Here is a 115,343-nt window from a genome sequence, read left to right as displayed (position 1 = left end):
TCATCAATGAACTGAAGCAATACAACGCCAAGCTGGCTGAAAAGCCGCGCTGGTTAGTGTTCAATAAAGTTGATCTGATCGAGAAAGAAGAAGCTGAAACGCGTGCTAAAGCGATTGCTGATGCATTAGGCTGGGAAGGTAACTATTACCTTATTTCCGCTGCAAACCGCGAAGGTGTGAATGCATTGTGTTGGGACGTGATGAAGTTCATCAACGAAAATCCTAAGCACATGGCGATTGAAGAAGCTGCACCCGAGAAAGTTGAGTTCATGTGGGATGATTATCACCGTGAACAACTGGCTGAAGTGGAATCTGAAGCCGACGACGACTGGGATGATGACTGGGATGAAGATGACGACGAAGGCGTAGAAATCATTTACGAACGTTAATCCCGTGTATTAGCGTTTCATCGCTGAAAGAAAGGCTGCCATTGGCAGCCTTTTTCTTTTTGATCGCGTGTTAATCGGAGCGCGTATTAACGGGTGTCTGGTGAAAGTGTCAGCGAGCTTTGTAATGCAACATCCGGTAGCCAGCATTGCGCGCTGAGGCCAGTGTTGCCGGGGCGATTTCGCAATGTCAGCGTACCGCCATGCAGGTGCGCAATCCGCACCACAATATTTAAGCCCAGGCCGCTGCCTCCATAACGTTGGTCGACGCGCTTAAAAGCCTGTGTCAGTTCACTGGCCTTCGTTTCATCAATACCCGGACCGGCATCGTCTATCTTTATCAGGAATCCGTTGTCTTGCGGTGCAATTGTGATGCCGATGTCGCTATTTTCAGGCCCGTAGCGGTAAGCATTTTCGACCAGATTGCGTACCATTAAACGTAGCAGCACAGCATCCCCCTGAATTTCAGCACGAGGCGGCAGGTGTATTTTCAAGTTTTGACCGTGTTCACTGAGCATTTCACACAGCTCTTCTCTGAGCGGCTCAACGACGTTACTGATCAGGTCAACCTGCTGATATTCGCCTTTGGCAAAATTCTGTCCGGCGCGGGCAAGCATAAGTAACTGCTCTATGGTATGCATTAACTGGTCGATGCGGCTTATCAGTGTATCGCTGCCTTCTACGCCTTTTTTGTGCATTATTTCCAGATGCAACCGGACGCCTGCCAGTGGAGTGCGCAACTCATGAGCCGCATCCGCAGTGAACAATCGTTCCTGCTGAATGGTGCTGGAGAGACGAGAGAAAAGCTGATTCAATGCATTCGTCACGGCCACAATCTCCCTGGTTTCGCTGTTGAGTGGCAGGGGAGAGAGGTTATCGGCTGAACGGGTCTCCAGTCGTTTTTGTAACTGGTTAAGAGGCCGGATAATCCAGCTGATGGCCCAAAAGGACAGTACCAGAGTAATACTCATCATGAGTAAGGAAGGGGCAATCAGTGAAGCAATGGCTTCTGCAATTTCTTTCTCAACGTGCGCGTTACGGACTTTGGCTGACAGGGTGTCATTGACCAGCAGGTTAATTTGTTCCTGGCTCTCGTGCCAGAGCCAGAAAATACTGATGAGCTGAGTCACGAACAAGATCAGAGCCAGCATAACCAGAAGGCGGCGGCGCATACTGGTCATACGATTATTTCCAGCCTGTAGCCGATACCACGTACAGTTCTGATGACTTCTTTACCCAATTTGCGGCGCAGATTATGAACATGTACCTCAAGCGTATTGGAGCCTAAATCATCCTGCCAGGTATAGAGATCTTGCTGGAGCAACTCGCGGTTTACAGTCTGTCCGGCACGCATCATCAGTCGTGACAAAATCGCGAACTCTTTGGGCGTGACCTCTACCGGCGCATCATTGAGATAAGCCTGCTGAGAGGAGAGATTGATTTTCAGGTTGCCGACGGAAATCTGGTTGTCACTCTGCCCCTGATAACGGCGGATCAGGGCGCGGACACGGGCCTGTAATTCGACTAAGGCAAAGGGTTTAATCAGATAGTCATCGGCACCGGCGTCAAGGCCATCGACGCGGTCTTCAAGTGCATCGCGGGCGGTAAGAATCAACACGGGCAGGGAAATACTTTGACGTCGCCACTGGCGCAGCAGCGTTGCGCCATCTTTGTCTGGCAATCCTAAGTCCAGGATCACCAGACTGTACTGACTGGTTTGGATCAGACTCTGCGCCTCGGCCGCGGTTGACGCGCAGTCGCAGGCATAATTTTCACTGGTAAGTGCCAGCGTTAATCCCTGCCGTAAAAGTTCATCATCTTCAACTATCAGCAGTTTCATCGTCTGGCACTTCTCCGTGGTTAATTATTTTGGTAGATATCCCTGTAGAGACGGCTTTCAAAGCGCACCAGCGGCGCACGCCGTGTACGTTGATCTTCAGGGGGAACAGCATAGCCTGAAAGGAACTGCACAAAGGCCATACGCTGTCCGCTGGCTGTGGTGATGAAACCTGCCAGATTATATACGCCAGACAGTGAACCGGTTTTTGCCGATACTTTGCCGTCGACACCCGCTTCATGCAGACCACCGCGGTACTGTAAGGTTCCGTCATGGCCAGCTAAAGGCAACATCGAAATAAAATCTAATTCTTTGTCGTGCTGGGCGATATATTGCAGCACCTGCATCATTGTGGCCGGTGACAATAAATCATGGCGTGAAAGGCCGGAGCCATCAACCTGAATCGAGTTACCCAAATCCACGCCTGCTTTCTGACGCAAAATTTGACGGACAGCATCTGAACCTGCCCGCCATGTTCCCGGTACGCCAAAACGCTGATGACCAATCGTACGGAAGACCGTATCAGCGATCATGTTGTCTGATTTCTTAAGCATCTGATGCAGCAAATCATGCAGGGGCGCTGATTGCGTTTGCGCCAGAACCGTACCTGCTGGTGTCGGCTGGGTTTGACGTTTCAGGGTGCCGTCAATCTGGATATCTGCCTGCAACAGCTCATCTTTAAGAATCGCACCGGCATAACTGGCACCATCCTGAATAGCAAAAGCCAGTGGCAGAGGCTCGCTGCGTTGAGTCAGACAACCAGTGAGTGTATATCGGTTGAATTCACCCGGGACGACATCCAGTTCGCAATACTGCGCATCCGGAGAGCCTTTTGCCAGTGTGCGGACTTCACTGAACATATGCACTGGATAATAAGAGGCTACGCGAATAAACGCGTTCTCGTCAGGTTTAGGCGCGCTATAGAGAGATACCGAGAAACAGTTTCTGTCGACAATTGCGGCTGCTGGGGGAGCGCTGAAGCACTGGGTGATATCGTTCCATGGCCATCCGGGAGCTTTGTCATGGCTTGCAAACACTGAGGTGTTAATGACCACATCGCCAGTGATTTCTTTGACGCCCTGTTTTTTCAAAACAGCGACCATATTCCGAATATTCTGGCGCTTCAGGGTCGGGTCACCAGAAAACCGAGCGACCAGATCTCCCTTGAGAACTCCGTCAGAAACAGAACCCGATGTTTCTAGTGTAGTGGTGAAACGGAAATCAGGCCCCAACTGCAACAGCGCAGCCAGCGCCGTCAGAATCTTCATAGTACTGGCAGGCAGTGCCATCTGGGTACCGTGATAATCGATCACAGGCGCAGGGGCGCCAATTTTCTGTACCAGCACCGCCAGATTCGTGCCATCAGGCAGATATTCTGTGTAATTTTCGATCTGAGCCGCATTTGTATTCAGAACAAACGCGCATGCTAATCCACTGACAATTCGTAAAAAACGCATTATTTTGAGTAAAGGCTCTGAGTAACGGCAGGATAATGTGGTGCCATACTACGATGCTACGAACCAAGGCGCAACGTGGCTGAAAGTAAACGATGATCCTCAAGGAACTCTACGTTAAAATACGAATCAAAATGCGAAATGATTCCTGGCCTGGTGGCAACGCCGGGTGAGGTTTTTTTTGTTTTTCGCCAGAGAGTCGGTCAGAAGAACTGGCTTAATTTCTTACCTGATTCAATCAGGACGGTGTTTACCGAAAGGACCAAGTTAGAGGTAATAAATATATGAAACCGATTCCGATGACGTTACGTGGCGCAGAAAGATTACGTGAAGAACTGGACCATCTGAAGAGCGTCCGTCGCCCGAAAATCATTTCTGATATCGCGACCGCACGTGAGCATGGTGATTTGAAAGAGAATGCTGAATACCATGCTGCGCGTGAACAGCAGGGTTTTTGTGAAGGCCGTATCCAGGAAATCGAAGCTAAGCTTTCGAATGCTCAGGTTATTGATGTGACCAAAATGCCCGCAACCGGCCGCGTCATTTTTGGTGCGACAGTGACTGTGATGAACCTGGACACTGAAGAAGAACAAAAATACCGCATCGTGGGTGATGACGAAGCAGATTTTAAGCAAAATCTGATTTCTGTGAATTCCCCGATTGCCCGCGGTTTGATTGGCAAAGAGCAGGATGATGTTGTTGTCATCAAAACGCCTGGCGGCGATGTTGAGTTTGAAGTATTGAAGGTCGAATACCTCTAAAATCTGCATTAAAAAGGGCGAAACGTGATGTTTCGCCCGATAATTCTCACATTCATGCAGTGAATTGCTTCACAGTAAATTGAAAACTAAAGTAAAAAGGCCTGCTCAGACCTTCCCCTGAACGTGATTTCGTGGCACCTTTCCGAAAATCTACAGCGCTTTTCGTTAAACCTTAATGGATTAACGCGGTAAGATAATTTTGCGGTCTTCGGTGGAAGGGCGATAAAGTACCAGCATATTGCCGATGACTTGCACATTACACGCCTTGGTTTCACGCACAATCGCGTCTACGATCAAAGACTTCGTTTCGCGTTCTTCTGCCGCGACTTTAACCTTGATCAGTTCGTGATGTTGCAGCGCCTGTTCGATTTCGGCGAGCACACCCTCAGTCAGCCCGTTGTTGCCCAGCATAACAACCGGTTTCAGGGGATGCGCGAGGCCTTTCAGGTACTGTTTTTGTTTATTGTTAAGATTCATCGTCTTTTTTGCTTAAGTTGGGATTGAAAACGGGTCATTCTACCGCCATCTCATGTATATCACCAACCCGGACTGCTTCGGGGAGGGAATAATACTGACTTAGCCATAGACGTCATGATGCTAACAGCTTGTTCCAAAAGCTCTAACTCAGGGTGGTTGGAAAACTATATGGTTACTAAATAATGTCTAATAAAAAGCGTTCTGCAAGTTCCAGTCGCTGGTTGCAGGAACACTTTAGCGATAAATATGTGCTACAGGCACAGAAAAAAGGGCTGCGTTCCCGTGCCTGGTTTAAACTTGATGAAATACAGCAAGGCGATAAGCTGTTTAAACCGGGTATGACGGTGGTTGATTTAGGAGCAGCTCCTGGTGGTTGGTCACAGTATGTGGCGACGCAGATCGGTAACAAAGGGCGAATTATTGCTCTTGACCTTTTACCTATGGATCCTATTGTTGGAGTCGACTTCCTTCAAGGGGATTTTCGTGATGAATTAGTTCTCAAAGCGCTGCTTGAACGCGTGGGAGAAAGTAAGGTTCAGGTGGTCATGTCCGATATGGCCCCTAATATGAGCGGTACTCCGGCAGTCGATATTCCAAAATCGATGTATCTGGTTGAATTAGCATTGGATATGTGTCGGGATGTATTAGCACCAGGCGGAAGTTTCCTGGTGAAGGTGTTTCAGGGAGATGGCTTTGATGAATACCTGCGGGAAATTCGCTCCCTGTTTACGAAGGTGAAGATTCGTAAGCCAGACGCTTCCCGAGCACGTTCGCGAGAAGTGTACATCGTAGCGACAGGGCGGAAACTGTAGTTCCCTAACGCTGTTTGTTAACACAGTTGTAATATGAGGTTAATCCCTTGAGTGACATGGCGAAGAACCTGATCCTCTGGTTAGTCATCGCAGTTGTATTGATGTCTGTATTTCAGAGTTTTGGTCCCAGCGAATCTAATGGTAACAAGGTAGATTACACTACCTTTACAACCGAAGTGGCCCAAGACCAGGTCCGTGAAGTACGTATCAATGGACGTGCGATTGACGTTATCAAAAAAGACAGCAGCAAATACACAACCTATATTCCGGTTAATGATCCTAAATTGCTGGATACGCTGCTGAGCAAAAACGTGAAAGTTGTTGGTGAACCGCCTGAACAGCAGAGTTTCCTGGCGACTATCTTCATTTCATGGTTCCCGATGCTGCTTCTGATTGGCGTCTGGATATTCTTTATGCGACAGATGCAGGGTGGCGGTGGCAAAGGCGCAATGTCCTTTGGTAAAAGCAAAGCCCGCATGCTGACGGAAGACCAAATCAAAACTACGTTTGCTGACGTTGCAGGTTGTGACGAAGCGAAGGAAGAGGTGAGCGAGCTGGTTGATTACCTGCGTGAACCAAGCCGTTTCCAGAAACTGGGCGGTAAAATTCCTAAAGGCGTTCTGATGGTGGGTCCTCCGGGTACGGGTAAGACCTTGCTGGCTAAAGCCATTGCCGGTGAAGCCAAAGTCCCGTTCTTTACGATTTCGGGTTCTGACTTCGTTGAAATGTTCGTCGGTGTGGGTGCATCACGTGTCCGTGATATGTTCGAACAGGCGAAGAAAGCGGCTCCATGTATCATCTTCATCGATGAAATTGATGCCGTTGGCCGTCAGCGTGGTGCAGGTTTAGGCGGTGGTCATGATGAACGTGAGCAAACCCTGAACCAGATGCTGGTTGAGATGGATGGTTTCGAAGGTAACGAAGGTATTATCGTTATTGCCGCGACCAACCGTCCGGATGTTCTGGACCCTGCGTTGCTGCGTCCGGGCCGTTTTGACCGTCAGGTTGTTGTCGGCTTGCCAGATGTCCGTGGCCGTGAACAGATCCTGAAAGTTCACATGCGTCGTGTTCCGCTGGCGACAGATGTTGATGCTTCTGTGATTGCCCGTGGTACACCAGGATTCTCTGGTGCTGACCTGGCTAACCTGGTCAACGAAGCTGCACTGTTCTCTGCTCGTGGTAACAAACGTGTGGTGTCGATGGTCGAGTTCGAAAAAGCCAAAGACAAAATCATGATGGGTGCTGAGCGCCGTTCCATGGTAATGACCGAATCGCAGAAAGAGTCCACTGCATATCACGAAGCGGGACACGCCATCATTGGCCGTCTGGTTCCTGAACATGACCCAGTGCACAAGGTGACCATTATCCCTCGTGGCCGTGCATTAGGTGTGACTTTCTTCCTGCCCGAAGGTGATGCGATCAGCGCCAGCCGTCAGAAACTCGAAAGTCAGATTTCTACCTTATATGGTGGCCGTCTTGCTGAAGAGATTATTTACGGTGTGGAAAAAGTGTCTACCGGTGCGTCTAACGATATCAAAGTAGCCACGTCGATTGCCCGTAACATGGTTACGCAGTGGGGCTTCTCAGATAAATTAGGTCCGTTGCTGTATGCGGAAGAAGAAGGTGAAGTCTTCCTCGGTCGTTCAGTCGCGAAAGCTAAGCATATGTCTGATGAAACCGCCCGTATCATCGATCAGGAAGTTAAGTCTCTGGTTGAACGTAACTACGTTCGTGCGCGTACTCTGCTGATGGAAAACATGGATATCCTTCATTCAATGAAAGATGCCCTGATGAAGTATGAAACCATCGATGCACCGCAAATTGATGACCTGATGAACCGTACTGAAGTTCGCCCGCCAGCTGGCTGGGACGATGCTAACGGCAAAAACGGTAACAGCAACTCCAATGACGGCGGTACGCCAAAAGCGCCAACGCCTGTCGACGAACCTCGTACGCCGAATCCTGGCAACACGATGTTTGAGCAATTCAGCGGCAAGTAAGAGGCTGATTGGAAAATAATGCTGATGACACTCAACCCCGGGCTTGCCCGGGGTTTTTTATGCGTGCATTCTTTGCCTCGGAATTTGAAAAGCCTTTATTGATTGATCAGAAGGGACGTGATTTATGCACCTCACAGCCAGAGAGTCCAGATTGGATCTCACTTTCCCCCAGGTTATGGGGATCCTGAACGTTACCCCCGACTCATTTTCCGATGGCGGGCGACATAACACGCTTGATCTTGCTCTCAGACATGCTCAGGCAATGGTTGATGCAGGCGCGACAATTCTCGACATCGGTGGTGAATCGACCCGCCCTGGTGCAGCAGAAGTCAGCGAAGATGAGGAACTGGCCCGTGTGGTGCCGGTAGTCGAAGCCATTGCGCAGCGTTTTGATGTCTGGGTCTCCGTCGATACCTCAAAAGCCGCCGTGATCCGTGAAGCGGCAAATGCGGGCATGCATCTGATCAACGATATCCGTTCACTTCAGGAGCCCGGTGCGCTACAGGCTGCGGCCGAAACGGGTTTACCTGTTTGTCTGATGCATATGCAGGGTGACCCCAAAACGATGCAGCATGCCCCGCATTACGACAATGTCGTTGCGCAGGTGGATCAGTATTTTTTTGAGCAAATTGCCCGTTGTGTTAACGCCGGCATTGCGAAAGAAAAATTGTTGCTCGATCCGGGCTTCGGTTTCGGTAAAAATTTGGAGCATAACTATCAGTTGCTCGCACGGTTGGCTGATTTTCATCACTTTGGCATGCCATTGTTAGTGGGGATGTCGAGGAAATCCATGGTGGGGCAACTTCTGCATGTTTCTCCTGAGAAACGGGGTACCGGAAGTGTTGCTTGTGCTGTGATCGCTGCCATGCAAGGTGCTAAGATCGTGCGTGTACATGATGTAAAAGAAACCGTTGAAGCGATGCGTATCGTGGAAGCGACACTTTCTGCAAGGGATAAAAACTAATTATGAGCAACCGTAAATACTTTGGGACAGATGGCATCCGCGGAAAAGTGGGCGATACCCCGATTACCCCTGATTTTGTTCTGAAACTAGGCTGGGCGGCTGGCAAAGTATTAGCACGCCACGGTTCGCGTAAAGTGATCATCGGTAAAGACACCCGCATTTCGGGTTATATGCTGGAATCAGCGTTAGAGGCAGGGCTTGCTGCTGCAGGTTTATCGGCTTCTTTCACCGGCCCGATGCCAACGCCTGCCGTGGCTTACCTGACACGTACTTTCCGTGCAGAAGCGGGCATCGTTATTTCAGCCTCGCATAATCCTTACTACGATAACGGCATTAAGTTTTTCACAATCGACGGGACTAAATTACCTGACGAAGTGGAAGAGGCGATTGAAGCTGAGCTTGAAAAACCACTGACATGTGTTGAATCTGCCGAACTGGGTAAAGCCAGCCGCATCGTGGATGCCGCCGGTCGTTACATCGAATTCTGTAAAGGCACATTCCCGACAGAACTGAGTCTGAACAGTCTGAAAATTGTGGTCGACTGTGCCAACGGCGCTACTTATCACATTGCACCTAGCGTTTTGCGCGAATTGGGGGCAAAAGTCATCGCTATCGGCTGTGAGCCGGATGGGATGAACATCAACGAAGAATGCGGCGCAACGGATGTCCGTCAGTTGCAGCAGCGTGTTCTGGCTGAAAAAGCAGATGTCGGGCTGGCTTTTGACGGCGATGGTGACCGCCTGATCATGGTTGATCATGAAGGTAATAAAGTTGATGGCGACCAAATCCTCTACATCATTGCGCGTGAAGGGCTTCGTCAGGGCCAGTTGAAAGGCGGTGCCGTCGGCACGTTGATGAGCAATATGGGCCTCGAGCTGGCCTTAAAGCAACTGGGCATTCCCTTTACCCGTGCGAAAGTAGGTGATCGCTACGTACTGGAAAAAATGCAGGAAAAAGGTTGGCGGATCGGGGCTGAGAACTCAGGCCATATCATTTTGCTGGATAAAACCACTACCGGTGATGGCATTGTGGCAGGTTTGCAAGTGCTTACCGCGATGGTGCGCAATCATATGAGCTTGCATGACCTGTGCAGCGGCATGAAATTGCTTCCGCAGATCCTGATCAACGTCCGTTTTGCTGGTGAACATGATCCGCTGGAATCCGATGAGGTTAAGCAGGTCACGGCTGAAGTTGAAAAGCAGTTAGCGGGCCGCGGTCGGGTGCTGTTGCGTAAATCAGGTACCGAACCTCTGCTGCGCGTAATGGTCGAAGGGGAAGATGCCGAACTGGTGGAAAAACTGGCCAACCGTATTGCGGATGCCGTCAAAGCGGTCAAAGCGTAAGCCGATAAAAAACGGTAAATTTTCGGTGAGTTTCTCGCTGCCGGACCTCCTGGCAGCATGTTTTATCCCGATTTGCCGTTTTTTTCCGCAAACGAACAGTTTGATGAAAATTGCCCTTGCACGGTAATACGGCTTTGGTTAGTATTCACACCCGCTTCAGTGGGTCCTTTGATGACCTGCTAAATGGTGAGAAGCAATTGGCATGCGGTGAACCCGCGAGGATACAGGTACTACTATGTACGACGCTCTTCTGGTGATTTTCCTTATCGTAGCAATTGGGCTTATCGCTCTGGTTATGCTGCAACAAGGTAAAGGCGCTGATATGGGAGCCTCTTTCGGGGCAGGTGCTTCTGGCACATTGTTCGGTTCGAGTGGTTCCGGTAACTTCATGACCCGCATGACCGGCGTTTTGGCAGCATTGTTCTTTATCATTAGTTTGATTCTCGGGAACATGAGCACCAATAAAGGCCAAAAAGGCAGTGAGTGGGAAAACCTGAGTCAGCCAGTTAAAACTGAGCAGACGACTGCACCGGCAGCTCCAGCAGCGCCTAACAGTGACGTTCCTCACTAAGCAGTAAACTTCTTATCAAAGAAGCTAAGTTTTCAAACAATGGCTTATGCTTGGACAGTATAAGCGATTGTGAAAAAAAAGAGTGCCGAGGTGGTGGAATTGGTAGACACGCTACCTTGAGGTGGTAGTGCCCGAATGGGCTTACGGGTTCAAGTCCCGTCCTCGGTACCAATCTTTATGATAATTTGCTTTTTAGCGGTTATCGGCGTAGTATTTGCCACGTTTTCGGACGCGGGGTGGAGCAGCCTGGTAGCTCGTCGGGCTCATAACCCGAAGGTCGTCGGTTCAAATCCGGCCCCCGCAACCACTTTCCCTAAGTGTTTATTTCAAATAGACTTTCAGTATCTTCCTGTGATGTTCTGCAGCTTCAATTTGAAAACAACACTTCGCGAAAGTTGTACCGAAGCCGCTATGCGGCGAATAGGGTCCAGTTGCATAAAGCCCCGATTTATCGGGGTTTTTTGTTATTTGGCAACAGAATCACTGGGCTATTTAGCCCTTTTTTTATGTCTTGGGGGTGGGCTTGTCCACATTAGAACAAAAATTAACAGAGCTGATTACAGCACCAGTCGAGGCACTTGGCTTTGAGCTGGTGGGCATCGAGTTCGTTCGGGCTCGCCAATCGACGTTGCGCATCTATATTGATAGTGACGCCGGGATCAATGTTGATGATTGTGCTGATGTCAGCCACCAGGTGAGCGCTGTGCTGGACGTTGAAGATCCAGTCACTGTCGCCTACAACCTGGAAGTTTCCTCTCCAGGCCTTGATCGTCCTATGTTCACCGCTGAACATTATCAACGTTTTCTTGGCGATGAAGTCAGTGTTGTTTTGCGCATGGCAGTGCAAAACCGCCGCAAATGGCAAGGCATCATTAAAGCTGTCGAAGGCGAGATGATCACGGTGACAGTGGAAGGGAAAGATGAAGTGTTCGCACTGAGCAACATCCAGAAAGCGAACCTGGTACCCCACTTTTAAAGAGTTTGGAAGAGGCAACTAGGATGAACAAAGAGATTCTGGCTGTTGTAGAAGCAGTTTCTAATGAAAAATCCCTCCCGCGCGAGAAGATTTTTGAAGCGCTGGAAATTGCATTATCAACGGCGACCAAGAAAAAATACGAGCAGGAAATCGAAGTCCGCGTCAGCATTGACCGCAAAACAGGCGACTTCGATACTTTCCGTCGCTGGGTAGCAGTCAACGAAGTGACTCAGCCGACCCGTGAAATCACCCTCGAAGCTGCACAATACGAAGATCCGTCAATCGACCTCGGCGGATATATTGAAGATCAAATTGAGTCGGTCACTTTCGACCGCATCACTACGCAGACTGCTAAACAAGTTATCGTACAGAAGGTACGTGAAGCAGAACGCGCGATGGTGGTTGATCAGTTCCGTGAGCAGCAAGGTGAAATTGTTACTGGCGTCGTTAAGAAAGTTAACCGTGACAGTATTGCGCTGGATTTAGGCAGCAACGCTGAAGCTGTTATCCTGCGAGAAGACATGCTTCCTCGTGAAAACTTCCGCTCCGGCGACCGTATTCGTGGGGTGCTGTATGATGTTCGCCCTGAAGCACGTGGTGCTCAGCTGTTCGTCAGCCGTTCACGAAACGAGATGCTGATTGAACTGTTCCGCATCGAAGTGCCGGAAATTGGCGAAGAACTGATCGAAATTAAAGCGGCAGCTCGTGATCCGGGTTCCCGTGCAAAAATCGCTGTAAAAACTAACGACAAACGTATCGACCCGGTCGGTGCTTGTGTCGGCATGCGTGGTGCACGCGTTCAGGCCGTTTCCAGTGAACTGGGCGGTGAACGCATTGATATCATCCTTTGGGATGACAATCCTGCGCAATTTGTTATCAACGCAATGGCACCGGCAGACGTCGCTTCCATCGTAGTTGATGAAGATAAATGCACCATGGATATCGCCGTTGAAGCCAGCAATCTGGCACAGGCGATTGGCCGCAATGGCCAGAACGTGCGTTTGGCCTCCCAATTGTTGAAACAGCATCGTGGTGATGACAAGTGGGAACTGAACGTGATGACAGCAGACGACCTGCAAGCCAAACATCAGGCTGAGGCACACGCTGCGATTGATACCTTTACCAAATATCTGGCCATCGATGAAGATTTCGCCACGGTTCTGGTTGAAGAAGGTTTCTCTACGCTTGAAGAACTGGCTTACGTGCCAGTTAACGAACTACTTGAAATCGACGGCCTGGATGAAGACACCGTGGATGCGCTGCGCGAACGTGCGAAAGAAGCGCTGACCACACTGGCTTTAGCTCAGGAAGAAAGTCTCGGTGACAAAAAGCCTGCTGACGATCTGCTTAATCTGGCGGGTCTGGAACGTAGCATGGCATTTAAACTGGCTGCACAAGGGGTTTGTACGCTGGAAGATCTTGCCGAGCAGGGTGTCGACGATCTGGCTGATATTGAAGGTCTTACTGACGAGCAGGCTGGTGAACTTATCATGGCCGCGCGCAATATCTGCTGGTTTGGCGACAATGCGTAATAAACTGTAGCAGGAAGGAACAGCATGACAGATGTAACTGTAAAATCGCTGGCGGCAGAGATTCAGACTCCGGTAGATCGCCTGGTACAGCAATTTGCTGATGCAGGGATCTCGAAGTCCGAAGCTGACTCTGTGACCCAGCAAGAAAAAGAAACTTTATTGTCGCATCTGAATGGTGGAAATTCAGGTGCGTCAAACAAACTGACGTTACAACGCAAAACGCGTAGTACACTGAATATTCCGAGCACCGGCGGGAAGAGTAAATCGGTGCAAATCGAGGTCCGCAAGAAACGCACTTATGTTAAACGTGATATGACCGAGGCAGAACTTGCCCAGGCCGAAGCGGAAGAGCAGGCGAAGCGTGACGCGGAAGAACAGGCACAGCGTGCAGCAGCGGAGCAAGCCCAGCGCGAAGCTCAGGAAAAAGCCAAACGCGCCGCCGAAGAGCAAGCTAAACGTGAGGCCGCTGATAAAGCTAAGCGTGATGCAGCGGAAAAAGATAAAGTGACCAACCAAAATACCGATGAAGTAACTAAACCAGCTCAGGCAGAGAAAGCACGCCGTGAAGCTGAAGCCGCAGAGCTGAAACGCAAAACGGAAGAAGAAGCCCAGCGTAAGATTGAAGAAAACGCCAAGCGCATCGCAGAAGAGGCCCGTAAAATGGCTGACTCTGGTGTCTGGACTGAAGCTACTGCACCAAGCGAATCAGAATCTGCTGACTATCATGTCACCACTTCTACCCATGCTCGTGCTGCTGAAGACGAAAATGACGCCAAAGTTGAAGGCGAACGTCGCAGCCGTACTCGCGGTGGCAAAGCGACCAAACAGAAAAAAGGCAACAAGCTGTCCGAATCTAAAGCGGATCGCGAAGAAGCCCGTGCTGTTGGCCGTAACGGTAAAGGTAAGCGTAAGCCAAGTACCTTACAGCAGAGCTTTAACAAGCCTGTTGTTGCCGTGAACCGTGATGTTGTAGTGGGTGAAACCATTACTGTTGCTGAGCTGGCAAACAAAATGGCAGTTAAAGGTTCTCAGGTCATCAAAACCATGATGAAACTGGGCGCCATGGCCACCATCAACCAGGTCATTGATCAGGAAACTGCTCAACTGGTTGCAGAAGAAATGGGTCATAAAGTTATCCTGCGTCGTGAGAACGAGCTGGAAGAAGCGCTGATGAGCGATCGTGACACGGGTGCTTCTGCAGCCGCTGAGCCACGCGCTCCGGTTGTGACCATCATGGGCCACGTTGACCACGGTAAAACCTCATTGCTTGACTACATTCGTTCAACGAAAGTGGCAGCAGGCGAGGCCGGTGGTATTACCCAGCATATCGGTGCTTACCACGTAGAAACCGAAAACGGCATGATCACCTTCCTGGATACTCCGGGACACGCCGCGTTTACCTCAATGCGTGCTCGTGGTGCTCAGGCAACGGATATCGTTGTACTGGTTGTTTCTGCAGATGATGGCGTGATGCCACAAACCATCGAGGCCGTACAGCATGCGAAAGCTGCTGGCGTGCCAATCGTGGTTGCAGTGAACAAAATTGATAAGCCAGATGCTGATCCGGACCGTGTTCGTACCGAACTGTCTCAATACGGCGTTATGCCGGAAGAGTGGGGCGGCGAATCTCAGTTCATCCACGTTTCTGCAAAAGTCGGTACCGGTATTGACGATTTGCTGCAAGCTATCTTGCTGCAAGCCGAAGTTCTGGAACTGAAAGCAGTTCGCACCGGTATGGCAAGCGGCGTTGTGATCGAGTCCTTCCTGGACAAAGGTCGTGGCCCGGTTGCTACCGTACTGGTTCAGGAAGGTACGCTGAACAAAGGCGACATCATTCTGTGTGGCTTTGAATACGGCCGTGTCCGTGCGATGCGTGACGAAATGGGGCGTGATATTACGTCTGCGGGTCCTTCTATCCCTGTCGAAGTACTGGGTCTGTCCAGTGTACCGGCTGCGGGGGATGAAGTTACCGTTGTACGTGATGAGAAAAAAGCCCGTGAAGTTGCTCTGTATCGTCAGGGTAAATTCCGCGAAGTTAAACTGGCTCGCCAGCAGAAATCTAAACTGGAAAACATGTTTGCGAACATGACTGAAGGTGAAGTTTCTGAACTGAACATCGTTCTGAAGTCAGACGTTCAGGGTTCTTGTGAAGCGATTTCCGATGCATTGCAAAGCCTTTCTACTGACGAAGTTAAAGTTAAGATCGTCGGTATGGGTGTCGGTGGTATCACTGAAACTGATGCGACACTGGCCGCTGCTTCTAACGCGATCATTCTGGGCTTCAACGTCCGTGCAGATGCTTCTGCCCGCCGCGTCGTAGAAAGCGAAAGCCTGGATCTGCGTTACTACTCTGTCATCTATAACCTGATTGACGAAGTCAAACAGGCGATGAGCGGTATGTTGGCGCCAGAATACAAACAGCAAATCATCGGCCTGGCTGAAGTTCGTGACGTGTTCAAGTCACCTAAATTCGGTGCTATCGCAGGTTGTATGGTGACTGAAGGTATGATCAAGCGTAACAACCCAATCCGTGTACTGCGTGAAAACGTGGTGATCTACGAAGGCGAACTGGAATCCCTGCGTCGCTTCAAAGATGACGTTGCTGAAGTGCGTAACGGCATGGAATGTGGTATTGGCGTTAAGAACTACAACGATGTGCGTACTGGTGATGTGATCGAAGTCTTCGAAATCATCGAGATCAAACGTACTATCGCTTAACGTTTGCGAAGTAGCTGATATCCAGATGGGGGGCCTTGCGCCCCCTTATTTATCTGGAGCAAGTGAGGAGAAAAGCATCATGGCAAAAGAATTTAGCCGTACTCAACGTGTCTCCCAGGAGATGCAAAAAGAAATCGCCATCATCTTACAGCGTGAAGTCAAAGACCCGCGCGTAGGCATGGCGACAGTTTCAGGCGTAGAAGTATCACGCGACCTGGCGTATGCCAAAGTGTTCGTCACCTTCCTGGACGTGCTGACGACTGACAATCACGATCCTGATCGTGTCAAAAATGGCATCAAAGCTTTGCAGGACGCGTCAGGTTTCATCCGTACCCTGATCGGTAAAGCGATGCGTTTACGTGTCGTACCAGAACTGACTTTCGCTTACGACAACTCTTTGGTTGAAGGTATGCGTATGTCCAATCTGGTGACCAATGTCGTGAAGAACGATGCTGAACGCCGTTCAGCTGCAGGCGATGACGAGGAAGCATAATGAGTCGCCCACGTCGCCGCGGCCGTGACATACACGGCGTTCTGCTACTGGACAAATCTTTAGGCTTGTCTTCTAACGATGCACTGCAAAAGGTTAAACGCCTTTATAACGCTAACCGCGCAGGCCATACCGGTGCGCTCGATCCTTTAGCCACCGGTATGCTGCCGCTGTGCCTGGGTGAAGCGACCAAGTTTTCCCGGTTCCTGCTTGATTCTGACAAACGCTATCGCGTGATTGCCCGCATGGGACAACGTACGGATACGTCAGACGCCGAAGGTGCCATCATTTCCGAACGTGAAATGACTTTCACTCAGCAGCAACTGGACGACGCACTCGACAGTTTCCGCGGAGAAACTCAGCAAATTCCTTCCATGTATTCAGCATTGAAATATGAAGGGAAAAAACTGTACGAATATGCACGTCAGGGCATCGAAGTCCCGCGAGAATCACGCAGCATTACCGTGTATGAATTGCAGTTTATACGCTGGGAAGGCTTTGATGTTGAGCTGGAGATTCATTGCTCAAAAGGCACTTACATCCGCACGATTGTCGATGATCTTGGTGAGAAACTGGGCTGTGGTGCGCACGTGACTTATCTGCGTCGTTTGCAGGTGGCAACTTATCCTTCAGAGCGAATGGTCACTATGGAAAAACTCCATGAGCTGATCGCTCAGGCAGAAGAGCAGGGCATTGAGCCGCGCTTGCTGCTGGATCCTTTGTTGTTGCCGATGGATAGCGCATGTGAAGATTTCCCGGAAGTGAATCTGTTGCCTGTGTTGGCCGGATATGTCAAACAGGGTCAACCTGTTCAGGCATCTGGTGCGCCCGTCAGCGGTATGGTTCGCATCACTGAAGGCGAAGAACGTAAGTTTATCGGTGTAGGAGAAATTGATGATGATGGCCGCATTGCGCCACGTCGTCTGGTCGTTGAATACACCGACTAAGCGCTTTCTGCCCACCTTGCGATCATATATAGCAAAGGGTAGAATAGCGCAGCTTATGCATTGGGTTGCTGAATTAGAGATCGGCACCCGTTTAATTATCTATAATATTTTGGAGTAAGATTATGTCTCTAAGCGTTGAAGCTAAGGCTCAGATCGTTTCCGACTTCGGTCGCGGCACTAACGACAGTGGTTCTACCGAAGTTCAGGTTGCTCTGCTGACTGCTCAAATTAACCATCTGCAAGGTCACTTTGCAGAACACAAAAAAGATCACCACAGCCGTCGTGGTCTGCTGCGTATGGTTTCTCAGCGTCGTAAACTGCTGGACTACCTGAAGCGTAAAGATGTAGCGCGTTACACCGGCCTGATCGAACGTCTGGGTCTGCGTCGCTAATCAAGCGAGTTTCAGTGTAAAGGGGCCAATAGGCCCCTTTATTCTAGGAAGCTCAGCCAAATCAGGGTACTGTATGGCTGCGGTTTCTACTGTTATTCTAAGAACATGAACTTCCGTTACAGATGTTTTCGCGCGGCTAATGAGAGACTTTATTACCACATTGCCAGGTATATAAGGATTGTCATTAGTCGCGAGAATGTAGTGAGAAGCTCGGATATTTATCGGCGTGAACTGCTGTCATAACAGCTGCGCGTCATACAAAAGGACATTACATTGCTTAATCCGACTATTCGTAAATTCCAATACGGCCAGCACACCGTTACGCTGGAAACTGGCATGATGGCTCGTCAGGCAACTGCCGCTGTTATGGTTAGCATGGACGACACCGCGGTATTCGTTACCGTTGTTGGCCAGAAAAAAGCTAAACCAGGTCAGAGCTTCTTCCCGCTGACTGTTAACTATCAGGAGCGTACTTACGCTGCTGGTCGTATCCCGGGTAGCTTCTTCCGTCGCGAAGGCCGTCCAAGTGAAGGCGAAACACTGACTTCACGTCTGATTGACCGCCCGATTCGCCCGCTATTCCCGGACTCTTTCCTGAATGAAGTTCAGGTTATCGCGACGGTAGTTTCTCTGAACCCACAAGTTAACCCTGACATCGTTGCGATGATCGGTGCGTCTGCTGCCCTGAGCCTGTCTGGTATTCCATTCAATGGCCCGATCGGTGCTGCACGCGTTGGTTACATCAACGATCAGTATGTTCTGAACCCAACCGCAGATGAGCTGAAAACAAGCCGTCTGGACCTGGTTGTTGCCGGTACTCAGGGCGCGGTTCTGATGGTTGAGTCTGAAGCTGAAGTGCTGAGCGAAGATCAGATGCTGGGCGCAGTGGTATTCGGCCACGAACAACAACAAATCGTTATCGACAACATCAACTCACTGGTTGCTGAAGTTGGTAAGCCGAAATGGGACTGGCAGCCAGAAGCGGTTAACGCAGAGCTGCACGCTCGCGTCGCTGCCTTGTCTGAATCCCGTCTGGGTGATGCGTACCTGATCACCGAGAAACAAGAACGTTACAACCAGATTAATGTGATCAAAGCTGACGTTGTTCAGGCTCTGCAGGCTGAAGACGAATCCCTGGACGCTGGTGAAATCTCTGACATTCTGGGCAGCATCGAGAAGAATGTGGTTCGTAGCCGTGTGCTGCGTGGCGAGCCGCGTATTGATGGTCGCGAAAAAGACATGATCCGTGGTCTGGACGTGCGCACTGGCGTTCTGCCACGTACTCACGGTTCTGCTTTGTTCACCCGTGGCGAAACTCAGGCGCTGGTCACTGCCACTCTGGGTACTGCGCGTGATGCACAGAACCTGGATGAGCTGATGGGCGAAAAAACTGACAGCTTCCTGTTCCATTACAACTTCCCTCCGTACTCAGTAGGTGAAACTGGGATGGTGGGTTCGCCAAAACGTCGTGAGATTGGCCATGGCCGTCTTGCTAAGCGTGGCGTGCTGGCGATGATGCCAAAACCAGAAGACTTCCCGTACACCGTACGTGTGGTTTCTGAAATCACTGAATCCAACGGTTCATCTTCAATGGCTTCTGTTTGTGGCGCATCTCTGGCCCTGATGGACGCAGGTGTTCCGATTAAAGCCGCTGTTGCGGGTATCGCAATGGGTCTGGTTAAAGAAGGCGAAAGCTTTATCGTTCTGTCCGACATTCTGGGTGACGAAGATCATCTGGGCGACATGGACTTTAAAGTGGCCGGTAGCCGCGACGGTATCACCGCGCTGCAAATGGACATTAAAATCGAAGGTATCACCCGCGAAATCATGCAGGTGGCTCTGAATCAGGCTAAGGGTGCACGTCTGCACATTCTGGGCGTGATGGAACAAGCTATCAGCATTCCACGTGGCGATATCTCTCAGTTTGCTCCGCGTATCCACACCATCAAGATCAGCCCGGACAAAATCAAGGACGTGATCGGTAAAGGTGGTTCTGTGATTCGTGCGCTGACCGAAGAAACCGGCACCACGATCGAAATCGAAGATGACGGTACTGTGAAAATCGCAGCCACCGACGGCGAGAAAGCGAAATACGCTATTCGTCGTATCGAAGAGATCACTGCTGAAATCGAAGTTGGCCGTATCTATCAGGGTAAAGTGACCCGTATCGTAGACTTTGGCGCATTTGTTGCCATCGGCGGCGGTAAAGAAGGTCTGGTGCATATTTCTCAAATCGCTGACAAGCGTGTAGAGAAAGTGACTGATTACCTGCAGATGGGCCAGGAAGTTCCGGTTAAAGTTCTCGAAGTTGACCGTCAGGGGCGTGTGCGTCTGAGCATCAAAGAAGCTACCGCACCTTCTCAGGACGAAACAACTGAGCAACCTGCAGCAGAATAATCTGTAACAGAAGTTTTACAGCTCCTTTCCATTTGGGAAGGAGCTGTTCGTCTCACGGACGCAGGACGCGTTTGTGTTAAGCAAGCGGATGACAGGATGTTCATCCAATGTTTGTCTCCGGGAGTAGAAATGAAGCCTTTCTTGCGCTGGTGTTATGTTGCGACAGCACTTATGTTGGCAGGATGCAGCAACCATGATTGGCGTAAAAATGAAGTTCTGGCGATTCCGTTGCAGCCAACGTTGCAGCAGGAAGTCATCCTGGCACGCATGGAACAAATACTTGCCAGTCGGTCATTAACCGATGATGAGAGAGCACAGCTATTATATGAGCGCGGTGTGCTGTATGATAGTCTCGGGCTAAGAGCACTGGCGCGAAATGATTTTTCACAAGCGCTGTCTATTCGTCCTGATATGCCAGAAGTTTTTAACTACCTGGGGATTTACCTAACGCAGGCAGGCAATTTCGATGCTGCCTATGAAGCGTTTGATTCTGTACTAGAGCTTGATCCAACTTACAACTACGCGCGTTTGAACCGAGGTATCGCCCTGTATTACGGTGGCCGATTCTCGTTAGCGCAGGATGATCTGCAGGCGTTTTATCGAGACGATCCAAATGATCCCTTCCGTTCGTTATGGCTTTATCTTGCGGAGCGAGAAATCAATCCAAAGAATGCCGACGTAGCGCTTCAACAGCGTTATGACAAAGCGGACAGAGGGCAATGGGGATGGAATATCGTCGAATTCTACCTGGGCAAAATCAGCGAATCTACGCTGATGGAACGCCTCAAGGCAGAAGCAACGGATAACACTTCGCTCGCTGAGCATCTCAGTGAAACTGACTTCTATTTAGGTAAACATTACCTAAGTCTGGGGGACAAGAACAGCGCCGCGGCACTGTTCAAACTGACGGTAGCTAACAACGTCCATAACTTTGTTGAGCACCGCTATGCATTGTTGGAATTGGCGCTTTTGGGCCATGAGCAAGACGACCTATCAGAATCGGACCAGCAATAGCTGACGACACCAATCAGCCTTTTAATCATGGTATTTACCATTTTTAAGCGCCTTAACGGGCGAGGGTTGCTTTGTTCGTTTTATAATCTAATTTGAGCCGGTTCACACTTTTCAATGAAAATGACTGAAAATTTTCTCGACGAGTTATGTAGACTGGCTGCCATTATTAATGAGGCACGTGTACATGACTACTGAGCTTGAAACCTCTTTTGCTGACCTGGGGCTGTCTGCTCCGATCATTTCTGCCCTTACTGATTTGGGCTACGAAAAACCTTCACCAATCCAGGCTGAGTGTATTCCTCACCTGTTAAGTGGCCGCGACGTTCTGGGTATGGCTCAGACAGGTTCCGGTAAAACAGCCGCATTCTCATTACCGCTGCTGCACAATATTGATGCTTCACTGAAAGCACCACAAATTCTTGTTCTGGCACCTACCCGCGAACTGGCGGTTCAGGTTGCTGAAGCAATGACTGATTTCTCTAAACACATGCATGGCGTGAATGTGGTTGCCCTTTATGGCGGCCAGCGCTATGACGTCCAGTTGCGCGCACTGCGTCAGGGACCACAAGTTGTTGTGGGTACACCGGGCCGCCTGCTGGACCACCTGAAACGCGGCACCCTGAACCTCTCTAACCTGAGTGGCCTGGTGCTGGACGAAGCTGATGAAATGCTGCGTATGGGCTTCATCGAAGACGTCGAAACTATCATGGCGCAGATCCCGGCTGAACATCAGACCGCGTTGTTCTCTGCAACTATGCCAGAAGCTATCCGTCGCATTACCCGTCGCTTCATGAAAGATCCTCAGGAAGTGCGTATCCAGTCAAGCGTGACCACGCGTCCTGACATCAGCCAGAGCTACTGGTCTGTCTACGGTCTGCGCAAAAACGAAGCGCTGGTGCGTTTCCTGGAAGCAGAAGATTTTGATGCGGCGATCATCTTCGTTCGTACCAAAAACGCAACGCTGGAAGTGGCTGAAGCGCTGGAACGCAGCGGCTACAGCAGTGCTGCACTGAACGGTGACATGAACCAGGCACTGCGCGAGCAGACTCTGGAACGTCTGAAAGATGGTCGTCTGGACATTTTGATCGCAACCGACGTGGCAGCACGTGGTCTCGATGTAGAACGTATCAGCCTGGTTGTTAACTACGACATCCCGATGGACTCAGAATCTTACGTTCACCGTATCGGTCGTACCGGCCGTGCTGGCCGTGCGGGTCGCGCACTGCTGTTCGTTGAGAACCGTGAACGTCGTTTGCTGCGTAACATTGAACGCACCATGAAGCTGACCATTCCAGAAGTTGAAATCCCAACTGCAGAAGTTCTGGGCGAACGTCGTCTGGCTAAGTTTGCAGCGAAAGTTCAGCAACAACTGGAAAGCAGCGATCTGGATCAATACCGTGCGCTGCTGGCGAAACTGCAACCTGCAGAAGAGCTGGACGTTGAAACACTGGCGGCGGCACTGTTGAAAATGGCACAGGGCGAACGTCCTTTGATCGTTGCAGCGGATCCGGTCTTCAAAAGCCGTCCACCACGTCGTGAATTCGAGGAACGTGGTGACCGCGGTGATCGTGGCGATCGTCGTGACCGTCCGGTACGTAGCAATGATCGTCCTGCACGTGATGGCGACAGCCCACGTCGTGAGCGTCGTGACGCTGGCGAAATGGAACTGTATCGCATCGAAGTGGGTCGTGACGATGGCGTTGAAGTTCGTCACATCGTTGGCGCTATCGCTAACGAAGGCGACATCAGCAGCCGTTACATCGGTAACATCAAGCTGTTCGGTACGCACTCAACTATCGAATTGCCGAAAGGTATGCCGGGCGAGATCCTGTCTCACTTCACCCGTACACGTATCCTGAATAAACCGATGAACATGCAGTTGATCGGTGATGCGGTGCCACAGGCTCCACGTCGTGATCGTCCGGCCGGTGCTGGCGGTGAGCGTCGTGGTAACGGTGCTCCGCGTCCGTTCAACGGTGAACGTCGTGAAGGTGCCCGTGGTACTGGTGCTCCACGTACTTTCAGTGGTGACCGTCGTGAAGGCGCTTCAGCCGCAGGTGACCGTCGTCCGCCAAGCCGCGCACCACGTCGTACTTCTGACGCATAATCTGATTTCAGTTCGCTGATCCTCAGATAATAAAAAACCAGCCTTCATCAGGCTGGTTTTTTTTCGTCTGCAATTTACGTGGCCGGTTAGCCAATACGCTCCGCTTTAACCAGTTCACCTTGAAGCTGTGAAACAATCTCGAATGAATGCAGGCGTGCCTGATGATCAAAAATCTGGCCGTTGATCATCAGTTCATCGGCTTCGGTTTCACGCAGAATATTTTGCAGACCCTGACGCACCGTTTCTTTATTGCCGACCACCGACATACGTAGCGCATTATCCACGCCAAAACGTTCCTGAGCGGACCATAAGCTTTCGATGTTATCGACCGGCGCAGGCAGTTTGCCCGGCATGCCGCGACGCAAATTGATGAACTGCTGCTGATTAGAGGTGAACATCCGGCGCGCTTCTTCATCCGTATCGGCAGCAATGGCATTGATACAGACCATTGCGTGCGGTTTCTCAAGCTGCGCGGAAGGCTGGAACTTGCTGCGGTAAATCGCTAACGCCTGATACAGCATGTCTGGTGCGAAATGTGAGGCGAAGGCAAATGGCAGGCCGAGGGCCGCCGCCAGTTGAGCACTGTACAGGCTGGAGCCGAGTAACCAGATCGGCACATGCAAACCCTGGCCGGGCACGGCCTGAACCGGCTGCTGAGGCTGAACATCACCGAAGTACATCTGCAATTCCTGCACATCCTGCGGGAAGTTATCGATTTCACCGGAAAGATGGCGGCGCAGGGCAATCATGGTGCGCTGATCGGTACCCGGCGCACGGCCCAGCCCCAGATCCACACGGTTCGGATAGAGCGTGGCGAGCGTACCGAACTGTTCTGCAATCACCAGCGGTGAGTGGTTTGGCAGCATCACGCCGCCGGAACCCACACGAATCGTTTTCGTCCCACCCGCGATATACCCCAGCAGCACAGAGGTTGCCGCACTGGCGATGCCGGTCATATTGTGGTGCTCTGCCATCCAGTAACGCTGGTAGCCCCATTTCTCGGCATGCTGTGCCAGTTCCAGTGAACACTGGAATGCGCGGGCAGGATCCGCGCCTTGCGGAACCGGTGCCAGATCGAGAACGGAAAGGGGAACGGTGTTTTTATCAGACATAATCGCAGCTCACTCTTAATGGAGGTGAGGGGAGAAAGTATTCACTCCGCTCATAATTAGAACGAGTATTACCCAATGCTGACGTATTGAATACGGCATTTGTGCTCTTAAATGCCGTTTAAACATCCTAAAATCAGATTGAAATAACTTAAACTATCATTTCAGCCAATATGTTGTTTTGTGTTAAAAACGGGCAAACAAAAAGGGTGTCGCACCGATGAGTAAACGAATTTTATTGACCCTCCTGCTGGTCGCCGTTGCGGTTTCTCTGGCGGTGCTGTTTCGGGCGCACAATCAGGATCTCTTGTTACAGGGCGAAGTTGACGCGCCGGAAGTGATTGTGGCGTCGAAAGCTAAAGGCCGCGTCATAGAGCGCCATGTGGAACGCGGCGACGATGTCAAAGCCGGGCAGCTATTGATCACCCTCGACAGCCCCGAGCTGATGGCGCAGTTGCGCGCGGCCGAAGCGGCGCGCGATCAGGCAAAAGCCCAGCTTGATCTTTCCGTTAACGGTACCCGTGAAGAAAGTATCCGTAACCTGAAAGCCACGCTGGCGCAGTCGCAGGCGGAATACATTAATGCACGTGATCTTTATAACCGTAATGCCAAAGTGGCGACTAAAGGCTTTATTTCTGCTTCTGATTTAGAAGATTCCCGCCGTGCCCGCGACAGTGCTTATCAGCAGGTATTAGTCGCCAAAGCTAATCTGGATGAAGGCGTCAACGGCGACCGCGTTGAGCAACGTGAAAGCTATGCCGCCCAGTTGCGTCAGGCGGAAGAAGATCTGCTGGAAGTGAAAGCGCAAACCGATGATTTGCAGGTTAAAGCACCGGTTGATGGTGAAGTCGGGCCAGTTCCCGTGGAAGTCGGCGAGCTGCAAAATGCCTCGAGTCCGTTACTGACGTTAGTCCGTCTGCCTGATGCGTATTTCGTGTTTAACCTGCGGGAAGATATTCTGGCGGGCGTGCGTAAAGGCGATAAAGTCCAGATGCGCGTTCCGGCGCTGAATAACCAGATGATCGAAGCCGAAGTGCGCTACATTGCGCCGCTCGGCGATTATGCGACCAAACGTGCCACGCGTGCGACCGGCGACTTTGATTTAAAAACCTTTGAAGTGCGTCTGTACCCTGCGAAACCGGTGCCCGGATTACGACAGGGCATGAGCGCGTTGTGGCAATGGAAAGCTAAGTGAGACCGGTTAAAGCGCCACGCAGTGAAAGGGTAAAAGCCGCATGGCGCTGTTTCAGTCGGGCTTTTACCCGCGAGACCCGGCACGCTTTCCGCAAGCCGGTGATTCACTGGTTGTGCTGGATTTTCCCTTTGCTGCTTTTCGGGCTCATCAGCAGCAACTTTTCGGAAGGCACTTTGCTGGATTTACCGGTTTCTGTGGTCGACAACGATCACAGCCCGCTGTCCAAAACGCTGATCCGTAAACTGGACGCCGGTTCCCATGCGCACGTGCAGGCTTTCGAAGGCGGCTTACCGGAAGCGGAATACCGTCTGCGTACCGCGCAGGATTACGCGCTTTTGTATATTCCCAACGACTTCGAAGCCGACGTGCTGGCTGGAAAACAGCCCAGTGCGGTGCTCTATTACAACGCTTTATTCTATGGTGCCGGACTGTACTCCACTCAGGATTTCAGCGGACTGATCACCGAACTTAACACCCGTTACCGTTCAATCATTGCGACAGAAATGGGCAAAACGCTGCCGTCGCTGGCAAGCGTCGATGTCTCTTATGGCAGCTTGTTTAACGCCAGCGGCAGCTACATCTATTACCAGCAATTTGCCGCGACCATTCACCTGCTGCAATTGTTTACAGTAACCTGCATGATCTACGTGATGGCGCGCAGTCAGGCCTTACTCAGCGCGCCTTCTTTCACTCTGGCATTGCTCGGTAAACTCGCACCGTATACGTTGTGTTTCACCACTTTGCTGATGGCGGAAATCGCTATGCTGGTCGGGTTCTTTGACGCACGTGTCAGCGGTAATCCCTTATATATGCTGCTGATCGGTTTTTTCTATGTGATCGCCGCACAAAGTCTTGGATTGCTGCTTTTCACCTTCACCAAAACCACGATCACGGCTTACACCATGATGGGGATTTTCGTCAGTATCGCGCTGACATTCTCGGGAATGGCGGTACCGGTACTGTCGATGCCACTGCCCGCCCGTATTATCTCCGGCATCGAACCCCTGAGTTACGCACTGGCCGCCATGTTTGACGTTTTCCTGCGCGAAGTGTCGGTGCGCGGCATCCTGATGGTGTGCTGCATCCTGCTGGTCTATCCGCTGCTGACCAGTTTGCTGGTACGTAAACGCCTGTATATGCGGATGAAACAACAGGAGCCAGGACAATGACCGGTCGCGAATGGGTTAAAACCTGGTGGAAAACCTTCGGTAAAGTGCTCACCGGTTTGCTCGATAAACCGATGTGGATGATGTTGCTGCTTTCACTGTGCGTGATGAGTCTGGTGTATGCCAACCGTACGGTGTGGGATTTGCCCGTCGCGGTGATCGACCAGGATCACAGCACCGCCAGTCGCATGCTGGCCCGTCAGCTTGATGCGGGATCGAAAATTGCCACTGTCGCTTATGACAATCTGGCGGAAGCGGAACACGATCTGGCGCTGCGAAAACTGTTCGCGGTGATCATCATGCCGGTCGATCTGGAGAAGAAGATCCTCGCCGGACAAAACATCGTGATCCCGGTGTATGGCGATGCGACTAACCGGCTGGCAAACGGGCAAATCCAGCAGGATGTGCTCGCGGCGTATCAGTCGATTCTCACGCAGTACAATACGGATTTGCTGCTCAGTAACGGTTTCAGTGAGCGTCAGGCCAGCGTGGTGCTTTCGCCGATCCTCGGCCAGTCGCTTGACGTGTTTAACCCCGGCATCAGTTTTGCCGCGATTATTTTCCCCGGCTTGCTGGTGATGTTATTGCAGCACTCGCTGCTGATCGCCAGCGTGCGTGTCAGTATTGTGCTCAATAGCGGGCCTGCCGGGAAACCTTCGATCCCGGCTTTTCTGGGGGGGATTTCAGCGCTGATCCCGGTCTGGCTGTTTCTGTCGATCGTATTGTTTGTGCTGTGGCCGTGGGTATTGGGTTACCGGCAAACGGCCACCATTCCTGAAATTTTGCTGCTGACCTTCCCGTTCCTGCTGGCGGTTCTGGGCTTAGGAAAACTGGTGACGGAATGCCTGCGCAGCGTGGAGCTGATTTACCTGACGCTGGCCTTCCTGACTACGCCAGTGTTCTATATTTCCGGTACCATCTGGCCGTTGCAGGCGATGCCCGCGTGGGTTCGGGCCATTTCTTCGATGCTCCCTTCAACGTGGGCGACTAAAGCGATTGCCGGTGTGAATCAGATGGGATTGCCGTTTAAAGACGTTGGTGGCGACATTATGATGCTGCTGATCCTCTGCGTGTTTTACACATTCATCGGCATTGCTGTGGGCATGCTGCGCGATGGTGTCCGGCTGCGCGCGATGTTTCGGCCGAAGCATCCCCGCGCATAAAAAAAAAGGGATATGACCGCAACGTCATATCCCCTTTTAATTTTGTCTGCGTGCGGTTACTGACGCAGTTCCAGTCCGGCGACGCGCTGCCAGTAGCCGTTACAGTCGGCTTTATCGGTGAGCGTCAGCGGATGCAGACCACGTTCGTTAGTACGAAACGCTTCGAGTGTGGCGAGCGTGCCGATGGTTTCCGGCGACAGACGCACAATATCCACCAGTCCCTGCATAGACGTCAGTTCATTGCCGAGGTTATAACAATAACCGCTCTGCGTCTGAATGCCGTTGAGCACGAACACCTGCTGATTTTCCTGAGACAGCATTTTGCGGCCCTGCGGATAATTGATGCAGCAGGTTTCACATTCATCCTTCGCCCGGTTTTCTGAGCGTGCGGTAAAACAGCGCGCCGAATACGCCAGCGGCAGATGTCCGTAGGACAACACTTCCACTTCAAACTTATCGCGGATGCCCAGATCCTGACACTGGTTCAGCAGGTTCACCAGCCAGTCGCGGGAAAGCTCGACCGGCATACACCAGCGCACCATGCCCTGTTTTTGCAGGATTTTCAGCGTGACCGCGTTATAGCAGTTCAGCGCATGGCCGACGACAAACGGCAGGTTACGCTCAGCCGCCATATTCACCGCGCCGAAATCATTGGCTTCCAGCAAAAACTCGCCATTCTCCACATAACGTTTCAGTTCGTTAAGCTCGGACGGTGCCTGTAACAACGCCAGCGTGGAAATTACCACCTGTTTGCCGGTTGCTGCCAGCTGACGGGCGATCTCCAGCCAGTCGTTCACTTTCATTTCACGGCGTTTGGTACATACATTTTCGCCGAGGTAAATCACATCCGCGCTGCTGGCCGCCGCGGCCTGATAAAAATCTTCAACCTGTGCTTTCGGCCAGTAATAAAGGATGGCGCCTAAAGAATATTTCATCATCGTCTCTTCAGTTACTGCCACTTGCGGTGATAGGCACCGAGCGTCGTTTGTGTGCCCTCAGACATGGAACCCAGCGTGTTCATCCAGGCTTCATCGGTTTTGAAGTTTTGCGGATCGGCCATACAGCGGTCGATGGCCGCACGCCATACGCGCGCGACCTGGCTGACGTACGCCGGGCTGCGCTGGCGTCCTTCAATTTTCACCGAGGCAATATTCGCGGCGAACAGTTCCGGTAATAATTCCAGCGTATTCAGGCTGGTCGGTTCTTCCAGCGCATGGTATTTCGCGCCATCCACCAGATAACGACCTTTGCACAGCGTCGGATAACCGGCGTTTTCGCCTTCTTCATAACGGTCGATCAGGACATCATTCAGCCGTGATTCCATGCCCTGTGCGGTCTGTTGCCAGCGCACGAATCGCGCCGGAGAACAGGCACCGACGGTATTTGGCGATTCACCGGTCAGATAAGACGAAAGATAGCAGCGGCCTTCGGCCATAATGCACAAACTGCCGAACGCGAACACTTCCAGCGGCACAACGGTAGTACGGGAAAGCTGACGCACCTGATGCATGGAAAGCACACGCGGCAATACCACACGGGCGACATCAAAGTTGCGTTTATAAAAACGAATGGCTTCGTCATTGGTGGCAGACGCCTGCACCGACACATGGCGCTCAACGTGGGGATATTTATTCGCCGCGTAATCCAGCATCGCCAGATCTGCCAGAATCAGCGCATCAGCGCCGAGCTGTGCCGCCATATCCACCGCGCGTTCCCAGCGCTGATAGCCGTCGGGATGTGCAAACGTATTGATGGCGATATGCAGTTTACGGCGGTGGCGGTGAACATAACTGGCGGCTTCCTGCAGCTTTTTTTCCGTAAAATTCAGGCCGGCGAAATGGCGCGCATTGGTGTCATCTTTCAGGCCGATATAAACCGCATCAGCGCCATTGTCGATTGCCGCTTTCAGCGCAGGTAAATTTCCTGCCGGGCAAAGTAGCTCCATTCTCGTTCCTTACTGCAACCGGTCAGCCAAAGCTGAAAAGTTGGGGTGATGAAAAGCCAGTTGCCGACGTCATTCATTCATCAGTCAGGGCTTTGATTGGTGAACTATTTTAGAGAAGGCAGGGATGCAATATTTTGATTTGAGGCAGTTTCTGCGGCGTTGAAGGGCTTCCCGCCGTCGGGGAGGTTGTACGTGGCGTTTTTCTGTTGCAGTATTTATTGATGTAGACCGCTGAACGTTCCCGGCAATGTGTCAAAATAGGCCGTATAACTGCCTTAAAACTTGCCGAAAAGTTACCGAAAGGAGTAGTGCCAGTGTTGCAAAAACTACGTGCACGTTTGGTCCGCCAGGGCCCATCCCTGTTGAGTGTGCCTTTGAAATTTACGCCGTTTGCGTTGCAGCGTCAGGTTGTGCAACAGGTGCTGAGCTGGCAGCTTCGTCAGGCGCTGGCTGATGGCGAACTGGATTTCCTCGAAGGTCGATGGCTGAAAATTGATGTCAGCGATCTGAATCTGAGCTGGCTGATGTCGGTGGACGAAGGCAAGCTGGTGATCGCTGAACACGGCGAGGCGGATGTCAGCTTTAGCGGAAGCGCCAACGACCTGATCCTGATCGCCGCGCGCAAAGAAGACCCGGATACGCTTTTCTTCCAGCGACGTCTGCGCATTGAAGGTGACACCGAGCTCGGTCTGTATGTGAAAAATCTGATGGATTCTATCGATCTCGATACCATGCCGCTGTTGCTGAAAAACGGTCTGCTGCGTCTGGCCGATTTCGTTGAAGCGGGACTGCAGGAGGACCGCGGGTCAAAAACTCCGGTAGCTGAGCCATGTTAATCCGTACTGAAATTCCGGTCGATGCTGCGGGCATAGACCGTCTGCTGCGCGCCTCATTCCCGACCGGCGCAGAAGCTGATCTGGTGCAGGAATTGCGCGAAGATGGTCTCCTGACGCTTGGCGTGGTCGCGACCGACGATGAAGGTGGCGTGGTGGGTTATGTGGCGTTCTGTCCGGTGGATATCCAGGGCGAAGACCGCAACTGGGTCGCGCTGGTACCGCTGGTGGTAGAGCAATCTCTGCGGGGGCAGGGGCTGGGCGAAAAACTGGTATACGAAGGGTTAGATTCCCTGAATGAATTTGGTTACGCCGCCGTCGTGGTATTGGGTGATCCCGCCTATTACAACCGTTTCGGTTTTAAACCTGCCGCCGTTCACGGGCTGCATTGCCGCTGGATTGGTACCGAAGCGGCGTTCCAGTTGTTCACCTTGTCAGACGATGCGCTGTCTGACGCCTGCGGGGAAGTGGTTTTCCCTTCAGCATTTAACCGTTTCTGATTTTACTCAGAGGCAGTAAAGGCCGGTTTCCGGCCTTTTTTATTTCCCGCTTTCCGCTAATCCCAGATAATTTTCCAGGCATTCCGGCGCGTTTCTCACCAGCAGCTCTTTCTGCGCCTTACTCAGTTTTTTGACTTTTATTTCCAGCTTTGATGCCAGCGAGCGGTCACCCGCAGGGCACTGGAATGCCAGCTGTAATTCCCCTTTTCCACGCAACGATTTCGCCCCTTTACCCGACTGATGCTGGCCGAGACGCCTCTGCACGTCTGTCGTGATGCCGGTATACAACATCCCGGTGGGGGTTCTCAGCATATATAAAAACCAGTTGGCGGCGGTGGGCATAAGCTCGGGTATGGGAAAGAAAAGGTTGTGTAAGTTTACCCGAAAGGCACAACAGAGTGAGGCAAAACATCGGCATACCGCGTTAAACTGCGAGAAATGAAAATAAGGATCGGCGATGAATAACCCTGATGACCTGAAACATATCCTGAAATTTCTGAAAAAGAACCATGTGCTGGCGCTGTGTGCCTCTGCTGACGGTGAAATGTGGAGCGCTAATTGTTTTTATGTCACCGACGGGGACAGCATGACGCTGTATTTCATGACGGAACTTAAAACCCTTCATGGTTCGCTGATGTCCCGATCGCCCCACATCGTGGGGACGATTGCGCCACATCCGAAAACCATCGCGCTGATTAAAGGCATTCAGTATCGCGGCAAAGCGACCGTTCTTGAGGGTGAGGAAGAAAGCCGTGCACGCAGTCTGTATTGCAAACATTTCCCGGTCGCCATCGCGATGAAAGCGCCGGTCTGGGCGCTGAAACTCAGTCATATCAAAATGACGGATAATGCGCTGGGATTTGGTAAGAAACTGCTGTGGGATCGGCAGTGAGTCTGACTGTCAGCAGTAACAGGAACTGTCTTATAGCGTGATATTCACATTCAGGTAACACTTCAATTCTCTGTATTTGTATGCCGTTATTTAAAAGGAAGTGATATGGCAAAAGCTCTTCTGCTGGGTGGAAGCGGGCTGATCGGGCGGGAGCTTTTACGCCTGCTGCAACTGGATCCACGTGTCAGCCGTATTGTCGCGCCGAGCCGCCGTCCGCTACCACCGGGCAATAAACTGATTAATCCGCTGGGCGCGAATCTGACCTCGCTGGTTGTCGCACTCGATGAACCGATTGATTTGCTGTTCTGCTGTCTGGGGACCACGCGTAAACAAGCGGGCAGTGCACAGGCATTTCGGGCAGTCGATTACGATCTGGTGGTCGATTGCGCCAAAGCAGCGCGGGAGCTGGGCGCACGCCATTGTCTGGCCGTCAGCGCCCACGGTGCGGATGTGCATTCGCGTTTCCTCTATAACCGTACCAAAGGGGAAATGGAACTGACGCTGATGCAGCAGGGCTGGCCGTTGCTCACGCTGGTCAGGCCGTCTCTGCTGGTTGGCCAGCGTCATCCGCCGCGCCTGCTCGAACAACTGAGTGCGCCGTTATTCAAAATGTTGCCAGGAAAATGGAAAGCCGTTGAGTCTGATGTCGTGGCAAAAGCCTTGCAGGAGCAGGCCTTTAACGCCGGTCTGGGCGGGATCACCGTGCTGGAGTCCGATCAGATTGCCGCCAGCATTGAAGAACTTTAATTGGTGTGATCCGCTGAAGCGGATCCTTGTGATAAGGTATCAGGCAAAAAACGCAAATTTTCTGCCTGCCCGACCTTAAGCCTGATCCCTGTCGATCTTCACAGATATTTTTCCGCAAACACCGCCAGATCTCTGAAGTCTGGCATCCTTTCTTTCAGCGTTTCATGATCCCAGTTCCACCACTGACTTTTCTCGATCCTGGCGATCATATTGTCGTCAAAACGCATGCCAATCTTCTTCGCTGCCACACCCGCGACGATGGAGTATGGCCCGACGTCTTTGGTCACCACCGCCGACGTGCCGATTACTGCACCATTGCCGACGGTCACACCAGGCATCAGCACCGCGTTATGGCCAATCCACACATCGTTACCGACCGTGACGTGATGCTCACGCCGCCAGTCAAAGAAATCCTGATCGTCTTCACCGAGTCCGTACGCCGAACTGCGGTAAGTAAAATGGTGCTGCGCCACACGCTGATAAGTCGGATGATTGCCGGGATTGATCCGCACATAGGTGGCGATTGACACAAATTTGCCGATCGTCGCGTAGAAGATCTGATTGTTTCCGGCGGTGTAGGAGTAATCACCGATCTGCGTTTCTTCGATGATCGCGTTATCTGCAATATGCACGTACTGTCCGAGCTGCGATCCGTTCAGCTCGACCTGCTGACCGATTTTAGGCTGGGCGTAATTTTGTTCCTCAGCCAGTGAAAAGGGAGAAATAATGTCTGTCATAGGATCCTTCATCGCGAAGTTACGGGATAAACGGGCACACTGACCGGTAATGAAAGGACAGCCAGAAGATGCTGTAAAGTTTCCTGCAATGCGCCATCGTTGTTTAGCAGATGGCAGCCGGCGGGCAGCGCGCTGGCATATTCTCTGGCGCGCTGAAGACGACAGGCAATTTGCGCCGCGTCTTCGCGCCCGCGCTGCGAAAGGCGCGAGGCCAGCACATCGTCTGAGACCTGTAAACACACCGGCAGCAGGCGCTGACCATAACGCTGACGGGCTTTTTCCAGATGCGCGCGCGAGCCGTTCATGACCACATGACAGCCCAGTTGCATCCAGTGGTCTATCTCAATGCCCACGCCATACCGGCACTGATGCGCGTGCCATTCCAGCGCGAACAACCCCTGCTGGCGACGCTGAAGAAATTCGGCTTCGCTCAGCGCAATATGGTTTTCCGAACCGGCGTCTGCGGGGCGCGTAATATAACGATGTGCCACGGTGACGCTGGCCGGTAAATGCTGTCGCAGGGCGTCGAGCAGACTGTCCTTTCCCGAACCCGAAGCGCCCATCAGATAGAGTAAACGGCTCATTTTTTCTCCCTTGCTGAGTAAGAATTCGGCCTGCTGCCTCCCCTGCGAAGGGGGAGGAGCAGAACCCTCCTCCCCTCAGAACATCTGAATGCCCTGACGCCAGACGTTTTGCACGTAGTGATGATCGCCATGCGCCCGTGCCAGCACCAGATCAGCGCGCTTGCCTTCTGCGATTTCACCACGATCCTGCAATCCGAGCGCATTGGCCGGATTACGTGTCACCAGCTTCACCGCCTGCGGCAGGCTGAAAGCGTTATTGTCGTCAGTTGCAATGCGGAAGACCGCATCGAGCAGGCTGGCGGGATAGTAATCGGAAGAGAGAATATCCAGCAGGCCGAGCGAGGCCAGATGGTGCGCCGCGACGTTGCCGGAATGCGACCCGCCGCGCACGATATTCGGTGCGCCCATCAGCACCTGCAAACCGTTGGCGTGCGATGCACGCGCGGCTTCTTCAGTGGTCGGGAATTCGGCGATTACGCTGCCGAGTGCCAGTGATTCTTCAACATGCGCGGCAGTCGCATCGTCATGGCTGGCCAGCGAAATATTGCGCTCGCGGCAGTGTGCGGCAATCGCTTCACGGTTTGGCTGCGCCCAGCGGCGCGAGAGGGCTATTTGCTCTTCCTGATAGTCGTCCATCTGCTCGTCGTTAAGGTTGTACTTGCCCTGATAATACTCACGATACTTCTGCGGTGTGGCGAACTGGCGCTGGCCGGGCGAATGGTCCATCAGCGAAACCAGTGACAGTATTGACGTATCCATCAGCTTCTCGAACAACGGCAATGTGGTTTCATGCGGCAGTTCGCAACGCAGATGCAGCCGGTGTTCGGCGCGGTTCAGTCCGGCATTCTGGCTGTTGATGATGGCGTCGATCATCTTTTGCAGATTATCCAGACGATGCCCGCCGTCGCGCACATCGCCGACAGCGACGGCGTCCAGTACCGTGGTAATGCCGCTGGCGACCATCAGCGCATCGTGGCTGCTCATGGCAGAATGCGCGGGCCAGTCCACTTTCGGTCGCGGCGTGAAAAACTTATCCAGATTGTCGGTGTGCAGTTCGATTAAACCCGGCAGCAACCAGCCTCCCTGCGCATCCAGCGCTTGCGGCAACTGACTGCTGCTGTCTGCGAAGGCGCTGATCACGCCATTTTTCATCTCAAGCGATCCTTCAACAACCTGATCGTCGAGTACCAGTCTGACGTTATTGATGATCATACGGACATCTCCGGCGCCGTTTCCGGGCTCATTTCATACAAACGATCGGCAACACGTTGGCGCACATCTTCATCGTGGAAAATCCCGACTACTGCTGCTCCGCGCGCTTTGGCCTGTTCAATCAGCGTGACCACGGCGGCGCGGTTGGTCGCATCCAGCGAGGCGGTCGGTTCATCGAGCAACAGCACCGGATAATCCACCACAAAGCCGCGGGCGATATTCACGCGCTGCTGTTCGCCGCCGGAAAACGTTGAGGGCGCAAGATGCCACAGGCGTTCCGGCACATTCAGATGGCGCAGCAACGTGCTGGCGCGGGCTTCGCTTTGCGCTTTATCCACACCCAGTTCCAGCAGCGGCTGCATCACCAGATTCAGTGCGCTGATACGTGGGATCACCCGCAGAAACTGGCTGACCCAGCCGACCGTATGGCGGCGAACGGCCAGGATCTCGCGTGCTTCGGCGCTGACCATATCAATCTGCTGACCCTGATGTTCGACCCAAATTTTGCCGCTGTCCGGCAAATAGTTGCCGTATAACGAGCGCAAAAGGGTAGATTTTCCGCTACCGGAATGGCCGTGCAGCACCACGCATTCCCCGGCATCGACCGTCAGGCTGGCATTGCTGAACACCGGTAATCTGGCGCTGTTCTGGTTATGCAGAACGAAAGTTTTACTGAGATTTTCGACCCTGAGCTTCGTCGTCATTTTGGTCACTCTTTCTCTGGAATTAGATTCAGGACAGCACGGAAGAAACCAGCAGCTGCGTATATGGATGATGCGGATCGTCGAGCACGCGGTCGGTTAAACCACTTTCCACCACCTGACCTTGCTTCATTACCAGCAAACGGTGTGCAAGCAGGCGGGCAACGCCGAGGTCATGGGTGACAATCACCACCGCCAGCTGCATTTCCACCACCAGCGTGCGCAGCAGATCCAGCAAACGCGCCTGAACGGACACGTCCAGGCCACCGGTCGGTTCATCCATAAACACCAGACGCGGATGCGTCACCAGATTGCGGGCGATTTGCAGACGTTGCTGCATCCCACCCGAAAACGTGGTCGGCAGGTCATCAATACGTGAAACGGGGATTTCGACATCTTCCAGCCACTGACCGGCTTTCTTGCGGATATCGCCGTAATGACGTTCACCGACCGCCATCAGACGCTCGCCGATATTGCCACCGGCAGAAACCTGGCGGCGCAAGCCGTCCATCGGATGCTGATGCACCACGCCCCAGTCAGTGCGCAGCAGACGGCGGCGGTCACTTTCTGGCATGTCATACAGCGACTGCGCAGTGGTCTGGCCGTTGTTGTAGATGACCTGTCCTTCCTGCGGCGCAAGACGGGCGGAAATCGACTGCAACAGCGTGGTTTTGCCGGAACCGGATTCGCCGACAATACCCAGCACTTCACCGGGATACAGATTGAATGACACATCGCAAAAGCCTTTACCCGGCGCATAAAGATGGGTCAGGTTATTCACCGACAGCAGAGGTTCGGCGGCGAGATTTAACGGAGTGTTCATCAGCGGTTACCCTCGTTTGAAGCCTGTTGCTCAACCTGCTGAGCACAAAAGTCAGTGTCGGAGCACACGAACATGCGGTTGCCCTGATCGTCGAGCACCACTTCATCGAGATAGCTGTGGTGCGAACCGCAGATCGCACAAGGTTCATCCCATTGCTGAACGGTGAACGGATGATCGTCGAAATCCAGGCTTTCGACTTTGGTGAACGGAGGCAGGGCGTAAATGCGTTTTTCGCGTCCGGCACCGAACAGCTGCAATGCGGGCATCATGTTCATTTTCGGGTTATCAAATTTCGGGATCGGCGACGGATCCATCACGTAGCGGTCATTCACTTTCACCGGATAGGCGTAAGTGGTGGCGATATGGCCGAAGCGGGCGATGTCTTCATACAGTTTCACCTGCATCACGCCGTATTCTTCCAGCGCGTGCATTTTGCGGGTTTCGGTTTCACGCGGTTCGATAAAGCGCAGAGGCTCAGGGATCGGCACCTGGAAAATCAGGATCTGATCTTCCTGCAACGGCGTTTCCGGAATGCGGTGACGGGTCTGGATCAGGCTGGCTTCCACGGTTTTCCCGGTCGTTTTCACTCCCGCGACGCTCTGGAAAAATTTGCGGATCGACACGGCATTGGTGGTGTCATCCGCGCCCTGGTCGATCACCTTCAGCACATCTTTTTCGCCGATCACGCTGGCAGTGAGCTGGATCCCGCCGGTGCCCCAGCCGTAAGGCATCGGCATCTCGCGACCGGCGAACGGCACCTGATAACCGGGGATCGCCACGGCTTTGAGGATCCCACGTCGGATCATGCGTTTGGTCTGTTCGTCGAGATAACCGTGGTTGTAGCCGGTGATCGTTTGGGCTGCATTATTGTTCATTGGCGGAGTCCTGTTCTTTCGCGGCGCGCAGGCGTTTTAACAACTCCAGTTCGGCCTGGAAATCGACGTAGTGCGGCAATTTAAGATGCGAGACAAAACCGGCAGCTTCGACGTTATCGGCGTGGGACAAAACGAATTCTTCATCCTGCGCCGGGCTGCTGATCTGCTCGTTGTATTCACGGGTTTGCAGTGCGCGATCCACCAGAGACATCGACATTGCTTTGCGTTCGGCGCGCCCAAACACCAGCCCGTAGCCACGGGTAAAGTGCGGCGGTTTGTCTTCCGGCGCGACAAAACCGTTCACCATTTCGCATTCGGTCAGCAGGATTTCGCCGATATCAACCGCAAAACCCAGCTCTTCCGGCACGATTTCGACGGTGAGCCAGCCGGTACGGATTTCACCGGCGAACGGGTGATTGCGTCCGTAACCGCGCTGGGTGGAATAACTCAGCGACAGCAGGAAACCTTCGTCACCGCGCACCAGTTGTTGCAGGCGCGCTGCACGGGAGGCCGGAAACACCGGCGGCGTGCGGGTGATATCTTCCGGTTCGGTGCCGTCATCTTCTTCACGAACTGCCAACTGCTGATTCGTCAGCAAATCAAACACATGGCCGCACTCTTCCGGCTGGGGTTCATCGGCTATGGGTGTGAACGGTGCTTCACCTTCGGCCAGCAGCGCGAAATCCAGCAGACGGTGGGTGTAATCGTAAGTCGGGCCGAGCACCTGTCCGCCGGGCAAATCTTTGTAGATAGCAGAGATACGGCGTTCGAGGCGCATCGATTTTGTGTTCAGCGGCTCGCTGGTGGCCAGACGCGGCAAGGTGGTGCGGTAAGCGCGCAGCAGGAAAATGGCTTCAACCAGATCACCGCCGGACTGCTTAATCGCCAGCGCGGCCAGTTCACGGTCGTAAATCCCGCCTTCGCTCATCACACGGTCAACGGCTAAGCCCAGTTGTTGTTCGATCTGGTCACAACCGAGTTCATTTACCCCGGTGTTGCCACGGCGCTCGTGCGCCAGCAACTGGTGAGCGGCGGCAATCGCCTTCTCACCCCCTTTAACGGCGACGTACATCAGCACACCTCCACGCGCGTGGTGCGCGGTATGGCAATCAGTTCTTCGCCGCAGGTGAACATAAAGTCCAGTCCCAGCGGGAAACGGTGAGGGCGGTTGAGCAGATAGTCGCGTACGCAATCAGGCAACAGCGGAGAAAGGGTCCGGCTGTTTTCAATACCCGGCCCGCGCAGACGCAGCGGGGTGCCGCCGGTCAGGCTGTCCAGCTGAACAATCACGCTGGTGGCCAGCTCCGGCGACATCTCATCACCGCAGGGGAAAGCCAGCAGGGTGGCGCTGTCGAGCGCCGGATCGGCCAGCGCAAAACTGACAGAGGACGGGTCATCGGTGAGCACTGCGCCGGTATGAAAGCGCAGGTTTTTACGCAGGATTTCATCGTTGAGCGAGGCGCTCAGCCACAGCGGCGTGTCGTTATCGATAAGTGTCAGCAGCACGCAGGCGCTGGCGGAACCTAAAGCGCCGAAACCAGGCATGGCGGGGAGTTGCACGCTGACGCCAGGCTCGCTTAACGCTTTGAGGATACGGCGAAAACTGTACTGCGCATCGGCAACCGGATGTTGAAAACTGGCAACAAGTGACATGAGTTATTCTCCGCGAACCAGAGTAAAGAAATCGACGCGGCTGGAAGCCACCTCGCGGGCGCGTTGCTGGCGGCGTTCCTGTTGCAGCGCGGCCAGAGGCGCTATCACGCGTTTATGCAGCAGTTCGTCCATGCCCTGTATTTGCAGCAGGCCGTCAATAACCGCGCACAGTTCGGCGTGCGGTTTATTGCGGCCACTGACGTAGCTGTAGCCGTAGACACCACCGTCTAACTGAATGACAGCGCGGGTGACGGTCATATCGCCCATCACAAAACGTTTACCGGTTCCGCCCATGCGCCCCTGAAGCTGGGTCAGACCGGTTTCAGCGGCGCGGATGCGCTCAAATTGCGGGGACAAATTCAGCGGCTGCCAGTGGGCGAGCAGCTCATCGGGACGGCTGTGAGCCAGCACCGACATCCAGCGCTGGCGGGTTTGCAGGTGATCCATTCAGTGCTCCATGGTCAGTTCGATCATGTCGGCGCGCGTCAGGCTGACGGAGTATTCCGCCACCGTATCGCTGCCTTCACAAATGTTCAGGGTGCGGACACACAGCAGCGGTGCCTGCGGGACGATTTCGAGTAATTTGCTCTCTTTTGCCAGCGCGCGGCGGGCATTGATGCGGGTGGTGCGGCGGCTGAGCTTTTGCTTAATTTCTTCACGGATAAAATCGTGCAGCGAGCCGTTATGGAAATTTTGCAATGCAGGCCACCAGTCGAGATCGGGCAAATAGTGGTCAATCACACAGACCGGCACGCCGTTAACGCGGCGCAGCGTACGCAGGTGAATAATTGTGTCGCCTTCCTGACGTGACAGCGCCGCCGCGACGTGATCGGTCGCCGGACGCAGCACCGCCAGCAGACGTTCGCTGGTCGGATGGCTGCCCTGATCCAGCAGGTTCTGGCTGAACCGTGCCTGCGAATGCAGCGGATAATCGTAAGGACGCATCAGCACCAGCGTGCCAATGCCCTGACGGCGTTGCAGCCAGCCGCGATCCACCAGTTCATCCACCGCACGGCGCAGCGTATGGCGATTTACCTGAAAACGTTCGGCAAGTTGTTGTTCCGGCGGCAGATAATCGCCGCAGCGGTAACCGTTACGCAGTTCCTGTTCCAGTTCGGCAGCGATTTGCTGATACACCCTGGCGTGACTGGTCGGATGTCTAGATAAGTTCATCACAATGAATACCTCGCGCGGTAGAAACGGGCAGTAGCAGGGGAAATTTGAAAGCGGTATGAAAGGGTCATGATGCAAACCTCAGTGTGGCGTTGGCATCATCTTGGGCGCGCTAAATGACAATTGGGTGAAGGTCTGGTTGCAGGAAAGTGAAGAGTTGGAAGACGTCCCGCAGGAATGAAAGCGGGTGATCTACGGGATGAACAGTACAAATTACACTCTGGTTGTCGGATGTATTTTTAAACATTAATTACAAAAGGACTTTGTATGTCAGAAGCACTCAATCGTGAATTCAATGATTTACCTGTTACGTTAATACCCGAAACACCGGCGCAGAAATGGAGGCGTGAAAATCAAAAAGGAATTGAGGCGATAAATAAATACGTCGAAGAACATGGTTCGTTTTCTGATTATCAGCGTGTATTTTAGAAAAGTGAGGGGAGTGATTTCCCCTCTGAAAGCATTAACGCAAATAATGAATCACCTGATTGCCGCTGCCGCGCCAGATAAGTGACGGGTCTTTCAGTTCCTGCACGAACTTCCCGTCGACCAGCACGTTGATTAACGCGGTGACTTCCTGCTGTTCAGCGCTCAGTTCCCCGAGCGTATAACCTGTCCACATCCACACATCTTTGCCAGGGCATTCCGCCTGTACGCGCACTAACAACTGGCGCACCGCCGACAGATTTTGCGGATGCAGCGGATCGCCGCCGGAGAGCGTCAAACCCTGACGCGGGATCACCGTGTTTTGCAGATCGGCGATGATGCGGTCTTCATCTTCCTGCGTAAAAGGTTTGCCGGAATCCAGCCGCCAGGTGCTTTTGTTATAGCACCCGCGGCATTCGTGGACGCAGCCGGAAACGAACAGCACGCAGCGTGTTCCCGGCCCGTTCACTACGTCGATTGGATAATATTGATGGAATCTCAAAATATTAACCCAGCTGACCGTTACCCAGATGTTTTATCCGGCGCTTCACTTCTTCCTGCTTACCGGCGTTAAACGGACGCGCATCCGGGCTGCCGAGATAACCGCACACGCGGCGGGTGACCGACACGCGGGAAGGCTCGTGATTGCCGCATTTCGGGCAGGTGAAGCCTTTGCTGGTGCATTCGAATTCACCGGTATAGCCGCAGTCGTAGCATTCATCGATTGGCGTATTGGTACCGTAATACGGCACGCGGGTGTAACTGTAATCCCACACGTCTTCCAGCGCTTTCAGGTTGTGCTGCAGGTTCGGGTATTCGCCGTAGCAGATGAACCCGCCGTTGCTCAGTGGCGGATACGGTGCTTCGAAATCGAGTTTTTCATACGGATTGACTTTCTTCTCGACGTCAAGATGGAAGCTGTTGGTGTAATAACCTTTATCGGTGACACCAGCCACCAGGCCGAATTCGGCTTTATCCAGACGACAGAAACGGTCGCACAGGTTTTCGCTCGGCGTGCTGTACAGGCTGAAGCCGTAGCCGGTTTCATCTTTCCAGCTGTCGGTGGCGGCTTTCAGGCGGGCGACAATCGCCACGGCTTTTTCGCGTAACTGACTGGCATCGAACACGTGGGTCTGATCGCCGAACAGCGCGTTAATGGTTTCATGCACGCCGATGTAGCCGAGCGAAATCGAGGCACGACCATTTTTGAAGATGCCGGAAATATCGTCGTCGGCTTTCAGACGCACACCGCAGGCGCCTTCCATGTACAGGATCGGCGCAACGCGGGCCTTGATGCCTTCGAGACGCGCAATGCGGGTCATCAGCGCTTTTTTCGCCAGCAATAAACGCTCGTCGAGCAGTGTCCAGAACGCCGCTTCATCGCGTTTGGCTTCCAGCGCGATACGCGGCAGGTTCAGGCTGATCACGCCGATATTGTTGCGGCCTTCGTGGATCATTTCGCCGTTCTCTTCGTAAACGCCCAGGAAACTGCGGCAGCCCATCGGGGTTTTGAACGAACCGGTGACTTTCACCACCTGATCGTAATTAAGAATGTCCGGATACATGCGCTTGCTGGCGCATTCGAGAGCCAGTTGCTTGATGTCGTAATTGGCATCGCCGGCTTTATGGTTCAGGCCGTCGCGGATGGCAAACACCAGTTTCGGGAAGACGGCGGTTTTGCGGTTTTTACCCAGCCCGGCAATGCGGTTACGCAAAATAGACTGCTGGATCAGGCGTGATTCCCACGACGTGCCGAGACCGAAACCGAAGGTAACAAACGGCGTCTGGCCGTTGGCGGTGTGCAGCGTATTGACTTCATATTCCAGCGACTGGAATGCGTCATAACACTCTTTCTCGGTACGGTTACGGGCGAACGCTTCGGCATCGGCAATCTGCCATTCTTCAGCGGTCTGACGATGTTTGTTGAAGCTGGCGGTAACAAACGGCGCCAGCACTTCGTCGATGCGGTTAATGGTGGTGCCGCCGTAAATGTGGCTGGCGACCTGCGCGATAATCTGTGCGGTGACGGCAGTTGCCGTTGAAATCGACTTTGGCGTGTCAATTTCAGCATTGCCCATTTTGAAACCGTGATTCAGCATGCCTTTCAGGTCGATCAACATGCAGTTAAACATTGGGAAGAACGGCGAATAATCCAGATCATGATAGTGAATTTCCCCGCGTTCATGCGCCAGCACCACGTCACGGGGTAAAATATGCTGTTTGGCGTAATGCTTGGCCACAATCCCGGCGAGTAAATCGCGCTGGGTCGGGATAACTTTGCTGTCTTTGTTGGCGTTTTCGTTGAGCAGCGCCATATTGCTTTGCTCAACCAGACCACGGATTTCCTGATTCAGGCGTCCGCGCATTTCACGTTTCACGTCGCGGTCATGGCGGTATTCAATATAGGCACGCGCCAGTTTCTTGTGCGGCCCCGCCATCAGCTGGTTTTCAACCGCATCCTGAATTTCATGGATATCGACGCGCGCCTGATCTTGCAGATTCTCTGCCACAATGCGGGCAACCTGCGCGCAATAACCAATGCTGTCGATACCGGCGGCTTCGGCTGCGCGTTGCACCGCTTGTTTGATCAGAACTTCATCGAAAGGGACCTGACAACCATCCCGCTTAATCACGATGGGCTGCATTTTGGTGGATTTTGCGGGTACGGTTTCCTGTCTGTCTGCCTTCACAATGATACTCCTTTTGGGCGGATCCCGCGCCCCACAAGGCTTACAGGCCGGTTGTGTGGTATTTACGGAAAACCGCTATATATTGGGTTGGGTGTGTACTATACACACTAGATGTAGGATCTACGCGAGCGTTACTTCTCATTTTATTGACCTGAAACAAAGAATTTTTTCGGCGGAGGAATTGATGACCAAATGTAAATTCTGGCCTGAATTTTGCCTGTTGTTTTATAAGGGGATGCATACAAAATAAACGGGTCAGCCACGACTGTGACCGACCCGACAGAAGGGGGAATTCAGACTATCCGGCGAGTTGCCAGAGACATTCGTACGGACGAAGCGTGCCGGAAATGGCAGGCGAGGCGTAATTACTCAGCAGCGTGTTGCCATCTAATTCTGCCAGCGTAAGTGTCTGCTCCTGCCCGCTCAGGTTTGCCACCACGCGCAAGGTTTTGCCTGACGCCTGACGGGTATAACACCACAACTGCGGATGTTCCGGCAGCAAATCCTGATAATCGCCATCGGTCAGTACCGGCAGCGTTTTGCGCAGGCGGATCAGTTGCTGATACAGATAAAATACCGAGTCTTTATCCGCCAGTGCCTGTTCGGTATTGATGTCCTGCGCGTTGTGGCTGACGGAAATCCACGGCGTGCCGGAAGTAAATCCGGCCTGTTCCCCGGCATTCCACTGCATCGGCGTACGCGAGTTGTCCCGTGATTTCCTCGCCAGAATACGCAACAGTTCTTCGTTGCTGCGCCCGTCAGTTTTCAGTTCGGCAAACATATTCAGGCTTTCCACATCGCGATATTGTTCGAGATGTTCAAAGCCCGGATTGGTCATGCCGATTTCCTCGCCCTGATAAATATACGGCGTACCCTGCAGGCCGTGCAGCACCATTGCCAGCATTTTGGCAGACGTCGTGCGCAGCGCGCCTTCATCGCCAAAGCGCGACACAATGCGCGGCTGATCGTGATTACACCAGAACAGCGCATTCCAGGCGTGACCGTGCATTCCCTGCTGCCACTCGCGGAAAATCTGCTTGAGTTGCACGAAATCCGGCGGTGCATCGGCCCATTTTTCACCGTTCGGATAATCGACTTTCAGGTGATGGAAGTTAAAGGTCATCGACAGTTCGCTGCCGTCATTGGCGGCGTAGCGGCGACAATGCTCCAGCTTTGTTGAAGACATTTCGCCGACGGTCATCAGCCCCAGCGGCTTAAATACGTCACGGCTGAATTCCTGCAGGAACTCATGAATACGCGGACCGTCGGTGTAAAAGCGCCGGCCATCACCGGCATCGTCGGTCGGGAAATCCTGTTGTTTCGACACCAGATTGATCACGTCCAGCCGCAGCCCGTCGACGCCCTTATCCGCCCAGAACTGGCAGACTTTTTTCAGCGCCTCACGCACCGGCGGGTATTCCCAGTTCAGATCGGCCTGCTCGGTGGCGAACAGATGCAGGTAATACTGGCCGCTGGTTTCGTGCCATTGCCAGGCACCGCCACCGAATTTAGATCGCCAGTTATTCGGCGGTCCGCCCTCCGTTGCCCCATCACGCCAGATATAGAAAGGCCGGAACGGGCTGCCCGCATCCTGCGACTGGCGGAACCACTCGTGATGCGTCGAGGTATGATTAAACACCATATCCATCACGATGCGGATCCCACGCAGATGCGCTTCTGCAGTCAGTCGTTCAAAGTCTTCGAGCGTGCCGTAAGCCGGGTCAATCTCGCAGTAATCGGCCACGTCGTAGCCGTTATCAATCTGCGGCGACAGGTACATCGGCGTCAGCCATATCGCATCAACGCCAAGGGTTTTCAGGTAATCCAGACGCTGTGTAATGCCGTTGATATCACCGGTGCCGCTGCCCGTGGTGTCCTGAAAACTCTTGGGATAAATCTGGTAAATCACGCCGTTTTTCCACCACGGCAATTCGCTGTTCATTCCATTTTCCTTCTTGAATGTCTTACACCACTGCCAGTTCACCCCGGCGGGCTTTTCGCTGATAAACCAGCACGGTCAGGATAATCGGCACCACGATCGCCACCAGCATGGCCAGTGCGTAAATACTCCAGAACTGCGGTTTGATGGACAAAATACCCGGTAAGCCGCCGACGCCGATGCCGTTGGCCGTGACGTGGAACAGGCCGCAAATCAGGCCGGCAAACGCTGAGCCAATCATCGCGCACAGCATCGGGAAGCGGTATTTCAGGTTGATGCCGTACATCGCCGGTTCGGTTACGCCGAGGAACGCGGATATCGCTGCGGGCACGGAGATCTCGCGCTCATTATGTTTGCGGCTGACGATAATCACGCCGACGACCGCAGCGGCTTGCGCAATATTGGACAGGGCGATCAGCGGCCACACCGGGGTTCCGCCGGTGCTTTGCACCATCTGCATGTCGATGGCAAGGGTGGTCTGATGCACGCCGGTGATGACCAGTGGCGCGTAGAGGAAACCAAACAGCGCGGCACCGATGGGTGCGAGGCTGCCGGTCATGATGAATTTCACCGCGAATGCCACGCCGTCACCCACCATGCGGCCAAACGGCCCGATCAGCGTATGCGCCAGGAATACGGCAATAATCAGCGAGCTGACGGGCACAATCACCAGATACAGATAATTAGGCACGATGCGTTTCAGGCCATTTTCGATCATCGCCAGCGCCATACCGGCGAGAACGGAAGGAATGACCTGCGCCTGATAACCGACCTTTTCGATGGTGAACCAGCCGAAATTCCATACTTCAGGGATTTGCTGCCCGAGGTTGTAGGAGTTCATCAGTTGCGGCGATACCAGTGTTATGCCAAGCACAATCCCGAGGATTTCGGTGCCGCCCATTTTTCTGACCGTCGACCAGCACACCGCCACCGGCAGGAACATAAACACGGCTTCGCCAAGCAGCCAGAGGAAGTCGTAAATGGATTGCCACAGCGGGTGCATCTGCGCCAGCGTCTGGCCGCCGCTCATCGGAATTTCGCCGATAACATTGCGGAAACCGAGAATTAAACCGCCGCTGATCAGCGCCGGTAACAGCGGGAAAAAGATTTCCGCAAAGTGAGAAATGCTGCGCTCAAACCAGCTCATATTCTGGCGGGCGGCAACTTTTGCCTGTTCTTTTCCGGCCGCACTTTTACCGGTGCTGGCGATCAGAACTTTGTAGTAATCATCCACTTCCGGGCCGATAACCACCTGGAACTGACCGGCGTTGGTGAAACAGCCTTTGACCATCGGCAGGGCTTCGAGACCTTTCGGGTCGGCTTTGGACGGGTCATTGAGGACAAAACGAAGACGCGTAATGCAGTGAGTCACCATCGCGATATTGTCGCTGCCGCCAACGAGGGCGATCAGCTGATCAACATCCTGTTGCTTAACTTTGCTCATGGGAAGTGGCCTGTGATTTTGCGTAAGAGTGTAGGGTACGATTCAAGCATAGCGAAGGCGGAGGGAACTTGTCCGGGAACGTTCCCGGTTTTGCCGGGACGATCACAAAGTTTCTGCTTTTTAGAAAGTCAAAGGTCAGAAAGGCAGGGGATTCAGAAAGCAAGCTTTCCGGGGATAATCAGCTGCCGCACCGTCGTGGAACCGCTGAGCTGCGCCAGCAGTTGCTTCGCCGCTGCTTCGCCGCCCGCGCCATAGCCGAGCTCTACGGAATACGATTCCGGGAACAGGAAATGCAGGAGCGGGTTGTTGCCGATACCGCATACCTGCACGCCACGGATTTGCTGTTGTTGCAGGTATTTTTGTGCGCCGATGGCAATGGTGTCGGACGCGCAGACGACGGCCTGAATGTTATTTTTCAGCAACTGCGGGATCAGGTCGAAGCCGCTCTGATAGGTCAGTTCGCCCAGCGCAATGTGTGGTGTCAGGCCATGCTCTTTACAAAAAGTCCGAAAGGCCGCGCTGCGGCGCTGGCCGGTGGTGGTGTCCTGCGGCGACACACCGATAAAGCCAATCTCCCGGATGTTCTGCGCCAGCAGTTTTTGCATCAGCAACTGCACCGCACCCGCATCGTCATAACACACCGAAGATAGCCCCGGCATATCGCGTGCCAGCACCACCATTTTATCCTGCCAGGGCGTCAGCATTTGGGCTGAAAGTCCGGTGAAACCAAACAGCACAATGCCATCGATATTGCGCTGTTTCAGCACCTGCAAATGCTCTTTCACGCGCTCTGCGCTGAACTGACTTTCCAGCACAATCGGGTCATACCCTTGCTGATAAAACAGCGGCAACATGGCGCGTACGGCCAGATTTTCCGAAGGAGAGTCGAGACGCGACACGATGATCGCCACAATTTTGTCGCTGAACCCGCGCATGGCCCGCGCCGATTTCGACGGACTGAAATGCTGTTGTTCAATCACCTGCAACACCCGTTCGCGGGTTTGCGGGCTGACGTTGCCTTCGTTATTCAAAACGCGGGAAACCGTGGATTTTCCGACACCGCTCAGGCGGGCAATATCATTAATGGTCAGGCGATTTTGCTGGGTCATGTTTTAAGGTGAATGAGGGTCAGGTTTAAAATTGGTTGTAGTTAACCGGCGTATACTGCGCTCGCCGGAGATGATGTACGCGTCATCCCGTGCCGTTACCCTAACGGATTTTTATACCCGATGCGTATGAATTTCCAAACCGTTCCTTACCGGAGGTGAAAACCCATGGAACCCGACCCCAATTCTGTAGGTCCGTTGTGATCCGGTAAGCACCCGCATTTTTGCCGCTGCTTGCCGTGACTTTACCTGGCAGGCAGTGGCGCACGTCTTTTCGTTCGCCCTGTTTTTAACAACCCTTTTGCCATGCTCATGGCGGCTTCGCTGTGGGCGCAACAAAGGTGCGAATGATGTTCAAAAATTTCACTTCCCGGCTGCTCAGTGCGCTCAGCCGTAATTTACCGCGCCGCTTAGTCCGCCGCGATCCGATGCTGGAAAACGTATCTGCCCGTGCAGTGCAGGCCATCCCTGCCGCTATGTCGGCGCATTGTCAGGCCTGTGCCCGCGCCACCGAAGACCAGCTTTACCTGCAATTTTCCAGTCATCCGGAAGGGCTGACTGCGCAGGAAGCCGATGCAATCCGCGAAGTTTCCGGCCTGAATCAGACCGGCGATCAGCAACCGGCACCCTGGTGGCTGCATCTGTGGCACTGCTACCGCAATCCGTTCAATCTGCTGCTGACCGTGCTCGGGCTGGTGTCTTACGCCACCGACGATTTAACGGCAGCGCTGGTGATTGGCGCGATGGTGTTTATTTCTACTTTCATGCATTTCATTCAGGAGGCGCGTTCCAATAAAGCCGCCGATGCGCTGAAAGCGATGGTCAGCAACACCGCGACCGTGCTGCGCAGTGACGCGCAAACCGGCCGCAGCGAAACAGTGGAAATCCCGATCAGTCAGCTGGTGCCGGGTGACCTGATCAAATTGTCAGCGGGCGATATGATCCCGGCAGACTTGCGCATTCTTTCGGCCAAGGATTTGTTTATCAGCCAGGCGGCGCTGACCGGTGAATCCCTGCCGGTGGAAAAACACGCCTGCGAGAAAAAACCGGTTGCGGCTGATCCGCTTGAACTGAACACCCTGTGTTTTATGGGCACCAACGTGGTGAGCGGCACGGCGATTGCGATGGTGATCGCCACCGGCAGCAAAACCTGGTTCGGTCAGCTTGCCGAACGTGTGGTACAGGAAGATACACAGCCAAACGCGTTCCAGGCCGGGATCAGCAAAGTCAGCTGGCTGCTGATCCGCTTTATGATGGTAATGACACCTGTGGTGCTGGTGATCAACGGTTACACCAAAGGCGACTGGTGGGAAGCCGCACTGTTTGCGCTCTCCGTGGCGGTCGGGTTGACGCCGGAAATGCTGCCGATGATTGTGACGTCCACGCTGGCCAAAGGCGCGGTAAAACTCTCCCGCCAGAAGGTGATCGTCAAACGTCTGGATGCGATACAGAACTTCGGCGCGATGGATATCCTCTGCACGGATAAAACCGGCACGCTGACGCAGGATAAAATCGTGCTCGAGCGCCACACCGATGTGCTGGGCGTGACCAGTGATGAGGTGCTGCATCTGGCGTGGCTGAACAGCCATTATCAAACCGGCCTGAAAAACCTGCTGGATGTTGCGGTGCTGGAAGCAGGCGATGCCGGTCCGGCGCATAACTCGCTGAAAGTGGATGAAATTCCGTTTGACTTCGACCGTCGCCGTATGTCTGTCGTTGTCGCCGAAAACGACCAGAATCACCGCCTGATTTGCAAAGGCGCGCTGGAAGAAATGCTGTCGATTTGTACGCTGGTGCAGCTCAACGGTGAGATTGTGCCGCTGACCGATGTGCTGCTGGCGCGCATCCGCCGCATTACTGACGATCTCAATCAGCAGGGGCTGCGCGTGGTAGCCGTGGCGCATAAAGTGATGCCATCGCGCACGCAGGGCTACGGCGTGACCGATGAATCCAGCCTGATCCTGGCCGGGTATATCGCATTCCTCGATCCGCCAAAAGAAAGCACCGCACCGGCGCTGGATGCACTGCAACGCAAAGGCGTGACGGTGAAAATCCTCACCGGCGACAATCCGCTGGTGGCGCGTAAAGTCTGCAAAGATGTCGGATTACAGGCCGATAACGTCGTGATCGGCAGCGATATCGATGCGCTTGACGATGTGCAACTGCTGAACGTCGCCCGCGAAACCACGGTGTTTGCCAAACTGACACCGATGCACAAAGAACGCATTGTGCGCGTACTGCGCGGCGAAGGGCATGTGGTTGGCTTTATGGGTGACGGCATTAACGACGCGCCTGCGCTGCGTGCGGCGGACATTGGGATTTCCGTGGATTCTGCGGTGGATATCGCCAAAGAAGCGGCCGATATTATTCTGTTGGAAAAAAGCCTGATGGTGCTGGAGCAGGGCGTGACGGAAGGGCGCAGAACTTTCGCCAACATGCTGAAATACATCAAAATGACTGCCAGTTCCAACTTTGGTAACGTGTTCAGCGTGCTGGTCGCCAGCGCCTTTCTGCCGTTCCTGCCAATGTTGCCGCTGCATCTGCTGATTCAGAACCTGATTTACGATGTGTCTCAGGTGGCGATCCCGTTTGATAATGTGGATGAAGAGCAACTGGCGAAACCGCAGCGCTGGAACGCCGGGGATATTGGCCGCTTTATGGTGTTCTTCGGACCAATCAGTTCCGTATTCGACATTCTGACTTTCAGCCTGATGTGGTGGGTGTTTAAAGCCAATACGGTGGAGGCGCAGACGTTGTTCCAGTCCGGCTGGTTCATTGAAGGGCTGCTGTCGCAGACGCTGATTGTGCACATGATCCGCACCCGCAAAGTGCCGTTTATTCAAAGCCGCGCGTCCTGGCCGCTGTGCATCATGACGCTGATGGTGGTGATCACCGGTATTTCACTGATCTACTCGCCGGTTGCCGGATTCCTGCAATTGCAGGCATTGCCGCTGAGCTACTTCCCATGGCTTATCGCCATTCTGGCGGGCTACATGGTGCTGACGCAGTGCGTGAAAGGCTGGTTCGTGCGCCGTTACGGCTGGCAGTAATCTTTAAAATTCTATCCTGAATGCTAAAAAGCGCGACCGGTGAAGCGGCCGCGCTTTGCATTAATCAGTTCGAAATATTACGACTGCGCGTTGTTCTTGCGATCGTTACGACGGTTCACCCAGGTGTTAATCAGCAGGGTGATGATCAGAATCGACGCAATCACGCCCAGCGAAATACCGACCGGAATGTGGAACACGTCGAGCAGCAGCATCTTGATACCGATGAAAATCAGGATCACCGCCAGACCGTATTTCAGCATCGAGAAACGTTCCGCCACGCCCGCCAGCAGGAAGTACATCGCGCGCAGGCCGAGGATCGCAAACAGGTTAGAGGTCAGGACGATGAACGGGTCGGTGGTCACCGCAAAGATAGCCGGAATACTGTCGACCGCGAAAATCACGTCGCTCAGTTCCACCATAATCAGCACCAGCAACAGCGGAGTAGCGAACAAAATACCGTTACGGCGCACAAAGAACTTCTCACCCTGCAACTCGTCGGTCATGCGCATTTTGCTGCGCAGCCAGCGGATCATCGGCTTCTCGCCAACTTCACCGTCGTCTTCTTTCGCCAGCGCCATCTTGATACCGGTGAACAGCAGGAATGCGCCGAACACGTACAAAATCCAGCTAAATTGCCCCACCAGCCAGCTACCGGCGAAAATCATGCCGGTACGCAGGACGATGGCGCCGAGCACGCCGTAGACCAGTACGCGGCGTTGCAGGCTGGCAGGAATAGAGAAGTAACTGAACAGGATCAGCCAGACGAAGACGTTATCCACCGCCAGCGCTTTTTCCAGCAGATAGCCGGTCAGGAACATGGTGGCCTTGGCGTCGGCCACTTCACGGCCAAACTCGCCGTTGAGATACCACCAGAAGCCGAAGTTGAACAGCAACGACAGGCCTATCCACACCAGCGACCACATCGCGGCACTTTTCATACTCATGGTTTGCGCGCCTTTTCGACCCTGCAACAGCAGGTCGAACGCGAGCATAATTATCACTACCACGGCAAAGGAGCCCCACAACATCGGGTTGCCTACGGAGTTCATCATTGCGATATCCTCGAAAAAACATCAAAAAAAAACGGCCAGCGTCGGAAGACGTTAGCCGCTCATTTTTTGAGCTGTGAGCAAACCTCGCCTTCCGGCAAGGTCTCACTTACAAAGATAAGTATTCATCTTGTGAATGCTTATCTTTGCCCCGGTAACCGGGTGGCTGAGACGGCGCTGCATGAGCGCGGGTCCAGACACCGTAATGACGATTATCCGACGAAGAAGTTACTCCCCTTTGCAGTTCGCAAATTAATGCAAAATGTGTCCGGTGTCAAACATTCAGAAACATTATGGAGCATTAACCCGCCAGTGCCTGACGTTTGCCGAGTGCGCCGACGAAGGCCAGCAGCAGGCTACGGCTGAGGGGTGTTTCGCTAAGTTGCTGAGCCTGATGCGCAAAATCTATCGTATCGTCTTCGGCGATAGAGCCCAGCCATGACAGATACGTTTTCATTACCGCCAGACTGAATTCCGGATGGAACTGCGTGCTGATGGCATTCGGGCCGTAGCGCAGGATCTGATGCGGATCGTGCCGCGTTTTCGCCAGCACCGTCGCTGTCGCAGGCGGCGTAATGACGGTTTGCAGGTGGATCAGATTGGCCGCGAACTGTGCGGGAAGCTGCGACACCAGCGGATCAAGATGCCCGTCCGGCGTCAGCGTCACCTCGTGCGTACCGACTTCAATGCCTTGCGGATGGTAATCCACCTCGCCACCCAGCGCGTATGCCATCAGCTGATGACCGTAGCAGGCACCAAACATGGGTAATTCCTGCAACATGCCCAGCCGCACCCAGTCCGCCGCTTCTTCGCTCCACGCCAGATGCTCGGTGACCATGCTGCGCGAACCGGTAATGATCGCGCCGCAATAGTTTTCCGGCGGCAGCGGGCGTTCACCCGCCTGCAAATCCACAATCACCACCTGCTGCGCGTCGATATCGCCCTGACGGATAAACATCTGCGGAAAGTTATCGTGCGCACGACGGATAGGTTCCGGCGCGTGGCCGGTCTGTAAAATCAACAGCGATTTCTGGCTGGGTGCAATCATCTGTTACTCCCGATTTTTACTTAATATTAAGGCTGGTTATCGGCCGGGAATACCACGCCGGTCTGACGACGGATTTCCGTCAGCACTTTGGCCGTGATACGCGAGACTTCCAGCCCGGGGTGCGCGACAAACTGGCTGTCGACCAGAATCGCAAAAGTTTCTGCTTCATACAGCATGGTGTTGATGTGCTGGGGCTGCGTCAGATCCAGCTTCTGGCTGCCGCGTGGCGTCAGGCTGAGCGTCTGGCATTCAGACAGTTTTTCCATCTGCAAGGTGCCGTCTTCGCCCTGAATCTCACTGGGTAACAGGGAGTCGCTGATTTTCGAATGGTTGATAACCACTTCGAAATCATCCGCATAAGACAAGATCACCGTGCCCTGACCGTCAACGCCGCTTTCCAGCAGGGTTGCCGTGGCTTTCACCGATTCCGGTTCGCCAAACAACGAAATAGCACTCGCCAGACAGTAATAACCGATATCCATGATCGAGCCATTGGAAAACGCCGGGTTAAAGGTATTCGGGTTTTCACCGGCCAGATAGCGCGGATAACGTGAGGAATACTGGCAGTAATTCAGAATGGCTTTACGCAGTTTACCGATGCGGTTCAGCGCGCCTTTCATGTGCAGGAAGTTGGGCAGATACGCGGTTTTAAACGCCTCGAACAGCACCAGGTTGTTTTCTTTTGCGCAGGCGATCAGGCTTTCCGCTTCACGCAGATTGGAAGCCAGCGGCTTTTCGCAAATCACGTGCTTTTTATTGCTGAGGAACAACAGCGACTGCGGGTAATGCAGGGAGTTCGGGCTGGCAATATAGACCGCATCAATCAGATCAGAGGCGGCCATTGCTTCAAGGGAATCAAAGTAATGTTCAACCGGATAATCCTCGCCGAGCTTTTTAGCGCCTTCCAGCGTGCGGGAATAAATCGCGGTCAGCTTCATTTTACCGCTCTCGTGGGCGGCATCAATAAAACGCTGGGTGATCCAGTTGGTGCCCACAACGCCAATACGAATCATGAGAAATCCCTATAGTTAATTATTATTGATACAACTTACCGAATATTTCCAGATGCGTCAGATACATGCGCGTGTCGAATTCTAACTGATGATAGTCGGGCGTCATATGACAGCACAGGCTGTAGAATGCTTTGTTGTGTTCTTTTTCTTTCAGGTGCGCGAGTTCATGCACCACGATCATTTTCAGAAACGCTTCCGGCGCGCTTTTAAACACCGTTGCCACGCGGATTTCCGCTTTGGCTTTTAGCTTGCCGCCCTGAATACGGGATATTGCCGTATGCAGCCCCAGCGCGTGCTTCATCACGTGGATTTTATTGTCGTAAGCCACTTTGCTTAACGGCGATGAACTGCGCAAAAACTGATTTTTCAGGTCCAGCGTATACTGATAGAGCGATTTGTCAGTGGTCAGCTCGTGCGGTTCGGGATATCGCGTCAGCAAGACTTTACCTAAACGTTCCTGGTCGATTAACTGACGCACCTGAGCCTGAAGCGACTCCGGATAGCCTTGCAGATAGGTCAATTCAGGCATAACTGTTTGCTTTGTCTCTTATTGCCGGGGAAAAGATGCCGAAACGGGGTGCGGGGTTTTTACCACGATCGCGTCGATCCGGCAGATAAACCCCTTTTTAACTGAAAAAACGTTTTACTGATAGACCAAATTAAGGGATAAACAGCGCAAATTGAATATGAGGAGGGCCAATGAGCCAATTTGAAACCGAAACCGGTGGTCAGTTATTGCAACTGCGTCTGGAACGTTATCCGCTGGAAGAAGCGGCAACGCAGTTACAGGCATGGGAAGCGGCCGATGAATATCTGCTGCAAAACCTGAACACCGACGCGCTCAACGGCCGTCCGCTGCTGATTTTCAACGATGCTTTCGGCACGCTGGCCTGCGCCTTGCAGCCGCACAACCCGACCAGCGTCAACGACTCCTTCATGAGTCAGCTGGCGATGCGCCACAACCTGCGCCTTAACGGTTTTGACGAAGACAGCGTGGCGGCGCAAAGCAGCCTGGTGCCGTTGCCGATCAATCCGGGTCTGGTGATCATCAAAGTGCCAAAAACGCTGGCGCTGCTGGAACAACAACTGCTGGCGCTGCGTGAAGTGGTGACGCCGGACACGCAGATTATCGCCGGCGCGAAAGCCCGTGATATTCACACGTCAACGTTGCAACTGTTCGAGAAAATCCTCGGACCGACCAAAACCAGTCTGGCGTGGAAAAAAGCCCGTCTGATCCATTGTGAAGCCACCTTGCCTGCGCAAACCGCAGAGCCGGTGATTTCTGAGTGGGCGCTGGATGACAGTGAATTCCGTATTTCCAACCACGCGAACGTGTTCTCACGCGGCGGCCTGGATGTCGGCGCTCGCTTTTTCATGCAACATCTGCCGGAAGGCATTGAAGGGCGCATGGCGGATCTGGGCTGTGGTAACGGTGTGATCGGCATGACCGCACTGGCGCTGAACCCGGATGCGGAAATGCTGTTCGTCGATGAATCTTATATGGCGGTAGAATCGAGCCGTATTAACGTCGAAAACAATTTGCCGCAGGATGTCAGTCGCTGTCATTTCGAAGTGAACAACATGCTGGCCGGTGTCGAGCGAGAAACCCTGCACGCCGTGCTGTGTAACCCGCCGTTCCATCAGGGCACGGTCATCAGCGATGACACCGCGTGGCGCATGTTCTGCGATGCCAAACGCTGCCTGCAAACCGGCGGCGAGCTGCGTATCGTCGGCAACCGTCATCTGGATTACTACCAGAAGCTGCGCCGCCTGTTCGGCAACTGCACGACGATCGCCACCAATCAGAAATTCGTGATTTTGCGTGCCGTGAAAACAGCTGCACATCATTGATAGCCGAATTAGTCTGAAGTGCTGAAATGAAAAAGCCGCTTATCGCGGCTTTTTTTTCGTCTGTCGGTTTCTGAAATAGTTTTCTAAATTTTCAGCGCCAGCCGCGTGCCCTGATCGATAGCGCGACGCGCATCCAGTTCGACGGCGACGTCGGCACCGCCAATCAGGTGTACGATTTTTCCGGCCTCCTGCAACGGCTGATACAGCGCGCGTTGCGGTTCCTGTCCGGCGCAGATAATCACGTTATCCACTTCCAGACATACCGGTTCACCGTTCATGATCAGGTGCAGCCCCGCGTCGTCGATGCGTTCATAGCTGACACCACTTTGCATTTTCACGCCACGCTGCAACAGGCTGGTGCGGTGGATCCAGCCAGTGGTTTTCCCCAATCCTGCGCCGACTTTGGTGGTTTTGCGTTGCAGCAGAACGATATCCCGCGCTGCAGGTTCGGGCTGCGGCCCAAGTGGTGCCAGACCGCCACGGTGTGTCAGGCTCTGGTCGATCCCCCATTCGTGGCTGAAAGCCTGAGTGCTGAGGCTCGATGACGGGCCGGTGTGGATCAGGTATTCGGCGGTATCAAAACCAATGCCGCCCGCGCCAATAATGGCGACGCGCTGTCCGACCGGTTTTTTATCCCGCAGTACGTCGAGATAGGTCAGCACGATCGGATGATCAATGCCCGCAATATCCGGCAGGCGCGGTGAAATACCACAGGCGAGGATCACTTCGTCATAACCCGTTAACTGGCTGGCGCTGACGGTTTCGCCCAGGCGCAGCGTTACGCCCAGTAATGTCAGCTGGCGCGAGTAGTAACGCAGCGTCTGATAAAACTCTTCTTTGCCGGGGATCTGTTTGGCGACATTAAACTGCCCGCCGATTTCATTGTGTGCATCAAATAATGTGACGTGATGCCCGCGGCTGGCGGCGGTAGTGGCAAACGCCAGCCCGGCTGGCCCCGAGCCGACAACGGCCAGATGTTTGGTGATTTCCGCACGGGTAACCGGTAACTGCGTTTCACGGCAGGCGCGCGGATTGACCAGACAGGAAGTGACTTCGCCGGCGAATATCTGATCGAGACAGGCCTGATTACAGCCGATGCAGGTGTTGATTTCATCAGCACGTCCCTGCGCGGCTTTTTCGACAAACGCAGGATCGGCAAGAAACGGGCGCGCCATCGACACCATATCCGCACAACCTTCGGCGAGAATTTTCTCCGCCACGTCAGGGTCGTTAATGCGGTTGGTGGTAATCAGCGGAATCCCCACTTTGCCCATCAGTTTTTGCGTCACCCAGCTGAACGCCGCGCGGGGCACCATGGTGGCTATGGTCGGAATGCGCGCTTCATGCCAGCCAATACCGGTGTTGATAATGCTCGCGCCTGCCTGTTCGATGCGCTGCGCCAGCATTTCGACTTCATTCCAGTCCGAGCCTTCTTCGACCAGATCCAGCATGGATAAGCGATAAATGATGATGAATTCCCGGCCACAGGTTTCGCGCACGCGGCGCACGGCTTCGGTGGCAAACCGCATGCGGTTATCGGCACAACCGCCCCAGTTGTCCGTGCGCTGATTAGTGCGTGCGGTGAGGAACTGGTTTATCAGATAGCCTTCGGAGCCCATGATTTCCACGCCGTCATAACCCGACTCTTTGGCAAGCTGCGCACAGCGGGCGAAATCCGCCAGTGTGGATTCAATTTCCTCTTCACTCAAAGCATGTGGCGTAAAACGGTTGATCGGTGCCTGCAGGGCGGAGGGCGCGACGGGGTGGGGCTGATAACTGTAACGTCCGGCGTGAAGGATCTGCAGGGCAATTTTGCCGCCAGCGGCATGCACCGCGTCAGTCACCACGCGGTGATGTGTGATGTGTTCCTGTTCAGCGAGAATCGAACCGCCCTGATAAACCACGCCCTGCGCGTTAGGGGAAATGCCGCCGGTGACAATCAGCCCGACGCCTGCGGCGGCACGTTCTGCATAAAATGCCGCCAGACGTTCCGGCCCGTCCTCCCGTTCTTCCAGCCCGGTGTGCATGGAACCCATCAGCACGCGATTTTTCAGTTGGGTAAAACCTAAATCCAGCGGCGCCAGCAGGTGCGGATAAAAAAGCGAAGCGCGTTCAGTCATGGAATTCTCTTAAGTGGTCGGAGGAGATGAATTCAATTTAGCTGCTGGCAGAACAATTGGAAAGTCAGTGTGTAATGACTGTGATATGTATCACTCTGAGGAATTCGCTGAGCGTTAATTAACTATTACGCTTCTTATTACTCGCGGTTTATTAATTGGCAGAGGTGAATTTTGTCGCCGGAAAACAGCACAAGATAGCAGATGAAATACCTATTTCTTTGTTTTTACACACAATGGTCTTATTGCAGGTTGTTTATTTTTAACATTTTTTTCAGGGGTTGTGGTCGTTAGGATTATTTTTAGAAAACCATATCGAATCGATTCAGTTCGGGTTAGAGCTGGACTAGGCTGGAGTTGCTTCACCCTAAAAATTCAATTCTAACCTGGATATATACTATGAATCTTATTGACCATACAGCCTGCCGCCCGTTCACCGAAGCCGGGCATTTGTCCCAGATTGCAGCCTATTATGAAGAGGGTCGTAACGTCATGTGGATGATGCTCAGGTCTTATCCACGTCCCTGTTTTAATCAGGAGCTTATCGAAGACATTATGACGCTGATGTATGCCGCGAAGGCATCCGGTCTGCGTTTTGATTTTTGGGTCACCGGCTCTTTGGTGCCCAATATGTATAATGTCGGCGGTGATCTGAGCTTCTTTGTTGATTCCATCGTCAATAATAAACGCGAAGCGTTACGTGCTTACGCCAGAGCCTGCGTGGATTGCGTTCACGCTGCCGCGCGTGGTTTTGATGTAGGCGCGATCAGTTTATCGATGATAGAAGGCACGGCGCTGGGCGGCGGCTTTGAAGCCGCACTGGCACACCATTACGTGCTGGCGCAGAACACCGCCCGGATGGGGTTCCCTGAAATCGCGTTTAACCTTTTCCCGGGAATGGGCGGCTATTCGCTGGTGTCGCGCAAAGCGGGGATGAAGCTGGCGGAGGAACTGATTTCCACCGGGGAGTCGCATACCGCCGAATGGTTTGAAAGCCGCGGGCTGGTGGACGTGTTATTCCAGCCGGGGGAAGCATTCACCGCCACGCGAACGTTCATGGATGTTTTGCGACCAAAACTCAACGGCATCCGGGCGATGATCCGCGCACGTCAGCGTGTGCTGCAATTATCACGTTCAGAACTGATGGATATTACGGAGGATTGGGTGGATGCAGCGTTTACGCTGGAGGAGAAAGACCTGAGTTATATGGAGCGTCTGGTCATGCTGCAAAACCGGCATACGGCGTCATTGCGTAAAACCGGCTAGCAGCAGGCAGAAGCAGCCCGTCACTGGCGCTATTTCTGTTTTGCTTTATGTTTAAAAACATTGGGTGAAGCAATCATTTTTTCCTCAAGCCAGTGCTCCAGTTCATTTGCTGGCATTGGCTTGGCATATAAAAATCCCTGTTTGCTGTCCACACCGATTTCGTCAATCAGCTTCTCTTCTTCCGCCGTTTCCACACCTTCCGCGACTACTGTCAGTTGCAGCGTTTTGGCCACCGCCACAATCGCCCGTACCAGCGCCTGAGACACCGGATTATCATTGATTCCACGAATAAAGCTTTGATCCAGCTTGATGCAGTCGAGGGGGATTCTCGCCAGTTGTGACAGCGAAGAATAACCGGTGCCGAAATCATCCAGATGTACCTGTGCGCCCAGTTTATGCAACTGGTTAATCATGGTGATCGCTGCACCTTCGTCTTCCACCAGGCAACTTTCTGTCAGTTCGAAATCCAGCAGGCAGCCTTTCATGCCGGCATTTTTCATGGCATCCGACAGCGTCGTGATGAATGCACTATTGTTAAGCTGTCGTCCGGAGAGGTTTACCGCCACCCGCAAATTCAGCCCTTTTTTCTGCCATTCCGTCGCCTGACGGGTGGCGGTTTCGATCACCCATTTACCGACTGGCGTGATGAGACCGGATTCTTCGGCATAGGGAATAAAGCTCTGAGGTTGGATCAGACCGCGTTCCGGAGAATTCCAGCGCAGCAGTGCCTCCACGCTTTGCACGGTACCGTAAAGCGATACTTTCGGCTGATAGTGTAAGACCAGTTGATCTTTCTCAGACAAGGCTTTGCGTAAATGTGTATCTAACCACATGTATTCAGAGGCTTTCTCATTCATCTCTGGTGAGAAAACACAGTGTACATTTTTGCCCTTTTCCTTGGCTGCATACATGGCGGTATCGGCGTTTTGCAACAGTATATCGCCGTCGGTACCGTGTTCCGGGCAAATCGCGATACCGGCTGAACAGCCGGTATACACTTCAATCAGCCCGATGCGGAATGGCAAACTGAGCCTGCGCAAAACGCGCTGACTCAGCGCTTCCAGCGCTTTTATTTCAGCATGCGTGCTGAGAATAATGAATTCATCCCCGCCGAGCCGCGCCAGTTTATCGTTGGGCGACAGGCAATCCTGAATGGCATCAGACACCGCGCGCAGCAGGTGATCACCAAACATATGTCCGTAGGCGTCGTTAACTTTTTTGAAGTTATCCAGATCCAGATAAATCAGCCCGACGTTGTTTTCACCACGCTCGATAAGTGCTCGGGCAAGGGACTCCTGCAAGGCATTACGGTTAGCGAAACCGGTGACCAGATCAGTATTTGCCAGCACGCGCAAACGCTCCTGCGCCTTGCGTTCGTCAGTGATGTCAGAGCCGGAGCAAATCAGATATTTTTGCTGTTTGCCGCTGCCGCTGTGGACGAATTTATTGCGAAACAGGAACAGGCGCTGGCCTTTGACGGTGTTGATCCAGCGTTCCACTTCATAAGATTGCTGATGCTGGAAAAAACCATTGATATTCTGACGTGAGGCCAGGCCTTCTTCCATCGACATAAAAAGGTCATAGGCGCTGCGTCCGATAACATCTTCTTCGCGCAGGCCGGTATATTCCTCGCTCAGACGGTTAAAACGATGGATTTTGCCTTCCTGATCGATAATCACGATCACGGAGTTGGCTTCAGAAACCACCTGCTCAGCAAAGGTCAGACCGACTTCAAGGTCATGGGCGACAGACTCAGTGTCCTGATAGGCGGAGGCCGTACCGGCCCAGGCTTTACTGTCGATTTTTCGCCCGACAAGATACAAACGCGCAGGGGATCCGAATAGCGTGATATCCAGGGTAAAACTCGAGGTGATCCCGGTGAGTTGCCTTATTTTCCCTGCCTGCCACTGCGTCAGAGAGATAGCAATATTGACGACGCCTTTCTCTGCGGATAACTCCAGGGCATTGCTGTCTGAACCCAGTCGCCAATATGGGCGTGGTGTACCAAAGTGCAGGTACAGGAGGGAAGCATCTTGAGAGTCGACCATGAATGTTTCTCCGCAAAGAACGCTATACGCCGTCAGTGTGGCGACGGGCGACAGTCAGCACAGACGGAGCTTACTCTGTTCAGCACATTCGCCACGTTCCGTAAAAAAACGGACAAGGGCGGAATGGCGTAACACATTGAATTTAAGGTTAGCCACTGCCAGTTATATATCCAGTTACCGGACAGAAATTACTGCTCAGAACAGGCGGTCTCCGTTACCGGAATACCGCCTGAGAGAGAAGGTTTTTGATTCTCTTCCGGGCCTGATTTCAGGCCCGGAAAGTTATTTCAGCAGGAAACTGGTTTGTTTCACATCCTGAGAATCTAACCCCACGAATACATTGAACTTTCCAGGCTCTGAAGCCCATTTCAACTTATCGTTGTAGAAGCGTAAATCTTTTTCGGTGATCGCAAAGGTAACAACTTTCTCTTCGCCCGGCTGCAGGTTGATTTTCTCAAAATTCTTCAACTCTTTAACCGGACGACTGATCGACGCCGTGACATCCTGCAGGTACATCTGGACGATCGTCGCACCGCTGACTTTGCCGGTGTTTTTCACCGTCACGCTGGCGGTGAGCGGGTGTCCGGCATCCATCGTGGTGGATGACAAACTCACGTCAGACATACTGAAGCTGGTGTAGCTCAGGCCATAACCGAACGGGAACAGCGGGCCGTTGGTAATATCAAAATAACGGGTAGTGTATTTATCTGGATGCTGAGGATTAAACGGACGGCCGGTATTGAGCACGCTATTGTACAAAGGAATTTGCCCGACTGAGCGTGGGAAGGTCATCGGCAGTTTGCCTGATGGATTGTAGTCTCCAAACAGAACGTCGGCAATCGCATGTCCGCCTTCGGTGCCGCTGAACCAGGTTTCCAGCATGGCATCAGAAATTTCGTTTTCCCACGACAGGGTCAGCGGACGGCCATTCATTAACACGACAACCAGCGGTTTACCGGTGGCTTTCAATGCCTTGAGCAGGTCACGCTGGCTTTGCGGAATGTTAATTTCGGAACGGCTGGACGCTTCGTGCGCCATGCCTTGTGCTTCGCCGACTACGGCGACCACAACGTCAGCTTTTTCTGCTGTTTTCACCGCTTCGTCGATCATATCCTGCGGTTTGCGTGGATCGTTGATCACCTGTTTCTCGTAAGAGTTCAGGAAATCGACCAGAGCCTGATCGTTGGTGACGTTGGCACCGCGGGCATAGAGGATAGTGCCTTTATCACCGAGCACATCTTTCATCCCCTGCAACACAGTGACTGCCTGCGCTGCCTTACCGGCTGCCGACCAACTGCCCATCACGTCACGCTTGCTGTCAGCCAGCGCGCCAACGACGGCAATCGTGCCTTTTTTATTTAACGGTAACGTTTGATTGTTATTTTTCAGCAGCACCAGCGAAGTACGTGCCACTTCGCGCGCCTCCTGACGATGCAGACGGCTTTCGGCGTTGGTGTCAGCCGGATCGCTCGACTGCGGGCCTAAATGACGATATTCATCAACAAACAGCCCCATATCCCATTTCGCGGCCAGAACATCGCGAACGGCGCGGTCAATGTCTTTCTGGCTCACCATGCCGTCGGCAAGTAATCCTTTCAGGTACTTACCGTACATATTGTCAGCCATGTCCATATCGACACCGGCTTTCAGCGCCATCGCGGCAGCCTGACGATCGTCTTCGGCTACGCCATGTTTGACCAGTCCGCCAATGGCGCCATGGTCGCTGACAGTCAGGCCCTTGAACTGCCAGTCATCGCGCAGAATATCTTTCAGCAGCCAGGTATTCGAGGTGGCAGGAATACCGTTAACGCTGTTCAGTGCCACCATCACACCGCCGGCACCCGCATCGACTGCCGCTTTATAAGGTGGCATGTAATCGTTGAACATGCGGGTCAGGCTCATGTCCACAGTGTTGTATTCGCGGCCGCCTTCGACAGCACCGTACAACGCATAGTGTTTGACGTTTGCCATGACGGCGTCAGGGGCAGACGGATCTTTGCCCTGATAACCGGTAACCATTTCATGCGCGAGGCGCGAGGTCAGATAGGTATCTTCGCCGAAACCTTCAGAAACACGGCCCCAGCGCGGATCACGGGTGATATCGACCATCGGTGAGAACGTCATGTTCAGGCCATCGGCTGCCGTTTCCTGGGCTGAAATACGTGCGCTGGTCGCCACCGCCTGCATATCCCAGCTCGCCGCCAGACCGAGGCTGATAGGGAAAATCGTGCGCTGCCCATGCACCACGTCATAGGCATAAAACGGAGGAATTTTCAGGCGGCTGTACTGCACCTGATCCTGCATACGGCGGATATCGGGCTTAGTTACCGTGTTAAACACGCCACCGACTTTACCAGCGCGGATGTCAGCCATGATGGCTTCTTTTTGGTACTCAGGCCCCACAGTGACCAGATTCAGCTGACCGATTTTTTCATCAAGGGTCATTTTTTTCATCAAATCGGCAATGAACGCGTTGCGCTCTTTCACCTGATCCTGAGGAATGCCCGTTGTTTCAACGGCGAGAGAAGAAGCAGAACTTACCAGTAACACTAACGCGCCAAGCATGTGATGCGTATTCATCGGAATTCCTTCAACCATAAGCAGGGGAGCCAAATCAGAGAAAATTCAGCAGCCTGAAGCAAACAAAGCAATGATCATTCTAAGAAAAGTATAGAGTGAGAATCTAATACGTCCCTTCAACTATTAGCAATGAATAGTTTAGACGCCAGCACAATATCTTTTTACCTTTCGGTACATCCCGCAATTTACAGGTAATCAGAATGATAGATACAAAAAGACATTCGATGCGTCACGCAAATTTTTATATTTAGGATTACATGACATCCGGCTGAACAAATAATCATCAGAAGTAACACGGGGGGAAAGCGCGGGATAACAAAAAGGGCAGAACATGCGGTTCTGCCCTTTAATAATCTGGAATATCCGCTAAGGAAATCGGATTAATAGTAGTAAGACATATCGGTCGGGGTTTTGCTCATGACATCAAAGAAAACGTCTTTGGTGTTTGCCCAGAATTGCGCGACGGCAACGGCGTTGTAGCTCATGCCCATCAGGCTCATGACAAAGAAACAGGTCACGGTGAGGCCGATACCACTGCAAACGAATGCCATGGTATTGCGGCTGGACTGGCGACAAACAATATTAAGCTGGCTGGTGCAGAACATCAAAAAAGCGCTCAGCAATTCCCAGCGCATCATTAAAATCCCGGCAGTTAATGTACCCATCGATAAAATCCTTACTTACTACAGCCACTTGCACGAAGCCAAAATCAGCCGGAAGGCTGCTACGACGGGCGGGCAATGGGCTTTACAGAAGAAATGGTGAATTACAATTATGTGATGACGGTCACATTATATCACCGGATTTTATTTTTGAGTAAAAAATGTTCGCTAATAAAAAATAGGCATAACACATCAACTTATTTTGACGATGTGTTATGAAAAGCGGAGAAATCGTGATGTATTTTGAAGAGATAATTACGCGCCGTAACCCATCACTTGTAACAGGTGCTGAGCCTGCTGCACCGCTTCCTGCCGGTGCGCAACACCCAGTTTCTGATACAGATTACGGATATGGGTTTTGATGGTCGTTGATGCAACGTCCAGCTCACCGGCAATCTGGTCATTACTGTAGCCGGAGTAAATCAGCCCCAGAACCTGCCACTCGCGCTGCGTCAGCGGACTGGTACGGATTAGCTCCGGCACTTGCGGATGGGTCAGCAGTTTGTTCACAAAGCCTTCGTCGAAATGCGCAAACTTATGACGGTGATGCTGGTTAATTTCGCGCAAAATCTGCTGGGCGCGGCGCTGTTCCAGTTCCGGTAGCAGATTAAGCTGGATCAACTGGCGCAGTTGTTGCGCCATCATTTCCCCTTCGATGACGAAATGACTGACAAAACCGGTACGGTTCGCCAGCGCCAGCGCTTCGATCAATGCTTTTTGGGCGTCACTTTTGCGCCCGGTTTGCCAGTAAAGTAAGTTACTCAGCAGCAAATTGCGGTTCAGATCGCTGGTCAGGCGCAACTGCCGGGCATTCTGATTCAGTTCATCGAGCACCACTTCAGCTTCATCAAACTGTTCCAGCAAAATCTGTACGCGGGCAATATTTCGCCACTGACCTTGCTGGAAATGGTTATCTGCCATGTCCGGTTTACGCGCCTGTTGCAGCCACTGGCGTGCAGCGTTTTTATCGCCAATCATCTGCCAGTAAATCACCCGCGGCTTATCGGTATTGGTCAGCCAGTCAATGTGATACTGACCGGTTTTCAGCAATGCTTCACAGCGTTGTAAATGATGATGGGCGTTGTCGAGCTGACCGCGTGCCAGCGAACATTTCGCCAGCATTGCCAGGCATTGCAACTGCTGTTGCGGCTGGAAATTGCTCAGCACATTAAGCCCTTCACGCGCAGCTTCTTCTGCATCATCGAGCCGCGACCATGACCACAGCAGCTGGGAACGTAAACGCAATAAAAATTCGTGCATCGGCAACTGTTCAAGATGCTGTTCGCGCACCAGTTCAAAAGCGCGATCCTGCATCTCAAACGCGGCCTGCAAAAAGCCCTGAGCAATCAGAATTTCACTCTGTTGCAGCAGCGCCCATAAGGCGTAGTGATAGGCTTCATAACGGCGGGCGATTTGCTCGGTCTGCTGCATCAGCGGCAGTGCGCGGGTGAGATCCCCTTTGCAGTGCTGGATTTCACCGGTCACGGACGTGGCCACAATGCGGCTGTAATAGCTTTCATAAGGCAGATAGCGCAGCGCCTCAGTGGCCAGTTTTTCCGCCTCATCCTGACGTCCGTCGTTGATAGCCACCTGTGCCCGCAGGGCATCAAACTCGGCCGCCAGTGCCTGTTCCATCACAATATTATGCTGTTTCATTTCGCTTTCAGCGCGGGCCAGCAACACCTCGACTTCAGCATAACGGTGCTGACTTTGTGCGAGCCATGCCTGCAACAACACCAGTTTAGGATTCTGAATCAGCCGGTCATAAGGCAGAGCGGCAAGACATTCTTCCAGCAACGCCAGCTCGCTTTGATTAAACAGGGCCCAGGCATGTTGCAGCAGAATATCGCGCAGCAGATTGGTGTCTTCGGCACCCAGCGCATGATGAATGGCTTCGGCCGGAAAACCTTGTGCCAGCCAGCCTTCGGCGGCAGCGCGGTGAATGGCAGGCAGCTCAGATGCCAGTTCCCACTGACAACGCTGACGCAGGAATGTGGCAAACAGCGGGTGGAAGTTAAACCATTCGCCGCTGTCATCCATACGGTTGATGAATAATCCCTGACGTTCCAGTTCTTCCAGCCGTTGCTGACCATTTTCGCTGCCGGTCAGGCGCACAATCAGCGCATCGTTCATTGAGCGCAACAGCGAGCAGCGCAGGAGAAAATCACGCGTCGGGGCATCAACGCGATCCAGCACTTCATCCACCAGATATTCAGAAAGATGGCTGGCATTCAGCCCGGCCAGTTTGCGTGCGGACTGCTGCGTCGAATGCTGTGAAGGGTGAGAAGACTGCCGCGCCGATAACGCAATCAGTTGCAAGGCGGTGGCCCAGCCCGCGACTTCGTCGCACAGCCGGCTGCTGTCTGCCTGATCAATCGGGTCTTTCAGCCGGTTGTCGAAAAATTGCTGTGTTTCCGGATGCGTAAAGGCCAGATGCGAGGCGTTGAGTTCCAGCAGTTGATCCCGCACACGCATATTGGCGATGCCCAGCGGCGGCAGGGTGCGTGAAAGCACCACCAGTGACAGGTTTTCCGGCTGATGGCGCAGGAAAAAACGCATCCCTTCATGAATGGCGTCATTGGAAATCAGATGGTAATCGTCGATCACCAGCAGCAGCGGGCTGTGCCAGTCGGAAAGTTCCACAAAAAGCTGGGCAAACAGCGCAGGTAAACTGGCGTACTGATGCTTGAGACTCAGCGCTTCGCTTTTGATGCAATGCCCGCCGCAGGCCTGCTGTACAGCAGCAATCAGATAGCTGGCAAAGCGCTCCGGCTGATTGTCGCTTTCATCAAGAGAATACCAGCCCAGATCACTTTTACCTGCAGCCCAGTGCGCCACCAGCGTCGTTTTCCCATAACCCGCCGGACTGGCGACCAGAGTCAGACGATAATTTGGCGCAGTCGAGAGCTTCGTCAGCAGACGTTCCCGAACCACTGTATTTTGCTGCCGCACCGGGCGGCTCAATTTTGAAGGGATCAGCATTTTTTTCGATTCTTTTGACAGAAGGACAGAGGGGACGTTATTTATTTCACAGCGTGTAATTAATCACTTTTTCTAAAGTCCTCCTTTGAAACATTGATTGCAAGAATGTTACGTTTTTACATGCCGTTAAGTTGCTCTGCATCACACTTCTTAATACAAATTTTCAGGCATCTGCCCTGAACCTCCGTCTCCTCCGGCTACGCCCCGTTTCTCCTCCCTGCCTAATCTTTTACGGGAGGATGCCGCTCACCGACATACGCGTCAGCATAGTGATAATCAACACCAGACTTTCCCTACAAATTTCCGGATAAAGAGGCATGTGATGCAGGTGACTTTAGATAAGACGCAGTTTTTAGCCGCGCTGAAACGCCAGTGGCAAGGGTTCGGTTTGCAGCAGGCACAGGATATGACACCGCACCAGTGGTGGCAGGCCACCAGTGCCGCATTATCTGAACAACTGAGCGCGCAACCGGCACCGGCGGCGGCGAAACAGCCGCAAAGGCACGTTAACTATATTTCGATGGAATTCCTGATCGGGCGCCTGACCGCGAATAATCTGATCAATCTCGGCTGGTACGACACGGTCAGTCAGGCGCTGAAAGAGCAGGGTGTCGAGCTGGCCGACGTACTGGAGCAGGAAACCGATCCGGCGCTGGGCAATGGCGGATTAGGCCGTCTGGCTGCCTGTTTCCTCGATTCCATGGCGACCGTCGGGCAACCGGCGACCGGCTACGGTCTGAACTATCAGTACGGTCTTTTCCGCCAGTCGTTCAGCGAAGGCAAACAACAGGAAGCGCCGGATAACTGGCATCGCGAATGCTATCCGTGGTTCAGCCACAACAGCTCACTGTCCGTCGATGTGGCGTTTGGTGGCAAACTGACAAAAAACGAAAAGGGCGCTGAACAGTGGCATCCGGCTTTTACCCTGCGCGGTGAAGCCTGGGATCTGCCGGTGGTCGGGTACAAAAATGGCGTTACCCAGCCGCTGCGTCTGTGGCAGGCCACTGACGTGCATCCGTTCGATCTGACGCTGTTCAATGACGGTGAATTTCTTAAAGCCGAGCAAAAAGGCATTGATGCGGCCAAACTCACCAAAGTGCTGTATCCGAATGACAATCACGACGCTGGCAAACGCCTGCGCCTGATGCAGCAGTATTTCCAGTGCGCCTGCTCGGTGGCCGATATCCTGCGCCGCCATCACTTCCTTGGCCGTAAAATTGAGGATTTACCGAAATTTGAAGTCATCCAGCTCAATGACACGCACCCGACCATTGCCATTCCTGAGCTGTTGCGTATTTTGCTCGACGAACACCAGCTTGAATGGGACGCCGCCTGGGCGATCACCCGCCAGACGTTCGCCTACACCAACCACACGCTGATGCCGGAAGCGCTGGAGTGCTGGGATGAAAAACTGGTGCGCAGCCTGCTGCCGCGCCATTTCTCGCTGATCAAAGCCATCAACGCCCGCTTCAAAAAAGTGGTCGAAAAACAGTGGCCGGGTGACAAAGCCGTCTGGGAAAAACTGTCTGTCCATCAGAACAAACAAGTGCGGATGGCAAATCTGTGCGTGGTCAGTGGTTTTGCGGTGAACGGCGTGGCGGCGTTGCATTCCGAACTGGTGGTCAAAGACCTGTTCCCGGAATATCACCTGTTATGGCCGAATAAATTCCACAACGTGACCAACGGCATCACACCGCGCCGCTGGCTGAAACAGTGTAACCCGGCGCTGTCATCGCTGATTGATGACACCCTGAAAACCGAATGGGTGAATGACCTGGACGCGCTGAAAGGGCTGGAAAGTTCTGCGGATAATAAAAAATTCCGTCAGCGTTATCAGGCCATTAAGCGTGAGAACAAAATCAAACTGGCGCATTACGTGAAACAGGTGATGGGACTGACCCTCAACCCTGATGCCATTTTCGACGTACAGATCAAACGTCTGCATGAATACAAACGCCAGCATCTGAATCTGCTGCACATTCTGTCGTTGTACCGTCAGTTGCGCGATAACCCGGAAATGGATCTGGTGCCGCGTGTGTTCCTGTTCGGCGCGAAAGCGGCACCGGGTTATTACCTGGCGAAAAACATCATCTATGCCATCAATAAAGTCGCGGAAAAAGTGAATAACGATCCGCTGGTGCGTGACCGCATCAAAGTGGTGTTTATTCCGGATTACCGCGTGTCCGTGGCTGAACTGATGATCCCGGCGGCTGATGTTTCCGAGCAAATTTCTACCGCCGGTAAAGAAGCTTCCGGCACCGGCAACATGAAACTGGCGCTGAACGGCGCGCTGACCGTCGGCACGCTCGACGGCGCGAACGTTGAGATTGCTGAAGAGGTCGGGGAAGACAATATCTTCATCTTTGGTAACACCGTCGATCAGGTCAAAGCCTTGCAGGCGAAGGGCTACGATCCGCTTAAAATTCGCAAGAAAGACAAACACCTGGATAAGCTCCTCAAAGAACTGGAAAACGGCTTCTTCAGCAATGGCGACAAACAGGCCTTCAGCCTGATGCTCGACAGTTTGCTGGGCGGCGGCGACCCGTATCTGGTGCTGGCTGACTTTGCCGATTACTGCGCGGCACAGCAAAAAGTCGACGCGTTGTATCGCGACCAGGATGAGTGGACGCGTAAAACTATCCTCAACACGGCCCGCGTAGGGATGTTCAGTTCCGACCGCTCGATCCGCGATTATCAGCAACGGATCTGGCAGGCGAAGCGATAAGGAGCCCGCATGGAGAACAAAGCACTGGAGCAGGCCGCCAGGGAGGCGGGGATTGCTTCTGGTTTTATTAATGCGCACGGCAAACAACAGGCAATCGCTTCCGAGACCAAGCGTGAACTGTTATCGGCGATGGGCTGGGTGGCGGGCAGCCGCCCGGTTGCCACGCCGGTGCCGTCGGTCAAAGTGTTTGTCACCGGCAGCCGCCTGGCATTGCCGGTCGGCGGTGAAGGCGAATATGCCTGGACTCTGAAACTGGAAAGCGGCGTGACCCAAAAGGGGCGGATCAGCGGCAAAATGACGCTGGCACTCCCGGGTAAAATTCCTGCCGGTTATCACCAGCTGACGTTGACGCAGGACGCGCAACAGTGGGAGTGTCGGGTCATTGTCGCGCCGAAACGCTGTTACGAACCGGATGCGCTGCTGGCCGGTAAAAAACTGTGGGGCGCCTGCGTGCAGCTTTATACATTGCGCTCGGAAAATAACTGGGGCATCGGTGATTTTGGCGATCTCAATCTGATGCTGAAAAACGTCGCCGAACGCGGCGGCGCGTTTGTCGGGCTTAATCCGATCCACGCGCTGTATCCGGCGAATCCGGTGGCCGCCAGCCCTTACAGTCCGTCATCCCGCCGCTGGCTGAACGTGATTTATATCGACGTCGGCGCGGTGGAGGATTTCCGGCAGAGCGATGCGGCGCAACAGTGGTGGCATCAGCCGGTGACGCAACAGCGTTTGCAGGCGGTGCGCGCCAATGACTGGGTGGATTACGCCAGCGTTATGCCGCTGAAATTAGAAGGATTACGGCTGGCTTACGCACATTTTCAGGGGCGTAAGGCGCAGGATCCGCAGGTGAAATCCCTGCGCAATTTCGTCAAACAGGGCGGTGAAAGCCTGTATCTGCAGGCTGCGTTTGATGCGCTTTACGAGCATCTGGCGAAAGAAAGTGATGTGGCACTTGGCTGGAACCGCTGGCCTGAAAAATATCATGATGCCCGTGGCCCGGCCGTGCGGGCATTCTGCGAGCAACATGCGCAGGATGTGGAGTTTTATCTGTGGCTGCAATGGCTGGCGGAAACCCAGTTTACGCAGTGTTATCACACCAGCCAGCGGCACGAGATGCCGATGGGGCTTTACCGTGATCTGGCGGTCGGCGTGGTGGCAGGCGGATCCGAAACCTGGGGCGACGGCGAGCTGTATTGCCTGAAAGCCTCGGTGGGTGCACCGCCGGATATTCTCGGCCCGCTCGGTCAGAACTGGGATCTGCGCCCGATGGATCCGCATGTGATGGTGAGGCGCGGCTATCAGCCTTTTATCGATCTTCTGCGTTCCAACATGACCAGCTGCGGCGCGTTGCGCATCGATCATGTGATGGCGTTACTGCGCCTGTGGTGGATCCCGGCGGGTGAAACGGCGGATAAAGGTGCGTACGTGCAATATCCGGTGGATGATCTGCTGGCCATTTTAGCCCTGGAAAGCCAGCGTCACCGTTGCATGGTGATCGGCGAAGATCTGGGCACCGTACCGGTCGAGATCGTCAGCAAACTGCGCGAAAGCGGCGTGTATTCCTACAAAGTGCTGTATTTCGAGCGCGACGAGGAAAACAACTTCCGCGCGCCGCAGTCCTATCCGGTTCAGGCGATGGCCACGATTACCACGCACGACCTGCCGACGCTGCGCGGCTACTGGCAAAGCGACGATCTGGCGCTGGGAAAATCCCTCGGTTTGTACCGCGACGAGGCTGTTTTACAGGAGCTGTACGCCGACCGCGCCCGCGCACGTCAGGGGTTGCTTGATGGTTTGCATCATTACGGCTGTATCCCGAAGAAAACCGGGCATAAAGCCGCACTGATGGAAATGACGCCAATACTCAACCGTGGTCTGCAACGTTACGTTGCTGACAGTGCCTGTGCCTTGCTCGGCCTGCAACCGGAAGACTGGCTGGACATGGGCGCACCGGTTAACGTGCCCGGTACCAGCGATGAATATCCGAACTGGCGCCGTAAGCTTTCCCATACGCTCGAAGAGATGTTTGCCGACGAGCAGGTGAATAAGCTGATTAAAGACCTCGATAAACGCCGCCGGAAAGTATCGGTGAGCTGAAGCTGAAAGGAAGGAAGTGAAAAGGGGTTCTGCCTTAGGGCAGGACCCCTTTTTTATGGGCAACCGTTGGGATCGGATGGCCTGTATATGAATCCTAAGGGGGTCTGGTGAACGCTATACAGTCCATTGCCTCTTGTGAGCTCGCTGATACCTTTGCACCGACTATTTGGTTATTCCCGATCCCTCCATGCATAAAAAAAGGCGGCTTATTCAGCCGCCCAAGACACAGGGAATTGATCAAGTATTACAAAGCGCATTAGCCTTACAGTTAACCTTTCACACCGCCTGCCGTTAAGCCGCCGACCAGCCAGCGTTGAGCAATCAGGAACACCGCCGTAATCGGGATAGCCGACAATATGGCTGCCGCCGCGAAATCACCCCACAGGTAATTTTGCGGGTTCAGATATTGCTGCATACCGACTGCCAGGGTGTAGCTGTTGACGTCACGCAGCAGTAACGACGCCACCGGCACTTCGGTGATGGCCGCGATGAACGACAGAATAAATACCACCGCCAGAATCGGCACGGACAGCGGCAGCAGCACCAGACGGAATGCCTGCCACGGGCTGGCACCGTCCAGCGCAGCGGCTTCTTCCAGCGAACCGTCGATGGTTTCGAAATAGCCTTTGATCGTCCAGACGTGCAGGGCGATGCCGCCCATGTAGGCGAAAATCACGCCGCCGTGGGTGTTCAGCCCGAGGAACGGCACGTACATGCCGAGACGGTCGAACAGGGCGTATAGCGCCACCAGCGACAGCACCGCCGGGAACATCTGAAAAATCAGCATCCCTTTAAGCAGCGAACTTTTACCGCGGAATTTCATGCGGGCAAAGGCATAGGCGCAGGTGGTGGAAAGCGCGACGATGCCGACGGCGGTGATCACGGCGATCTTGATCGAATTCCACAGCCACAGCATCACCGGGAACGGCGGTGGCGTAACGCTGCCGTCGCTGTTGTTGACGGCAATGCCGAGCGCCAGTTTCCAGTGATCCCACGAGACCTGATCCGGGATCAGGCTGCCGGTGGCGAAGTTACCCGGACGCAGCGAGATGGCGAACACCATCAGCAACGGGAACAGGATCAGCGCCAGAAAGCACAGCAACAGCAGGTGTGTGACCAGCAATCTGACTTTCTGCGACTTCGGTTTAACCATAGGCATTGTTTGTTTCTCCTCAGTCGAATTTCATACGTGATGCTTTCAGGTTCACGACAGCCAGCGCTCCCACCAGCAGGAAGATTAGCGTGGCAATCGCTGCCGCCAGCCCGAAGTCCTGCCCGCCGCCGCCTTCAAAGGCGATGCGATAGGTGTAGCTGACCAGCAAATCGGTATGACCCGCTGGCGTGGTGGTGCCGAGCATGTCCGGCCCGCCGTTGGTCAGCAACTGGATCAGCACGAAGTTATTAAAGTTAAACGCGAAGCTGGCGATCATCAGTGGCGTCAGCGGTTTGATCAAAAGCGGCAGCGTGATGCGGAAGAAGTTCTGCATCGGCGTTGCGCCGTCCATAGCGGATGCTTCGTAAAGATCGTCCGGGATCGCTTTCAGCAGGCCCATGCACAGGATCATCATGTACGGATAACCGAGCCAGGTGTTGACGATAATGATCATGCTTTTGGCCGTCCATGGATCGCTGAACCACGCCGGTTTGATGCCAAACAGCGCGCTGAGCATCAGGTTGATCTCACCAAAACTCTGGTTGAATAACCCTTTGAAAATAAGAATCGAAATAAACGCAGGCACGGCGTAGGGCAGGATCAGCAGGATGCGGTATGCCGCTTTCCCTTTCAGTTCTTCCCACTGCACCACGCAGGCCAGCACCATACCGACAGCCACGGTGAGCACCACGCTCAGCAGGGCGAACACAACGGTCCAGACGAAAATCGACAGGAACGGTTTCTGGATCCCTTCGTCATGTAACACGCGAAGGAAGTTGCCCCAGCCGATGCCGACGGTAAAGCCGGGGCTGAGTTTTTCTGCCTGCCATTCGCCCTGAGCGTTCACTGCCTGATAGAAGCCGGTGTCCATGTTCGGGCGGTAAATCGTGCCGGTTTGCACATTGGTCAGCTGCTTCTTATCTTCACCGAGTTTGTACAGCGGCTGAGTGCCGGAGAACTGGCGCAGGGAACTCATGCGCAGCGTTTCGCCGTCGGGTAATTTCGCTGAGATCTGACCGAGGGCCAGACGGTTTTGTGTCACTACCCGCAACCCGGCTTTTTCAGCCGACGGCGCGGTTTGCGGCAGCATGTCCAGCGTTTGCGGCGCGGAAGCGTTGAAAGCAAAAGGCGGGGAAACCAGCGTCTCGCTGTTATCCGCCGACGTCAGTGCCAGTTGCCATCTATCGCCCGCAGGGAAGAGTGCGAAATTCAGCACCTTGCCGCCCTGAAATTCACGTCCCATGAGAACGGACTGCGCACGTTCAAAGGTCAGCTGGTTAGTGCTGCTGTAGTTAGTGAAGGCAATCGCGATGGTGCAGATCAGCGGGAACAACACAAACAACGACATCCCGGCCAGACCGGGGTACACGTAGCGCCACGAATACGCGCGGCGGTTGCCATAAATGTATAAGCCGACACCGGAGAGGATCAGGGTTAGAACGGCAAAGAGGTATTCACCCTGCGCATACATCAGCACGATCAGATAACCGGTAAAGCAGGCGAGCAGGGCGATGATCAGCCACTTAAGCGCATTGCTGAACGGCCTTTTTTTGGCTACTGGCATAGGGACAATCCTTGTAGTGGCGGTACGGAGCAGGTTGGCTCCGTACCGTTCATTGAGCTAAAACGCAGGCATTACTTGGTAATGCGGGTTTCTACATCTTTCAGTGCTTGCGGAACGGTCTGACGGCCATTCACCGCGTTGATGATGGCGCTGCGTTCTGCGTACCAGAAGGCGCTCATCTGCGGGATGTTTGGCATGATTTCACCGTTCTTCGAGTTCGCCATGGTGGCAGCAATGCGCGGGTCTTTTTCCAGTTTCTCCTGATAAGACTTCAGCGCCACGGCACCCAGCGGTTTGTCCTTATTCACGACGGCCAGACCGTCGTCGGTGATCAGGTAGTTTTCCAGGAACTCTTTCGCCAGCTCTTTGTTCGGGCTGGCGGCGTTGATACCGGCTGTCAGCACGCCGACGAACGGTTTAGACGGCTTGCCGTGGAACGTTGGCAGCAACGTCACGCCGTAGTTGATTTTGCTCTTGTCGAGGTTTGACCACGCCCACGGACCGTCGATAGTCATTGCGGTCTGGCCTTTGTTAAAGGCGGCTTCAGCGATGGAGTAATCGGTGTCGGCGTTGATGTGTTTGTTTTTCACCAGATCGATGATGAATTGCAGGCCAGCCTGTGAACCTGCGTTATTCACGCCGGTGTCTTTGATGTTGTATTTGCCGTTTTCATACTTGAACGCATAACCGCCATCAGCGGCGATGATTGGCCAGGTGAAGTACGGTTCCTGCAGGTTCCACATGATGGCGCTCTTGCCTGTGGCGCGCAGCTCTTTGTCCAGCGCCGGGATTTCTTCCCAGGTTTTTGGCGCTTCTTTAATGATGTCTTTATTGTAAATCAGTGACAGTGCTTCAACCGCGACCGGATAGCCGATCAGCTTGCCGTTGAAGGTGACCGCATCCCAGGTGAACGGGAACAGTTTGTCTTTGAAGGTCTGGTCCGGGCTGATTTCAGCCAGCAGACCGGATTGTGCGTAGCCGCCAAAACGGTCATGCGCCCAGAAGATGATGTCTGGGCCGCCGCCTGTGGCTGCCACTTGCGGGTATTTTTCTTCCAGCTTGTCCGGATGTTCTACCGTGACTTTAATGCCGGTGTCTTTTTCAAATTTCTTACCGACTTCCGCCAGGCCGTTATAGCCCTTGTCACCGTTGATCCAGATGACCAGCTTTCCTTCTTCTATTTTGGCGAACGCGGAAGATGACAACACCAGCGTAGCCAGCGCCGAGAGTGCCAGTGTGTGTTTAACAATCTTTTTAATGCTGAGGGTCATAATCCAATCCTTTTGTAGTCGGTTTTTTTATCGTCTGAGACGGAAAAGACAGGGTACGACGCCAGTGTGGATTTAACCTGTCACAGCTTCATCATCCCCCCCTCTACGCCCCCACCTCTCAGAATGTGATCCCACCGACACTCTCAGGCGTTATGTGGTTCATCACTCAAAAATATGGTTCGTTTTTTGCCATTCAGATCACGAATTTGATTTTTGCTGTGAACTTTCATCCGGTTGCGGTGAATCGTCATCCTCCCTGCTCCTCCCCCATGAAAAACTTTGTTACGGATGATTACGGTTACCGGCTAATCCTTCACTCTTCGTTGCATTGAGTTTTCTCGCTGGCAGCAAGTACAGGAGTTCAGGATGGCGAGCGTTTCCCTTAACAGCGTGTACAAAGCCTTTGGCGACACCGTGATTTCCAGCGACATCAACCTGGAAATAGAAGAAGGCGAGTTTGTGGTGTTCGTCGGGCCGTCGGGCTGTGGTAAATCCACTCTGCTGCGCATGATTGCAGGCCTGGAAGACATTACGTCCGGTGAATTGAAGATTGGCGATAAACGCATGAATGAAGTGCCGCCCGCCGATCGTGGCATCGGCATGGTGTTCCAGTCTTATGCGCTTTATCCGCATCTGTCTGTGGCAGAAAACATGTCCTTCGGCCTGAAGCTGGCGGGGGCAAAAAAAGCCGAGATCAATCAGCGGGTGAATCAGGTTTCCGAAGTGTTGCAACTGGCGCATTTGCTGGACAGACGCCCGAAAGCGCTTTCCGGCGGACAACGTCAGCGCGTGGCGATTGGCCGTACGCTGGTTGCCGAGCCGACGGTTTTTCTGCTCGATGAACCGCTTTCTAACTTAGATGCTGCGCTGCGTGTGCAGATGCGTATTGAGATTTCACGTCTGCATAAGCGCCTGAAACGCACCATGATTTACGTGACCCACGATCAGGTCGAAGCGATGACGCTGGCCGACAAAATCGTGGTGCTCGATGCCGGGCATATCGCGCAGGTCGGTAAGCCGCTCGAGCTGTATCACTATCCTGCCAACCGCTTTGTCGCCGGTTTTATCGGCTCACCCAAAATGAATTTCCTGCCGGTGAAAGTCACCGCTGCTGAACCTGCGCGCGTACAGGTCGAATTGCCGAACCGCCAGCAAGTCTGGCTGCCGGTGGAAGGGACCGACGTGAAAGTCGGCAGCAACCTGTCACTGGGTATTCGCCCTGAACATCTTCTGCCAAGCGACGTCGCTGAAGTGACGCTTTCCGGCGAAGTGCAGGTCGTCGAGCAACTGGGTAACGAAACACAGATCCACATCCAAATTCCGGCAATTCGTCAGAACCTGGTGTACCGCCAGAACGACGTGGTGCTGGTAGAAGAAGGTGCAACATTCGCCATCGGTTTGCCGCCACACCGCTGCCATCTGTTCCGCGAAGACGGAACGGCATGTCGCCGGTTACACCCCGAACCTGGTGTTTGAAAGCACGCGATCCCCTACAGGAGAAAATGATGATCACAATGCGTAGTTCTTCCCTGGCGCTGGCAGTGGCTGCTGGCATCCTTTCTACACAAGCGATGGCGGTGGATTTCACAGGTTATGCCCGTTCGGGTATTGGCTGGACCGGCAGCGGCGGCGAGCAGCAATGTTTCAAAGCGACAGGTGCAGACAGCAAATACCGTCTCGGTAACGAATGTGAGACGTATGCAGAGTTGAAACTGGGTCAGGAAGTGTGGAAAGAAGGGGATAAGAGCTTCTACTTCGACACCAACGTGGCGTATTCCGTTTCTCAACAGAACGACTGGGAGTCAACCGATCCGGCTTTCCGCGAAGCAAACGTGAAGGGTAAGAACCTGATCGAATGGCTGCCGGGTTCGACTATGTGGGCCGGTAAGCGTTTCTACCAACGTCATGACGTTCACATGATCGACTTCTACTACTGGGATATTTCAGGTCCTGGTGCGGGTCTGGAAGATATCGATCTGGGCTTCGGTAAACTGTCTCTGGCCGCCACCCGTAACACCGAAAGCGGCGGTTCATACGGTTATATCGCTGACCAGCGTAATGAAGTGCCTACCTCCAACGACGTGTTCGACGTGCGTCTGGCAGGCCTGCAAACTAACCCGGGCGGTGTGCTGGAGTTAGGGGTGGATTACGGCCGTGCTAACGCGCGTGATGGTTATTCACTGGCTGACGACGCGACCAAAGACGGCTTCCTGGTCACTGCGGAACATACGCAAAGTATTTACAACGGCTATAACAAATTCGTGCTGCAATATGCCGCAGATTCCATGACGGATCCGGGCCAGGGCGCGGCGAACGGTCACTCGAATGGTGCCGCCATCAACAACAACGGCAGCATGGTGCGTGTGCTCGACCACGGTGCTATCGACTTCAACGACACCTGGAGCCTGATGTACGTGGCGATGTATCAGGACGTTGACCGCGATAACAACAACGGCACCACCTGGTACACCGTCGGTGTCCGTCCGATGTACAAATGGACCCCGATCATGAGCACCTTGCTGGAAGTCGGTTACGACAACGTGAAATCCCAGCGTACCGGCGACAAAAACGGTCAGTACAAAGTCACCCTGGCGCAACAATGGCAGGCGGGCGACAGCATCTGGTCACGTCCGGCCATCCGTGTGTTCGCAACCTATGCGAACTGGGATGAGAAATGGGGCTACGACACTGACAGCGGCGCAAGCAATGGCTTAGCAATGAACGACACCAGCACGACCACATACAGCCGTGGTAATGACGACGAAGTCACCTTCGGCGCCCAGATGGAAATCTGGTGGTAATTTTTTCCTTCCTCCTTCGCGCTGCCGATGCGTTGGCTGCGCGTCCTCGCCCCGGTCACGTAGTTGTCTACGCTCCCGGGGACTTGGACGCTTGCCGCCTTCCGGCAACCCGAAAGAGTTTGGAAAAATGGCAATGTAAGCTTTAAAAAAACGCAGTAAAGAAGATGTGCTGGCTGGCGGATTATCGCTGATGACCGCCAGCCTTCATGGTGATTTCAAAGGAAACAATAATGAAAAAGAATCTGCTGTCACTGTGTTTGTCGCTGAGCCTATTGGCTGCTGCCCCTGCGGTGGTGAATGCTGCGCAAAATGATGCGAATACGGCACCGGCTATTTCCAGCCAGACCTTACGCAACCTTTCATGGACGCCGCTGGTTCCGCCAGTGACGCAGGATGTAACGCTGGGTACGTCCAGCGCTGAAATTAATCAGGGTGAGATTCAGGGCGCCGTCGGGGCATTCGCTTTACCTGCTGACCGGGGTTCGCTTGAAATTACGCTGACCAGTATTGCGACCGGTAAAACCGTGTATGCGCCAAATGTTCTGGTGCTGGATGAGCAGATGCGTCCGGCTGCGTTTTACCCTTCCAGCTATTTCCCGTATCAGAAACCGGGTATCGTCTCCAGCGATCGTCTGGAAGGCACACTGAAACTGACGCCGGCGCTGGGTCAGAAACAAATTTATCTGCTGGTGTATACCACCCGTCAGGACTTAGCTGAGACCACGCAGATGGTGAACCCGGCGAAAGCCTTCGCCGCTGGCGTGGGTAACGCGGTGCCGGATATCCCGGATCCGATTGCCCGTCATACCCCGACCGGCACACTGAGCCTGAAAGTCACAGCCGAGCAGAAAACCGGTAACGTGATGATTGGTCAGATCTTCCCGTCTTCCGCACCGGCAGCGGCAGCACCGGTCGTCGTCGGCAGCACACAAGCGCCTGCACCTGCGGCGGCTCCGGCCAAACCGAGCGAGCCAATGCTCAGCGATTCAGAAACCTACTTTAACGATGCGATTAAGAAAGCAGTGAAAGCAGGGGACGTCGATAAAGCCCTGAAACTGCTGGACGAAGCCGAACGTCTGGGTTCCAAAACCGCCCGTAAAACCTTTATTGAAAGCGTGAAGCACTGAGTTTTCTTAGCGCCTCCCCCGAGAAGAAGCTGGCAGTTTTTTCAGCTCCTTCCCCTGCGAAGGGGAGGCCGGGAGGGGGTTTTAATGGCTAACCCCTTGTTGAAGAAAACTTTAACTTTTTGATTTTGAACTTAATACCCCACCCCAGCCCTCCCCTTCGCAGGGGTGGGAGCCGCCCGAGTTTTATTCACTCCGCCTATTTGTTACCCTGTTGTTAATTCATTCAGCGGGGGATGTATGGCGTCTGCAAACTGGGTCGACTTATCGAAAGATAAAGACAGCGGGATCGAGACGATCCACGCCCATTTCGAAGGCCATGCTTACGATCCACACTGGCATGACAGTTATCTGGTCGGTGTCACTCAGTACGGTTTGCAGCAGTTCAGTTGTCGCCGCCAGAAACATCAAAGCCTGCCGGGCAAAGTCTTTATGCTCGAACCGGGCGAAATCCATGACGGCGATGCGGTGCAGCCCGGCGGTTTTACCTATCACATGTTGTATCTCGATCCGCAATGGCTGAGCCGCGAGCTGGCGGCACGGCGCGATTCCCTTTCTCCGGCCGGTGATCCGAGTTTCGAAAATACCTTAGCGCAGGATCCGCAACTGGCGCAGGCGACGTCACGGGCTTTTCAGGCGCTGCACGGCAAAGACCTGCGCATTGTCCGCCAGACCGCGCTCGACGGCTTGCTCTGTGCACTGGGCGGCCATCTCACCTGGCAGCCACCGCGACTTCAGGGGCATGCGCCCTGGTCGCGGGTGGCGCATCAGGCGCGGGAATATCTGCATGCCCACTTGCACGAAGACATCGGCCTCGAACAACTGGCAGCGGCGACCGGCGAAAGCCGCTTTGTGGTCAGCCGTGCGTTTAAAGCTGAATTCGGATTGCCGCCGCACGCCTATCTTATTCAGCTGAAACTGACGCGCGCCCGTGAAGGGCTGGCGCTCGGGCGCACACCGGCTGACGTGGCGGCTGATTTAGGTTTTGCTGATCAGAGCCATCTCGGGCGCTGGTTCCGCCGCGCCTATCAGCTCACGCCAGCACATTACCGGCGTCTGTGCACAAATCTTCCAGATTGAGAAAAAGTGACGGGTTAAGCTCATGTTTCAACTGAACCGGAGCCTGCCATCATGAATACGCCTGTAACCATTCTGCCTTCGTCACCGGAACGCTGCGTGATTGTCATCAACCAGCAACTTGCCGCCGGACATGCCGCCAATGCCGCCGCCGTGCTGGCCCTGACGCTCGGGCAACGCCATCCGTCGCTGGTGGGCGAGCCGCTGATTGACGCTGATAACCGCGTGCATCCGGGGCTGATCCCGATTGGCATCAGCGTGCTGGTTGCCGACAGCGAACAGCTCACGCACCTTCATCAGCACCTGCTTAATGATGACGAAATGGACGGAATTATTTTTCCGGTCGAAGGACAGCAAACCACGGATTACGCCGCGTTTCGCGAAGCGGTGTCTGTTGTGCCGACGGACAACCTGCAACTGCTGGGCATTGCGCTGGCGGGTAAAAAGAAAGTGGTGCGCAAGCTGACCGGAAAACTCGGTTTGCTCGGCTGATGTTTGTCATTTAAGCGTCACACTTGTTCTCTACTCTCCTGATATTCAAACTAATATCAGGAGTTTTCCCGTGCGTAAGTCCCTCGTTGCTCTGCTGCTTTTCACCCTCGGTTCCACTTTTGTCGTTCAGGCGGCTGACGAAGCCAAACCCTTTATCACCAGCCAGGAACTGGATCTGACGAAATATCTGCCCGCTCCACCGGCGGATGATTCGGCGCAGACCAAAGCGGAACTGAAAGAATTGCTGGAAATTCAGGCCACCCGTACGCCGGAGCAGGAAAAAGCGGCGATTGCTGATGCTGAAGAAAACGTCTGGCGTTTTGCCGATGTGATGGGGCCGGACTTTGATGCCGCGAAACTGCCGAAAACCGCTGCGCTCTTTGATCGTATTGTGGCGACCGAAGACGTGGTGGACGATCACGCCAAGAAAGCCTTTAACCGCCCGCGTCCTTATATGCTCGATGAACAAATTCATCCGCTGCTGAAAAAATCCAAATCCGGCTCATGGCCTTCCGGTCATTCTACTATCGGCTATCTGATGGCGACGGTGCTGGGCGAAATGGTGCCGGAAAAACGCAACGCGCTGTTCACCCGGGCGGCCGGTTACGCCGAAAACCGTCTGGTAGCAGGTTTCCATTACCGTTCTGATACCGTGATGAGCCGCACCGGCGCTGCACTGATCGCGCAAAAAATGGAAGAACAGCCAGATTTCAAAACCGAATTCGACGCGGCGAAAGCGGAACTTCGCGCACAGTTGGGCCTGAAATAATTTTCGTCAGTTCCTGCCTTTCCGGTAAAGTGTGGGGCGTAAAACTTGCAGAGGAAGGGACTGATGGAGAACAGATTCAAGCGGATGGCATCGCCGGTCGGGTTACTCACACTGGCGGCGAAAGGCGATAAGCTGACCGCCATTTTGTGGGAATGTGAAATCGACGGGCGCGTGCCGTTGGGCGATATGATTGAAGACCCGTCGTTTCCGATCTTGCTGAAAACCGAACAACAGCTGAACGAATATTTTGCCGGTAAGCGTACCCGTTTTGAGCTGGAACTCGATTTCACCGGCACCGAATTCCAGAAAGAAGTCTGGGCGGCGTTGCTGGAAATTCCGTTTGGCGAGACGCGCAGCTACGGCGAGATCGCCCGTCGTATCGGTCGCCCGAAAGCGGTTCGTGCCGTGGGCGCGGCCAATGGCCGCAACCCGATTTCTATCGTGGCGCCGTGTCACCGGGTGATTGGTGCTTCCGGGAAATTAACCGGCTTTGCTGGCGGGCTGGACAACAAGTTGTTGTTACTGAAGCTGGAAGGTCGTAAATCTTAGGGTTTTTATTGGGAAATAAATTGCTTGATGTCCGCTTGTCAGTCGATGCATAGTCAAAAAATAAGCAGTAAATAAAAAAGACAACATCACTTACAAACGGAGTTTTACCTTAATGGATCAGATTCAATCCCTCGAACAGTTCTTATCCTCAGTTCAGCAACGCGACCCGCATCAGGTCGAATTCTCCCAGGCCGTACGTGAAGTTATGACCACGCTATGGCCTTTCCTCGAACAAAATCCGCAATACCGCCGTTCTGCTTTACTCGAACGTCTGGTGGAGCCGGAACGTGTCATTCAGTTCCGTATCGCGTGGGTGGATGACAAAAATCAGGTGCAGGTTAACCGTGGCTGGCGTGTACAGTTCAGCTCGGCCATCGGCCCGTATAAAGGCGGCATGCGTTTCCATCCGTCGGTCAATTTATCGATTCTCAAATTCCTCGGTTTTGAGCAGACCTTTAAAAATGCCCTGACCACGTTGCCAATGGGCGGCGGGAAGGGCGGCAGTGATTTCAATCCGAAAGGCAAAAGCGAAGGCGAGATCATGCGTTTCTGTCAGGCGCTGATGCTGGAACTGTACCGTCATCTCGGGCCGGATACCGATGTGCCTGCGGGGGATATCGGCGTCGGCGGGCGTGAAGTGGGGTATATGGCGGGGATGATGAAAAAACTCTCCAACAACACTGCCAGCGTGTTCACCGGCAAAGGGTTGTCGTTCGGTGGCAGCCTGATCCGCCCGGAAGCCACAGGTTATGGCCTGATCTATTTCACTGAATCGATGCTCAAACGTCATGGCCTGGATTTCGAAGGCATGCGCGTGGCGGTATCCGGCTCCGGTAACGTCGCGCAATATGCGATTGAAAAAGCCATGTCACTGGGCGCACGGGTGATTACGGCGTCAGATTCTAACGGTACTGTCGTCGATGAAGCAGGCTTTACTCCTGAGAAACTGGCGCTGCTGACCGAAATCAAAGCCAGCCGTGATGGTCGCGTAGCCGATTACGCGCAAAAACTCGGACTGACGTATCTTGAAGGGCAGCAGCCGTGGAACGTGCCGGTGGATATCGCGCTGCCTTGCGCCACACAAAATGAACTGGATGCGGATGCGGCACGTGTGCTGATCGCCAATGGCGTGAAAGCGGTGGCCGAAGGCGCGAATATGCCAACCACGATTGAAGCGACCGACTTGTTCACCGACGCGGGCGTACTGTTCGCGCCGGGTAAAGCGGCGAACGCCGGTGGCGTGGCAACCTCAGGGCTGGAGATGGCGCAGAACGCTGCGCGTCTGAGCTGGAAAGCCGAAGAAGTGGATGCGCGTTTGCGTCACATCATGCTGGATATTCACCAGTCGTGTGTCGAATACGGCGGCGAAAGCCAGCAGACGCAGTATGTCCGTGGCGCCAATATCGCAGGCTTCGTCAAAGTCGCTGATGCCATGCTGGCGCAGGGCGTGCTGTAAGCCCAAAGTCAGGTTTCAGAAACAACAAAGCCACCTTTGCAGGTGGCTTTTTTTATGCGGGCAACATACTCAGAAGTGCGTATTCAGGCTCATGTAGAACGTGCGGCCCGGCTCGTTGTAGGTGGCCGCGCCTGCGCCGTACATATAGGCGCCGGTGGTGGCATTACCCACGGTCTGTGCATTACCCGCACGGAACTGGCGTTTGTCGAAGACGTTATCAATACCCGCCGTGACGCTGACATTTTTGGTCGCGGTGTAGGTGCCGCTCATGCCGACCACAGAATACGGGCTGACTTCATTCTTCTCACTGCCGGTGACGGCTTCACCCTTGTAGTTGTATTTCTTCGGCTTCTGACGGCCATACCAGGTCAGGGTAGATTGCAGAGAGAGATCTTCCGTCGCCTGCCAGCTCAGCGTGGAGTTGATGGTAAATTCCGGGATGATCGACAGATAATCGCCGGTCTCTTTGTTTTTACTTTCAATCATGTACGTGCCGTTGTTATTCCAGGAAACGGTGCTGCTGACCGGAATATTCAGCGTGCCCTCCAGCCCCTGAACCACGGCTTTCGGCACGTTTTCCCATTTATACACATCAGTTGTGCCGGTGGAGGACGTGCCGGTTGGCAGATAACCGGATTCGATTTTGTTGCGATAATCGTTGCGGAAATAGGTCACGCCCGCCTGATAACCGTTGCGGTGGAATTCCAGTCCGATCTCTTTGTTTACGCTGGTTTCCGCATCCAGATCTTTATTCCCCACCAGATAACAACCGCCGCCGCTGGCCGCACAACCCTGGCCTTTACTGTACAGCACGTAGTTCGGGTTGGTCTGATACAGGCTCGGCGCTTTATAGGCGCGGGCGATACCCATTTTCAGGGTGAAATCGTCGCCCAGTTCCTGAGACAGGTTCAGCGACGGGCTCCAGTTATTGCCGACAATGGAGTGATGGTCGAAACGCAGACCCGGCACCAGCATGGTGCTGTCGGTCAGCTCAATATTATCTTCGGCAAACAGCGAGAAAATCTCTGCCTGAGAATAGGGGCTGCGGTTGGTGCTGTCGGTACCGGCAATCGCGCCGCCGAGCATAGCCTGCGTGTTGGAAGACGGATCTTTCATCTTTTGCTGGTTCCATTCCGTGCCGAACGTCGCGGTTTGCGGCACGCCCAGTTCAAACGGAATACTGACTTCGCTGTGCGCCAGAATGTCGCCCAGAGCGATGGTGTTGAAGTCTTCGTCAGAGAAGATGCCTTCGGTACCGCCCGCCAGCCCTTCATCCATGCGCGAGTTACGGGTTTTTTCGTACTGCACGTAGTTGTTGGTGGTCACACCGTTATCCCACGCGCCTTTGTAGGTCACCGAGTAGGACTGGCGGTAAATGCGGTTAGTCTCTTCACCGTACATGCTTTTCACCAAATCACTGGTGTTGGTGTTCTGCGTGTCGCCTGCGTACAGGTTGCCCTGACGGCTGTTGGACACTTCAAATTCCAGCGACTGCATACGGGCAAAATCCCAGTGCAACAGGGCGTCGATATTCTTATCGATCACGCCTTCGCGACCTGCCGGAACGGTGTCGGCATAGGTGCCGGTACGCTCAGACTGATGACCCTCGTTGATGTACTGTGCGTCAGCCTGCGTTTTGCTGTAGCCACCGAACAGGCGGAAACTGAACTGATCGTTGAGCGGGCCGGAGAGGCTGAAATCGGTACGTTTGGTCGAGCCTTCGTCTTTATGTTGTGGTGCGTTCAGATAGGTATTCCAGGAACCGTGCCACTCCTGAGTGTCTTTTTTAGTGATGATGTTCACCACGCCACCCGCCGCGCCGTTACCGTAACGCGCCGCCGCCGGGCCGCGGATCACTTCGATGCGCTCGATCATATCGGGCGGAACCCAACTGGTGTCACCGCGGGTATCACGCTCACCGCGCCAGCCCTGGCGCACTGAGTTGCGGCTGTTCACCGGCTTACCGTCGATCAGGATTAAGGTATTTTCCGGGCCCATACCCCGGATGTCGATCTGGCGGTTATTACCGCGCTGGCCGCTGGTAGAGTTACCGGTCAGGTTTACGCCGGGCATGGTGCGGATAAGTTCGTTGATGTCGCGTGCCGGAGGGCGTTTTTGGATTTCATCAGAAGTGATGGTGGAAACGCCGGGAGCCTGAAGGTTTTGCTGTGCGGCGGTGACAACCAGTGTGTCGCTGGTGTCTTCCTGTGTTTCTGCGGTGTTCTGGCTGGCGTCTGTTGTGCGGGTTGTGGTGCTTTCTGCCGCGCTGACGGGCAAAGAAAGTGCTGATCCCAGCCCGATTAAGGTTGCCAGAGAATAGTGTGGTAGCCTGCTTTTCATAGTGGATTCTGCCCTGAAATCCATCCGTTCCTGCAAAACAGATTTAGTGAACAGGAGGATGGCCTGTTGTATGTGTATTTTTATCGTCCCGTTTACGGGCGGTAACACACTATTGCAAATGCAAACAATTATCAATACGATTCCCATTCATAATTTGCAGGGAGCAGGTCAATCATTCTGCAAATTATGCCTTCTCTCACTGCCAAAAGACTGTAAAGCGTAAACATGATGAAATCGCAGTTTCCGGAAAAACCCACCGCGCAGGCGATGTTAGCAAGCTCTCAGGCGGGAAGTGCTGAATGGTGGAAAGACATTAAAGCGCAGGGTTCACCCTTGATCGAACGGCTGAATGATGACGTATGCAACGTGACGTTCTTCTGGCGGGATCCGCAGGGCAGTGAGGCGACATCGGATTTCCAGCGGGTGTGGATCAACATCAACGGCATCACCGATCACCATCAGTCTTTACCGCCGCAAAGTCTGCAAAGACTTGCGGGAACCGATGTCTGGTCGCTGAGTATTACGCTGCGCTCCGGCTGGCGTGGCAGCTACAGTCTGATCCCGCGAACCGGGCCCGGCAGAGAGTTCCCGCAGGATCCCGATGCCTATACCGCCATGCTGGCTGCGCGGGAATGGTGGAAAGATATGTTCGCCCATGCGATTTATGACCCGCTGAATCCGAATCAGCCGTGGCCGGGGGCGAAATCTCACGCGCTGTCGCCTTTGCATATGCCCGACGCATTGCCGCAGCCTGCCTGGCGGGAGTTTGATCTCCACGGTGCCGCGTTGCCACAGAAACCGGCAAAGCTGCAAACCTATCAGTGGAACAGTGCGCGTCTGGGCAACCGGCGCAAGGTCTGGATCTACACCACCGGCGAAAGCCAGGATCCGGCATCGCGCCCGCTGGCGCTGTTGCTCGACGGCCAGTTCTGGGCGCAGCAGATGCCGGTCTGGCAGCCGCTGATGCAGCTGACGCAGGAAGGCACATTGCCGCAGGCCGTCTACGTGCTGATTGATGTGATCGATACACAGACCCGCAGCCGCGAACTGACCTGTAATGCAGATTTCTGGCTGGCCGTTCAGGAGGAGTTATTGCCCGCCGTGGCGACGCTCGCACCGCACAGCAGCGATGCGAACAAAACAGTGGTGGCGGGGCAGAGCTTTGGCGGGCTGTCAGCGTTGTACGCCGGTTTGCACTGGCCGCAGCGCTTCGGTCTGGTACTCAGTCAGTCCGGTTCTTTCTGGTGGCCGCGACGTAATAAATCGCAGCAGGATGAAAATCCTGACGAGGCGGATTTGTTACTGCGTGCGGTGAGTAACGGGCTGGGGGCTGTCAGCCATCTGAAAATTTTCATGGAAGCGGGCAGCAATGAACGACTGATTTATCAGGTGAATAATCAGATGGATGAGCTGCTGAGCCGCACCAAAAACAGCGTGCATTATCGCGTGGTCGATGCCGGTCACGACGCGCTGAGCTGGCGCGGCGGATTAGCCGATGGCCTTCAATACCTGTGGAACGAAGAGCCGTGCAGCACCGGAGATTCAACCGTTACCCAGCGGGATAATTAACGGTGTATGCGAAACCGGGCAGTCAATAATGGCGCAGCGCAGCCCGAAAACCTGTTCGATCAGTGCCGGTGTGACGATGTCTGCCGGTGCGCCCTCAGCCAGTATTTTTCCATCGCGCATGGCAATCAGATGCCCGGCGTAACGACATGCCTGATTCAGGTCGTGCAACACCACCACCAGCGTGCGGCCGTTTTCCTGATTCAGGCGACACATCAGTTCCATCAAATCAATCTGATGCGCGATATCCAGCCAGGTTGTCGGTTCATCCAGCAATAACAACGGCGTTTGTTGCGCCAGCACCATGGCTATCCACACCCGCTGGCGCTGTCCGCCGGAAAGTGAATTCACCGTGCTTTCCGCCAGTTCGAATACTCCCGTCGCGTGCATGGCGTCGTTCACCGCCAGCGTATCTTGCGCTGTCCAGCGGCTGAACAGGCTCTGATGCGGGTAACGCCCGCGGGCCACCAGATCCGCCACACTGATATCGCCCGGCGCCGTTGAACTTTGCGGCAGTAAACCCAGACGTTTCGCGACGTCTCTGGTGCCGTAATCACCGATCAGTTTGCCATCGAGAAATACCGTGCCGGACTGCGGCGGCATCAGGCGGCTGAGCGTGCGCAATAATGTGGATTTACCGCAGGCATTCGGCCCGATAATCACGGTGAGTTTTCCCTGAGGGATAGAGACGGAGAGTTCGCGGGCGACGATTTTTTTATCGTAACCCAGCGTCAGATCTTTCGCGTACAAAGGGGAAGAGTGTTCAGTATTCATGAGCGTCGCGACTCCCGGATCAGCAACCCAATCAGATAAATGCCGCCCAGACTGACGGTCAGCACGCCTACGGGTAACTGATAGGGCGTGAACAGCCGTTGTGCAGTGACATCGGCGGCGAGCAACAGCAGCGCGCCGGTCAGCGCCGCGAAAAATAAAGCGTGCTGCTGGCTGGCGCAAAGACGACGCGAAATTTGCGGTGACACCAGCGCAATAAAGGAAATTGGCCCGGCCAGCGCGGTGGCCGCGGCGGTCAACGCCACGCCCGCCAGCATCAGCAATAAACGTGAACGCGCTACCGGTACGCCCAGCGCACAGGCGGCATCATCGCCCATTTCGAGCAACCGCATCGGAGCGGATAAGCAACGCGCCAGCATGCAGGCGACGATAATCATCCCGGTCGCCGGCAGGCTTTTCTCCCATGTTATGCCATTGAGCGAACCAGCATTCCACAAGCCAGCCGTCAGCGCCGATTCCAGCGAGGCGTGAATAATCAGCCAGGTATTGACCGCAATCAGCAGCGCCCGTACGCCGATACCGACGATAATCAGGCGGAACGTTTCGATGCCCTGACGCCACGCCAGGGCGTATACCACCAGTGCGGTCACGACGCCGCCTGCCATCGCGCCGGGGAGAAGGTCGCCCGCAGCGCCATTGAACAACACGATAATCAGCAGAACGCCGGTATACGCGCCGGTGTTAAAACCGATAACGTCCGGACTTCCCAATGGATTGCGCAGCAGCGACTGAAAAATCGCGCCGCTGATGCCGAGTGCGGCACCGAGAATCATCGCCATCACCACGCGCGGCAGACGCCATTGCGTGACAATAATGCTCAGGTTTTTCGGCCCGTCGCCGAGCAGGGCGCTGACAACCTGCGACGGCGTCAGTGCCAGTGTTCCGCTACCCAGCGCGTAAACCGCCAGCAGGATCAGGCATAACACCAGTCCGCAGGCGGTCAGAAAGGGGCGCGACAGCAGCAAAGGTTTTTTCAGCGGGCGAGGTTCTGTAAGAGTCTGGCTCATGGTTAACCTCTGTGTAATCCACCGGGACGGCGTACCAGGAAAATAAGCACCGGCGCGCCGATAAAGGCGACCACCACGGAAACCCGCAATTCTCCGGTAACCAGAAAACGCCCGGCGATATCGGCTGCCAGCAACAGCGTCGGGGTTAACACCAGCGTCCACGGCAGCATCCAGCGCGGATCCGCACGACAGATCCAGCGCGCCATATGCGGCACCATCAGGCCGACAAAGGCGATGGGGCCGACAGCCGCTGTGGCGCTGCCGCACAACAACGTAATCGCCAGTAATCCCAGCAACTGCGTGGTGGCGATTTTGGTGCCGAGCGCCGTCGCCAGTTCGCTGCCCATCGACAGATTATTCAGGGAGCGGGCCATCAGTAAGCTCAGGGCAACAGCAAAAGTCACCGGCGGTGTGATGGTTTTAATCACGGTAATATTGCGGATATCCAGCGAGCCAGCCTGCCAGAATCGCAACTGATCGTAGACGGTCGGGTTGAGCAGGGAAATCCCCGAAGACATGCCTTCCAGCACAGCGCCGAGCGCGACGCCCGCCAGGGTCAGGCGTACCGGATCCAGCTTTCCGCGTCCCAGCGCGCCGATCATGGCGACCAGCAATGTTGCCAGCAAGGCACCGGCAAACGCGAACCACAAATAGTGGCTGACATCCGTTGCGCCAAAAAAGGCGATACCGATAACCACCGCGAAAGCCGCACCCGCATTAACGCCAAGAATACCGGGATCAGCCAGCGGATTGCGGGTGAGGATTTGCATCAGTGCGCCGGATAATCCGAGCGCCATCCCCGCCAGCAAACCGGCCAGCGTGCGCGGCACACGGGCATCGGTGACAATCACACAATCCGCCCCAGTGCACTGGCCGTTAAGCGCTGACATCACGGTGCCGAACGACAGCGATTTCTCGCCCAGCACCAGACTCAGCGCCATCATCAGGCAGAGCAAAAACAAGGCAACCAACAGCGCTGTGAGATTTTTTATTGAGCGGGACATCAGTGAGTTACGAACAGTTTTTCAAGCTGATTCAACATGTTGCTGGCGCTGTAATAATCGAGCCTGAACGTGTCGTCACCCATGGCATACACGTGCCCGGCCTGCACGGCAGGTAACTTCGCCAGAAAAGGATTGGTCAGCAGCCGTTGTGCATCAGGCTGACTGGCGGAAAATAACAGCAGCGTCTGGCCGTTCATCGCCTCCGGCATTTTCTCACCGGCAAGCTGGATGATGTCATGGCGTTTGCCCTGACTGTAACTGGCGGCGAAATTCAGCGGAACCGGCGCGAGAGTGAATCCTAACTGCCGGAGCAACTGACCTTGCGGTGACGCGGGCGTCCACAGATTGGCGCTTTTGCCATCTGATCCATAAACCAGCGCGGACACCGGCTGCGGTGGCAAATGTATCGCTTTTTTCAGATTGTCTTCACGGGCTGAAAACTGCGCGATAACCTTGGCGGCATCGGTTTCTTTACCCGTCGCCCGGCCTAATTCGGTGGCGAGTTCCTGCCAGCTTTTATCGTCGTAATTGACCACCATGACCGGCGCAATGGCCGACAGCTGATCATAGAGTTTCAGTGCGGAATCCCCGCCTGTGGCGGCAATAATGATGAGATCCGGTGCCTGTCCGGCAATGGCTTCAGCATTCGGTTCGCCGATATAAAGCCGCTGCACACCGCGTTGTTTCGCGACATCGCCCCACTGGCGGAAAAAGCCCTGAGCATCGGAAACCCGATTATTGGGCGCAGTCGCTCCGCTGGCGATGACCGGCGCATTAATCGCCAGCAATGTGCCGGTGACGGTGACGCTGGTGGAGACAATCCGCTGCGGCGGCTGTTGTAATGTGATGCTTCCCTTTGAGGTCATAACTTGCCGTGGCCAGCCTTCTGCGAAAGCCTGCGTGGCGACAAGCAGCGATAACAACAGCGCAACCATCCCTGAAAAACGGCGAAAACCAGCCCTTGTCATTGGATCCATTCCTGAATTTTTAATGTTAATGGTTATCATTATTATATGCAGGGCGAATGGGGTCAATGACGAGAGAGGCTCAATCCGTGTAAAAGTCAGGGGAAGACAGGTATTCACGCAACAAAAAAGCCACTCCGTATGAAGTGGCTTAATCGTTTGAATCTTAAGCTAAAATTTGGTGGCCCTTGCTGGACTTGAACCAGCGACCAAGCGATTATGAGTCGCGTGCTCTAACCAACTGAGCTAAAGGGCCGAGGTGCGGGATTATACGGTAAACTCTGCTTACAGGTCTATATGTCTTCGGTTTGTATGCGCGTTTTGTGCACAGTTTTAGTCTGTTGTGTTCACTGTGTTTTTTACCTATAACTCAGGTAAATACATCGTAAGGGAGAATAATGATTACAGATATTATCGCCCGGGATCTTTCTGTCGTGTTTTGCGGCATCAATCCTGGCTTATCCACTGCTCATCATGGTTTCCATTTTGCTAATGCCAATAACCGTTTCTGGAAGGTTATCTATCAGGCGGGTTTTACCGGGCGTTTACTTAAGCCTGAAGAAGAACAGCATTTGCTGGATACAGATTGCGGGATCACTATGCTGGTGGAACGTCCGACTGTTGAGGCAACGGAGCTGGTTCGCGATGAGTTGCGCGAAGGGGGCGCAGCGTTGACGGCAAAAATTGAATACTATCAGCCGCGTGCGCTGGCTGTTTTAGGCAAACAGGCATTCAGTAAAGCGTTTGGCATCAGTAAGGTGAACTGGGGACGTCAGGCGTTGAAAATCGGTGACACGGAAGTTTGGGTGCTGCCTAACCCAAGCGGCCTGAACCGGGCGACGCTGGATGAACTGGTATCCGCATACCGTGAACTATTCTTATCATTAGAAAACACAGCATAATCCCGTCACCTCCTCTTATTATTCCATCTGATATAAAATCTCGCCAGGATGATTATTTTATTAATAATCGTCTTGGTTTTGGTTGATTTACCAAATTATTTCGCTATTAAAGCAGCTTTATACTCTCTGAACCCCACCTGAATACATTTGCATATTTAATGTAAGAGGAATGCTTCCCCCGTGTGAATGCGCTCAACTGAACTAAAACTTATTCCATCGCCTCATTCGGGGTGAGCAGCAAAGTAGTCAGGCAGTTTGATTCTTCAGGAGCAGGAGATATGGCTAATGTTGAAACCGAAGAAAGACAGGAGAATCTGGAGGAATGGTTCGAACTATTTTCAGGACTACCGCTCCGGCATTCAGAAAGAGAAACAAGATTAATCAGCTTTTGTGAAAAAAACAGCGTCTGCATCATGTCGGTGATGCCCTGGATAGCATCGGAATTTGCTGAACATGGTGGTTTCGCCGGATTATTTCATTTTATTCATCTCCATGGAGGGAGAAAAATATACATGCCCAAAGAGGCAGAGAAGTTTTATCAGATCTACGGGATTAATATCCCGCAAAATAAATATAACAGAATTTATAAAAAAATTGATTCTTCTGGATATCTGGATACGCCATCCAACTGGGGGGTGTTTATCGCTATTCGCCGGGCAGCAATGCAAGTGGCGATGAAAGAAGATATTCCGGCAAAACTACTCACACAAACTTTTGGTATTACGATGAGAAGTATTCGGCTAATTAAATCACGTAACGCGTGTCTGTAAAGGAGGTCGAGGAAGTTAAGAGAAGGCAAAGACTACACACAATTATTTTCTCATTCATTTTAATATAAAAGGTAAATATTATGACTCAATATTCTGTCACTGTAGCAAATAACTCTGTAAATACCGGTGCAATTTGTATTTATCAAACCTCTCCGGATATCACCGATCCCAAAGTGATGTCACTGGCGTGGTTCTCCAAAGTGGCACATCCAAAAACCAAAGTGCAGTTTGACTGGGGAATTGATTACAGTTTTGTTTGGGATGAAACCGGTGTGCTGATCCCCGGTGTGAAATTCGATGCCTCTCAAACCCTTCCTGCCAGCCTGACGAACAATAATCAGGTGACGCTGAGCTATTCCGAGGGGGCGTTTGAATTCGAACAACAGACCACCGGCGGAAAGAACGGTACGTTGTATGTCACGAACGACAGCAGTTTACCGCTGAATCAGGCCTCTGTCGGGGTCGGTATGTCGGGGGCGGGTACCTTTGTTGTTCAGGCACAGCCGAACATCAACCTGACCTTCACACCGCATCCAACTTATTGGATCACTTTTGGTAATTATACGCCGGGTCAGGTGCTTGATATTGGTCAGATCACCAATAAGCAGCAGCTTGAGTTTGCGCCGAATACTTACAACCTGAGCGTTCAGCTGAAAAATGATAACACCTGGTCTGTTGGCTGAGTCATCAGTTTAATTTACTTACGGAGTAATATTATGATTCTTATCGTCTGTACTGATGATCCGGAACTGGAACAAATTGCCAGTGCTTCAATGGCAAAGTACCAGTCTGTTTTTAAATCGAGCTATAAAATATTTCATTCTGAGTTGCGGTTACTGGAACAGAATGAAAATCTGTTTATTATCTCCCACGGTGCTTTTCAGGGGGATAATGACCGGCCGGTCATCGGTGATAAAGCCCAGGCCTTTTATGTTAATGGTGATACGCTTTATTTAAACGTGAAAAGTATTTTCCCACCGGGTTATACGGGTAACGTTTATATTGATGCCTGCGAGTCAGCAGACAGTACGGAAGTTTTACTCAGTTTTGCTCAGACGTTTTATCTGGAATTGCATGCTGATTCGCCGGCCTCGAAAGTATTTGGTATTACCGGGGCCAGCAGCGGGCTTATTCCATTACCGGATAATACTGCCTGGGTTAATGTCAGTTTAGAAAACCAGTAATAAAAAAGCCCCGGCATTTCTGCCGGGGCTTTTCTGTTCGTGACTGACAACCAGAGAACGATTAATCGTCCAAGAAGCTGCGCAGCACTTCGGAGCGGCTTGGGTGGCGCAGTTTACGCAACGCTTTCGCTTCGATCTGACGGATACGTTCACGGGTAACGTCGAACTGTTTGCCCACTTCTTCAAGCGTGTGGTCAGTGTTCATATCGATACCGAAACGCATACGCAGAACTTTCGCTTCACGTGCGGTCAGGCCAGCCAGAACGTCATGTGTTGCAGAACGCAGGCTTTCAGAGGTTGCAGAATCCAGTGGCAGCTCGAGGGTGGTGTCCTCGATGAAATCACCCAGATGCGAATCTTCATCGTCGCCGATTGGCGTTTCCATGGAGATTGGCTCTTTCGCAATTTTCAGCACTTTGCGGATTTTGTCTTCCGGCATCAACATACGTTCAGCCAGCTCTTCCGGCGTCGGCTCGCGGCCCATCTCTTGCAGCATCTGACGGGAAATACGGTTGAGTTTGTTAATGGTCTCAATCATATGCACCGGGATACGGATGGTACGCGCCTGGTCGGCGATGGAGCGGGTGATAGCCTGACGGATCCACCAGGTCGCATAAGTTGAGAACTTATAACCACGGCGATATTCAAACTTATCAACGGCTTTCATCAGGCCGATGTTACCTTCCTGGATCAGGTCAAGGAACTGCAGACCACGGTTGGTGTATTTCTTCGCGATCGAAATAACCAGACGTAAGTTTGCTTCAACCATCTCTTTCTTCGCGCGACGGGCTTTCGCTTCGCCGATAGACATGCGACGGTTGATGTCTTTTACCTGTTCGATAGTCAGGCCAGTTTCTTCTTCGATCTGACGCAGCTTCATCAGGCCGCGCTGTACGTCTTCGGTGACTTCTTTCAGCTTCTCAGACCAGGGTTTACCCATTGCCAGAGCAGCATCAAACCAGGTATCGCTGGTTTCGTTACCGGCGAACAGATTGACGAAGTTTTTCTTCGGCATTTTGCACTGTTCAACGCACACTTTCATGATCAGACGTTCCTGAGCACGAACGCGATCCATCATGGAACGCATGCTGTTAACCAGGAAATCGAACTGTTTTGGCACTAAACGGAATTGTTTGAACACATCGGACAGCTTCAGGATTTCTTCTGCTGCGCTCTTGTGGCTACGGCCGTTTTTCTTGATGACCAGACGCGTCGCTTCATGCTGTTCACGCAGTTCGGTGAACTTCTGGCGAGCCAGTTCCGGGTCGATGCTGTTGTCGTCTTCAGCATCGTCGTCTTCATCTTCGTCTTCATCATCATCATCCTGCTCTTCGGTGGTCAGTTCAGAACCCACGTGAGTCGCAGTTGGTGCGATTTCTTCTTCGGCGTTAGGGTCAACAAAACCTGTGATCAAGTCAGACAGGCGGACTTCGCCAGCTTCTACACGGTCATATTGCTCTAACAAATAAGTGATAGCTTCAGGATATTCAGCAACGGAGCACTGAACCTGGTTGATACCGTCTTCGATACGTTTGGCGATGTCGATTTCGCCTTCACGGGTCAGCAACTCAACGGTACCCATCTCGCGCATATACATACGCACAGGGTCGGTGGTACGGCCAATTTCGGATTCAACGCTGGAAAGTACCTGCGCCGCCGCTTCTGCAGCGTCTTCGTCGGTATCAGGGCGGTTTTCGGCCAGCATCAAATCATCGGCGTCCGGTGCTTCTTCAAGTACCTGGATGCCCATGTCGTTAATCATCTGGATGATGTCTTCGATCTGGTCGGAATCGACGATATCTTCCGGCAGATGGTCATTGACCTCAGCATAGGTCAGATAGCCTTGCTCCTTACCACGGGTGACAAGTAGCTTAAGCTGTGACTGCGGGTTTTGCTCCATAAGACGGTATCCACACTTCAGAGTATTTGGGTTGGTGTCGGTCGGGTAACATCGCCAACAATAACGTTAGGGGCGTTTATTGTGCCGCGGCCCACCAGGGCGGCTCTGCGCAGGGCCGTGCCCCGCTTTATATCGGCACTTAAGCCGTTTTTTAGTAGTAACGCCTGACGCATTACTTTTTATGTTCTTGTTATTTAACTTGTTAACTCTTTCTCGCTAACACCTGATTCAGGGAACTGACTTCGGTCCGTTCCTCCGGACTCAGGCCATGCGTCCTGGCTTTTGCAATCAAAGTTTCAAGCCGTTGCTCTAAAATCGAGTCATACAGGCTGGCTAACGTGGCGCGAAATTCCTCCTCGACCATGTCCTCTACGATCATGTGGTTCCATGTCGCCAGAGTTTCAAGCTGCTGGTAGAACTTATTGTCGCGATAAAGTTCCAGTAACTGGCCCGTCGTCAGCCCCGGCTGGGCTAAGCAAGTGGTTACTAACTCGCTGAACAGATCCAGTCCTGGTTGCTTCGCTTGCTCCAAACCTTGCAGTGAGGGTATAAGTGTAGCCAGTTGTGGATTTTGTACCAGTAACCCTATAAGTATACGCATGGTTGTGCGTTTTAGCTGGGGCGCCTGATAGACATTGCTACTTTCTGCCTGTTTAGGCATCAGCTTTTCCAGCTGGCTGTCATCCAAAATACCGAGCTTATTCCCTAACTGCTGACGCAAATACATTCGTAACGTTTCACCGGGAACCTGGCGGATCAGCGGCAATGCCAGCATGCTCAATTTGGTCCGCCCGTCAGGGCTGCTCAAATCTACCTGCGGCAACAGCGAATCAAACAGGAAAGTGGACAGCGGCATCGCCTGTTCCATCCGTTGTTCGAACGCTTCTTTGCCTTCTTTACGCACCAGCGTGTCTGGATCTTCGCCGTCGGGTAAAAACATAAAACGCAGCTGGCGGCCATCATTAAGATACGGCAGTGCCGTTTCCAGTGCGCGCCATGCGGCTTCACGTCCCGCGCGGTCACCGTCGTAACAGCAAACGATGTTGTCTGTGCTGCGGAACATCAGCTGAATATGATCAGCGGTCGTGGACGTGCCCAATGAGGCAACGGCATAATCAATGCCGAACTGCGCCAGTGCGACGACATCCATATACCCTTCAACCACCAGCAAACGCGCTGGCGTCGGGTGCTTTAACTGTGCTTCATACAGGCCATACAACTGGCGGCCTTTATGGAAAATTTCGGTTTCCGGTGAGTTCAGGTATTTCGGCGTACCGTCACCGAGAACCCTGCCGCCAAAGGCAATTACGCGGCCACGTTTATCACGAATAGGAAACATCACCCGTTCGCGAAAACGATCATAGCTGCGGCCATTGTCATTGGTGACCAACATACCGGCATCAATCAGAGACGCTTTATCATCGGCATTTTTACCGAAACGCTTTAATGCGTTGTCCCAACCCGGTGGGGCGAAACCAATGGCGAAATGGCTGATGACGTCCTCACTTAAACCGCGCCGGGCAAGATATTCCCGTGCGGGAGCCCCTGCAGGCTGTTTAAGTGATTGCTGATAGAACTCGCTAAGCGGTGCCATCAACTGGTAGAGGCTTTGACGCTGATGACGCTCCATCTGGCTCGGACCGGTGCCTGCTTCGTACGGCACTTCCAAACCCTGCATTGTCGCCAGTTCCTCAATGCTTTCGACAAACTCAAGCCTGTCATAGTTCATCAGGAAATCGACGGCGTTGCCGTGGGCACCACAGCCGAAACAGTGATAAAACTGCTTATCGCCATTTACGGTAAATGAGGGTGTTTTCTCATGGTGGAAAGGGCAGCACGCGTGATAATTTTTACCCTGTTTCTTGAGCTTTACCCGAGCGTCGATCAAATCGACGATATCGATGCGAGCCAGCAAGTCATTGATAAATACGCGCGGAATTCTCCCAGCCATAAGCCCCTTACTCACTAGCCTATAAACGAGAACAAGCCGCGCATTCCTTTCGGAAAGCACGGCCTTCGTATGCTACTACGCAGTCTGCGCGTTCTTAATATTGCAAATCACGCGATTTGGGGTTGCCCCCGAAGATTAATACAGACGAGTGCGGCGTGCGTTTTCGCGAGCCAGTTTCTTGGCGTGGCGTTTTACTGCAGATGCTTTAGCGCGTTTACGTTCGGTAGTCGGTTTTTCATAGAATTCACGACGACGAACTTCTGCCAGAACACCTGCTTTTTCGCAGGAACGCTTGAAGCGACGCAGAGCTACGTCGAACGGCTCGTTTTCACGTACTTTAATTACAGGCATGTGCCTCTCACCTCGATAAAATCGGTTTGTTTGCTGATGTTGTACCAGCACATTTCAAAATGGTGCGGAATTTTACTCCAATTCGCGTCGTCTTGTAAAGCATAACGGCAAATTGAAACAGGCGCTTTCTGCAACCCTTCTGCAACATTGTGCGCTTGTTTTGCGTCGGGCGGCGATTATATACCAATCAATCAAAATTGCTCGACATTAATTGGCCTGCGAAGCGAGGAATTCCCACTCCGGTGCAGCACCCGCCGAAGCTTGTGTGCTAAACTGCGCGCCGCGAGTTAGCGCGAAAACATGATGGAAAGAGTGATGCGAGTACTGGGTATTGAAACGTCCTGCGATGAAACCGGAATTGCAGTTTATGACAGCGAAGCCGGTTTATTAGCCAACCAACTGTATAGTCAGGTAAAACTGCATGCAGATTACGGCGGTGTGGTGCCAGAACTGGCATCGCGTGACCATGTACGTAAAACAGTACCCTTGATTCAGGCTGCGCTGAAAGAAGCCGGGCTGACTGCTCAGGATATCGATGGCGTGGCGTACACCGCCGGCCCTGGTCTGGTCGGGGCGTTGCTGGTGGGCGCAACCATCGGGCGTTCTCTGGCATTTGCGTGGGACGTGCCTGCTGTGCCGGTGCATCACATGGAAGGCCATTTGCTGGCACCGATGCTGGAAGATAATCCGCCGGATTTCCCGTTTGTGGCGCTGCTGGTTTCCGGTGGACATACGCAGTTAATCAGCGTCACCGGAATTGGCGAATATACCTTGCTCGGCGAATCCATTGATGATGCTGCCGGTGAAGCCTTTGATAAAACAGCTAAATTGCTCGGCCTTGATTATCCGGGGGGGCCGTTACTGTCGAAAATGGCTTCTCAGGGCGTTGCCGGACGTTTTACCTTCCCGCGCCCGATGACAGACCGGCCGGGGCTGGATTTCAGTTTCTCCGGCCTCAAAACTTTCGCAGCGAATACCATTCGTGGCAATGACAGCGACCCGCAGACACATGCCGACATTGCCCGCGCTTTTGAAGATGCGGTGGTGGATACGCTGGCCATAAAATGCAAACGCGCATTGGATCAGACGGGTTTTAAACAGCTGGTAATGGCCGGTGGTGTCAGCGCGAACCGCACATTACGCGCCAAACTGTCTGAGGTGATGGCAAAACGTGGCGGTCAGGTATTTTATGCGCGCCCTGAATTCTGTACCGATAACGGTGCGATGATCGCGTATGCAGGCATGGTGCGGCTGAAAAGCGGTGCAACTCCTGATCTCGGTGTGACCGTTCGCCCGCGCTGGCCGTTAGCGGAGCTTCCGCCAGTCTGAGTGGGGCTGCGACTGCGTTGTTGCGTCGACCCGAAATGCTCATATACTCAAGTATGCTGCGCTTTCAGGTCTCCTGACGCCTTGTCTCGCTCCCGCTCAGTCAGGCTGAGCTGAAAAAAACCAATAAAAAACGACCCGCCTGAGGTCGTTTTTTTATGTCTGCAATCTGCATTTTACTGACTATTCGGTCTTATCTTCTTTCGCCGCTTTACGTTTTTTCTTCAGCCTATCCCAGATTTTTCCTTCCTGACCACGCCACAGGCGCTGAATATTGTCGTGATGACGCAACAGGATCAGACAGGAAAGCATGGCGACCGGGAAGGTGAACTCCGGTTTGAACCACCAGACATAAAATGGCGCAATCAGTGCGCTGACGATCGCACCCAGTGACGAATAGCCGCTCAGCAGCACGGTCAGCAGCCATGTGCCGGTCATCAGGCCGGTCAAGTCCCAGCCGATGGGGGCGATAGCACCAAACGCCGTGGCAACACCTTTGCCGCCTTTAAAGCGGAAAAAGACTGGATAGATATGGCCAAGACATGCCGCGATGGCCGTCAGGCCAAGATACATAGGCGGAATGTTCAGACGGTACGCCAGCCAGACCGGCAGCATGCCTTTGAGGACATCGAAAATCAGAACAGCGGCAGCGGCCAGACGGCCACCCAGGCGTAAAACGTTGGTGGCGCCGGGATTGCCTGAGCCCGCTGTGCGCGGATCGGGTAAACGGGCTACCCGGCAGACCAGAATAGCACTGGAAATCGAGCCGCAGAGGTAGGCGAAAATAATCATTCCAAGCGCGGTAGCACTCATAAAGCCGTTCCGTCTAATAAGGGTCGTTTTAATCGCAACATCCATGGATAATACGCATTTTCTGCTGGAAGTGGTATCCGGCTGGGCCAAAAACAGAGAATCACGTGATGGATATCGTATTTATTGAGCAACTAAATGTAATCACTACCATTGGCGCTTACGAATGGGAACAGACCATTAAACAGAAACTGGTATTCGATATCGAAATGGCCTGGGATAACCAAAAGTCCGCCGCCACTGACGATGTGAATGACTGTTTAAGCTATGCTGATGTCAGTGATGCGGTGATCGGGCATGTTTCTTCACAAAATTTTGCGCTGGTTGAACGCGTAGCGGAAGAGGTGGCGACATTGCTGCTGAGCCGGTTTAATTCTCCGTGGGTTCGGATTAAGCTCAGCAAACCGGGCGCTGTTGCTCAGGCAGCGAATGTCGGCGTGATTATCGAGCGTGGAAAGCGTTTTTAAATCCTGTTATGGATACAATTTAGAAAACGCTTGTCTATTGAATGTCATAAAGAAGCGTTAAAAGGAAAGTCCGGGTTGCCGGGTTTTCTTTACTGAAGCGGCTCAGCATGATGCCGCTTTTTTATTGTGTGTATTGTAAGCATATTTCCCATCAGCGGATCTTTTAAAGGGTAGGGTGCGATAATGATCGTCGAAAGTCATTCTTTGCTTGTTGCGGCTATTTTGGGGGTGGTTGAAGGACTCACCGAGTTTTTGCCTGTTTCTTCTACCGGTCATTTGATTATTGTCGGCAATCTTCTTGGCTTTACGGGAGATACCTCAAAATCATTTGAAGTGGTTATCCAGTTAGGTTCAATTCTGGCCGTGGTCGTGATGTTCTGGCGTCGTTTGTTCAACATGATAGGTTTGCATTTTGGTAAACCGCCGGTTCATGAAGGCTCAGGTTCTCGTCGTTTAAATTTATTGCATATTATTTTGGGGATGATTCCGGCAACGGTACTGGGGCTGCTTCTGCACTCTCAAATCAAAGCGTTGTTCGAGCCAAAATATGTCATGTATGCACTGGTGGTCGGCGGTATTTTGCTGATTGCTGCCGAGTTGCTGAAACCTAAAAAACCGCGTGCCGAGGGGCTGGATGATATCACCTACGTGCAGGCGTTTATGATTGGTGTTTTTCAGTGTCTGGCGCTCTGGCCCGGGTTCTCCCGCTCAGGGGCAACCATCAGTGGGGGGATGTTAATGGGGATCAGCCGTTTTGCGGCATCTGAGTTCTCTTTCCTGTTGGCGGTGCCGATGATGATGGGTGCGACGGCTCTGGATTTGTACAAGAGCTACAGCTTCCTGAATATGGCGGATTTACCGATGTTTGCCACAGGGTTTGTCTCTGCGTTCATTGTTGCGTTGATCGCGATTAAAACCTTCCTGGCTGTGATTAAACGCATTTCGTTTATCCCGTTTGCGATTTACCGTTTCTTCGTGGCAATTGCCGTGTATTTTGTGTTTATCGCCTGATTTTTGCTTCCCTGAGGCAATAATCCCTGAGGCAATAAAAAGCCCCGCACGGTGAATCACCGGCGGGGCTTTTCTTATGAATAAAGCCAGCGTTTAAATCGCCACGTCCTGAGTTTGTTTCCAGTCGACCAGCGCCTGAGTACGGCGTTTCTTCAGTTCATCACGGATAGCCATACCCTGGAAACCCGCATCCAGCACCTCTTTGTTTGAAACGCTGCTGGCGACTGCAAAGGCTTCACGCAGGTAATCGCCTTGCGGATAGGGATTATTTTCAAATGTCGTACGCCCGCGCGCATCGGCTTCACTGGTCATGATCATCTGCTCAAGACGCTGCGGTTTGCGCCAGACATCAATGGTATCGAACAGTTTTAACAAGGTTTCCGGACGCAGTTTATTGACGGTGTGGATCAGGTCATGGAACTCCGCGACCAGTTTCGCTAAATCACGAATGTGCGTCGGCACTTTCAGCCGCTGGCAGAGTTCCTCCACCAGTTTCACGCCCGCCGGGCCATGACCGTGATGGGCAGGCCAGAATTGCGGCGGCGTCAGAGCCTTACCCAAATCATGGCAAAGCGCCGAAAAACGCACATCGACGTCAGGCGTCAGGGTACTGGCGATTTTCAGCGTCATCAGCGTATGTATGCCGGTATCAATTTCCGGATGCCATTTCGCCGGTGCAGGCACGCCAAATAATGCATCGATTTCAGGAAACAGCACTTTCAGGGCGCCACAATCGCGCAGCACCTGGAAATAGACCTGCGGATCCTGCGTTTGTAACGCTTTCTCGGTTTCTTTCCACACACGTTCAGGTGTGAGGGCTTCCAGCTCACCGCTTTCCGCCATCTGTTGCATCAGCGCCTGCGTTTCCGGGGCGACCGTGAAATCTAAATGCGCGAAGCGTGCAGCAAAGCGGGCAACGCGCAGAACCCGCAGCGGATCTTCGCCGAAAGCATCGGAAACGTGGCGCAAAAGGCGTTGTTCGATATCACGCTGACCATGATAGGGATCGAAAAGTTCGCCATCGTTGCTTTTGGCGATGGCATTAATGGTCAGATCCCGACGCATCAGATCCTGTTCCAGCGTGACATCCGGTGCGGCATAACAGGTAAAGCCGTTATAACCGGAGCCAGATTTCCGCTCAGTACGGGCCAGCGCATATTCATCGTGAGTGACCGGATGCAGGAAGACCGGAAAATCTTTACCGACCTGCTGATAGCCATTTTCGAGCATATATTCAGGCGTCGCGCCCACTACCACCCAATCGTGTTCAGACACAGGCAGGTTTAATAAACTGTCTCGGACTGCGCCGCCGACCAGGTAAATCTCCACGCGATAACTCCTGAAATTAGCCAAAGGACTCTGTCTTCATCATAGCAAAGTTGCGCTGAAGATTTCCTGATTGATGGAAACACGAAAAGGCACCGAAGTGCCTTAGGGAAACAATCAGGATGCTGGACTGTCAGCTCATCCAGCGATCTTTTTTCCTGCGACGTGGGATGAGATGTGGCAACAGCAGGCCCAGCACCAGACCGACACCCGCGACACCGCCGCCATACATAAACCATTGTAAAATAATGGTTCTTTGTTTGTCGTCGAGCTGCACATTGACCGCGTCAACCTTCTTCTTCGCCACGATCAGCTGATTTTTCAAATCCTGATTTTCTTTCTTCAGGCCGTTGATGATGCCGTCACTGGAAGAGACTTTGGCCTGCATTTCTGCCGTGCGCTGGTTCCAGCTGGAATCAATATTGGTCAGCTTGTCGGTCAGCGTTTTCACCTGTTGTTCCAGATCCGGAACGCGGGTACGCAAGCTCGGCACATTGCTTAACTGATCAAGCGGGATCCAGGCTGTTTTACCTTTTGAATCAACAATCTCACCGTATTTCGTGCTGTCGTTGACACTGCGCAGGGTGACTTCTTCACCGGCATTCAGGGTGCCAACGATGCGATACTGATTACCTGGACCACTGTGGATATAGGTAATCAAATCGTCGGAGATATAGCGCTTCTCATCAGCGTGAGCGCCCCATGTCATGCTTAAACCAAGCAAAGCGAAACCAATTAGGCGTAATTTCTGCATTATTTCATCGTTTCTTTGTGAATTTAGGGAACGTGAAGTGTGGATCCGTTTTATCAGGATACGTCTTCTGGCAACCGCCACTGTCCGGCCATTGCACTCATATAAGTACTAAAAGTTGGAGACCGATAGTAAGGGCAACAGTGTGACGACGCAATGTATAAACCGGAATGAGAACTATCTTACAATCCCGCAACATGCGGCTTGCGCGCTGTGCTTATGATAGAATTGGCAGCGACGCGTTAATCCCTTTTGGCAGCAAAGAATCGGTGTGAAGACTCATATGACCGTAGAAATAGAATTAAAATTTATCGCCACCCCGGCCGCAATCGCCGAATTACCTTCGCAACTCGCTGGTTTTAACAGCGAGCACACCGCGCCTTCGAAACTGACCAACATCTATTTTGAGACTGCGGAAAACTATTTACGTTCGCATGACATGGGTCTGCGGATCCGTGGTTTTGACGATCAGTATGAAATGACCATCAAAACCGGTGGCAAAGTGGTGGGGGGGTTACATCAGCGCCCTGAATACAACGTTGAGCTGAAAAAGCCGGTGTTGAAACTGAGCGCGTTCCCGAAAGATATCTGGCCGGAAGGGTGCAAACCCGCTGCATTGCAGAAAGAACTCGCTCCGCTCTTCCGCACGGATTTCACCCGCGAGAAGTGGGTGATCACTTACGGCGAAAGCGAGATCGAACTTGGGTTAGATCAGGGCGAAGTGGTGGCTGGCGAATTAAACGAACCACTGGCTGAAATTGAACTTGAGCTGAAAAAAGGTAACACCGCTGATTTACTGGCGCTGGCGGCTGAAATTGGCGCGCACGGCGGCTTGCGGCAGGGTGGTTTCAGCAAGGCGGCTCGTGGTTATCATCTTGCAAAGGGCAATCCTGCCCGTGACATCAAACCGCTGCCGGTGTTTAAAGCGAAACCGAAAGCTACGGTTGAGCAGGCTATGTCTGCGATGTTCGAACTGGCGCTGGATCACTGGCAATATCATGAAGAATTGTGGGTTCGCGGCGACAAAACTGCGCGCCTGACAGTGTTACAGGCCGTGGAAACCGTGCGCCAGGTTCTGGTGCTGTTCGGCGGACTTGTGCCGCGTAAAGCCTCTTCTGAGCTGCGTACCTTACTTACTGATCTGGTGCCGGTTCTGGAACAGAAATCGGCGGATGCACAGGAAATCTGTTACAGCGCGGCATATCTGAAATGCAAGTTAGTGCTTACTTCCTGGCTGGCAACATCAGGGTGGGCGCCGTTTATTGATGACAAATCTGCGAAAAAAATGGACGGTTCCTTCAAGCGCTTTGCTGACATCATGCTCGGCCGCACTGCCGCCGATCTGAAAGAAGCCTTTGCACAGCCGCTGACGGAAGAAGGTTATCGTGACCAACTGGCGCGCCTTAAACGCCAGATCATTACCTTCCATTTGCTGGCCGGTGCTTACCCTGAAAAAGACGTTGCCGCGTATATTGCCGGCTGGGCCGATCTGCAACAGGCCATCGTTCAGCAGCAACACGCCTGGGAGGATTCGGCCCGTTCTCACGCGGTGATGATGGATGCTTTCTGGTTAAACGGACAACCTCGTTAATTGACTGATAAGCCTGGGCAAATTGCCCGGGCTTTTTTTGCAAGGAATCTGACTTCATGTTGCCACTTTCTTCTGTTTTGCAAAGCCATGCGCAGAGTTTGCTTGAACGCTGGCGTGAACATCCTGAAAACCTGCCCCTTCCCGATGATGCGCAACTGGCCGTGCTGAGCAGCAGTGAATTCGTAACGGACAGTTTGCTGGCTTTTCCGCACTGGTGGCATGAAATCGACCAAAATCCCCCCCAGGCGCAGGAGTGGCAACTTTACCGCCAGTGGCTGGAGGAATCGCTGACACAGGTGACCGATGAAGCCGGGCTGATGAAAGCGTTACGTCTGTTTCGTCGTCGTATTCTGACCCGCATTGCATGGTCACAGTCCGCGCAAACCAGTGAAGCGAAAGACACGCTTCATCAGTTGAGTGAACTGGCTGAACTGCTGATCGTCAGCGCCCGCGACTGGCTTTACGACGCCTGCTGTCGCGAGTTTGGTACGCCGGTCAATGCTGCTGGCGAACCGCAAAGAATGCTGATTCTCGGGATGGGTAAACTGGGCGGTGGCGAGCTGAATTTCTCCTCGGATATCGATCTGATTTTTGCCTATCCGGAAAATGGTCAGACCCGCGGCGGGCGACGTGAGCTGGATAATGCACAGTTCTTCACCCGTCTCGGCCAGCGGCTGATCAAAGTGCTGGATCAGCCCACCATCGACGGTTTTGTATATCGCGTGGACATGCGTTTGCGCCCGTTCGGCGACAGCGGCCCGCTGGTGATGAGCTTCCCGGCACTGGAGGATTATTATCAGGAACAGGGGCGTGACTGGGAGCGTTACGCGATGGTGAAAGCGCGTCTGATGGGCGGCGCGGAGGACATCAGCAGTCAGGAATTGCGCAAAATGCTGATGCCATTTGTCTTCCGCCGTTATATCGATTTCAGCGTGATCCAGTCCCTGCGTAACATGAAAGGCATGATCGCTCGTGAAGTTCGCCGCCGGGGTCTGAAAGACAACATCAAACTCGGCGCAGGCGGTATCCGTGAGATTGAATTTATCGTGCAGGTATTCCAGCTGATCCGTGGCGGGCGCGAACCGGCATTGCAGCAGCGTGCGTTGCTGCCAACGCTTCAGGCGCTGGAAAATCTGGGGCTGTTGCCGGTAGAACAGGTATTGCAGTTGCGTAACAGCTATCTGTTCCTGCGCCGTCTGGAAAATCTGTTGCAGGCAATAGCGGACGAGCAAACACAAACCTTACCGTCAGATGAACTGAATCAGGCGCGTCTGGCGTGGGGGATGAATTATGCTGGCTGGCCGCAGCTTCTGGATGCAGTGAATGCTCACATGCAGGCCGTGCGCTCGGTGTTTAACGAGCTGATTGGTGATGACACGCCAGATGCTGAAGATGATGTGCAACTCTCCCAGTTCAGCAGTTTATGGATTGATGCGCTTGAGCCTGCCGAGCTGGCGCCACTGGTGCCGCAACTTGACGAAAACGCGCAACGGCATGTTTTATATCAGATTGCTGATTTCCGCCGTGATGTAGATAAACGCACGATCGGGCCGCGTGGCCGCGACCAGCTGGATTTGCTGATGCCGCGTTTGCTGGCGCAGGTCTGTACCTATAAAAATGCCGATGTGACATTGCAGCGCCTGATGCAGTTGCTGCTCAATATCGTCACACGTACGACGTATATCGAGCTGCTGGTGGAATACCCCGGTGCGCTCAAACAGTTAATCCGCCTGTGCGCCGCTTCACCGATGGTCGCGAGCCAACTCGCCCGCCATCCTTTATTGCTCGATGAACTGCTCGACACACGCACGCTTTACCAGCCGGTGGAGCCGGGTGCGTACCGCGACGAACTGCGTCAGTATCTGATGCGGGTGCCGACGGAAGACGAAGAACAACAGCTTGAAGCGGTACGTCAGTTTAAGCAGGCACAGCATCTGCGCATCGCAGCCGGGGATATTTCCGGCGCATTGCCGGTGATGAAAGTCAGTGACCATTTAACCTACCTTGCGGAGGCCATTCTCGACGTTGTGGTGCAACAGGCGTGGGAACAGATGGTCGTAAAATACGGTCAGCCAGCGCATCTTCAGCACCGTGAAGGGCGCGGTTTTGCCGTGGTCGGTTACGGAAAACTCGGTGGCTGGGAGCTGGGTTACAGCTCGGATCTGGATCTGGTCTTCCTGCTCGACTGTGCGCCGGAGGTGATGACCGATGGCGAACGCAGCATTGACGGGCGTCAGTTTTATCTGCGGCTGGCGCAGCGCATCATGCATTTATTCAGCACCCGTACGTCGTCAGGCATTCTTTATGAGGTTGACCCGCGTCTGCGACCTTCCGGTGCCTCCGGCATGCTGGTCAGCACCATCGAAGCTTTTGCCGATTATCAGGCCAATGAAGCCTGGACATGGGAGCATCAGGCGCTGGTTCGCGCGCGCGTGGTTTACGGTGATCCGCAACTGACGCAGCAATTTAATGCCACGCGTCGCGACATTCTTTGCCGCCAGCGCGATGGTGAAGGACTGCGTAAGGAAGTCCGTGAAATGCGCGAGAAAATGTATGCCCATCTGGGCAGTAAAAAGGCCGACGAGTTCGATCTGAAAGCTGATCTGGGTGGCATTACGGATATTGAATTCATTGCACAATATCTGGTTCTGCGTTTCGCGCATGATGAGCCGAAGCTGACGCGCTGGTCTGATAATGTGAGGATTTTTGAGCTGATGGCGCAACACGACATCATGCCGGAAGAAGAGGCTCGAAATCTGACGCAGGCTTATGTCACGCTGCGCGATGAAATTCATCACCTCGCTTTGCAGGAACACAGCGGGAAAGTGGCCGCAGACAGTTTTGCGGCGGAGCGCGCGCAAATCCGCGCCAGCTGGGCGAACTGGCTGGGCTGAGGGTTTTTATTCGGGTAACAGGCGCTTGTGATATTATCCGGCGCATTGTATTTACCCGATTTGATTTATCTGTTTTGGAGTCTTGGGATGAAAGTGACTTTGCCTGATTTTCACCGCGCGGGTGTGCTGGTTGTCGGTGACGTAATGTTAGATCGCTACTGGTATGGCCCGACCAATCGTATTTCACCGGAAGCGCCGGTGCCGGTGGTGAAGGTCAATACCATCGAGGAACGTCCTGGCGGCGCGGCAAACGTGGCGATGAACATTTCGTCTCTCGGTGCTTCTTCGCGTCTGATCGGTCTGACCGGCGTTGACGATGCCGCCCGTGCCCTGAGTGAGCGTCTGGCGGAAGTGAAAGTAAACTGCGATTTCGTGGCGTTATCCACGCATCCGACCATCACTAAGCTGCGTATATTGTCCCGTAACCAGCAACTGATCCGCCTCGACTTTGAAGAAGGTTTTGAAGGTGTTGATCTCCAGCCGATGCTGACCAAAATCGAACAAGCTTTACCACAAAGTGGCGCACTGGTGCTGTCAGACTACGCCAAAGGTGCACTGACTGAAGTGCAGAAAATGATCCAGCTGGCGAGAAAAGCTGGCGTACCGGTGCTGGTTGATCCTAAAGGATCTGATTTCGAACGTTACCGTGGTGCGACTTTACTGACACCAAATCTGTCCGAATTCGAAGCCGTTGTCGGTCGTTGCAAAAACGAAGATGAAATTGTCGCCCGTGGTATGCAACTGATCGCTGATTTCGAACTTTCCGCGCTTCTGGTCACCCGTTCTGAACACGGCATGACCTTGTTACAACCAGGCAAAGCGCCATTCCATATGCCAACGCAGGCGCAGGAAGTGTATGACGTGACCGGCGCCGGTGACACGGTGATCGGTACGCTGGCCGCGGCTCTTGCCGCCGGTAATACGCTGGAAGAATCCTGCTTCCTGGCGAACGCAGCCGCCGGTGTGGTGGTGGGTAAACTCGGCACCTCAACCGTTTCGCCGGTTGAACTGGAAAATGCGATCGGCGGGCGTTCAGACGTTGGTTTTGGCGTGATGAACGAAGAACAGCTAAAAGCCGCCGTGGCGATGGCGCGTCAGCGCGGCGAGAAAGTCGTGATGACCAACGGCATCTTCGACATTCTGCATGCCGGACACGTTTCTTACCTGGCAAACGCCCGCAAACTGGGCGACCGCCTGATTGTCGCCGTTAACAGCGATGCTTCGACCAAACGCCTGAAAGGCGAAACCCGTCCGGTGAATGCGTTGCAAAACCGCATGATTGTGCTGGGCGCACTCGGTGCCGTGGACTGGGTGGTTTCTTTTGATGAAGACACCCCGCAGCGTTTGATCGCCGGGATCTTGCCTGATCTGCTGGTGAAAGGTGGCGACTATAAGCCTGAGCAAATCGCCGGTTGTCAGGAAGTCTGGGCGAATGGCGGCGAAGTCCGTGTGCTGAATTTTGAAGATGGTTTGTCCACTACCAAAATCATCAATCAGATCAAAGCGCAGGACTGATTTCCTCGGCGAAGATCATGTTATCTGCACTGAAGGGCTTATCTGATAAGCCCTTTTCTTTTTGATTTTTCAATCAATAACGCAAAACGGAAGTGGCTCTGTTGTGAGCGGATTAAAACAGGAACTGAGTCTGGCGCAGGGCGTCGGGCTGCTTTCAACCTCATTACTGGGGACTGGTGTCTTTGCGGTGCCTGCACTGGCGGCTCAGCTGGCACAAAATGACAGCCTGTGGGCGTGGCCGGTGCTGATCCTGTTGGTGTTTCCGATAGCCATCGGGTTTGCTGCGCTTGGGCGGCATTTCCCCAGCGCGGGCGGTGCAGCGCATTTTGTCGGCAAAGCTTTCGGGCCGCATATGGCGCGGGTCACCGGTTGGTTATTCCTGTCAGTTATTCCGGTCGGATTGCCCGCCGCATTGCATATTGCTGCCGGTTTCTGGCAGGCCGCCTTTGGCTGGAGCAGCATAAACCTGCTGCTGGTGCAGTTGGGTACGCTGTTTGTTATCTGGTTCCTCGGCACACGCAGTGCCGGGTCCAGTGCCAATATTCAAACGCTAATCGCTTGTCTGGTGATCGCGCTGGTGGTGGCAATCTGGTGGAAAGGGGATATTTCTCTGCCTGAAATTCCGCTGCCTTCGGTGCGTGACGTCTCACTATCGAACCTGTTTGACGCGCTGGCGGTGATGTTTTGGTGTTTTGTCGGGCTTGAGGCTTTCGCGCATCTGGCGACCGAATTCCGTCATCCGGAACGGGATTTCCCGCGCGCGTTGTTGATCGGCATGCTGGTGGCTGGCGCAGTTTACTGGGGATGTACGGTAGCGGTGCTGAAATTCCATGCCTGGGGAGAAGGGCGGGAAGCAGGCGCATCATTGCCGGGGATCGTCGTGCAGCTTTTCGGGCAAAAAGCACTGTGGGTTGCCTGCATCATTGGTTATCTGGCGTGTTTTGCCAGCGTCAATATTTACACCCAGAGTTTCGCCCGCCTGGTGTGGTCGCAGGCTCAGTTGAAACCAAAAAGTAAACTGGCGCAACTCTCAGCCCAGCAGGTGCCGGTGGCGGCGCTGAATCTGGTGGTGGGGTGCTGTGCCTTGTTTACGTTGCTGATTTACTGGCTGCACCTGCCGCTCGGCGCGCTGATCACTTACGCCAATGGGATTTTCATCCTGATTTATCTGTTATGTATGCTGGCGGGGATCCGGATCCTGGCTGGACGCTCGAAATGGATGGCGATGCTGGGCGCTGTATTGTGCTGCGGATTGCTGGCGATGGTCGGCTGGAAAGCGCTGTATGCAGTTGTGGTGTTTGCAGGATTGTGGTTGTTATTGCCACACGCCAAAACGGTACTTCATGTACGGTAACGCCGATTTCGCACAGCAAAAAGGCCTGCTGAGCAGGCCTTTTCTGATGATATCATTCGCAATAATCAGGCCGGATCCTGCGGCTTTTCCGTTTCAGTCAGCTTGCCTTCCAGCGCAGCAAGACGTTGTTCCAGTACAGCCAGTTTTTCACGGGTACGCAGTAAAACCTGGGTCTGAACGTCAAACTCTTCGCGATTGACTAAATCCATGCGGCTGAACTGCGCCTGCAATACCTGACGGATTTTCTTTTCGGCATCTTCACCAAACTCACGGATCCCTTTAGGCATAGATTCGTGAACCTGGCGGGCAATTTGTTCAATTTTTTTCGGGTCAATCATGTTATTTCCTTTTCTCGAAGGAGGTGCTTTTCCTTAGTGTAATCGCTGATGCTGTTTCTATAAACCTTCAGGGGCACTAATTGGACAAACCACAGGATTGCTCTGCTCATTTATTGGCGCTATAGTTGTTTTGCTTATTCTCAGGGCGGGGTGAAAGTCCCCACCGGCGGTAAACCACGGAATATCGGAAGGATCATAATCCCTTCCATGTGGAAGCCCGCGAGCGCTCAATCCTTCGGGGTTAGAGGTCAGCAGATCCGGTGTAATTCCGGGGCCGACGGTTAAAGTCCGGATGGGAGAGAGTAACGATTCAAGCCGGGCAAATATTGCCCGCTGCGTTATTTTTTATAACTGTAGCACGCCATCTGGCGGCTGCAGCTAGCCTCCTCAAGACGCCCTGATTCTGGTAATCCACATACAGAACATGAGGTTATTTTTACCATGAATCAGACCCTACTTTCCGAATTCGGTACATCAGCTGAACGCGTTGAGCGTGCTATTGACGCCATGCGTAACGGCGTGGGTGTGTTGGTGCTGGATGACGAAGATCGTGAAAACGAAGGCGATTTAATCTTTGCCGCTGAAAACATGACCGTTGAGCAAATGGCACTGACCATTCGCCACGGCAGCGGTATTGTGTGCCTGACCATGAACGAAGACAGCCGTAAAAAGCTGGATTTACCAATGATGGTTGAGAACAACTCCAGCCCGTTCCAGACGCCATTTACCGTGACTATTGAAGCGGTTGAAGGTGTGACTACCGGTGTTTCTGCTGCCGATCGTATCACCACTATTCGTGCAGCCATCAAAGATGGCGCGAAACCTTCTGACCTGAATCGTCCGGGGCATGTCTTCCCGCTGCGCGCGCAGGCCGGTGGTGTGCTGTCCCGTGGCGGTCACACTGAAGCGTCGGTTGATCTGGCGACGCTGGCAGGCCTGAAGCCTTTCGGCGTGCTGTGTGAACTGACTAATGACGACGGCAGTATGGCGCATGCGCCTGAAGTTATTGTCTTTGCCCGTCGGCATAATATGCCGGTAGTGACCATCGCCGATCTGGTGGCCTATCGTCAGGCGCAGACACGTCAGGCAAGCTAAGTAACGGGTTGTGCGTAACAGAAAAGGCCGCTTATGCGGCCTTTTTGCTTTTTATTGCTGCTTATTGCCAAAATGGGTCTTTGCAAAATAGACTCCTCCTGCCTTCTTTGATTTTTTTCATCAAATTTATTGAATATCTCCTTCATGGTTATCCGGCTGTCAGCGGTAATCAAAAAGAGTACCGTATGGTCATCACGCGGCAGGTGATTCACTGGCTGCTCTCTTTTATCTTGCGGTAAGGAATTCATGATGACGACTCAACGTATGCCCGCACTTTTCTTAGGCCACGGCAGCCCGATGAACGTGCTGGAGGACAATGTGTATACCCGTGCCTGGCATGCGCTGGGCGAAACACTACCGCGTCCAAAAGCGATTCTGGCCGTGTCAGCGCACTGGTTCACGCGCGGCACTGCAGTAACGGCAATGGAGAATCCGCGTACCATTCATGACTTTGGAGGGTTCCCGCAGGCGCTGTTTGATAAGCGCTATCCGGCACCCGGTTCACCGGCGCTGGCAAAACGTGTTCAGGAATTACTCAGCCCGGTAAATGTGATTTCCGATACCCACGAGTGGGGCTTCGACCACGGTACCTGGGGTGTGCTGATCAAGATGTATCCTGACGCGGATATTCCGGTGATCCAGTTGAGTATTGATGGCACGCAACCCCCTGAATTCCACTATGAATTAGGCAAGAAGCTCGCTGCTTTACGTGACGAAGGGGTAATGATTGTCGCCAGCGGTAACGTAGTTCATAACCTGCGGATGGTAAAATGGGACGGTAACGCCGAAGCTTATCCGTGGGCGACATCTTTCGAGACATATGTGAAAGATAATCTGAACTGGAAAGGTGAGGCGAAAGAGCATCCTCTGGTGAAATTTATGGAGCATGAAGGCGGCGCGTTATCCAATCCGTCTCCGGATCACTATCTGCCATTACTGTACGTTTTAGGGGCGTGGGATGGTGCTGAGCCAATCACGCAGCCAACGGACGGGATCGTAATGGGATCGCTTTCGATGCTTTCCGTTCAGGTAGGTTAATTTGGCGAATAAAAAGGATAATGAATTTATTCATTATCCTTTTTTAGTTTTTTTATCCGACAATAGTATGCGGATAGAAACGTGACAGATCCTGGGTGATCAGTGCTTTATCTTCGCGGATGCCGATCCCGCAAGGTTGATCGTTGACCAGCCAGCTGCCGATCAGCGTGTAACTGCCTTCAAACACCGGCAGCGGATGGAACTGCTGCACGATCATGCCTTCAGCGCCATACGGGCCATCAACGCGGGCCACTTCCTGG

Annotated in this window: 101 protein-coding genes, 3 tRNA genes and 1 riboswitch (2 of these 105 cut by a window edge); of the genes, 54 read left to right on the top strand and 50 right to left on the bottom strand. The window is 53.4% G+C overall.

All coding sequences use genetic code 11. The features are described from left to right. Positions 1-389: the 3' end of an Obg family GTPase CgtA gene (gene cgtA / locus EX31_RS08615; protein ID WP_013573807.1), read on the top strand. The gene continues 784 nt to the left of window position 1, outside the view; 389 of the gene's 1,173 nt are visible here — the last part of the coding sequence; its start codon lies beyond the left edge, outside the window; its stop codon occupies positions 387-389. An 86-nt stretch (positions 390-475) separates the two neighbouring features. Here the strand turns inward: cgtA and pmrB are convergent, their stop codons facing one another. Genes pmrB through dacB form a run of 3 tightly spaced genes read right to left on the bottom strand, consistent with a single transcriptional unit; the run spans position 476 to position 3,680 of the window. Further along, complete coding sequence (gene pmrB, locus EX31_RS08610) at positions 476-1,567, bottom strand: two-component system sensor histidine kinase PmrB (protein WP_037034241.1); 1,092 nt, start codon at positions 1,565-1,567, stop codon at positions 476-478. After that, positions 1,564-2,226, bottom strand: a complete 663-nt coding sequence (gene pmrA / locus EX31_RS08605) for a two-component system response regulator PmrA (RefSeq protein ID WP_013573810.1) — start codon at positions 2,224-2,226, stop codon at positions 1,564-1,566. The genes pmrB and pmrA overlap by 4 nt, the downstream gene beginning before the upstream one ends. A 20-nt stretch (positions 2,227-2,246) precedes the next feature. After that, positions 2,247-3,680, bottom strand: coding sequence for a serine-type D-Ala-D-Ala carboxypeptidase (gene dacB / locus EX31_RS08600; protein WP_037034240.1), 1,434 nt, complete (start codon positions 3,678-3,680; stop codon positions 2,247-2,249). Positions 3,681-3,961: 281 nt separating this feature from the next. On the opposite strand from dacB, the gene greA reads away from it, so the two are divergent. Continuing rightward, positions 3,962-4,438, top strand: coding sequence for a transcription elongation factor GreA (greA, locus tag EX31_RS08595; protein ID WP_013573812.1), 477 nt, complete (start codon positions 3,962-3,964; stop codon positions 4,436-4,438). Positions 4,439-4,618: 180 nt separating this feature from the next. On the opposite strand, the gene yhbY is transcribed toward greA, so the two are convergent. Beyond that, on the bottom strand, positions 4,619-4,915 hold the full coding sequence (gene yhbY / locus EX31_RS08590; RefSeq protein WP_013573813.1) for a ribosome assembly RNA-binding protein YhbY: 297 nt from the start codon (positions 4,913-4,915) through the stop codon (positions 4,619-4,621). A 182-nt stretch (positions 4,916-5,097) separates the two neighbouring features. On the opposite strand from yhbY, the gene rlmE reads away from it, so the two are divergent. The 17 genes from rlmE to EX31_RS08510 all read left to right on the top strand — a co-directional run bounded on the left by rlmE (position 5,098) and on the right by EX31_RS08510 (position 23,178). Beyond that, the gene (gene rlmE, locus EX31_RS08585) at positions 5,098-5,727 is read left to right on the top strand and encodes a 23S rRNA (uridine(2552)-2'-O)-methyltransferase RlmE (RefSeq protein ID WP_013573814.1); all 630 of its coding nucleotides are present in this window, start codon (positions 5,098-5,100) and stop codon (positions 5,725-5,727) included. A gap of 56 nt (positions 5,728-5,783) precedes the next feature. Continuing rightward, positions 5,784-7,727, top strand: a complete 1,944-nt coding sequence (ftsH, locus tag EX31_RS08580; protein ID WP_037034239.1) for an ATP-dependent zinc metalloprotease FtsH — start codon at positions 5,784-5,786, stop codon at positions 7,725-7,727. 124 nt (positions 7,728-7,851) lie between these two features. After that, positions 7,852-8,691: a dihydropteroate synthase gene (gene folP, locus EX31_RS08575; RefSeq protein WP_037034238.1), complete on the top strand. Its 840-nt coding sequence runs from the start codon at positions 7,852-7,854 to the stop codon at positions 8,689-8,691. Positions 8,692-8,693: 2 nt separating this feature from the next. Then, on the top strand, positions 8,694-10,034 hold the full coding sequence (glmM, locus tag EX31_RS08570) for a phosphoglucosamine mutase (RefSeq protein ID WP_037034237.1): 1,341 nt from the start codon (positions 8,694-8,696) through the stop codon (positions 10,032-10,034). Positions 10,035-10,269: 235 nt separating this feature from the next. Continuing rightward, on the top strand, positions 10,270-10,605 hold the full coding sequence (secG, locus tag EX31_RS08565) for a preprotein translocase subunit SecG (protein ID WP_037034236.1): 336 nt from the start codon (positions 10,270-10,272) through the stop codon (positions 10,603-10,605). Between the two features lie 84 nt (positions 10,606-10,689). Further along, a tRNA-Leu gene (locus EX31_RS08560) sits at positions 10,690-10,776 on the top strand. A 59-nt stretch (positions 10,777-10,835) separates the two neighbouring features. Further along, positions 10,836-10,912 (top strand) — tRNA-Met (locus EX31_RS08555). A gap of 216 nt (positions 10,913-11,128) precedes the next feature. Further along, positions 11,129-11,581, top strand: coding sequence for a ribosome maturation factor RimP (rimP, locus tag EX31_RS08550; protein ID WP_014411570.1), 453 nt, complete (start codon positions 11,129-11,131; stop codon positions 11,579-11,581). A gap of 23 nt (positions 11,582-11,604) precedes the next feature. After that, complete coding sequence (gene nusA / locus EX31_RS08545) at positions 11,605-13,113, top strand: transcription termination factor NusA (protein WP_013573819.1); 1,509 nt, start codon at positions 11,605-11,607, stop codon at positions 13,111-13,113. 24 nt (positions 13,114-13,137) lie between these two features. Beyond that, positions 13,138-15,831: a translation initiation factor IF-2 gene (gene infB, locus EX31_RS08540; RefSeq protein WP_013573820.1), complete on the top strand. Its 2,694-nt coding sequence runs from the start codon at positions 13,138-13,140 to the stop codon at positions 15,829-15,831. 79 nt (positions 15,832-15,910) lie between these two features. After that, on the top strand, positions 15,911-16,324 hold the full coding sequence (rbfA, locus tag EX31_RS08535; RefSeq protein WP_014333704.1) for a 30S ribosome-binding factor RbfA: 414 nt from the start codon (positions 15,911-15,913) through the stop codon (positions 16,322-16,324). Next, entirely contained in the window at positions 16,324-17,268 is a 945-nt protein-coding gene (gene truB, locus EX31_RS08530) for a tRNA pseudouridine(55) synthase TruB (RefSeq protein ID WP_037034235.1), read from the top strand. Before rbfA ends, truB begins: the two co-directional genes overlap by 1 nt. A 122-nt stretch (positions 17,269-17,390) precedes the next feature. After that, a complete protein-coding gene (rpsO, locus tag EX31_RS08525; RefSeq protein ID WP_013573823.1) occupies positions 17,391-17,660 on the top strand; it encodes a 30S ribosomal protein S15 in 270 nt (89 codons plus the stop codon). Between the two features lie 273 nt (positions 17,661-17,933). Further along, positions 17,934-20,057 (top strand): polyribonucleotide nucleotidyltransferase, encoded by a 2,124-nt coding sequence (pnp, locus tag EX31_RS08520; RefSeq protein ID WP_013573824.1) that lies wholly within the window; start codon positions 17,934-17,936, stop codon positions 20,055-20,057. A gap of 129 nt (positions 20,058-20,186) precedes the next feature. Beyond that, complete coding sequence (gene nlpI, locus EX31_RS08515; RefSeq protein WP_014333708.1) at positions 20,187-21,071, top strand: lipoprotein NlpI; 885 nt, start codon at positions 20,187-20,189, stop codon at positions 21,069-21,071. A gap of 114 nt (positions 21,072-21,185) precedes the next feature. After that, the gene (gene yrbN / locus EX31_RS26550; protein ID WP_096335046.1) at positions 21,186-21,266 is read left to right on the top strand and encodes a protein YrbN; all 81 of its coding nucleotides are present in this window, start codon (positions 21,186-21,188) and stop codon (positions 21,264-21,266) included. After that, positions 21,256-23,178, top strand: a complete 1,923-nt coding sequence (locus EX31_RS08510; RefSeq protein WP_013573826.1) for a DEAD/DEAH family ATP-dependent RNA helicase — start codon at positions 21,256-21,258, stop codon at positions 23,176-23,178. Before yrbN ends, EX31_RS08510 begins: the two co-directional genes overlap by 11 nt. Before the next feature lie 86 nt (positions 23,179-23,264). Here the strand turns inward: EX31_RS08510 and EX31_RS08505 are convergent, their stop codons facing one another. Further along, entirely contained in the window at positions 23,265-24,290 is a 1,026-nt protein-coding gene (locus EX31_RS08505; RefSeq protein ID WP_037034233.1) for a luciferase-like monooxygenase, read from the bottom strand. Between the two features lie 217 nt (positions 24,291-24,507). Between EX31_RS08505 and EX31_RS08500 the strand changes: the two genes are divergently transcribed. The 3 genes from EX31_RS08500 to EX31_RS08490 are packed head-to-tail and all read left to right on the top strand — an operon-like array spanning position 24,508 to position 27,811. After that, a complete protein-coding gene (locus EX31_RS08500) occupies positions 24,508-25,482 on the top strand; it encodes an HlyD family secretion protein (protein ID WP_037034231.1) in 975 nt (324 codons plus the stop codon). Continuing rightward, the gene (locus EX31_RS08495) at positions 25,479-26,651 is read left to right on the top strand and encodes an ABC transporter permease (protein WP_037034229.1); all 1,173 of its coding nucleotides are present in this window, start codon (positions 25,479-25,481) and stop codon (positions 26,649-26,651) included. The genes EX31_RS08500 and EX31_RS08495 overlap by 4 nt, the downstream gene beginning before the upstream one ends. Next, complete coding sequence (locus EX31_RS08490; RefSeq protein WP_013573830.1) at positions 26,648-27,811, top strand: ABC transporter permease; 1,164 nt, start codon at positions 26,648-26,650, stop codon at positions 27,809-27,811. Before EX31_RS08495 ends, EX31_RS08490 begins: the two co-directional genes overlap by 4 nt. 56 nt (positions 27,812-27,867) lie before the next feature. On the opposite strand, the gene EX31_RS08485 is transcribed toward EX31_RS08490, so the two are convergent. After that, complete coding sequence (locus EX31_RS08485) at positions 27,868-28,746, bottom strand: U32 family peptidase (protein WP_037034224.1); 879 nt, start codon at positions 28,744-28,746, stop codon at positions 27,868-27,870. Positions 28,747-28,760: 14 nt separating this feature from the next. Further along, on the bottom strand, positions 28,761-29,756 hold the full coding sequence (locus EX31_RS08480) for a ubiquinone anaerobic biosynthesis protein UbiU (RefSeq protein ID WP_013573832.1): 996 nt from the start codon (positions 29,754-29,756) through the stop codon (positions 28,761-28,763). A gap of 314 nt (positions 29,757-30,070) precedes the next feature. Here EX31_RS08480 and EX31_RS08475 point away from each other — a divergent pair, with 314 nt between their 5' ends. Both EX31_RS08475 and EX31_RS08470 read left to right on the top strand, forming a co-directional pair. After that, positions 30,071-30,592 (top strand): ubiquinone anaerobic biosynthesis accessory factor UbiT, encoded by a 522-nt coding sequence (locus EX31_RS08475; protein ID WP_013573833.1) that lies wholly within the window; start codon positions 30,071-30,073, stop codon positions 30,590-30,592. After that, complete coding sequence (locus tag EX31_RS08470; RefSeq protein ID WP_037034222.1) at positions 30,586-31,089, top strand: GNAT family N-acetyltransferase; 504 nt, start codon at positions 30,586-30,588, stop codon at positions 31,087-31,089. Before EX31_RS08475 ends, EX31_RS08470 begins: the two co-directional genes overlap by 7 nt. Positions 31,090-31,128: 39 nt before the next feature. On the opposite strand, the gene EX31_RS08465 is transcribed toward EX31_RS08470, so the two are convergent. Next, positions 31,129-31,431 (bottom strand): GIY-YIG nuclease family protein, encoded by a 303-nt coding sequence (locus EX31_RS08465; RefSeq protein WP_013573835.1) that lies wholly within the window; start codon positions 31,429-31,431, stop codon positions 31,129-31,131. 115 nt (positions 31,432-31,546) lie between these two features. Between EX31_RS08465 and EX31_RS08460 the strand changes: the two genes are divergently transcribed. After that, complete coding sequence (locus tag EX31_RS08460) at positions 31,547-31,981, top strand: YhbP family protein (protein ID WP_013573836.1); 435 nt, start codon at positions 31,547-31,549, stop codon at positions 31,979-31,981. A gap of 105 nt (positions 31,982-32,086) precedes the next feature. Continuing rightward, positions 32,087-32,728 (top strand): Rossmann-fold NAD(P)-binding domain-containing protein, encoded by a 642-nt coding sequence (locus tag EX31_RS08455; protein WP_037034221.1) that lies wholly within the window; start codon positions 32,087-32,089, stop codon positions 32,726-32,728. Between the two features lie 98 nt (positions 32,729-32,826). Here EX31_RS08455 and EX31_RS08450 read toward each other — a convergent pair whose 3' ends face one another. The 10 genes from EX31_RS08450 to phnF form a co-directional block, all read right to left on the bottom strand. Then, a complete protein-coding gene (locus EX31_RS08450; RefSeq protein WP_013573838.1) occupies positions 32,827-33,465 on the bottom strand; it encodes an LbetaH domain-containing protein in 639 nt (212 codons plus the stop codon). 8 nt (positions 33,466-33,473) lie between these two features. Then, on the bottom strand, positions 33,474-34,049 hold the full coding sequence (phnN, locus tag EX31_RS08445) for a ribose 1,5-bisphosphokinase (protein ID WP_014411574.1): 576 nt from the start codon (positions 34,047-34,049) through the stop codon (positions 33,474-33,476). Between the two features lie 75 nt (positions 34,050-34,124). After that, a complete protein-coding gene (phnM, locus tag EX31_RS08440) occupies positions 34,125-35,261 on the bottom strand; it encodes an alpha-D-ribose 1-methylphosphonate 5-triphosphate diphosphatase (protein WP_037034219.1) in 1,137 nt (378 codons plus the stop codon). After that, positions 35,258-35,965, bottom strand: a complete 708-nt coding sequence (phnL, locus tag EX31_RS08435) for a phosphonate C-P lyase system protein PhnL (protein WP_037034218.1) — start codon at positions 35,963-35,965, stop codon at positions 35,258-35,260. The genes phnM and phnL overlap by 4 nt, the downstream gene beginning before the upstream one ends. A 28-nt stretch (positions 35,966-35,993) precedes the next feature. Next, positions 35,994-36,785, bottom strand: a complete 792-nt coding sequence (gene phnK, locus EX31_RS08430) for a phosphonate C-P lyase system protein PhnK (protein WP_013573842.1) — start codon at positions 36,783-36,785, stop codon at positions 35,994-35,996. Next, complete coding sequence (locus tag EX31_RS08425) at positions 36,785-37,660, bottom strand: alpha-D-ribose 1-methylphosphonate 5-phosphate C-P-lyase PhnJ (RefSeq protein ID WP_013573843.1); 876 nt, start codon at positions 37,658-37,660, stop codon at positions 36,785-36,787. The genes phnK and EX31_RS08425 overlap by 1 nt, the downstream gene beginning before the upstream one ends. Further along, positions 37,650-38,732 (bottom strand): carbon-phosphorus lyase complex subunit, encoded by a 1,083-nt coding sequence (locus EX31_RS08420; protein WP_037034217.1) that lies wholly within the window; start codon positions 38,730-38,732, stop codon positions 37,650-37,652. The genes EX31_RS08425 and EX31_RS08420 overlap by 11 nt, the downstream gene beginning before the upstream one ends. After that, positions 38,732-39,313, bottom strand: a complete 582-nt coding sequence (phnH, locus tag EX31_RS08415; protein WP_037034216.1) for a phosphonate C-P lyase system protein PhnH — start codon at positions 39,311-39,313, stop codon at positions 38,732-38,734. The genes EX31_RS08420 and phnH overlap by 1 nt, the downstream gene beginning before the upstream one ends. Positions 39,314-39,316: 3 nt before the next feature. Then, the gene (gene phnG, locus EX31_RS08410; RefSeq protein WP_037034214.1) at positions 39,317-39,760 is read right to left on the bottom strand and encodes a phosphonate C-P lyase system protein PhnG; all 444 of its coding nucleotides are present in this window, start codon (positions 39,758-39,760) and stop codon (positions 39,317-39,319) included. Then, complete coding sequence (phnF, locus tag EX31_RS08405) at positions 39,761-40,486, bottom strand: phosphonate metabolism transcriptional regulator PhnF (RefSeq protein ID WP_013573847.1); 726 nt, start codon at positions 40,484-40,486, stop codon at positions 39,761-39,763. Positions 40,487-40,753: 267 nt separating this feature from the next. On the opposite strand from phnF, the gene EX31_RS25255 reads away from it, so the two are divergent. Then, positions 40,754-40,915, top strand: a complete 162-nt coding sequence (locus EX31_RS25255) for a type II toxin-antitoxin system CcdA family antitoxin (protein ID WP_013573850.1) — start codon at positions 40,754-40,756, stop codon at positions 40,913-40,915. Between the two features lie 34 nt (positions 40,916-40,949). Here EX31_RS25255 and nrdG read toward each other — a convergent pair whose 3' ends face one another. The 5 genes from nrdG to treR form a co-directional block, all read right to left on the bottom strand. Then, complete coding sequence (nrdG, locus tag EX31_RS08400) at positions 40,950-41,414, bottom strand: anaerobic ribonucleoside-triphosphate reductase-activating protein (protein ID WP_037034213.1); 465 nt, start codon at positions 41,412-41,414, stop codon at positions 40,950-40,952. 4 nt (positions 41,415-41,418) lie between these two features. Then, the gene (gene nrdD, locus EX31_RS08395; RefSeq protein WP_037034337.1) at positions 41,419-43,557 is read right to left on the bottom strand and encodes an anaerobic ribonucleoside-triphosphate reductase; all 2,139 of its coding nucleotides are present in this window, start codon (positions 43,555-43,557) and stop codon (positions 41,419-41,421) included. A gap of 343 nt (positions 43,558-43,900) precedes the next feature. After that, the gene (treC, locus tag EX31_RS08390; RefSeq protein ID WP_037034211.1) at positions 43,901-45,544 is read right to left on the bottom strand and encodes an alpha,alpha-phosphotrehalase; all 1,644 of its coding nucleotides are present in this window, start codon (positions 45,542-45,544) and stop codon (positions 43,901-43,903) included. Positions 45,545-45,566: 22 nt separating this feature from the next. Continuing rightward, positions 45,567-46,985, bottom strand: coding sequence for a PTS trehalose transporter subunit IIBC (treB, locus tag EX31_RS08385; protein WP_037034210.1), 1,419 nt, complete (start codon positions 46,983-46,985; stop codon positions 45,567-45,569). 152 nt (positions 46,986-47,137) lie between these two features. Continuing rightward, positions 47,138-48,094 carry a trehalose operon repressor TreR gene (treR, locus tag EX31_RS08380; RefSeq protein WP_013573855.1) on the bottom strand — a complete coding sequence of 319 codons (957 nt, stop codon included), beginning with the start codon at positions 48,092-48,094 and terminating at the stop codon, positions 47,138-47,140. Positions 48,095-48,438: 344 nt separating this feature from the next. Between treR and mgtA the strand changes: the two genes are divergently transcribed. Next, positions 48,439-51,141, top strand: coding sequence for a magnesium-translocating P-type ATPase (gene mgtA, locus EX31_RS08375; protein WP_134706396.1), 2,703 nt, complete (start codon positions 48,439-48,441; stop codon positions 51,139-51,141). Positions 51,142-51,218: 77 nt separating this feature from the next. Here the strand turns inward: mgtA and EX31_RS08370 are convergent, their stop codons facing one another. From EX31_RS08370 to EX31_RS08355, 4 genes are all read right to left on the bottom strand, one after another. After that, complete coding sequence (locus EX31_RS08370; protein ID WP_037034335.1) at positions 51,219-52,190, bottom strand: TerC family protein; 972 nt, start codon at positions 52,188-52,190, stop codon at positions 51,219-51,221. 301 nt (positions 52,191-52,491) lie between these two features. Continuing rightward, complete coding sequence (locus EX31_RS08365) at positions 52,492-53,238, bottom strand: glutamine amidotransferase (protein WP_013573858.1); 747 nt, start codon at positions 53,236-53,238, stop codon at positions 52,492-52,494. 26 nt (positions 53,239-53,264) lie between these two features. Then, positions 53,265-54,251, bottom strand: a complete 987-nt coding sequence (locus tag EX31_RS08360) for a Gfo/Idh/MocA family protein (RefSeq protein WP_037034206.1) — start codon at positions 54,249-54,251, stop codon at positions 53,265-53,267. Between the two features lie 22 nt (positions 54,252-54,273). Then, positions 54,274-54,780: a M48 metallopeptidase family protein gene (locus EX31_RS08355; protein WP_013573860.1), complete on the bottom strand. Its 507-nt coding sequence runs from the start codon at positions 54,778-54,780 to the stop codon at positions 54,274-54,276. A 170-nt stretch (positions 54,781-54,950) separates the two neighbouring features. Here EX31_RS08355 and rlmG point away from each other — a divergent pair, with 170 nt between their 5' ends. Continuing rightward, complete coding sequence (gene rlmG, locus EX31_RS08350; RefSeq protein ID WP_013573861.1) at positions 54,951-56,102, top strand: 23S rRNA (guanine(1835)-N(2))-methyltransferase RlmG; 1,152 nt, start codon at positions 54,951-54,953, stop codon at positions 56,100-56,102. An 83-nt stretch (positions 56,103-56,185) separates the two neighbouring features. Here rlmG and EX31_RS08345 read toward each other — a convergent pair whose 3' ends face one another. Then, positions 56,186-58,222, bottom strand: a complete 2,037-nt coding sequence (locus tag EX31_RS08345; RefSeq protein WP_037034203.1) for an NADPH-dependent 2,4-dienoyl-CoA reductase — start codon at positions 58,220-58,222, stop codon at positions 56,186-56,188. Positions 58,223-58,618: 396 nt separating this feature from the next. Here EX31_RS08345 and EX31_RS08340 point away from each other — a divergent pair, with 396 nt between their 5' ends. Next, positions 58,619-59,485, top strand: coding sequence for a crotonase/enoyl-CoA hydratase family protein (locus EX31_RS08340; protein ID WP_013573863.1), 867 nt, complete (start codon positions 58,619-58,621; stop codon positions 59,483-59,485). 29 nt (positions 59,486-59,514) lie between these two features. Here the strand turns inward: EX31_RS08340 and pdeR are convergent, their stop codons facing one another. The 4 genes from pdeR to malT form a co-directional block, all read right to left on the bottom strand. Beyond that, entirely contained in the window at positions 59,515-61,533 is a 2,019-nt protein-coding gene (gene pdeR, locus EX31_RS08335; protein ID WP_037034201.1) for a cyclic di-GMP phosphodiesterase, read from the bottom strand. 282 nt (positions 61,534-61,815) lie between these two features. Then, complete coding sequence (gene bglX, locus EX31_RS08330; RefSeq protein WP_037034200.1) at positions 61,816-64,113, bottom strand: beta-glucosidase BglX; 2,298 nt, start codon at positions 64,111-64,113, stop codon at positions 61,816-61,818. Positions 64,114-64,493: 380 nt separating this feature from the next. Continuing rightward, positions 64,494-64,778 (bottom strand): YjcB family protein, encoded by a 285-nt coding sequence (locus EX31_RS08325; RefSeq protein WP_013573866.1) that lies wholly within the window; start codon positions 64,776-64,778, stop codon positions 64,494-64,496. Positions 64,779-65,030: 252 nt separating this feature from the next. Next, entirely contained in the window at positions 65,031-67,757 is a 2,727-nt protein-coding gene (malT, locus tag EX31_RS08320; RefSeq protein ID WP_013573867.1) for an HTH-type transcriptional regulator MalT, read from the bottom strand. 322 nt (positions 67,758-68,079) lie between these two features. Between malT and malP the strand changes: the two genes are divergently transcribed. Next, the gene (malP, locus tag EX31_RS08315; RefSeq protein ID WP_037034199.1) at positions 68,080-70,482 is read left to right on the top strand and encodes a maltodextrin phosphorylase; all 2,403 of its coding nucleotides are present in this window, start codon (positions 68,080-68,082) and stop codon (positions 70,480-70,482) included. Positions 70,483-70,491: 9 nt separating this feature from the next. Further along, on the top strand, positions 70,492-72,579 hold the full coding sequence (malQ, locus tag EX31_RS08310; protein ID WP_037034198.1) for a 4-alpha-glucanotransferase: 2,088 nt from the start codon (positions 70,492-70,494) through the stop codon (positions 72,577-72,579). Positions 72,580-72,847: 268 nt separating this feature from the next. On the opposite strand, the gene malG is transcribed toward malQ, so the two are convergent. From malG to malE, 3 genes are all read right to left on the bottom strand, one after another. Further along, positions 72,848-73,738 (bottom strand): maltose ABC transporter permease MalG, encoded by an 891-nt coding sequence (malG, locus tag EX31_RS08305; RefSeq protein ID WP_013573871.1) that lies wholly within the window; start codon positions 73,736-73,738, stop codon positions 72,848-72,850. A gap of 13 nt (positions 73,739-73,751) precedes the next feature. After that, positions 73,752-75,296, bottom strand: a complete 1,545-nt coding sequence (malF, locus tag EX31_RS08300) for a maltose ABC transporter permease MalF (RefSeq protein ID WP_037034197.1) — start codon at positions 75,294-75,296, stop codon at positions 73,752-73,754. Positions 75,297-75,367: 71 nt separating this feature from the next. Continuing rightward, positions 75,368-76,567: a maltose/maltodextrin ABC transporter substrate-binding protein MalE gene (malE, locus tag EX31_RS08295; RefSeq protein ID WP_013573873.1), complete on the bottom strand. Its 1,200-nt coding sequence runs from the start codon at positions 76,565-76,567 to the stop codon at positions 75,368-75,370. A 366-nt stretch (positions 76,568-76,933) separates the two neighbouring features. On the opposite strand from malE, the gene malK reads away from it, so the two are divergent. From malK to gdhA, 8 genes are all read left to right on the top strand, one after another. After that, the gene (gene malK / locus EX31_RS08290; protein WP_013573874.1) at positions 76,934-78,043 is read left to right on the top strand and encodes a maltose/maltodextrin ABC transporter ATP-binding protein MalK; all 1,110 of its coding nucleotides are present in this window, start codon (positions 76,934-76,936) and stop codon (positions 78,041-78,043) included. A gap of 26 nt (positions 78,044-78,069) precedes the next feature. Next, positions 78,070-79,368 (top strand): maltoporin, encoded by a 1,299-nt coding sequence (locus tag EX31_RS08285; RefSeq protein ID WP_197060714.1) that lies wholly within the window; start codon positions 78,070-78,072, stop codon positions 79,366-79,368. Between the two features lie 230 nt (positions 79,369-79,598). Next, complete coding sequence (gene malM, locus EX31_RS08280; protein WP_037034195.1) at positions 79,599-80,495, top strand: maltose operon protein MalM; 897 nt, start codon at positions 79,599-79,601, stop codon at positions 80,493-80,495. Between the two features lie 237 nt (positions 80,496-80,732). Beyond that, positions 80,733-81,572 carry an AraC family transcriptional regulator gene (locus EX31_RS08275; protein ID WP_037034194.1) on the top strand — a complete coding sequence of 280 codons (840 nt, stop codon included), beginning with the start codon at positions 80,733-80,735 and terminating at the stop codon, positions 81,570-81,572. Between the two features lie 51 nt (positions 81,573-81,623). After that, positions 81,624-82,061: a DUF2000 domain-containing protein gene (locus EX31_RS08270; protein WP_037034193.1), complete on the top strand. Its 438-nt coding sequence runs from the start codon at positions 81,624-81,626 to the stop codon at positions 82,059-82,061. Positions 82,062-82,131: 70 nt separating this feature from the next. Beyond that, positions 82,132-82,830 carry an acid phosphatase gene (locus EX31_RS08265; RefSeq protein ID WP_013573879.1) on the top strand — a complete coding sequence of 233 codons (699 nt, stop codon included), beginning with the start codon at positions 82,132-82,134 and terminating at the stop codon, positions 82,828-82,830. A 63-nt stretch (positions 82,831-82,893) separates the two neighbouring features. Continuing rightward, positions 82,894-83,379, top strand: a complete 486-nt coding sequence (locus tag EX31_RS08260; RefSeq protein ID WP_013573880.1) for a methylated-DNA--[protein]-cysteine S-methyltransferase — start codon at positions 82,894-82,896, stop codon at positions 83,377-83,379. 112 nt (positions 83,380-83,491) lie between these two features. Next, positions 83,492-84,835: an NADP-specific glutamate dehydrogenase gene (gdhA, locus tag EX31_RS08255; RefSeq protein WP_014411582.1), complete on the top strand. Its 1,344-nt coding sequence runs from the start codon at positions 83,492-83,494 to the stop codon at positions 84,833-84,835. Between the two features lie 69 nt (positions 84,836-84,904). On the opposite strand, the gene EX31_RS08250 is transcribed toward gdhA, so the two are convergent. Further along, positions 84,905-87,175, bottom strand: coding sequence for a TonB-dependent siderophore receptor (locus EX31_RS08250; RefSeq protein WP_014411583.1), 2,271 nt, complete (start codon positions 87,173-87,175; stop codon positions 84,905-84,907). A 225-nt stretch (positions 87,176-87,400) separates the two neighbouring features. Between EX31_RS08250 and fes the strand changes: the two genes are divergently transcribed. Continuing rightward, positions 87,401-88,744 (top strand): enterochelin esterase, encoded by a 1,344-nt coding sequence (fes, locus tag EX31_RS08245; RefSeq protein WP_081925158.1) that lies wholly within the window; start codon positions 87,401-87,403, stop codon positions 88,742-88,744. On the opposite strand, the gene EX31_RS08240 is transcribed toward fes, so the two are convergent. The 5 genes from EX31_RS08240 to EX31_RS08220 form a co-directional block, all read right to left on the bottom strand. Continuing rightward, positions 88,718-89,515, bottom strand: a complete 798-nt coding sequence (locus tag EX31_RS08240; RefSeq protein WP_013573884.1) for an ATP-binding cassette domain-containing protein — start codon at positions 89,513-89,515, stop codon at positions 88,718-88,720. The two genes, fes and EX31_RS08240, sit on opposite strands and share 27 nt — an antisense overlap. Continuing rightward, positions 89,512-90,540: an iron-enterobactin ABC transporter permease gene (fepG, locus tag EX31_RS08235; protein WP_013573885.1), complete on the bottom strand. Its 1,029-nt coding sequence runs from the start codon at positions 90,538-90,540 to the stop codon at positions 89,512-89,514. The genes EX31_RS08240 and fepG overlap by 4 nt, the downstream gene beginning before the upstream one ends. Positions 90,541-90,542: 2 nt before the next feature. After that, on the bottom strand, positions 90,543-91,544 hold the full coding sequence (gene fepD / locus EX31_RS08230) for a Fe(3+)-siderophore ABC transporter permease (protein ID WP_037034192.1): 1,002 nt from the start codon (positions 91,542-91,544) through the stop codon (positions 90,543-90,545). Beyond that, positions 91,544-92,512: a Fe2+-enterobactin ABC transporter substrate-binding protein gene (gene fepB, locus EX31_RS08225; protein ID WP_037034190.1), complete on the bottom strand. Its 969-nt coding sequence runs from the start codon at positions 92,510-92,512 to the stop codon at positions 91,544-91,546. Before fepB ends, fepD begins: the two co-directional genes overlap by 1 nt. A 176-nt stretch (positions 92,513-92,688) precedes the next feature. Next, positions 92,689-92,765: transfer RNA gene (locus EX31_RS08220), tRNA-Ile, on the bottom strand. A 142-nt stretch (positions 92,766-92,907) separates the two neighbouring features. Here EX31_RS08220 and mug point away from each other — a divergent pair. The 4 genes from mug to EX31_RS08200 all read left to right on the top strand — a co-directional run bounded on the left by mug (position 92,908) and on the right by EX31_RS08200 (position 95,365). Further along, on the top strand, positions 92,908-93,411 hold the full coding sequence (gene mug / locus EX31_RS08215) for a G/U mismatch-specific DNA glycosylase (protein ID WP_037034189.1): 504 nt from the start codon (positions 92,908-92,910) through the stop codon (positions 93,409-93,411). Between the two features lie 278 nt (positions 93,412-93,689). After that, a complete protein-coding gene (locus EX31_RS08210) occupies positions 93,690-94,181 on the top strand; it encodes a hypothetical protein (protein WP_037034188.1) in 492 nt (163 codons plus the stop codon). Between the two features lie 80 nt (positions 94,182-94,261). Then, a complete protein-coding gene (locus EX31_RS08205) occupies positions 94,262-94,864 on the top strand; it encodes a hypothetical protein (RefSeq protein ID WP_037034187.1) in 603 nt (200 codons plus the stop codon). A gap of 33 nt (positions 94,865-94,897) precedes the next feature. Next, on the top strand, positions 94,898-95,365 hold the full coding sequence (locus EX31_RS08200; protein WP_037034185.1) for a hypothetical protein: 468 nt from the start codon (positions 94,898-94,900) through the stop codon (positions 95,363-95,365). Between the two features lie 61 nt (positions 95,366-95,426). On the opposite strand, the gene rpoD is transcribed toward EX31_RS08200, so the two are convergent. The 3 genes from rpoD to rpsU form a co-directional block, all read right to left on the bottom strand. Next, complete coding sequence (gene rpoD, locus EX31_RS08195; RefSeq protein ID WP_013573945.1) at positions 95,427-97,265, bottom strand: RNA polymerase sigma factor RpoD; 1,839 nt, start codon at positions 97,263-97,265, stop codon at positions 95,427-95,429. 202 nt (positions 97,266-97,467) lie between these two features. Next, positions 97,468-99,216, bottom strand: a complete 1,749-nt coding sequence (gene dnaG, locus EX31_RS08190; protein WP_037034183.1) for a DNA primase — start codon at positions 99,214-99,216, stop codon at positions 97,468-97,470. Between the two features lie 135 nt (positions 99,217-99,351). Then, complete coding sequence (gene rpsU, locus EX31_RS08185; RefSeq protein WP_001144069.1) at positions 99,352-99,567, bottom strand: 30S ribosomal protein S21; 216 nt, start codon at positions 99,565-99,567, stop codon at positions 99,352-99,354. 315 nt (positions 99,568-99,882) lie between these two features. Between rpsU and tsaD the strand changes: the two genes are divergently transcribed. Next, positions 99,883-100,896 (top strand): tRNA (adenosine(37)-N6)-threonylcarbamoyltransferase complex transferase subunit TsaD, encoded by a 1,014-nt coding sequence (gene tsaD / locus EX31_RS08180; RefSeq protein ID WP_037034181.1) that lies wholly within the window; start codon positions 99,883-99,885, stop codon positions 100,894-100,896. 180 nt (positions 100,897-101,076) lie between these two features. Here tsaD and plsY read toward each other — a convergent pair whose 3' ends face one another. Beyond that, positions 101,077-101,706 carry a glycerol-3-phosphate 1-O-acyltransferase PlsY gene (plsY, locus tag EX31_RS08175; protein ID WP_013573948.1) on the bottom strand — a complete coding sequence of 210 codons (630 nt, stop codon included), beginning with the start codon at positions 101,704-101,706 and terminating at the stop codon, positions 101,077-101,079. 107 nt (positions 101,707-101,813) lie between these two features. On the opposite strand from plsY, the gene folB reads away from it, so the two are divergent. Together folB and bacA are read left to right on the top strand one after the other, a co-directional pair. Further along, positions 101,814-102,170 (top strand): bifunctional dihydroneopterin aldolase/7,8-dihydroneopterin epimerase, encoded by a 357-nt coding sequence (gene folB / locus EX31_RS08170; RefSeq protein ID WP_013573949.1) that lies wholly within the window; start codon positions 101,814-101,816, stop codon positions 102,168-102,170. A gap of 186 nt (positions 102,171-102,356) precedes the next feature. Continuing rightward, positions 102,357-103,181 carry an undecaprenyl-diphosphate phosphatase gene (bacA, locus tag EX31_RS08165; protein WP_037034331.1) on the top strand — a complete coding sequence of 275 codons (825 nt, stop codon included), beginning with the start codon at positions 102,357-102,359 and terminating at the stop codon, positions 103,179-103,181. 93 nt (positions 103,182-103,274) lie between these two features. Here the strand turns inward: bacA and EX31_RS08160 are convergent, their stop codons facing one another. Both EX31_RS08160 and EX31_RS08155 read right to left on the bottom strand, forming a co-directional pair. Beyond that, positions 103,275-104,510 (bottom strand): multifunctional CCA addition/repair protein, encoded by a 1,236-nt coding sequence (locus tag EX31_RS08160; RefSeq protein ID WP_037034179.1) that lies wholly within the window; start codon positions 104,508-104,510, stop codon positions 103,275-103,277. Positions 104,511-104,640: 130 nt separating this feature from the next. After that, entirely contained in the window at positions 104,641-105,261 is a 621-nt protein-coding gene (locus tag EX31_RS08155) for a TIGR04211 family SH3 domain-containing protein (protein WP_013573952.1), read from the bottom strand. Between the two features lie 280 nt (positions 105,262-105,541). Between EX31_RS08155 and EX31_RS08150 the strand changes: the two genes are divergently transcribed. The 4 genes from EX31_RS08150 to yjeH all read left to right on the top strand — a co-directional run bounded on the left by EX31_RS08150 (position 105,542) and on the right by yjeH (position 112,612). Beyond that, complete coding sequence (locus tag EX31_RS08150) at positions 105,542-106,849, top strand: CYTH domain-containing protein (RefSeq protein ID WP_037034178.1); 1,308 nt, start codon at positions 105,542-105,544, stop codon at positions 106,847-106,849. Between the two features lie 56 nt (positions 106,850-106,905). After that, positions 106,906-109,743 (top strand): bifunctional [glutamate--ammonia ligase]-adenylyl-L-tyrosine phosphorylase/[glutamate--ammonia-ligase] adenylyltransferase, encoded by a 2,838-nt coding sequence (glnE, locus tag EX31_RS08145; RefSeq protein ID WP_037034177.1) that lies wholly within the window; start codon positions 106,906-106,908, stop codon positions 109,741-109,743. A gap of 87 nt (positions 109,744-109,830) precedes the next feature. After that, positions 109,831-111,258, top strand: coding sequence for a bifunctional D-glycero-beta-D-manno-heptose-7-phosphate kinase/D-glycero-beta-D-manno-heptose 1-phosphate adenylyltransferase HldE (hldE, locus tag EX31_RS08140; RefSeq protein ID WP_037034176.1), 1,428 nt, complete (start codon positions 109,831-109,833; stop codon positions 111,256-111,258). Between the two features lie 103 nt (positions 111,259-111,361). After that, positions 111,362-112,612: an L-methionine/branched-chain amino acid transporter gene (gene yjeH, locus EX31_RS08135; protein ID WP_037034175.1), complete on the top strand. Its 1,251-nt coding sequence runs from the start codon at positions 111,362-111,364 to the stop codon at positions 112,610-112,612. A 65-nt stretch (positions 112,613-112,677) separates the two neighbouring features. Here the strand turns inward: yjeH and ubiK are convergent, their stop codons facing one another. After that, positions 112,678-112,950: a ubiquinone biosynthesis accessory factor UbiK gene (gene ubiK, locus EX31_RS08130; RefSeq protein ID WP_013573957.1), complete on the bottom strand. Its 273-nt coding sequence runs from the start codon at positions 112,948-112,950 to the stop codon at positions 112,678-112,680. 132 nt (positions 112,951-113,082) lie between these two features. Next, a riboswitch (FMN riboswitch) is annotated at positions 113,083-113,258 on the top strand. 133 nt (positions 113,259-113,391) lie between these two features. Between ubiK and ribB the strand changes: the two genes are divergently transcribed. Beyond that, positions 113,392-114,045 (top strand): 3,4-dihydroxy-2-butanone-4-phosphate synthase, encoded by a 654-nt coding sequence (ribB, locus tag EX31_RS08125; protein ID WP_037034174.1) that lies wholly within the window; start codon positions 113,392-113,394, stop codon positions 114,043-114,045. Here ribB and EX31_RS08120 read toward each other — a convergent pair. After that, positions 114,042-114,293 carry a hypothetical protein gene (locus EX31_RS08120; protein ID WP_037034173.1) on the bottom strand — a complete coding sequence of 84 codons (252 nt, stop codon included), beginning with the start codon at positions 114,291-114,293 and terminating at the stop codon, positions 114,042-114,044. The genes ribB and EX31_RS08120 overlap by 4 nt on opposite strands. Before the next feature lies 1 nt (position 114,294). Here EX31_RS08120 and ygiD point away from each other — a divergent pair, with 1 nt between their 5' ends. Next, on the top strand, positions 114,295-115,083 hold the full coding sequence (gene ygiD, locus EX31_RS08115) for a 4,5-DOPA-extradiol-dioxygenase (RefSeq protein WP_037034172.1): 789 nt from the start codon (positions 114,295-114,297) through the stop codon (positions 115,081-115,083). Between the two features lie 52 nt (positions 115,084-115,135). Here the strand turns inward: ygiD and EX31_RS08110 are convergent, their stop codons facing one another. Continuing rightward, on the bottom strand, positions 115,136-115,343 hold the 3' portion of the coding sequence (locus EX31_RS08110) for a glutathionylspermidine synthase family protein (RefSeq protein ID WP_037034171.1). The gene runs 953 nt beyond the window's last position; the window shows 208 of its 1,161 coding nt (coding positions 954-1,161); its start codon lies off the right edge, out of view; the stop codon is at positions 115,136-115,138.

It is taken from the genome of Rahnella sp. WP5 (assembly GCF_000745615.1).
GTDB classification, from domain to species: Bacteria; Pseudomonadota; Gammaproteobacteria; order Enterobacterales; family Enterobacteriaceae; genus Rahnella; species Rahnella aceris.
Note: the sequence above shows the minus strand (reverse complement) of the source record. Positions and strands in the feature narration are given on the sequence as shown.

Coding starts and splice junctions, on each gene's coding strand:
- pmrB (WP_037034241.1), bottom strand. CDS start 1,567: ATGACCAGTATGCGCCGCCGCCTTCTGGTTATGCTGGCTCTGATCTTG.
- pmrA (WP_013573810.1), bottom strand. CDS start 2,226: ATGAAACTGCTGATAGTTGAAGATGATGAACTTTTACGGCAGGGATTA.
- dacB (WP_037034240.1), bottom strand. CDS start 3,680: ATGCGTTTTTTACGAATTGTCAGTGGATTAGCATGCGCGTTTGTTCTG.
- greA (WP_013573812.1), top strand. CDS start 3,962: ATGAAACCGATTCCGATGACGTTACGTGGCGCAGAAAGATTACGTGAA.
- yhbY (WP_013573813.1), bottom strand. CDS start 4,915: ATGAATCTTAACAATAAACAAAAACAGTACCTGAAAGGCCTCGCGCAT.
- rlmE (WP_013573814.1), top strand. CDS start 5,098: ATGTCTAATAAAAAGCGTTCTGCAAGTTCCAGTCGCTGGTTGCAGGAA.
- ftsH (WP_037034239.1), top strand. CDS start 5,784: ATGGCGAAGAACCTGATCCTCTGGTTAGTCATCGCAGTTGTATTGATG.
- folP (WP_037034238.1), top strand. CDS start 7,852: ATGCACCTCACAGCCAGAGAGTCCAGATTGGATCTCACTTTCCCCCAG.
- glmM (WP_037034237.1), top strand. CDS start 8,694: ATGAGCAACCGTAAATACTTTGGGACAGATGGCATCCGCGGAAAAGTG.
- secG (WP_037034236.1), top strand. CDS start 10,270: ATGTACGACGCTCTTCTGGTGATTTTCCTTATCGTAGCAATTGGGCTT.
- nusA (WP_013573819.1), top strand. CDS start 11,605: ATGAACAAAGAGATTCTGGCTGTTGTAGAAGCAGTTTCTAATGAAAAA.
- infB (WP_013573820.1), top strand. CDS start 13,138: ATGACAGATGTAACTGTAAAATCGCTGGCGGCAGAGATTCAGACTCCG.
- rbfA (WP_014333704.1), top strand. CDS start 15,911: ATGGCAAAAGAATTTAGCCGTACTCAACGTGTCTCCCAGGAGATGCAA.
- truB (WP_037034235.1), top strand. CDS start 16,324: ATGAGTCGCCCACGTCGCCGCGGCCGTGACATACACGGCGTTCTGCTA.
- rpsO (WP_013573823.1), top strand. CDS start 17,391: ATGTCTCTAAGCGTTGAAGCTAAGGCTCAGATCGTTTCCGACTTCGGT.
- nlpI (WP_014333708.1), top strand. CDS start 20,187: ATGAAGCCTTTCTTGCGCTGGTGTTATGTTGCGACAGCACTTATGTTG.
- yrbN (WP_096335046.1), top strand. CDS start 21,186: ATGAAAATGACTGAAAATTTTCTCGACGAGTTATGTAGACTGGCTGCC.
- EX31_RS08510 (WP_013573826.1), top strand. CDS start 21,256: ATGACTACTGAGCTTGAAACCTCTTTTGCTGACCTGGGGCTGTCTGCT.
- EX31_RS08505 (WP_037034233.1), bottom strand. CDS start 24,290: ATGTCTGATAAAAACACCGTTCCCCTTTCCGTTCTCGATCTGGCACCG.
- EX31_RS08500 (WP_037034231.1), top strand. CDS start 24,508: ATGAGTAAACGAATTTTATTGACCCTCCTGCTGGTCGCCGTTGCGGTT.
- EX31_RS08490 (WP_013573830.1), top strand. CDS start 26,648: ATGACCGGTCGCGAATGGGTTAAAACCTGGTGGAAAACCTTCGGTAAA.
- EX31_RS08485 (WP_037034224.1), bottom strand. CDS start 28,746: ATGAAATATTCTTTAGGCGCCATCCTTTATTACTGGCCGAAAGCACAG.
- EX31_RS08480 (WP_013573832.1), bottom strand. CDS start 29,756: ATGGAGCTACTTTGCCCGGCAGGAAATTTACCTGCGCTGAAAGCGGCA.
- EX31_RS08470 (WP_037034222.1), top strand. CDS start 30,586: ATGTTAATCCGTACTGAAATTCCGGTCGATGCTGCGGGCATAGACCGT.
- EX31_RS08465 (WP_013573835.1), bottom strand. CDS start 31,431: ATGCCCACCGCCGCCAACTGGTTTTTATATATGCTGAGAACCCCCACC.
- EX31_RS08460 (WP_013573836.1), top strand. CDS start 31,547: ATGAATAACCCTGATGACCTGAAACATATCCTGAAATTTCTGAAAAAG.
- EX31_RS08455 (WP_037034221.1), top strand. CDS start 32,087: ATGGCAAAAGCTCTTCTGCTGGGTGGAAGCGGGCTGATCGGGCGGGAG.
- EX31_RS08450 (WP_013573838.1), bottom strand. CDS start 33,465: ATGACAGACATTATTTCTCCCTTTTCACTGGCTGAGGAACAAAATTAC.
- phnN (WP_014411574.1), bottom strand. CDS start 34,049: ATGAGCCGTTTACTCTATCTGATGGGCGCTTCGGGTTCGGGAAAGGAC.
- phnM (WP_037034219.1), bottom strand. CDS start 35,261: ATGATCATCAATAACGTCAGACTGGTACTCGACGATCAGGTTGTTGAA.
- phnL (WP_037034218.1), bottom strand. CDS start 35,965: ATGACGACGAAGCTCAGGGTCGAAAATCTCAGTAAAACTTTCGTTCTG.
- phnK (WP_013573842.1), bottom strand. CDS start 36,785: ATGAACACTCCGTTAAATCTCGCCGCCGAACCTCTGCTGTCGGTGAAT.
- EX31_RS08425 (WP_013573843.1), bottom strand. CDS start 37,660: ATGAACAATAATGCAGCCCAAACGATCACCGGCTACAACCACGGTTAT.
- EX31_RS08420 (WP_037034217.1), bottom strand. CDS start 38,732: ATGTACGTCGCCGTTAAAGGGGGTGAGAAGGCGATTGCCGCCGCTCAC.
- phnH (WP_037034216.1), bottom strand. CDS start 39,313: ATGTCACTTGTTGCCAGTTTTCAACATCCGGTTGCCGATGCGCAGTAC.
- phnG (WP_037034214.1), bottom strand. CDS start 39,760: ATGGATCACCTGCAAACCCGCCAGCGCTGGATGTCGGTGCTGGCTCAC.
- phnF (WP_013573847.1), bottom strand. CDS start 40,486: ATGAACTTATCTAGACATCCGACCAGTCACGCCAGGGTGTATCAGCAA.
- EX31_RS25255 (WP_013573850.1), top strand. CDS start 40,754: ATGTCAGAAGCACTCAATCGTGAATTCAATGATTTACCTGTTACGTTA.
- nrdD (WP_037034337.1), bottom strand. CDS start 43,557: ATGCAGCCCATCGTGATTAAGCGGGATGGTTGTCAGGTCCCTTTCGAT.
- treC (WP_037034211.1), bottom strand. CDS start 45,544: ATGAACAGCGAATTGCCGTGGTGGAAAAACGGCGTGATTTACCAGATT.
- treB (WP_037034210.1), bottom strand. CDS start 46,985: ATGAGCAAAGTTAAGCAACAGGATGTTGATCAGCTGATCGCCCTCGTT.
- treR (WP_013573855.1), bottom strand. CDS start 48,094: ATGACCCAGCAAAATCGCCTGACCATTAATGATATTGCCCGCCTGAGC.
- mgtA (WP_134706396.1), top strand. CDS start 48,439: ATGATGTTCAAAAATTTCACTTCCCGGCTGCTCAGTGCGCTCAGCCGT.
- EX31_RS08370 (WP_037034335.1), bottom strand. CDS start 52,190: ATGAACTCCGTAGGCAACCCGATGTTGTGGGGCTCCTTTGCCGTGGTA.
- EX31_RS08365 (WP_013573858.1), bottom strand. CDS start 53,238: ATGATTGCACCCAGCCAGAAATCGCTGTTGATTTTACAGACCGGCCAC.
- EX31_RS08360 (WP_037034206.1), bottom strand. CDS start 54,251: ATGATTCGTATTGGCGTTGTGGGCACCAACTGGATCACCCAGCGTTTT.
- EX31_RS08355 (WP_013573860.1), bottom strand. CDS start 54,780: ATGCCTGAATTGACCTATCTGCAAGGCTATCCGGAGTCGCTTCAGGCT.
- rlmG (WP_013573861.1), top strand. CDS start 54,951: ATGAGCCAATTTGAAACCGAAACCGGTGGTCAGTTATTGCAACTGCGT.
- EX31_RS08345 (WP_037034203.1), bottom strand. CDS start 58,222: ATGACTGAACGCGCTTCGCTTTTTTATCCGCACCTGCTGGCGCCGCTG.
- EX31_RS08340 (WP_013573863.1), top strand. CDS start 58,619: ATGAATCTTATTGACCATACAGCCTGCCGCCCGTTCACCGAAGCCGGG.
- pdeR (WP_037034201.1), bottom strand. CDS start 61,533: ATGGTCGACTCTCAAGATGCTTCCCTCCTGTACCTGCACTTTGGTACA.
- bglX (WP_037034200.1), bottom strand. CDS start 64,113: ATGAATACGCATCACATGCTTGGCGCGTTAGTGTTACTGGTAAGTTCT.
- EX31_RS08325 (WP_013573866.1), bottom strand. CDS start 64,778: ATGGGTACATTAACTGCCGGGATTTTAATGATGCGCTGGGAATTGCTG.
- malT (WP_013573867.1), bottom strand. CDS start 67,757: ATGCTGATCCCTTCAAAATTGAGCCGCCCGGTGCGGCAGCAAAATACA.
- malP (WP_037034199.1), top strand. CDS start 68,080: ATGCAGGTGACTTTAGATAAGACGCAGTTTTTAGCCGCGCTGAAACGC.
- malQ (WP_037034198.1), top strand. CDS start 70,492: ATGGAGAACAAAGCACTGGAGCAGGCCGCCAGGGAGGCGGGGATTGCT.
- malG (WP_013573871.1), bottom strand. CDS start 73,738: ATGCCTATGGTTAAACCGAAGTCGCAGAAAGTCAGATTGCTGGTCACA.
- malF (WP_037034197.1), bottom strand. CDS start 75,296: ATGCCAGTAGCCAAAAAAAGGCCGTTCAGCAATGCGCTTAAGTGGCTG.
- malE (WP_013573873.1), bottom strand. CDS start 76,567: ATGACCCTCAGCATTAAAAAGATTGTTAAACACACACTGGCACTCTCG.
- malK (WP_013573874.1), top strand. CDS start 76,934: ATGGCGAGCGTTTCCCTTAACAGCGTGTACAAAGCCTTTGGCGACACC.
- EX31_RS08285 (WP_197060714.1), top strand. CDS start 78,070: ATGATGATCACAATGCGTAGTTCTTCCCTGGCGCTGGCAGTGGCTGCT.
- malM (WP_037034195.1), top strand. CDS start 79,599: ATGAAAAAGAATCTGCTGTCACTGTGTTTGTCGCTGAGCCTATTGGCT.
- EX31_RS08275 (WP_037034194.1), top strand. CDS start 80,733: ATGGCGTCTGCAAACTGGGTCGACTTATCGAAAGATAAAGACAGCGGG.
- EX31_RS08270 (WP_037034193.1), top strand. CDS start 81,624: ATGAATACGCCTGTAACCATTCTGCCTTCGTCACCGGAACGCTGCGTG.
- EX31_RS08260 (WP_013573880.1), top strand. CDS start 82,894: ATGGAGAACAGATTCAAGCGGATGGCATCGCCGGTCGGGTTACTCACA.
- gdhA (WP_014411582.1), top strand. CDS start 83,492: ATGGATCAGATTCAATCCCTCGAACAGTTCTTATCCTCAGTTCAGCAA.
- EX31_RS08250 (WP_014411583.1), bottom strand. CDS start 87,175: ATGAAAAGCAGGCTACCACACTATTCTCTGGCAACCTTAATCGGGCTG.
- fes (WP_081925158.1), top strand. CDS start 87,401: ATGATGAAATCGCAGTTTCCGGAAAAACCCACCGCGCAGGCGATGTTA.
- EX31_RS08240 (WP_013573884.1), bottom strand. CDS start 89,515: ATGAATACTGAACACTCTTCCCCTTTGTACGCGAAAGATCTGACGCTG.
- fepG (WP_013573885.1), bottom strand. CDS start 90,540: ATGAGCCAGACTCTTACAGAACCTCGCCCGCTGAAAAAACCTTTGCTG.
- fepD (WP_037034192.1), bottom strand. CDS start 91,544: ATGTCCCGCTCAATAAAAAATCTCACAGCGCTGTTGGTTGCCTTGTTT.
- fepB (WP_037034190.1), bottom strand. CDS start 92,512: ATGACAAGGGCTGGTTTTCGCCGTTTTTCAGGGATGGTTGCGCTGTTG.
- mug (WP_037034189.1), top strand. CDS start 92,908: ATGATTACAGATATTATCGCCCGGGATCTTTCTGTCGTGTTTTGCGGC.
- EX31_RS08210 (WP_037034188.1), top strand. CDS start 93,690: ATGGCTAATGTTGAAACCGAAGAAAGACAGGAGAATCTGGAGGAATGG.
- EX31_RS08205 (WP_037034187.1), top strand. CDS start 94,262: ATGACTCAATATTCTGTCACTGTAGCAAATAACTCTGTAAATACCGGT.
- EX31_RS08200 (WP_037034185.1), top strand. CDS start 94,898: ATGATTCTTATCGTCTGTACTGATGATCCGGAACTGGAACAAATTGCC.
- rpoD (WP_013573945.1), bottom strand. CDS start 97,265: ATGGAGCAAAACCCGCAGTCACAGCTTAAGCTACTTGTCACCCGTGGT.
- dnaG (WP_037034183.1), bottom strand. CDS start 99,216: ATGGCTGGGAGAATTCCGCGCGTATTTATCAATGACTTGCTGGCTCGC.
- rpsU (WP_001144069.1), bottom strand. CDS start 99,567: ATGCCTGTAATTAAAGTACGTGAAAACGAGCCGTTCGACGTAGCTCTG.
- tsaD (WP_037034181.1), top strand. CDS start 99,883: ATGCGAGTACTGGGTATTGAAACGTCCTGCGATGAAACCGGAATTGCA.
- plsY (WP_013573948.1), bottom strand. CDS start 101,706: ATGAGTGCTACCGCGCTTGGAATGATTATTTTCGCCTACCTCTGCGGC.
- folB (WP_013573949.1), top strand. CDS start 101,814: ATGGATATCGTATTTATTGAGCAACTAAATGTAATCACTACCATTGGC.
- EX31_RS08155 (WP_013573952.1), bottom strand. CDS start 105,261: ATGCAGAAATTACGCCTAATTGGTTTCGCTTTGCTTGGTTTAAGCATG.
- EX31_RS08150 (WP_037034178.1), top strand. CDS start 105,542: ATGACCGTAGAAATAGAATTAAAATTTATCGCCACCCCGGCCGCAATC.
- glnE (WP_037034177.1), top strand. CDS start 106,906: ATGTTGCCACTTTCTTCTGTTTTGCAAAGCCATGCGCAGAGTTTGCTT.
- hldE (WP_037034176.1), top strand. CDS start 109,831: ATGAAAGTGACTTTGCCTGATTTTCACCGCGCGGGTGTGCTGGTTGTC.
- ubiK (WP_013573957.1), bottom strand. CDS start 112,950: ATGATTGACCCGAAAAAAATTGAACAAATTGCCCGCCAGGTTCACGAA.
- ribB (WP_037034174.1), top strand. CDS start 113,392: ATGAATCAGACCCTACTTTCCGAATTCGGTACATCAGCTGAACGCGTT.
- EX31_RS08120 (WP_037034173.1), bottom strand. CDS start 114,293: ATGAATTCCTTACCGCAAGATAAAAGAGAGCAGCCAGTGAATCACCTG.
- ygiD (WP_037034172.1), top strand. CDS start 114,295: ATGACGACTCAACGTATGCCCGCACTTTTCTTAGGCCACGGCAGCCCG.